The organism is Idiomarina sp. PL1-037 (assembly GCF_034422975.1).
GTDB lineage: Bacteria > Pseudomonadota > Gammaproteobacteria > Enterobacterales > Alteromonadaceae > Idiomarina.
Genome location: NZ_CP139873.1, coordinates 573596 through 688938, shown reverse-complemented (window position 1 = coordinate 688938; position 115343 = coordinate 573596). Strand labels below are relative to the sequence as shown.

Sequence of the window (115343 nt, the reverse complement as noted above, 5' to 3'; positions counted from 1 at the left end):
TGGTTAAGTCACCGTCCACCAGGCCGGAGATATCCGCATTGGTGCTGTAGTTGCCGTCACCATCCACAATCGCTGTCGTGGTAACGGTATCGCCATTTTCATCGGTAATGGTAATGGTGACCTCAGTACCCTCGGCCATATCGACCGAGCTACCAGAAACAGTAATGCTGCCATCAGTCACGTCACTCGCAACCGTCAGATCACCCGCAACGTTATCCAGCTCATCGTTCGTCGAAGCGGTTTGTTCAGTGCCGTTGTTGTCATTCGCGACAGCATTGATGGTTAAATCACCATCGACAAGACCGGAGATGTCGGTATCCACTGTATACGTGCCATCGGCTGCGATGGTCGCTGTGGCCGTAACCGTGTCACCGTTCGCATCGATAATAGTGATGCTTACTTCTGTGCCTTCCGCCATATCGGTGGAAGTACCGGAGACCGTAATACTACCGTCAGTCACGTCACTCGCAACCGTCAGATCACCGGCTACATTGTCCAGTTCATCATTCGTCGAAGCAGTCTGTTCAGTACCGTTGTTGTCATTCGCTACCGCATTGATGGTTAAGTCACCATCCACCAGGCCGGAGATGTCCGCATCCACTGTATACGTGCCATCGGCTGCGATGGTCGCTGTGGCCGTAACCGTGTCACCGTTCGCATCGATAATAGTGATGCTTACTTCCGTACCCTCAGCCATATCGACCGAGCTACCAGAAATAGTGATGCTGCCATCAGTCACGTCACTCGCAACTGTTAGATCACCAGCTACATTATCCAGCTCATCAGTCGTGGAAGCGGTTTGTTCGGTACCGTTATTGTCGTCAGCGACAGCATTAATGGTTAAGTCACCGTCGACCAGGCCGGAGATGTCCGCATTGGTGCTATAGTTTCCGTTTGCATCCACAACTGCTGTCGCAGTAACCGTATCGCCATTTTCATCGGTAATGCTAATGGTGACCTCTGTACCCTCGGCCATATCCACCGAGCCACCAGAAACAGTGATGTTACCGTCAGTCACGTCACTCGTAACTGTCAGATCACCGGCTACATTGTCCAGCTCATCAGTCGTGGAAGCGGTTTGTTCGGTACCGTTGTTATCGTTCGCTACCGCATTGATGGTTAAGTCACCATCCACCAGGCCGGAGATGTCGGCGTCCACCGTATATGTGCCATCGGCTGCGATGGTCGCTGTGGTTTCAACAGACGTACCGTTCTTATCCGTAATGGTAATAGCGACTTCTGTGCCTTCCGCCATATCGGTGGAAGTACCCGAGACCGTGATGGTGCCGTCAGTCACGTCACTCGTAACTGTCAGATCACCGGCTACATTATCCAGCTCATCAGTCGTGGAAGCGGTTTGTTCGGTACCGTTGTTATCGTTCGCTACCGCATTGATGGTTAAGTCACCATCCACCAGGCCGGACATATCCGCATCCACTGTATACGTGCCATCGGCTGCGATGGTCGCTGTGGTTTCAACAGACGTACCGTTCACATCCGTAATGGTAATAGCGACTTCCGTGCCTTCCGCCATATCGGTGGAAGTACCGGAGACCGTAATACTACCGTCAGTCACTTCACTCGCAACCGTCAGATCACCGGCTACATTGTCCAGCTCATCAGTCGTGGAAGCGGTTTGTTCGGTATCGTTATTGTCGTCAGCGACAGCATTAATTGTCAGCTCGCCATCAACCAGACCGGAGATGTCCGCATCCACTGTATACGTGCCATCGGCTGCGATGGTCGCTGTGGCCGTAACCGTGTCACCGTTCGCATCGATAATAGTGATGCTTACTTCCGTACCCTCGGCCATATCGACCGAGCTACCAGAAACAGTGATGTTACCGTCAGTCACGTCACTCGCAACCGTCAGATCACCGGCTACATTGTCCAGCTCATCGTTCGTCGAAGCAGTCTGTTCAGTACCGTTGTTGTCATTCGCTACCGCATTAATGGTCAGCGGGCCATCCACCAGGCCGGAGATGTCCGCATCCACTGTATACGTGCCATCGGCTGCGATGGTCGCTGTGGCCGTAACCGTGTCACCATTTTCATCTTCGATGGTGATCGCCACCTCAGTACCTGCCGCCATATCGGTCGACGTACCCGACACCGTGATGCTGCCATCAGTCACTTCACTCGCAACCGTTAGATCACCAGCAACGTTATCCAGCTCATCGTTCGTCGAAGCAGTCTGTTCAGTACCGTTGTTATCCTCAGCGACAGCATTGATGGTTAAATCACCGTCAACCAGGCCGGAGATGTCCGCATTGGTGCTGTAGTTGCCGTCACCATCCACAATCGCTGTCGTGGTAACCGTATCGCCATTTTCATCTTCAATGGTGATCGTGACCTCAGTACCCTCGGACATATCGACCGAGCTACCCGAGACCGTGATGCTGCCATCCGTTACCGTGCTTTCAACACTCAGGCTGCCGTCCACGTTATCCAGCTCATCATTCGTCGAAGCAGTCTGTTCAGTACCGTTGTTGTCATTCGCGACAGCATTGATGGTTAAATCACCATCGACAAGACCGGAGATGTCGGTATCGGTGCTATAGTTTCCGTTTGCATCCACAACTGCTGTCGCAGTAACCGTATCGCCATTTTCATCGGTAATGGTAATGGTGACCTCTGTACCCTCGGCCATATCCACCGAGCCACCAGAAACAGTGATGTTACCGTCAGTCACGTCACTCGCAACCGTCAGATCACCCGCAACGTTATCCAGCTCATCGTTCGTCGAAGCGGTTTGTTCAGTACCGTTGTTGTCATTCGCTACCGCATTAATTGTCAGCTGGCCGTCCACCAGGCCGGAGATATCCGCATCCACGGTGTAATTACCGTCAGCACCAACAGTGGCAGTTGCCGTAACCGTGTCACCGTTCGCGTCGGTAATAGTGATGCTTACTTCTGTGCCTTCCGCCATATCGGTGGAAGTACCCGAGACCGTGATGCTGCCATCAGTCACGTCACTCGTAACTGTCAGATCACCGGCTACATTGTCCAGCTCAGCGGTATCGGTCGCAGTAACCGTTTCACCGTTATTATCCGTCGCCGACGCATCAATCGTCAGTTCACCATCGACCAGACCGGACACATCCGCATCAACCGTATAGTCACCGTTCGCATCCACCGTTGCTGTGGTTTCAACGGTATCACCGTTCGCATCGGTGATTGTGATCGCAACTTCCGCGCCTTCCGGTAAGTCCGTCGACCCACCGCTCACCGTCACGGTACCATCGGTTACGCTCGCATCAGCACTCAGGCTGCCGTCCACATTATCCAGCTCATCATTCGTGGAAGCGGTTTGTTCAGTATCGTTGTTGTCGTTAGCCTTCGCATTAATTGTCAGCTGGCCGTCCACCAGGCCGGAGATATCCGCATTGGTGCTGTAGTTGCCGTCACCATCCACAATCGCTGTCGTGGTGACGGTATCGCCGTTCTCATCGATAATCGTGATGCTTACTTCCGTACCCTCGGCCATATCCACCGAGCCACCAGAAACAGTGATGTTACCGTCAGTCACGTCACTCGCAACCGTCAGATCACCCGCAACGTTATCCAGCTCATCGTTCGTCGAAGCGGTTTGTTCAGTACCGTTGTTATCGTTCGCGACAGCATTAATGGTTAAGTCACCGTCCACCAGGCCGGAGATATCCGCATTGGTGCTGTAGTTGCCGTCACCATCCACAATCGCTGTCGTGGTGACGGTATCGCCGTTCTCATCGATGATCGTGATGCTTACTTCCGTACCCTCGGCCATATCGACCGAGCTACCAGAAACAGTAATGCTGCCATCAGTCACTTCACTCGCAACCGTTAGATCACCAGCAACGTTATCCAGCTCATCGTTCGTCGAAGCAGTCTGTTCAGTACCGTTGTTATCCTCAGCGACAGCATTAATTGTCAGCGGGCCATCCACCAGGCCGGAGATGTCCGCATCCACTGTATACGTGCCATCAGCTGCGATGGTCGCTGTGGCCGTAACCGTTTCACCATTTTCATCGGTAATGGTAATAGCGACTTCTGTGCCTTCCGCCATATCGGTGGAAGTACCCGAGACCGTAATACTACCGTCAGTCACTGCACTGGTAACCGTTAGATCACCGGCTACATTGTCCAGTTCATCATTCGTCGAAGCAGTCTGTTCAGTGCCGTTGTTATCGTCAGCGACAGCATTGATGGTTAAATCACCATCCACCAGGCCGGAGATGTCCGCATCCACTGTATACGTGCCATCGGCTGCGATGGTCGCTGTGGCCGTAACCGTTTCACCATTTTCATCGATAATAGTGATCGCGACTTCGGTACCTTCCGCCATATCGGTGGAAGTACCCGAGACCGTGATGCTGCCATCAGTCACGTCACTCGCAACTGTCAGATCACCGTCCACATTATCCAGCTCATCGTTCGTAGAAGCGGTTTGTTCGGTATCGTTGTTATCGTCAGCGACAGCATTAATTGTCAGCGGGCCATCCACCAGGCCGGAGATGTCCGCATCCACTGTATACGTGCCATCGGCTGCGATGGTCGCTGTGGCCGTAACCGTTTCACCATTTTCATCGATAATAGTGATCGCGACTTCGGTACCTTCCGCCATATCGGTGGAAGTACCCGAGACCGTGATGCTGCCATCAGTCACGTCACTCGCAACTGTCAGATCACCGTCCACATTATCCAGCTCATCGTTCGTAGAAGCGGTTTGTTCGGTATCGTTGTTATCGTCAGCGACAGCATTAATTGTCAGCGGGCCATCCACCAGGCCGGAGATGTCCGCATCCACTGTATACGTGCCATCGGCTGCGATGGTCGCTGTGGCCGTAACCGTTTCACCATTTTCATCGATAATAGTGATCGCGACTTCGGTACCTTCCGCCATATCGGTGGAAGTACCCGAGACCGTGATGCTGCCATCAGTCACGTCACTCGCAACTGTCAGATCACCGTCCACATTATCCAGCTCATCGTTCGTAGAAGCGGTTTGTTCGGTATCGTTGTTATCGTCAGCGACAGCATTAATTGTCAGCGGGCCATCCACCAGGCCGGAGATGTCCGCATCCACTGTATACGTGCCATCGGCTGCGATGGTCGCTGTGGCCGTAACCGTTTCACCATTTTCATCGATAATAGTGATCGCGACTTCGGTACCTTCCGCCATATCGGTGGAAGTACCCGAGACCGTGATGCTGCCATCAGTCACGTCACTCGCAACTGTCAGATCACCGTCCACATTATCCAGCTCATCGTTCGTAGAAGCGGTTTGTTCGGTATCGTTGTTATCGTCAGCGACAGCATTAATTGTCAGCGGGCCATCCACCAGGCCGGAGATGTCCGCATCCACTGTATACGTGCCATCGGCTGCGATTGTCGCTGTGGTTTCAACAGACGTACCGTTCTTATCCGTAATGGTAATAGCGACTTCTGTGCCTTCCGCCATATCGGTGGAAGTACCGGAGACCGTAATACTACCGTCAGTCACGTCACTCGCAACCGTCAGATCACCGGCTACATTGTCCAGTTCATCATTCGTCGAAGCAGTCTGTTCAGTACCGTTGTTGTCATTCGCGACAGCATTGATGGTTAAGTCACCGTCCACCAGACCGGAGATGTCCGCATCCACTGTATACGTGCCATCGGCTGCGATGGTCGCTGTGGTTTCAACAGACGTACCGTTCGCATCCGTAATGGTAATAGCGACTTCCGTGCCTTCCGCCATATCGGTGGAAGTACCGGAGACCGTGATGTTGCCATCGGTCACGTCACTCGTAACCGTCAGGTTCCCTGCGGTTTCATCCACTACCACGGCATCACTGTCAGTAATGGTTTCACCAGTTGCATCAACAGCGGAGGCTTGAATTGTTATATTGCCGTCGTTCAGAGAGGTAAGATCAACACCCGAAACAGAATAGCTTCCATCGGCATTAGTGGTTGTTGTAAGAGTAAACTGATTCCCTTGCGAGTCGGTTAATAGTAGGGAAACTGTGCTTGCAGGAGGCAAGTTGGTCGTCGTTCCGCTCAGAGTCAGGCCTGAGCCGCCCTGATCATACTCTGCAGTTAAGTTAATAGTACCAGAAGAGACAGCACCGGGGTCAGGCTGCTCTGCTGCCGCCGCTGTAATATCACCGCCTGCAATTTCTACAGGCGTCAAACCAATCGGTGTGTCATAAACCGTTTCTAAAACACGCGCAAGGCGAACAAAGTTACTGCCCGTGTCTCCACCCGCTGCGGCATTACCAGCGGCAGGAGCCTGAAATTGCTCTAACAGATCCCCATCTGTTTCATCCAGAACATTAAGAATATCATCTGCGCTACTCTCATCAGCGATAAACTCTAAATCATCAACTGAGTCGTCATCCGGCAATTGCTCACGAGTAATTGCAAAACTCGCACCGCCTTGAATCAGAACTTGTTCGTCATTGGGGTATTCCAGTACAACATTGCTGTTGCTTTCCGTCAGAACTACGTCGCCTTCAAAAAGCTGGTCACCAACGGCCAGGTTTTCTATGGATCCGTCTGCGCGCTGAACTTGAACATTGCCTTCAATACGAACAATTGTAGCTATCATTATATGCCTCGATTAAATTGGGGAACTATCGAGGCTAACGTTAACAAGTTTTCAACTAAATCCTATTGTACCCAGGTCCAGTTTTTTAGTTACGGTATCCAGCAAACGCCGTCTTTTAATTGCGGTTTTGGCTCAGGTATATGCTCACATGTTGAGTAACCCGTTTTTGCATCTTCTTTGGCTTTTTCATTATAAAGGTGAATAGCGTCTAGCAGTGCTCTTTCATCGGTTACAGTTTCTCTGCTGTAAACCACATAACCTTCCGGGCCACCGCACGCTTTTTTGCCCACAGGCAGTACCTTACAGCTATCTATACTTTGCGCTTCCGGCTTACCAATAAGTTCTGTAATATCGGCCATAGTAACCGGAGTATCTGTTGCTGACTGAGCGGTGCTGCAACCCGCCAATAGCGCAGCTGTTGCAAAAGCTAAAAGTAGTTTCATGTGTTTCACCTATAGGTTCCTTTCAATTTGCTCAAGCCGCTCAGCTAACCAGACTTTAATAATAGATTGTCTTGTTACTCCAATGCGGGCAGCCTCTTCATCTAAAGAGTCTAGCATCCATTCAGGAAAATCCACATTCACTCGCTTTTGTTTGCGCATGGGTCTTTTCGCCTTTTCCAGCTCAAGCTCATCCATAACGTCTTCATCTGAATCAAACTTTTTGTCAAATTCACTCGCTTTCATAAAGCTTCACCTCGCTATGCCTAGAGCGTCTGACAGAAATAATTCTGATTGCTCTTGTTCGATAAGTAATCACAGCTGACCAATGCTTTCCTTTGTACTTAGCTATAACTAAATAACGCTTTTCATCTTCAGTTTTAGCCGGAATTTCAATTAACTCCGGGTCATTCCAAAGAGATTGAGCAGAGTAAAAATCAATTCCATGCTTTTGCATGTTTGACAAACTCTTTGCCCCATCAAACTCGAAAAACAACATTAAATATATACCATTTATCAATAAAAATTAAACTTAAATGGTATTAAAACGTCATTACTAAATCACTCGACGAAAGCGTATTTAGTCATGAGATATTACATCAACGACAGAAACATAAAATCACCGATACTAAGTAATTTATAATTTCAATTACACCAAAAACCAATTAATACCCGATACCGATTAATTTATATTGAAAAACACTAAAAACGACATATAGTCACTTTATTCGGTTAATAAAAGGAGATGGTATGCCTTGTATCTACACAAGCGAAATCTTATAACAAAAACCTAACGTAACAAGCATTCAAAAAACACAATCGAGTTGCTGGCAGGCCCCAAAATCATGAGCTAAAGTGAAGGTACATACACTTTTATAAAAAGTGTTTTAGCAACAATAAGAGGTAGTACCATGCGTTTTAAACAGTCCCTTTTAGTCTTAGCAATATCCGGCGCGCTCACGGCGTGTGGCGGAAGCTCAAGCGACTCTACCAACGACAATACAAGCGGCGAAAACAATAACGGCGACACATCAACCACAACAACGACCGTTGTCAGTGAGGGTGTGATCACAGGCTTTGGCAGTGTGTATGTCAATGGCCAGCGATACGGCTCTGACAATGCCACTATCGCGGTCGGTAACTCGCCAGCAGCCGATGAAGCGCAACTAAGAGTGGGCATGGTAGTCACTGTCGCCGCTTCTGCATCCGATGACGGCAACGACCCGGAGGCAGAGCAAATCACTTATGAAGAAAGCCTGCAAGGCCCGGTTGCCTTCATTGACAGAGAAGCAGAGCAAATTGAGGTACTGGGTCAAACGGTTATTTATGATGAGTTAACTGAGTTTGAAGAAGCCGATATTAACACTTTAACCATTGGCGATTTTGTCGAAATAAGCGGCTACGTCAATGAAGACGGTGCGTTTTACGCTACCCTGGTTGAGCTGGAAAACGATGAAACGGAAATTAAGCTCAAAGGCAACGTTGCCAATTTAAACACAGACACTGAAACGTTTACGCTGGGTGAGTTAACCATTAACTATTCTGCAGCAGAATTTGACGATATGAACGCCGACGACCTTGCTGACGGACTGTTCGTGAAAGTCGAAGGCGAAGCTTACGATAATGAGTCCATGACCCTAACAGCAGACGAGGTCGAGAACAAAGAGCAGAATGGCCTCGACGAAGACACCGATGAAATCACCATTGCCGGTATCGTTAAAAACTATGACGCCGATGCCGGAACGTTCTCAGTAAATCAATACGACTTCGTCTTGGGTGAAAGCACTGAGTTTGAAGACGGCACTGCCGATACCTTAGCCAACGGTATTATCGTAAAAGTCGAAGCCGAGTTTGACGGTGAGCAGTTGGTTGCCGATGAGATAGAGTTCAAGGCCCGGAACGCGCGCAGTAAAGTCGAAGGTCAAGTAACAGACATTGACAGTGAAGCCATGACGTTTGTGCTTAATGGGACAACCTTTAGTATCACACCAGAGACTCAGTATGAGGATGAATCGGACTTAGACGAGCGCCGCTTCACATTTGAAAACATTGCTGCTAACGACTGGCTGAAGGTCGTCTCGCGTCAGAACCAAGAAGGCGATACGGTTGCACTGAAAGTAAAACGCATTGACGAAGATGACCGTGACGGCGAAGTGAAAGGCCGCGTGACGGATGTTACGACCGACGGTATGCGTGTCGCAAATGTCGCCGTACGTTTTGCCGACAACGTAGAATTTGAAGACGATGACGACACAATTTCTATTGATGACTTTATTGCATTAGTCGAAAGCCGTAATGCGGTTATTGTGGAAGCCGAAGGTGAATACGTTAACGGCTCGCTACTGGCCACTGAAGTTGAGATTGAAAACGTTAGCGGAGAGGATGACGATAGTGACGATGAACGTCCTGACAACACAGGCAAAGCAGAATTTGAGGGCGCCGTAGAATCTATTGAAGGTGACTCTGTTTTTGTGAACGGCAAAGAGCTTCGCTTTGCTGAAGACGCAGAGCTTGAATTCAACGATGAAGAAATCGACGTCGCAACATTTATCGCAGCCCTTGAAGTCGGCACGGTTATTGAAATAGAAGGCCGCTGGGTTGAACAAAGCTACATCCTAGTAGAAGAAGCCGAAATCGAAAACGACAACGGCGAAGAATAATACCCTTCCAGTTACGCTTGGTTCAGTGGCTAAACCGCCACTGAACCAAGTTGCGCTTTAAACATTAAAAGCACTTTGCATGGTCAACTGCTCTGCTCGCCTTATTCCCCTTAAAATTATCCAAGATCCAAAAAAACCTCTGTGTTAACATTTAAATAATATATGCTTCATAAGTAATCTAGGTATTTAGTTAATTTCAGCGCATTCTGTAGGTTTCATGTCTAAATTGAGAAGAAACAGTTGTTATTTGATCGTCAATAACGACGGTCGCGTCATAGGTCAGTGCAACGGTAACCATGTTGATGGAACGCCGCCTGAACGCGTAACTGCTTACAGTAAACATACCCATGAAGCTGTTTCCTGGGATACTCTCATTCAAGACAAAAACGCTCCCGTTGAAGTTTATATAAACGCATTAGATAAACAGTTTGATGTAACCGCGACACCAATGACTATTGAAGGTATTCCATGCTGCCTGGTCGAATTTCTCAGTAATGACCCACACGGTTCTTGTTACTTATCATTGCCAAGCTCTCATCGACTCAATAGCATTATCGAAAGCACTGATGCTGGCACTTGGGAATGGAACGTACAAACTGATGAACTCATTATTAATGAGCGATGGGCGTCTATGGTCGGCTACACCATCGAGGAACTTAAACCAATCAGTACTAAAACCTGGCTCAGTATCCTCCATAAAGCTGACCATGAAAAGTTTCAGCGAGTTTTCCAGTCGCATGTTCTTGGCAAAACATCTTTTTACAGCGCAGATTTAAGACTAAAGCATAAACAAGGACATGAGGTATGGATCAGAGATCACGGCAAAATTGTTACGCGCACTGAAGAAGGTGAGCCAGAGTGGTTCTCCGGAACGCATATTGATATTACAGAACTAAAACAGTTAGAGCGTGAACTTAAAAGCAGCCAAAAAACACTTCAAACTGCACAAGAAATAGCTCAGCTGGGCTATTGGTCTTTCACACTATCGGATAACTCATTGACCTGGTCACCCATTATTTTCAATATGCTTGGCCTCAGCCCTAAAACAACAGCAGCATCCCTGTTCTTGTTCAAAGAGCTGTTACACCCTGATGATGAAAATCTTTTTGAGGACAGTCGAGAGCGTTTATTTAATTCAAAAGTCTTCGATAAGACTCACCGTATCCGACACTCAGACGGACACTACTTATGGGTTCATATATATGCTCAATGGCAGCAAGATGGAGAGGTATTAGTTGGGACCATACATGACATTACCCAACAAAAAGAGCTGGAGCTCGAACTACTTAATCAATCACGTATTGACTCGTTAACGGGCCTAGCCAACCGGCGCTATTTTATTGAGCAAATTGAGCGCGCAATTACACGCTCAAAAAGAACATCAAGCCAGCTTTCTCTGCTGGTCATCGACGTTGACCTTTTCAAAAAGATAAATGACAGATTCGGTCACAGTACAGGCGACCGCGTCTTAGAGAAGTTGGCAAAAATTATGAGCGAAAGAGTTAGGAGCTCTGATCTTGTCGCTCGTATTGGTGGTGAAGAGTTCGCTGTCATGTTGCCAGATACCACTATCAATGACGCATTCAAACTCGCTGAAGAATTGAAAGAAGCCGTTAACTCTCAACCTATACAACTTAAAGACAATCAACTTTCTCTTTCTGTCACTATTGGAGTCAGCAGCCTATCTGACGAAAACTCAAACTGGTCCTCGCTCTATGGCGAAGCCGATAATGCCATGTATCAAGGCAAAAAAGACGGCCGAAACCGTGTTTTTATCACTAAGTAGTGGCGTTTTCCCAATAAAAGAGTGTTACTTTTAAATCGCGCAAACCCCAGACGCTGGGTGCCATTGGGCTTTAGTGAAAAAGAGATATTCTCAGTTTTAGAATGGGATATATCGACGTACTATGATGAGTACGGAGAGGCCACCAATGGCGGGTATTACATTCTGCCTCGTTTCAACCACTACCAGCTGGCAGAGCGCCCTGAGTCTGAACCTTATGAGCCTCAGTCTGCAACAAAGTCTCAGTTAGAAAAGGTGGATGTCTCTAACACAGATAAATCAAGCAACTTGGGTTACACCATTGTGAATCCTCAAGCGGCAGCAACATCGACAAGCAAGCATTAATACTGCGTTGTGAATGACATAAATGTCAGGTCAGATCCGGCCCTGACGTTCACGTCAGGCTACCTCACCGGGCAATAAAATGCGGGTTCAAATAGTCTTCTTTTTGGTTATACAGCAGCGGGGCACCGGCAACGGTTGTAACTTCTCCGCCCGCTGCACCTAGTACCGCATGGGCTGCGGCGGTATCCCACTCACTTGTAGGTCCTAAGCGCGGATAAATGTCGGCTTTGCCTTCTGCTACCAGGCAAAATTTTAGCGAACTGCCTACCCCCAGCATCTCATACGGTTTGTCTAAAGCATCCAGCCAGTCGGTCGTTTCCTGCGAAGGGTGTGAACGCGAACCAACCACGCGCAAGGTTTCCGACTTCCTCGAGGCAACGGAAATAACTTTGTCGTTTAAGAACGCTCCGCGGTCACGCTCGCCGGTGTACATAGCATTCAGAGCCGGAGCATACACCACTCCTAAAATGGGCACGCCCTTTTCTATCAAAGCAATGTTCACGGTAAACTCGTCGTTGCGCTTAATAAACTCTTTGGTGCCGTCAAGCGGGTCGACTAACCAATAGCGACACCAGTGCTTACGCTGCGCCCAGCTAATATCCGAAGACTCTTCCGAAATAATCGGGTACTGAATATCCAGCGCGCGCAAACCGTCGCAAATAATTTTGTGCGCGGCTAAGTCCGCTTTTGTCAGCGGGCTGTCGTCGGCTTTTTTCTGCACATCAAAGTCATCGCTTCGGTAAATGTCCATAATGGCAGCGCCAGCGTCACGGGCTATTTCCTTTACTTCTTTAAGCATGAATTATTCCATTGTTTTCCAGTAATCAAATACAATGACAAAGCGACTGTCTATTGACGCTGATACTTTGGAGGAAAGCGACTTTCCCCTGGGCTCTAAGTTACCGTCATAAAACTGGTTGGAGACATCTTCGCGCATGTATTCAGAAATCCGGTCAATATGTCGTATTTCAATAAGACAGCTTCGAAGCTGGTCAAACGAGGCACACGCTTGTTGCAGCTCCGGGTGTTCAATACCTCCTTTATAAGCCGCAGCGAAAGCCCTCCTGCACATGTTTCTTTCCGCTCTGGTTGTAAAAAACACTTTGAAGTGCGAAGGAATACTGTCTCTCATTTCAATAAATGAGCGGGTGTCGCGAGTCCGATCCAATAAATCAGATAAGCGTTCACTAATTGAGCCTGCGGTGTCAAAGTCCTGAATGGATGCTACCGGTATGCGGGAGTCTGCCCTCATTTTTTCTTCAATATGCATGCGCTTAATCACCTGAAGCTCTTTTTGGCAGCTGTCGTTCTTTTGCTCTATATGAGCCACCATTTTCTTATATTGTCATGCAACTTTTTATCCGAAAAGTCTGCTGCAACATTTTCATGTAAGTGCAAACTGTCCGATGCCCCAATAAGCGCGGCCACCAGTATTTGCGAGTAAATTTTCCCCTCAGCATCTTCTTCTACCTGAGTCGTCGGCTCCTCTGTTGCCACCGAAGCCCCCCCCTGCCAACAGTAACCCTAAAGCAGCTAAAGCCATTATTGGTAATTTCATAAGCAAATTACATGTAGGTTTTAAAAGCTTAAGTATAGAACGTAATCTGACATTTATGTTAGCTGGGATATCGAGCCTGACATGAACATTCGGCTATATTGAAAATAAAAAACCGCATTCAGGCAAAACCCAAATGCGGTTTTTATTCACTACAACAAGAACTAACGTTTAATAACGTGTAATTCGTTGCGAGGTTCAATTACCTCAATACGCGCAGCGCGAACCAAGTCGCTTCCACGCATTTTTTCAACCAACTCATTCAAGTCAGCGCCTTCTGGTGCTTTTAATAGACCCAAACCAGCACGCGAATCTTCACTGACAATATCCAGGCCAAATTCTTGTGCAATAGCAGCCAAACCTTGCTCACCAGCTAATACGGTTAAGTTACCGCTAATGGTGCCAACATTACGTGTTACTTCGTTATACACTTCAGCACCACCGGTTAACTTAGGTGCCTTAACGTCAGAGCTTTTTTCCATCATGCGGTAAGTACCGAACGCACGTTCGTTAGATACTTTGGCTGGAAGCTTCGCTTTGGCAACACTCTTCTGGCTATCTTTGGTCAGACGGTCATCAACAGCCTGATCCTGGGCGACAACAGAGCCTGTCATCAATAAACCTGATGCAGCTAAAGCCATCATTGTTAATTTCATAACTTTTTCTCCTTTGCCTTGTTATTAATGACCAAACAGACGGACATTAACCTGATCAACAAGGCTGTTTTCCGTATTATTCAAGTACGTACCACGATCTTGACCATTCGTATCAACAACACGAATTGTCCAGGTTCCGGCAGAGGACTCGCCTAAAAACGCGTTAGTCAATAACGGGCTGCTTGGGTGATAAATATGATCCAAATCACCACCAAGTGAACCTAAGCCCAGGTATGCACCTAACGACGTACGTGAAGTTGCAATCACTGACTTAGTACCGGCAGGAGACGTGACTTCAATAGCGATATCTGAACCTGCTGTCGTACCAGGAATCATACCCATATAAGCTTCAGCCATTGCCATGTTACGCACTGACAAACCAAATTGCATACCTTCAATGGTTACGTCTTCTTCAACAGTAAGTTCAATTGAGGCACCGTCAGCATTGTTGTCTGGTACGGCAACTGGTGTGTCTAATACGGTTTCTAACCATTCAGTTTCAACTAACTCTGGTAATTCGACCGAATCAGACATCGCAAGTTCAACTGCTGCGCCTGCATCAGGACGACCAAAGCCGTATAAGTTGTTAAAGCTGAAACCAGCAGCGTTCTCGACCCAACCCTGGTGCGCAACAAAAGTGCCATCTCCAACAGTCAGTTCAATTGGAGCGTCGTCAGCATCAACCTGAGTCGCAGTCGCTGCCAGAATGTGACGAATTTCGCGCCAGTTTAAGTTCGGGTTAGCTTCCGCAATCAGGTTAACCACACCCGACGTGTTCGGTGCAGCAGACGACGTTCCGTTAAAGGTATTGGTATAGTTACAGCTTAAGTTGCTGTCGTTATACTCACCCATTGGATTATTGAACGGGTAAACACGTTCATGGAAGTTATCAATACCTAGGTCAGCAAAAAATGCACCATTGGTATCCATAAAGCTGTCATAAGCAGCCCAGCTCGCATAACCGCGAGTACAAGTTGTCTGGTCAGTCGTTACCATGGCTGGTTCTGTGTCACCATATTCACCAGCAGGTGCCGCAACCAGCAAGTTTGAGCCAGCCGTTGAATAGCTCGAGCGGCTGCCGTCGGGATTTACCGCTCCAATTGAAAGGGTATAAAAACTTGCATTACTCGAATCCCAGTTACCATCAAAACAACTGAATACACGGCTTTCACCTTCAATCACGCCTGCCTGCTGTGCATCACACATTTCAGACGCTTCCGGCCAGTTACCAGAGCTAATAAATGAGTTGCCGGCTGACTTAATGTTCAGTGCACCCAGACCATTACGTAACTCTTTAGTCGGGTAGCTAACGATAGTTTCGTCAATTTCATCGGTTGCAAAAATAACAGGAGCGGTCGAGCCGTAACTGCGGTTAAAGGTCACAACGTTATCATTAACGCCAATACCAGAGCCCGCCATACCGTGAGCCATCATCATATTCCGGTCGGTTTGGGTATTTGGCCCACCCAGATAGTTCATACCAATCAAGCTTGCGTTAGGGGAAACGCCACGCCCACCTAAACCGTTCCAGCCTTTTGCTGCAATCAAACCGGAAACCGAAGTTCCGTGATCTCCGCCGTTACCTAACACCGTTGGGTCAGTTCGGTCTCTTGCGCCATCAATAAAGTTAATTGAGCGACCTGGCAGAACGTTCATTTGTAAATCTTCATGGTCAACAGCCAAGCCCTGGTCGACTACAACTGAAATGGTGCCTTCACCGGTGATACCTTTTTGGTATGCACCAGCAACGTTTAAGTCTTCGCCCGGAACCAAAATGCTTTCGTCAAAAAAGTAAACCGCTTTCGCTTCCTCTTCAGTCCAACCCTGGGCAATACGCAGTTCACGCCATGCTTCAAATACCGAGTCGGCCATTGCAAAACCAGTTTGCCCGGTATTGCGCAAATGCCATTGTTGGTCAGCAAGAGGGTCGCCCTTAACATTTTCAACAGTTACCTGCTGAGATGTTTCTAGCTCTCCGTCACTGACAGTAATATCAATGACTGCTGGTTCTGCGCGCATTGGCGTATAGACGAAACTCCCGTCGTCGCTAATTTCTACGGTACCTGGAGGTGAATCTTCACCTTCAGGGGTTACAACGCTCGCAGAATAGGAGAGTGTATCGCCGTTAGGGTCAGTTGCGTTAACCTGCCCATGAACCGCCATCCACTGCATACCTTCCCCAGCGACTTCTGCCGAAACCGTTGGTGCGTAATTATCATCGTCACTGCCACCGCAGGCTGCTAACCCCATGACAACAGCAGCTGATAATGCCGTTAGTTTAAATTGTTTTATTGGCATTTTTACCTCGTTATTGTTGTTCCCCTTAAAGGAACGACACTATAACGAGACTGTTGTAATTTTGTAAATAAAAAAATTAACTTACTTATAACCAAAATTTAATCAAGAGATAACAATACCCACTTCACCGCATCCGCTGAATAATGGCGTCGGTACTCTCGTCAAAGGACTCGTCGCTTTCGCCGTCCAGTACGCGCAGTACGTCCATGGCAATTTTCTTGCCCTTTTCTACGCCGGGTTGGTCAAAGCTGTTCAGGCCCCAAATAACGCCCTGGGTGAACACTTTGTGCTCGTAGGCGGCTATTAAGGCGCCAAAGCTCTCGGGGGTCAGTTCGTCCATTATCAGCAGGTTAGACGGGTGCCCGCCCGGATAATGGTCACTGGGTGAATCGGCATTCTGGCTGCCTTCGCACATTAAACGCCGGTGCGCCAGACAGTTAGCTACAGCCAAACGCTGCTGCTCTGCAAGACCACTGCGGGTAGCTTCCGAAAAGCCCGGGGCTTCGCGTTTAAGCACGGTGACAAAGTCCGCAGTAAACTGATCATAACCCTGATGCAAATGCTGGAAAAAAGCGTGCTGTCCGTTCGGTCCAAAACCGCCCCAAATAATAGGGCCTGTGGGGTAATCAATGGCCTCATTCTCCGCAGTGTACTGCTTACCGTTGCTTTCCATATCCAGCTGTTGCAGATAGTTAGGCAACATACGTAAGCGACCGTCGTAAGGCAAAATGGCTAAGTTATTAATGCCCAGTTGCTCGCGGTTATACACCCCATACAAAGCCAGTAATACCGGCAAATTATCTTCCAACGGCGCGCCTAAAAAGTGCTCGTCCATGGTTTTTGCGCCTTCCAGCATGCGCTCAAAAGGTCGAATGCCAGTGGTTAACGCTATGCTCAAACCTAACGCCGACCACAACGAAAAACGCCCACCTACGCCTTCGCCAAAGGTAAACTGCTGCGCCGGTTGTATACCGTAATCCGTCATTCCCTGTACATTGGCCGACACGCCTATCACGTGGTTTGCCAGCCATTGCTCCTGAGTCAACTGAGGCTCTACCCATTTGCGCACTGTGTCCACATTAGCAAAAGTGTCTACCGTGCCAAACGACTTAGACGAAACAATAAATACGGTAGTTTCCGGGTCAACAATAGGCAACACGGCATACAGCTGGCCACCGTCCATTGAAGACACGAAATGCACCTGCAAATCGTGCACTGCGGCGTCATCCGCAAATTCTCGCAAGGCAAAAGCGCCCATCTGCGGCCCCAGATCAGAGCCACCCACGCCGATGTTCACTACGTCGGTAATGGGTTTGCCCGTGCTGCCGAGCCAACGGCCAGAACGCAGCTTTTGCACGGTATCCACAAAGCGGGTTTTGCGGTTACTTTGTTTGGCCACCGCATGCACGGAACGGCTGAGTACATGAGTTACCGGGCGATCTTCGCTTATGTTGCGGTATTCACCGCGGCACAATTGCTGGCGGTGATCATCAAAGTGTTCAGGTAGGCGTTTGCCCGCCGTTTCAAGTAACTCGTCCACTGAAAGTTTCTGATAACTGATATCTAAAGCTAAGTAAGGTCCGTTTTTTATCATTATTTCGTCCGTTTATACGTCAGGCAACATCGGTTTCATCATCGCTACAGGTGCGGTGTTTATTCCAAATAACATCACAAATCTGGTTGTCAGCTGGTGCATAGCCGGTTGGGGCGTCCAGCAATAATTGACGCAGCTCGTCTATCGCAAACCGCTGGCAGGCGTCATCCAACAGCCCCAGCAGTTTCTCCATTTCGTCCCAACTTAGCGACTGCTCATTGGCACGCAATATACGCGAGTGGTCACTGGCTTCCACATTGTCGCCAATTAACAGTTCTTCGTATAGCTTTTCACCCGGGCGCAAACCACTAAACTCTATGGCGATGTCACCATGCGGGTTCTTCTCGGTACGCTCTTCGAGGCCAGACAAGCGGATCATTTTACGAGCTAAATCGACGATTTTAACCGAGTCACCCATATCCAGCACAAACACCGAGCCGGAATGTCCCATGGTGCCAGCCTGTATCACGAGCTGCGCAGCCTCGGGTATGGTCATAAAAAAGCGGGTAATATCGGGGTGCGTTACGGTGACCGGCCCGCCGTGTTCAATTTGCTCTTTAAACAACGGCACCACGGAGCCCGACGAGCCCAATACATTACCAAAACGCACCATAGAAAAGCGCGTTTCGCCTTGGCGTTGTGCCAGCCCCTGCAATACTAATTCTGACAAGCGCTTGGTGGTACCCATGACATTAGTGGGCCGCACGGCTTTATCGGTGGAAATTAACACAAACTGCTTAACACCAGCCGAAATAGCAGCTTCCGCCGTATGCCAGGTACCAAATACATTGTTGCGCACGCCTTCAACCATGTTGTACTCAACTAAAGGCACGTGCTTATAAGCCGCCGCGTGGTATACAGTGTCCACGGTAAAAGCTTTCAGCACGGTTTCAATACGGTTACGCCGCTGTACTGTGCCTATCACCGGAATGATCTCAGCACCAATGCCCTGTTGCTGGCAAATTTGCGTTAACTCGCGCTCAATAGCGTATAAAGCAAATTCAGACAACTCATACAATACCAACGCCTTGGGTCGCTGCTTAAGTATTTGTCTGCAAAGCTCAGAGCCAATAGAGCCACCCGCCCCGGTAACCAGTACGGTTTGTCCGGTAATGTGTTTTTCCATTAACTGCGGCTCAGGGCTTACCGGATCACGACCAAGCAAATCTTCTACCCTAACGTCCTGCAGCTGGTCAATCGACAAGTCGCCGTTCACCATATCGGCCATGCCCGGCACGGTTTGCACTTTAACCGGCAGGGCTTCCAGAGCATCCAGAATTTGACGGCGACGCGAGCGCAACGTGCTGGGCAAAGCGAGTAAAATGCGTTGAACGCCAAGTTCGTGAATCGCCTTGTCAATATTCTCTGGCGGTATCACCTTTAACCCCAACACCGAGGTATTCTGTAAACCGCTGTCGTCATCCACAAACAGCACCGGGTGAAACTCATCGCCATTAGATATCGCTTGCGCCAACTGCCGTCCGGCAGAGCCCGCGCCATAAATTATGACTCGATCCTTCTGCCGACTCATTACCCGCTGATACCCTTCGCGGACCAAAAGCCGGCTGCCACCGGTCAGTAAAAAGGCAATAAGCACATAATTCACAACAGCAGACACGGGCAAAGAAATACCCATTAACAAGGCACCAACTACCAGCAGTGCGCCACTGAATATAACGGTGAAAAACACCAGGCTTAATACTTTAAAGCCAACATAACGCACTACCGCCCGGTACAAACCAAAACGAATAAAAGCAAGTAGCGTAATGCCTAAAACTACACCCCCAAGAATAATCCATTGCGACCAGCGCAACGGCATTATGGCATCAAAGCTTAATAAGTATGCTAAAATCATAGCCACAGTTATTGAGCCTATATCCATAATCAGGCCAATGCCTCGCTTAACGTTGCGAGGCAGCTGCATTAGTAGCTTAAAAAGTTTCAATGTCTACATCCTTTTCAGACTGTTTTAACGGTTATAAAACGGCGCTCTGTCGTCTGTATAATCGTACAAACGCGCTCTGCGTTGCAACTGTTGACCGCCGTTGCGAGACAGCGGCACCCAAGTAAAGCCAATACGCTCACGAGTATGTCTTACGCTCATCAGGTCAAACGGAATACTAATGAAAAAGCCTTTAGTGAAGCTCCCTTCGCCATACTCTTCAGCGGACACATCCGTAAAGGCGGCAAATGCACCGGCAATGACACCGCTGTCAAAGCGCTTCTGCATCGTCACATTAACGCCTTGGTCACCGGCCAGGAACTGGCCAACGTCGAGTTGTAATAAAGTATCTGACAACCACGGCATTTGGTAATAGGCACTAACAAACCCAGTAGTTACCTCGTAATCTAAGAAGCCACTACCGCCAGTATAGTTCCGTTGTCGTATTCGGTTAATATGCGCACCAAAAGCCCATGGGCTGTCTATGGGCCGATATAGAACCTCGGCCCCAACGCCACCAAACATGCGTTCTAAATACCCAGCATAAGCCATCGCAAACCAGTCCTCACCAAGCCGTTTATGGTAAGTAGCCTGCGCAGAGTCTAACCAAATATCATTTTTAATGTAACGTCTTACTTGAGTACGCACTTCGGGTAATTCAGACGGCCCACCACCCAGGAAGTTAAACTCGTCGTAGTTATTTGCCACGTTAAAGCCAACTTCACCAAACACTTCTAAGTTTTCCGCTAACCAACGGCGTCCAAAAGCAAAGACACCCAACTGATACGTCTGAAAGTTTTCGGGGCTGCCGAAGTCTTGTTTGAAGAAGGGTTTTAGCCCGTAACTGTTACTGAAACGATAGTCGGGGTTAAGTTTCCACTTATCACTGTCTTTAACCGGTGGCTCTTCCGGATACAAGCGCGTGAAAAGCTCCTTGGTTTCATCAACGCCCTTACCTGGCTCTTCGTTTCGAATTCGCCGTTTAAATTCTTCGGCATCAACCTGTGTATTCACACTCGGGTTAAACAGCGCCTGATCAACCATATTGTAAGTTTTTACTGACTCAGGAAGCTCTGCTGCCATAATACGCGCAGCACGGTCGAAAGCCTCATCACTGTTCCGAAAACGACGATGATACGCGTACATAGTCACTTCATCATCGGTTGCGGCAAAACGAGCGCCACTAAACACACCCTGTTTAATCATTTCGCTCCGCATAGCTATCCAGTCAACATCCTTCAGCTTATTAGCGTTTGGCTTCTGCGGCTGGGTTTTAGGCGGAGTGGTTTTCACCTGGTTTAGCTCATTAAAATTGGTGCGCAAACTAAAGTTAAACATGAGCGTATCGCCACGCTCATAACTGAGCTGTACGTCGAAGTAATCCGTGACCTGGTAGTTCGCTCCAAAGTTCCAGCGGCTGTCTGCAACAATAGGCACACCGGCACTGTCACGGCTATAGTCATTGCCTTCATACTCAGCTTTTAATGTTAAAGGTTCCCAGGGGGTTTGGTATTCAACACCACCAAACAACGCCATGGGCCCGGTAAACCACTGGTCGTATTCCAGCTCTCCCCCTTTTCCGCTAAATCCTGTTTTTCTATCGCAGTACTCGTCAGATATCTCGCAAAAAGGGTTAGACACATCATCGTACGTCCCTAAACGTCCAAAACCGACGCCTAAGCTAATATCGACTGGACCAAAACGTTTACTGCCCACAATATACTCGGCATCAAAAAGCCCCGTGCCCGCTAAGTCTCGTAAGCCCACACTCACTTCAGGTAACCAGTAACTTTCCTGCCATAAGCGGGCTTTTACATCAAAGCCTTTGTCCGTCAATATTGAGTCACCGCTAAACCCTGGAACCTGGCTGTATAGACGATTAGGGAATCGTGTATAGAATGCGGTAGCTTCAAGCCAGGGCAAGAGTTGCAAGTTGACTGTGTAGCGTCGGTACTCGTCCATATCAGAATAAGTGATTGCTAACTCACCCTCTTTCGCCATCCGCGCAGTTGGATTTTGCATTAAACCTACAGAGCCATAATTATTATAGCTAGGCGACAAATCCATACGCGACCAATGGTTTTTAGGTGTCGGTGCATCACTCAGTGTATATAAAGGCGTATTCGTTTTACTTCTGACAGACTCATCCGCAACAAAATGCGTTAAAAGCCCCCTAATATTACTGTTTAAATTCTTAAACTTGGGCGGCAACTGGTTTTGCTCAAAACCCAACCATAAAATATTGCCCGGTAAAAGCTCTGTATCATCCTGTTTGAAGTAACCCCAGTTACTCTCAATTTCACCCGCAACCGACACTTTTACAGCTTTAGTTTTATTATAAGCGGCCAGTAATTGAGCTTCGTCTTCAATGCTCTTTATCCAATGAGCCACAGTTTTCCCTGAGTGAAACTCATATCGTCCCGGCTCAGAAAACAGACCATAGGCATAAACAAAATTTGGTCTACTGCTTACTACCAACTCGTAACGACCTTTCGGCAGCAACGGGTTATCAGCTAGCTTCTGACGCGCGCCCTCGATACTTACTTCGCCTACCAGTTGCTTGCCTAAGCGCCAAGCTTTTATCTGACGAGCCACTATAGCGGCGGCACCGGCTTTATTCGTTTCTCTGCGGTTACGCCAATAGTTTTCCAACTCGGCTAACTCTGCCAGTACTTTGCGCTTTTTCTCGTCTACCGCTTTTTGTTCATCAACCTTGACCAAACGCGCTGTTGGCCAATAGATGTTTTCTAACTCGCCCCGCTCTTCCAATGCTGATAAGGCCTGCTGCAGGCGCACCGGTCCGTCAAACGCAATTTTCTGAGTGTCGCCGGTTGCCGGAAAAGCAGTGACTAAAAACGCGGCTAACAGGAGGGGAAGTAACAATGTTTTTTTCATGAACGGACTCATTTCGCTGCTTTATTAGAATAATCACGACCTATCCAGGTCACTTGAGTTAAGGTAAGAGAAGTTTCACCGGGAAATAGCTGTTGCTCACTTTTTACCACATGCCCGTCGCTTTCAATCCAAAAACGATTCGTGAAGGTTTCACCGCTCAGCTCAAAGCGACCTTTCTCTTGCACTAAAGTGGCGTTCACTTTGCCAAAAGGCATTTCCAGAGTTTGCTCTTCCACAACCGAAAACTGAGATACAACAGTGCGGCTAAATGTTCGTTCCTGCATTTGGTAGTCGTAGTTACGCTGCCAGCGGCTCTCGCAATCATTAGGTTGATTTACAATGCATTGCAACGGATCTTGCTCTAAATTTGAAGCGGCTAGTAAGTCACGGTTTAAATTCTGCGTTCGAACAATCCGACCATTACGTATAACTAACGTCTCTTTCTCCGCTGTAATAAAGTGCCTGTCGTTCGGCTTATCTATAAAACCCAGCACTATTAAAGTGCGTGGCTTTTCTTCCCACTGTGCGTAAAGCGAGGTATAAGGAAAGTTTTCAATTTCTTCAGAAGAAAGCTCAGCGTCCTGCTGTGTTTTAAAAGCGTATTCAACCGTTTCGCGAACCTCGTCGGTAACGGCGGTGCATCCGTAGGTAACAACCCCAAGCAAAGCGAGCAGGCAATAGCGAATTAACATGAACGAGTCTCTTATTCAGCTTAAGTCAAAAGTAAAGTTCACCGGACAAAAAAATACCGCCCTACGGCGGTATTTTATCACAGTTTCTTTTCAGTAAGTTCAGCGAAGCGCTTCACCAACTTACACTAAACCGCAAACAATTACTGAACAGGAACAGTAATTGTGTAAGTATTTGTACCAGTACCAGTAACGGTTACTGTTGTACCTGGCTCTTCTGGGTTTTCAGGATCTTCGTCATCAATAATTGAATTAGAAGAGCTGTCAGAAACCGCTGCCACAGTTGCTGCCCCTGCAACACCTGCAAAAACTAATGCCTGAGTAGACAAACCACCAATACCGGCAGTTGAAGCAGATGCGCCGGCTGCACCGGTCGAACCTTCTTGCTGTGCCATTGCTGGTGCGGTCGCTAAACCTAACGCAGCAATAACTGATAATGCTAAAGTTTTCATAATATTCACCTCACTCCAGAGATATAGATACATGTATCGCTGTGACTGAAAACATTCCAGTTAACAGCAACCTTTATACTATGCCTATGCACCTTAAAATGCAAATAGCATCCATACGAATTTACAGTCAAAGTCCGTTTATTGCCGCAATCGCTATAGCTGAATTATAAACAATGCCGGTCACCTGTGACCACAACTCTAAATTCTCAGTGTAGGTTGTATCCATAGGCACAATGATGGTGTCACCCGGCGCTAATTGGCTATTACTGCTAAAGCTAAACCAGCTGCTACCACTCTCATAAGGTTCAATGGCACCGTTCGCTTTAACAATATAAATACGTTCTTCGTCGGCTTTTTCTTTCGTTCCGCCGCTGCGTTCAATGTATTCACCCACACTCACTTCAGGATCAAAGCGGTAAGAGGTTGTCATCTGCACTTCACCCATAATGCTAACCGAGTCAGTTTTAGAGGGCACATGCAATGTATCCCCGTCTTTTAACTGGACATCGTTGGCACCGTTGCTACTGAGTAACTTGGGTAAATCCATAATCAGCCGGCCAACCGGTTTGGCATTAAGCAAGTCAGATAAAAGCGTTCGCATTTCACTGTAAGACACACGGCTGTCGCCTGTCCCGGTCATCATGTTACCGGCAATTTCCCTTTGCAGTTCCTGTGCCAGCATGCGCTTACGCTCTTGTTCTCGGGCTTTCAGCTCTTCGCGAGTGAATACTGCACCCTCTATAAAGGCATGCTCGGTAAAACCACCCGCACGCTCTACTAACTGAGTCAGAGTTTCTCCGCGCTTAATAGCATAAGTGCCCGGAAAGCGAACTTCTCCACGCAACCTCACTTCATAGGTATTTTGCCACTCGGGAATACTCAATACGTTCAAGCGGTCGCGCCCCTGAATAGGAATGTCAACGTCCCCACTAAGTACGTCGTCTAACGACAACGTTAAATACTCAGTCTCACCAGAGCTCTCCCCATATTTAAAGCGGGTAATTTCGGCTCGTTCTAAATAGGCGGAATCTTTTACGCCGCCGGCGGCGTCTACTAAGCGGCTTGCGGTGGCGTTTTCAACTAAGGGGTAAACCCCGGGGTGGTTAACCTCTCCGGCAATATAAACCAATGGCGCGGAGCCGGCCTTAGAGCGTTCCTGCCGTATTCGCAACATTATCGGTTCAAGCAAGTTTTCACGGGAGTAAGGCGCTAATTTGTCCTTAGCAATAGTTACGTCGCCTCTGTCCGGTGTTCCAAAGAGCCTGGTAGCGTCAGCAAGTTCCTGTGTTGCCAGCTTCTGAACCTTGACTCCTTTGTCTTTAACTAAATCCCGTAAAAAGGCCTGACGATATTCACTCAACAATTCCTCGCGTTCTTCTGCTTCGCGTTCTTGTTTTGTCAGTGTATAGCGCGACAGTTGTTGCTCTTCTTCCGCCTTAGTTTGGTAGCGGCTGAAAATAACCAGCTGGTCACGTTCCTGCAGCAACAAGTTCTCACCCTCAATGCCGCTAATAGCTTCAGCAACGTTAAACTGATACAAGCTTAGCTCACGTTTGGACCCGGTTTCACGCAGAATTAAGCCGTAGCGCAAGTCAGCTTGCTCTAATAAGTCGTGGCGACTGCTACGAAGCACATCATTAATACGAAGGTCCGGTTTCCATTCGTAATGCCCCGGCCGCGTTACAGCACCTACCAGCAATAAACTGTTTTCAAGTGACTCAGAAACCTGGCGCAACGTCAGCACGTCACCGCCTTTTAGCGCTTCACTTAGTTGAGTGTCTGAAGTTAAATCAACGGTACTGATCAACCGCTTGCCGTTTACAATTCGCTCAAGCTGAGCGGCCGCTAAGTAGGCGTCGTCTTCGCTGCCACCAGCAAAGCGGAGCGCGTCCCTTAGCGTTTCATCGCCTTTTAATTCATACAACGCAGGGCGTTTTACCTGGCCTTTAACGGTAACCATGTCACCTCGGGCCGGAATAAACACCACATCACCACTTTGCAGCATTTTGTCGTCAGAAGTATCGCCCTCTAACAGCAAGTCGTATAAATCGAATTCAGTAACCACCTTTCCCGCACGCATTAAACGAACAGAACGTAGTGAAGCAATGTCGGAAACACCACCGGCAACATAAAGCGCCTGACTAATGGTCGATAAGGAACTGACCGTGTACGAACCCGGTTTATAAGCCTCACCAGCAATAAATATTTGAATAGAGCGCAACTCACCCATAGAAACCGCAGCATTAAAGCCAATTAAGCGCTGCTTTACCTGGTTTTGAATCATGTCCTGCATTAAGGTATAAGTTAAACCTGCAACGGTTAACTCGCCTAAATCGGGAATAACCACTTTGCCTTCGCGGTCTATAGTCAAATCGTAACTGCGGTTTTCCTTACCAAAAAGCTGTACTTTTATGGTATCGCCCACACCCATGATGTAATTGGAAGGAACCGGCGCATAAGAAGTAGGCGAAAAGCTTTTCGGCTCTCCTGCAAATAATTCGTAACCAAAAGGCTTTAATTCATCGGCTTCACGCGAGAACTGGCTTTCTAAATCGTCAGGAATCACCGGATTACCGCTTTCATCAAAACTGGTACCACGAGGAAACACCACATTGTTCTGCTGCTTTTTCTGGCTATCGTTAGATGAACTAGACGAATTGCCACTTAAGCTGTCAAGCATGCTAACATCAACACCATACTGACGTGCCAAAGCTTCTTGCTGGGCCCGGGGGAGCTTTTTAAATTGCTCTATTTGGCTCTGACTTGGCATAGACTGCGCGCTAGCCGAATTCATTACTCCAAAAGTTGAAGCAACCAATAGCAGCACCGCACAGTATAATGCCGAACCAGACAAGAAAGATTTCAACGAGACCAAAGTATTTCCCCTTTATGCGTTTTCTAAACACTTCAATAATCGCAGCATTTTATAAGTTAACTAACAAAAAAGCTACGGTAGTCTTTCACAATAAGACGCTAAAGCTTGTCCTCCAAAGACGATAGAGTTACCGGTCGCAACTCTGTTACATATTGTGTTTCACAGCCCCCTTAATATTCATTGCATTAACCGCTCAAAGGCACTCCCATCATTCCGTACCGCATCCACCACGTAAGGCGCATAGACATCATAAAGCATGCGAGTTGAGCTGTGCCCTAACAGTCTGGAAACAAATAGCGGATTTTCATGAGCCGCCAGATGCAATACGGCGGCTGTATGCCTGGTAACATAGGGCGTCCGTGGAGCAATGCCTATTTTCTCAAGTGTGGGGTACCATACTTTATTGGACACTTCATACATGGTTACTGGCTTGCCTCCTTGGGAATTAAAAACAAAAGTTCCTTTTGGGACTCTACTATTCATTGTTCGTTTAAGAGCCGCGGCAACCGTTGGCGTCATTACAATGTCTCGGCGGGACTTTGGTGTTTTTACGTCGGTTAGCCGGCCTCGCACATAATTAAACCGAATGTGGATCAACTGATGCTCAAAATCGATATTTTCCAGCTGTAATCCATGGATTTCACAGCTTCGCATTCCTGTATGAAAACGAACTAAAAAGTAGTCGTGCCAATTTCTCGGCACTGCGCTCAGAAACGACTTCACTTGTTGTTGGGTCATGGGCCGCGGATCGCTTGGCTCTTCTCTCAGCGGCTTAAGCTTTTTTAGCGGATACTCGAAGTCCCACTCTTCGGATGCCAGATAGAGTAAACTGATCAGTGGGACAAGAATGATATTTATTCGTTTATTAGACAAACATCGACCACCTTCATTATTAACACGCTCACACAACTTACTTCTAAACCGCTGTACTTGAGCTAACGTAATATCATTGACAATGGTGTTACCGAATGTCGGTAAAAGATAGCGGGATAACGTCGACTCCAAGCTTTCACAGTAACTGACTTTCCACTCGTGACGCTTTCGCTCGAACCACTGCTGCGCGTAATCAGAAAATAATGGTGCCACCTGATCGGGTTGTTTTGCGCGTCTCAGTCGTGCGTATTTTTCTAACTTCTTTGACTCAGGAAAGTGCTCTGTATAATCAAAAACTCCCAAGGCCAACTCCGCATTCATCTGTTTTACGTGCTTTTCCAGCTTTTTCTGATTCGCAGGCGTTGCGAGCAGTCGTGATGACTCTCTAAATCGCGTGCCAAAGCAGCAAATATCATATTCGAGAATATTGTCATGGCGTGTGCGCAAGTGAATCATGGCCAGGCTTCCTTCATATATCAGTTAATACTGTATAAATATACAGCATTTTAAGGGAAGGTCAAATTTCGAACAAAGCCTTATGGAACCATTGAGCACATAGATTGTTTCTTAGTTGAGCTTATTAAGGGAATCGATCAGTCGAGCATCTAACAACACAATGCTTTTTGATTGCTTCGATGAGAACTCTACCATGAGCGCTTCTTTTTCTTTCTCAAAGGTCATTAACAGATCCTCGTCGGCAAATAATTCGGTTGCTCGAAACATCAACGCGCGACTGACCTCTATCGTTTTATGAGTAAATGCGGCGGCATCATCAACTTTCAATGCGACCCGGTGAGCCGCATAACGAGATTTGTTTGCTAACGATACTTCCAGTACCCTCTCTCCGGTTAACTTCAAATTCAGTGGGTACTTTTGAGAAGCAACATCAATTTCTTTTAAGGCATGAATTAACTTGTTCGCCATTACCACGATCTTACCGTCTTGCTTTGAAAGCCTCAGCGGCGTTAATTTCTTATCTGCCCCCCCCAAATCAATCCTAAACTTCATTGAGTATGAATAGACAACAATCTGCGAGCGAGAGAAGCTAATACCACTATTTCTCTGGCGGGCAACAATCGATAGCGCATGATCCAGAAGGCCTAGTTTATCCCGCCTCAGCGTGAGCCGGAGTGGTTCTTTATTGACATTGTCGTGCGACTCAGCGGCAAATGCGCGTGCGAAAACCTGAAACCCTTCTCCTTTGACGAGCAACGCTACCCCTTGCGGAAACAAGGATATGTTTCCTACCGCAGAATTACCGCCGGTAGAATGGCGCGTTAATTTTAACGTTCGTTCGAACAACATAATGTCTTTGTGCTCAATCTGATAAGAGAACTGATATTCGTCTCTCATCGCGACTGCTTCCATCCGCTCGTTACGCTCAATCACCTGAACGTTCATACGATAAACGGCCTGCTCACTATGCATGGTTTCATCTTCAAAAAGCCCCCGTTGCATGAGCGTTTCTGACAAATTAGTTGCACCAGAGAGCACCAGCTGCTCATTTTCTAAGTCAACCTCGAGCTCTAGATACGGTAGCTTCTTTAGCTGTGCGCTAAAGCGCTGTATGGCTGCCAAATCGATTTTAAGTAATGCGCTCTTTGCTTCCTCTTTGTGAAGAAGTGTGCGCTTAACTTCAGAAAAGCCTTTTTCCAATCCCTTAGGGGTTGCGATAATTAGACAATCGTCCTCAATGTCGACTTCCATGACAGACGAATAGTCGACGTCAACATTGTTTCTCGTTTTTTCAGAGAGCTTCATCATAAGCTCTATTGATTGCACTAAGTTATCGTTGTTTATCGTTAACTTCATTTCTTCGTCTCATCATCAACGTTTCGAAATACAGTATAAAGCTCCAATGAGCACAAGATACTCTGTAACTTGTCCCAGAGCGGCCAGCGTAAGCGGTAAGGTTTTATCCGCATTTCAACTTGTAACGTCTCCTTATTTTGCTCTATTTCTTTGATCCTAACTTGATGGTCAGCTCTCTCAATAAGTGACCTCCACGAGCCATCATCACAATTTAGCTCCATAATGCAATCACCTAAGCCCAAGATTCTTAATGCACGAAGTGTCTGCTCGGCATCGCGCTTATTGCTGACCGTCTCGTTTTCTAAACACCTTTTCAACGTGCTGATAGCATTTTGTTCGACCGACAGCCAACGCTGCGTTGTCATCCTCTCTTGAAAACGGATCCAGGTCGGAAAAGCTCTCGGTGATAACTCATGTAAAAAACGTAGGTTGGGGAGCTCAGTTAATCCATCAAAATAGCGTTGTAAGTGCTTACTTATGGATAAATCACTTGAGGGACGATATTGGTAATCATAGAGCGCATCAATGAAGTCACTGAACGTAATAACCGTATCTACCGTTTCAACTGGCTGTTGCACCTGCGTCTTGAATTTTCTCGCATCTACCAAGCCAAAAGCCGCTGTTTTGAATAGCGCTTTTTCTGCGTTGTTACTCGTAAACACGCGCTTGATCGTCTCGAAGCGCGCGTTCGTCCGCGGCAACAAATTAAGCAATACTTTCTTATCCGTCGATGAGGTGCGCATAGAGCTTAATTCAAATGCCACTAGCTCAAAAAAATGAAGGTAGCTTGCCGCTGAGGTCCCTGGCGTCGCGTGACCTAAGGCCATCGCTAAAAAATCAAGGATTGGAAAATAACTATTAAGCGCTCGCCCTTCCGCTAACAAAGCCTGCTTTATGCGCTCTAACTGCTTAGAAGACAGAAGTTCGTGCCGTTCTTTGGTTAGACTTCCACCTGAATTCTGTTGTGTCAAAAAATATCGACCAATGGCAGCCGGGATCGACGGAAACGCACCTTGCGCTAAAACAAGCAGTAAATTATTAGCTGCGCAATGACGCAGCGAATGTACAACGAGATCAGGAATTTGAGTTTGCTTCCGCAAAAGCTCCATAAACTCACGCTCATGCACTTGCACAGCTTGCGCATCAAAAAGCCGTTCATGGATTTTAGAGCGCGTCTCAACGTAATTCAAAAGCGACAGATACAACGAGTTTGGCAGTAACGCCAGAGGCAATTTACGTGGCGCATTGGCCGTTTTTCGACCCGCAAATTTTGTGACATAAAGCACATCGCTCTCGACATTGATATCATCAACTGCGAGCAATAACGCTTCGTTGCGTCTTAATCCAGCGTAATAGCAAAGTTGCATCATTAAAGCAGTTTGTTCACGCGCGCTTGAGCGCATCGCAAGAAACGCATGACAAGTCGAGTCGAATAGTTGCGCTGGAATGAAGTGCGCTCTGACACTCTCTATCGTTACACCAGCAAGCTCAAGCTCATCAAAGTCATACAATCGAAGCTCTGATATTTCATGAACATACTGCAAAAATCGCAGCACCGTGCTTTGCTTATCAGCGGCTTCAAGATCACAGATTGCATCACCAAGAATGTGCGTGAGCTCATAGAGCGCATCAATACTCGACTGCGCGTCAGCTAACGATGTTTCTTCGCTCAATGTGTCAACCAAAAACACAGTAAGCGTCGACAGATAGCTTCGTATCGAGCTTGCTTTTAGTTTCTTTTTGCTCGCGCTGCCTTGGAGGAACAGATCCGCGCAATGCAGCGCTAATAGTTGTGCTAATACTGATGGTGCCTGCTCGCCGCCCTCACCCAACGCGTTAGAAAGCAGTTGCTCTATCGCAGAGCGCGCACTCTTGAACACTTTTTCGCTTCTGCCAGGTGTGTACATTTGCACTTCATACGTCCATAAAATGCGACGCAGTGCATCAATCAACTGTCGATCGACATTCTCGGCGCGGTGCTCAGGCGAAAACGCAAGTCTAATCCCAGGATCAGCACTCAACTTTTTTTTGCCGGACGCATTCGCTATCAACGCCGCAATCGCTGTCTTGCGTTGTCGTTTACGACTGACATGATGCGTTTGAGCCTCGATTTCCTCCTCATTAATTTGACCTGATAGCGCCAATATCAACGACTCGTCAGACAATACTGTGGTCACCGTTGATAGCGATATTGCAGCAAGCGGTGTTGTCTGAAAGTTAAGTGCCAATAACGCATCATCAACCGACAGCGCGGTAGACGCCATCGCCGGCTCTGTCGCTCTTATCTTCTGCCACCAATGCTCAAATGCCTTGTTTAAAAGTTGCTTTTTTGAAGCCTTAATCGACTGCGCTTGGCGTAGGTGCAACAAACTTTCTGCGTCTAACCATACCCGCTGACGTCGCGGCGCTTCTATGAGTACTGATGCTCTGTTTAAATCGCTGAAGCACAATAAATCGCTCTGCTTAGCCTCAAGCACCGACACTAACGTTTTGCTATCGCTGATGTGCGATCGCTTTGCAATTGATAAGGCGTGTAACAAATAACGCTGAGTGTCACTGCATTGGTGAAACGATGATGAGGCGATTGTGTCTTCAAGCTCTCGCTCAAGCAATGATTGGAGCAAAAAGGTAGGGTTATGCTCGTTAATGATCGTTTCTCGTTGCTTCAAAGGTCGAAATTCGACAGGCTGAGTTAACGTCTGATGTTCGCTTTTAAAGCGATAAAGCGCACGCATACTCAGCCACAGCGCTTCAAGCAACTCGTTTGTATTGGCATATTGATAAACACTCAGCGCTCGGCGCTGTAGATAATTTTCTGCAACCTGAGTATCTGCGCTAAGCGCATCGCGGCAATGCTTATTTAATACCGCAGAAACAACGTCGAGTTCGTTCCGCACCAGCTTATGCGAGCTGCTTAGCGCACTGGCGATATTTGTTTGAGTAAAATCGCTCATAACACACTTCCCAAACGATTTATTAGATCGAGAACGCATGCATCGTTTGCTGTTATTTGTTCACCGTCCAGTTGCATACGCTTCCTTTGCTGAGCGGTGATATGGTGGATATCAAACAGGCTGTAATTCGACAACAAACCGGCGCCAGAGCGCGAGTGATTCATAAAGCCGTTGAGCGCCGTTTGAGAAAAGTCATTAAGCGATGCATTAAGAAACGCGTTCGCCGCGACATGGCGAAATGCCTGGCTGGATACCTCATCATAAATAAGCGTTTTAATTTGTGCATCAACGCGCGTTTTTGACAAATGCTCCCAGCGAAATGTGCCAGTCTCGTCAACAGACAATAACATCACTAAAGCCGGTGGCCGCTTGATCGCTAAACGGGCAGACAGTTCGTCGCACAATCTACTGGTTGCACAAAGTAGCTGACACAATGCGTCGTTTAGTACAATAAGACGCCGCTCGTCTTTATGATGAACGCGTTTATCCCGAACGCTTAATAACCCTTTTCTTTTGTCAAAGTGATGGTGTGCCGGAAAGGGCTTTAATACCGGTCTTAGCGCCACATTTGTCGCGATACGCATATAGCAATAAAGCGCGACATTATTGAATGCGTCAACAATCGCTCTATCATCAATTTGCTGTGACAGTGTGTTGATTAACTGCTCGTATAAAAGCGTTAACGCGTCATCTTTTATAGAGCGAACCGATCCTTGACGCTCATTATCCGCAAAGTCAGAAAAGCGTGAGTTTGATTTATTTTCGTGTGTATCCTTTTCAGCAACACGTATACCGACGTTACCGACAAAATTGTCCCAGGCGGTTAAGAGCGTTGTCTCGAGCTCCTTATTCGTCACATTGATATAGTGACTCTGCACAGTACTCTGATTTTTTAAAAAGTTAAGAAACGTTTCGGGTGTTTGCTCTCGTGCGAACTGAAAAAATATTGTTTCAAGTGCGCGTCGTGTGACGCCTCTTTTTTTCAATCCAGTTTCATTAAGTGCATGATTAATAAAACGGCGATAATCTTTTTCATCGACAGGCAGTACTTGACTGAGCGCAGCGTCATTACGCTCCGTCGAGTTGCTTTTGTTGCGTAAAACAATATTCAAAAGGCTGCCGATGGGGCGCGGCAACGTTAGCTTTAAGCTCTTCCGACTCTCTTCATATAAATAATCAGCATCAGGGAGGCTTGTATCAATGAGCGTGGCAGGCAATATCAGCTGCGCAAATATATGCTTTCGCGCTCTGTCGAAATCGTAACGCAGCACCTTCATGTCATGCGCATCAGCACGTTTTCTACTCGAGCTTCTCGCGCTCACGTTTTGCAAATAAAACGCATCGACATCCGATAACGTCAGAATTTTGAGCATCAAACGCAAAAGAATACTTGCTAATTTCGCATCGACGTCTTCCAGTTCACCGGAAACAAAACTTTGACTGATGTATTCTAGCGCTGTGCGCAGCTCGCCAACCGTTGCGCTCGGAAACGAGAAAGGAAGTGCTAACTCATGCTTTCTCAACGCATTGCTGATAGTGGACTGTTGAGCCTTATAAGCCCGTTTTCGTTGTGATTGCGTGCGCTCAAGATGCGGTGTCACTTGAGTAAAGCAACCAATTTCCTCACCCGCTTGGTTTGTTGTTTGCACCAAAGCAATATCAGCTCCGTCAACACGGTCTTCTGCGAGGGTGTGCCTGTTTGCCGTATCAATGATGCTATTCTTACGAAGCGTGGCTAAATCGACTCGTCGCTGCTGTGGCGGCTGAAAATAGCGCGCTGCTTTGTCTAACCTTTTATTGCCGTTTTTAAACGCGACTCCCAGCAGCTCGTGTCGCACTTCTGATAACGTGCTATCAAGCGCAAATTGTATCGAGATACCCTGCGCTTTTAATTCATCAAAACGACAGCATTCAGACGAGTCGACTTTTAAAAACGCATTATAAAACTGCAAGCAAGATGCGTAGTCGTTAAAGCCGCGCGCACTGCATAGGTGCGCGAGTAAGACGTAAAGAAGGTGTGTGTCTTGTGTCTCAGTGTATTGCTGAGACACATCAGGCAATAACGACACGGTCGAGAAAAATGGGTGCTCCTGCAACTGTGAATGCAAGTCTTTGCGCTTAACGCGTTGCTTTACAACGCTCGTTTGTTTCTCTGCTTCGAGTCGCTCAATAAATGCGCGATAACGATTCATCTGGTATGCGCTTAAACTTAAATTGACGTCGATAAAATAGCGACAGAAGATGCTTAGTTTGCCGGCATGCTCAACGATGCGCTCGGGTGGGTAGTGAAAGTGCGCAATCATTTCATCAAGCAAGCTATCGCCAACACTACTCATCGTCAAACAACTCACTGCCAAAAGTTTCGCTTGCCTCAAGTGTGTTTTTTAAACTTGCTCGCGGCGGCCTCGCCTGATTTTTCGATACCGACAGTTTTCCACCTTGGAATCGCATCTTTTTGATTGCTGACGTTATCTTGTCAGTGCTTCCTCCAATTACACAGGACCAACGGTTAAGGCGGAGTAAGGCCGCTACTTTAAATTGTTTAACTCCAAACTTCTGATGAGCATAAAGTTCGAATGAATTTGTGACACTTAGATGTTGCGTGATCGTGCTATCAATCAGCACTGCGTGAAATTCGTGCTCGTCATCAAAGTTGATGACCGCAAATGTCAGCTTTAAGTCATGAAAACGCAGGCTGAGTTGGCGAAGTAACAATGCTTCATCGAGCGCAATATATCTCGTACCTAGTCTCGCGACTCGCACGCAATGCAGCGAGTTACAAATGCGCTCTAGCAAATCTCGCTCAACAATTTCGTCAATAAAGCGATTAACGCGCGCGACCGCTTCTAAATTAAATTTTCGTACGTCAAAAGTTATCTCACTCAATTTCAAACGTTTTTGTCTCATAGCAACCGTTTTTTTAAACTGCATTTGCAACGAGCTTATCGCTTTTTTGAGCTTTTTGAAGTCCGTAGGTCTGGCTAAATTAGCCGACCTAGTCCCGGCTTTCGAAAACGGTATCGTGCAGCGTATATAACAAAATATTTTTTATGAAAGTCGATGGTAAGCGCTCACTTTTAACACCTCCCCTAATTTTATAAGGGTTATTTAAAATTATTGCTTTTTTAAATGATTACTTAGACTGACTCTCCGAAAGTAACATTTTGTTACAAACTTCTTCGAAAAAAGTTTTTCTACGCTCAAATACCGTCAGGATTTGTCCATAGAACGCCATTGATCTGTAAGAAAGTAACTCCAACCACACAACCGGCCAAAATAATTGCCTCAGAGAGGGTTAAGGGCTTCGGCCATCACTGTCTACGCAGCCCTCCGAAGACAGAGAGCCCCTATCTGGCCTGATGGGCTTTTCTTTCGTACCTTTGGTCAGAAGCTTACCCGTAAGTGCGTTAACGTATGAATCACGTCTGGGAGTTATTCTCTGACGCATCAAGTCGATTGATACCCCAGATACCGATACCAAAAAAGATTATTAATCCAACAATTAGCATCAACAGTAGCCATAATTGTCCAGTTGTCATAGTGTTTCATCCTATTTATGAATAGTCGCTCAACGAACAGAGTATTAGCTAGATTTAACTCTGAGTATACCGACTTAGTCTGAGTTTTGCGAAAAGCTTAAAGACGCATCATACTATCCAATACAGCATCGCTGATGACTATTCGCTATTAATGAGGTAATTAAAAATAACGCTCGATAATCCGTTGCCTAGAAAAGAGGCGCAGGGAATGAATGAGACAACGGCAGAAAAATTAAAGCCTTCACACAAAGAGTCGGAGCTTTTGCTTAGGCTCAATGAATATACCAGTCAGGCGCAAGAGCTAGCCGAGGTAACTCTTGAAACAGAAGGAGTGTCGAATGAACCGTCAGCCCCCAAATAGTGAACAAAAAACGAGAGACGAGAAGCCGGGACATGTCAACAAGTACAGCCTTGACGAGTTATTATCAAAAAGTCCGGCTGGCAGTTTCAAACTCAACTCTAAAGATAAGCAATGGTTAAGTGGCCCGATTATTGAGGGCAATAACGTAAGCTGAGAGAAATAGTTCTGCTGATAATGAGTAGAATTGATATCGAGTGTGTTTGCTGTCTATTCGCAGCGCTGAGAAATGCTACTTAACCGGCCTTATCAAGATAAGAGCGTGTCTTAATCTTTGCTTTTCCGACTTCCCGGAAAAACGAAAAGTGTTAGTGCAACCGCGACTACCAAGACAAATGGTGCGGCACCGATAAAAATCGCTTCGAGCGTATTCACTTTTGCTTCCTCAAGCACAACAACAGATTTAAGTAGTTTAGCGCAAGATGTCCGAATGTGTACAGTTTTTTGCCTTGGTCATGAACACTCCTAATAGACATATTACGCCTCGTTTTAGATGTGTTCGTAAAATCTGGGTAGAACCCGTCAGGCGTAACGAGCAGACCGATTCGTTAATTATGCGGCAAAGACACTGATATGGTATTCAGTAAACATCATTGGATAACACGACATTTATGCGATAGTATCGGAAGGTATTACCTTTTAATACTTAGGTAGGTTAGGAATGGCAACATCCGTAAAACTGAATGATGATATGAAAAAACGCGTTCAGCATTTAGCCGATACTCGTCATCGTTCAGCACATTGGATCATGCGTCAGGCGATCCAGGATTATGTTGAACGAGAAGAAAAACGAGAAGCGTTTAAGCAGGACGCACTTCGTGCCTGGGAAGATTATCAGCGTAATGGCTTGCACTTGACACAAACGGAAACCGATGAATGGTTGTCCAAACTTGAATCGGGTGACGATGCCGAGCTGCCAACGTGTCACAGGTGATCTGGTCTCCGGCCGCCTTGGCAGATGTTCAGCGTCTGCATGATTTTTTGCGAGATAACGATCCGATAGTGGCTCGCGAGGCCGTTAAAAGCATACGTAAGAACGTCTATATTTTGGCTTACCAACCTGAGATTGGCCGTCCGCTGGATGATATGCCTATTGAATTTAGAGAGTGGCTCATTGATTTTGGCCAGAGCGGTTATGTCGCACTGTACCGTTACGATGGCATTAAAACGATTATTCTTGCAGTTCGACATCAGAAAGAAGTTGGTTATTCGTAAATCTCCAGCGGTTTTTGATTCCGGCTCATTTGTCGATTCACACCAGGCGAAAAGCTGAGAGTTTGGGTTGTTGACACCATTGCTCAGAGAGCTTAAATGAAGCCGCTAATTGAAAAGGTAAAATCCCTATCGTTCAAACTGACGGTATATTTAATTTAAGCCATCCTCTCTATCGAAGCCGCATAGTCCTCAACAACTTTTAATTGCTGCTCTGCCAGGCTTTTAAAGTGGCAACTAATAACACTGCTTTCTGTCACACGAGACCAAAAGTCATGTGCCGCTGCATAGGCGGTTTGCCAACAAATCTGTGGGACATTCGGATGAAAACGTATGTTAAACGGCTCCGATGGCAAATCACCGGCACTGGTTGGCGAGTAATGCATTGGCAGCATGTCATAAACCGGCGCTAACTCATAAGGTCGCCCGTCAAAATTCAGCGCGGAAACGTTACCTAAATGCATGTCGGAATTTGCGATAAGTTGTCCAAAAGCCCAGGCAACCTTGCATCGCGTCATCGCTTCTTCGGTGATAACACCTTGCTGATTCAAAGCGTCTGCAATGTCAGGCCAATGCCCATTAGCCTGCCCCACAAACTCTAAATCCAAACTCGCAAAGGATACCACGCCAACTCGTCCACCCTGCCGAGTTCGGTCAAATCGCTGAGAAGCGAGCAACGTTCTTCCATCAATATTGAAAGTGCGATTATGAGCAGCAACGTCGGAAATCACAGCATTAAGCGCTGCAGCTGCTAGTGCTTCTGAGTTCAGTAAATCCGCCCACCGATTCGCGACTGAATCAACCTCAGTTTGCATCACCCTTCCAGAGAATTTAACGATACATTCTCCCTCATCAAGGTTTGCAATGAATTTAGGCTGTTCACCTTTAGCCGATGAATCAAAATGCTCACCACGGGCTATAGCATCAGCCTTGGTGCCTGCTTGCTCATGACCGATCACAGTTTCCTGCGGACGCTCTAACCATCGGGAGTATGCCTCATCGCCCAGTAAGAGGTTACCAACATGATCTTGCGGAAACTTCGCTAGTACCGCAAGTGCCGTATCTTCCGACCATTTATTAGGATCAGGCTCCAGACGCTCGCCTTGCTCCCTTAGCTGTTTAGCAAAGGAGCGGCCCAGAAACCCTTGCGGTCTCATATCAGATAACCACCATGGCAAAGACTCATAGAACTTCCACTCTGACAATACCTTGCTGTTATCGTTATCCGAACGAAAATATTCCACCAAATAACTGTCATCCGGATATACGATATGTAACAGCGCTATTTTCTCCGCCTTTCCATTATCATTAACACGATAAATTGGCAGTACAGATTGTCCCGGAAGCATAGGCAAGGTACGTCGCAGTAGCCAGCGAGTAGCACGGCCTTCGCCTGCTTTTATCACCACTTGTGAGCCCAATCGATTCAGCCGCCGCGTAACCGTTGTTGCATCAACCCGTAAACCACGAGCAAGCTCAGCCGCCGACATCGGTTCAGACTTCAATGATAAAATTATGTTATCGGCAACCTCATTCATGGATTAAATAGCTCTCGTTATTACTAATAATACGGTAAAAAAATCAAATTCCGCATAGATAATGCAGGCATTAAAATAACTATAAAAAACTGTTATTTATGAATTATTTAATAAAATCAACAAGTTTTAGCAGGCTTGGATGCATTGATTTACAATATTTGTTTAATTGTTATAGCAGATGCCAGTAAATTTGTCAGTATGTACTTGGATTGTCTTCTTTGAAGCTAGCCAAGTGAAATTAAATCAACGCTATCTCTCCCAGCCATCACAAGCGAATACAGCCATCTTTTTGTGATTATAAATTAATCGAAAAAAATATTTTTTAGTAGTTTACGCGCGATTATTTTCCTTAAAAAACAACAACTTGACAAAGAAAAGCAATATCGATAGACTCAATCGGGAGCTCAAAAAACTGATTGAATTTTCAGCAAATTAGAGCCCGACCCCATTGACGAAAATTTGAAAAAAGGGCTCACAAAATGTTTATTGCAGTGCATAAAACATGGCAAATTAACGATGCGTTCACGACTGCGTTCGATGATAAAGATCTCATGCGCTTTAACTTTGTCGAACTCACCGTTAACGCAGAAAGGTTTATTGTTGAACTAACCTTTGAAGAAAAAAATACGGATGCTGATGACGAGTACACAGTTACAAATCAGTACTTAGCTGGTACCTTGCGGGGAGCCGTTGAACTTACTAAAGTAGAAGGTGTTGTCAAAAATAGGATATCGATCATCATTCCGCGTTTCGCAAATCATATAGAGTCTGATAAGTACGCGATTGAAGATATTGACGAGATTTTCCGTGTAGAAAACACCGAAAAAAAACAGTAACTTCGGTATTCTATTTCGACTTGCAGACGAAACAGAGTACCTTGACTATCGTTGCGAACATTTTGAAAAATACAAAATTAAAGACTGCATCTACAGCAATAAATAAGTATTAATAAAGTTGACGCGAACAAGTGGTGACTTATGCTGCCTACAACTGTATTAACTCATCACTTAAATATGAAAACAGAGCTGCCAACTCAGAGATTAAATGAACTCTGCGTATTTCGGTGATTCGAAACAGCGATTCCGGACTTATCACGAAAATTGCGCAGGAACAGGTTTTTAACGCTTTTGTCAATGAGCTGATCACAAAACTTGAGGGAAAACGGAGGTTCCACGCTTAGTATTTTAGTCGTTAACAAAACCCGGACACCTTTTTAGCTAAAAGTACGGAATTTCAAGAGCTTATAGATAATTCAGATTGCCAAGCGCTGGTTTTGCCTAATGAGCTCGGCGAGCTCCTGAGGAACTCCATGCTCTTTTGCTAACTCAGGCCAACGACTCACTGAATTGATAACCTCATCCAATATTTCATCCACAAAACTCTTTTTAAACAGTGGCGACAACTTTCTCAACTTGTAGAAATCATCTCTCACAAAGTTATCTCGCTTACCATTTAGCGTCATCCAATGGCTGTTAACCCAGCGACTACCTGGCTTGTAGGAATACGCAACATCATACGCTGGAGCCAGCTCCCAACCGCCTTGCGTCAACTGAAAAGCAAAGTTTTTTGCATGATCATCGTGGTTGCGTGCGACAATATTAAAAGCCATACGGCGAAACAGCTGGGTCGCTGCATCCCTGGACAAACCCAATGCTCTAATAACGCCAAACAACTCCTCATAGGAGTACGAGCCGGGTTTCTTAAAGTCAACGTGGGCTAAACCGTTCAGCGTCTGTATGTGGACCTTATCATTTCCACGACGGTCAAACCGACGAGTGAGAAAATGGCGGCGATCGCCCTCAGTGAATAATTGGGTCGGCTCCATGTCAATACCGCAATCGGTCGCCATCAGGTAATACACATACTCCATAACGCCGTAACCCATAGGATCGCCAAAGGTTTCCTTATTTGCATTGTGCTCACTGACACCGTCAAACTTCATTAAGTAATGTGTAAAACCTTGCGGCACCTTTGCCTGGCCCGAGCGAACTTCCGTGAAATCATCGTTAAAGGCCAAAACGGCTTTCGGTCTCGCACCACCTGCACTCATCCCCACCGACATCAGCGTGCGCATGGCATCTTGATTTTCAGAATTATCACCACTGAGCTCAAGATTAAACTTCTCACGACTATCGACAATCTCCTGAGCAATCTCTACGAGTTGCGATATTTGTACGGGCTCAGAGCCGTTAAACCCTGCTCGCTGTTTCACAGGCAGATATTCCAACGCCCCCATCCCGCGTTTGCCTGTATATTGAAGCCGCTCCAACGGCGTAATTTCACTCGGCACACGCCCTTGCGAAGCAACCCACGCATTAAGGATCTCATTCCCAAAATCGTCAGGCAGTGAATCGGCAATCATCCCTGGCATTCCCTTAAAAGTTTCCTCGGACAGGCCAGGGAATTGATAAATCTTATTCGACAGTGGCATTTTTAACGGCGACAACTCAATCCCAGTATCAACGAACTGTCGGTCGTACTCGAATGCACCTAAACCAGTATTGTCATTATAAGATACATAGCCAACAACCGTGCCTTGGTATTCAACTCGAATTACATCAATCACCAGTCAGCATCCTTATGACTTATTCTGTGTGGGTTGCTGGTCTTACCGATCTGCTCCTTTCCAGAAGCGCGCTGGCGCTCTTTACCACGTAACTTATAGAGTTCAGCGGGAGACAATGGCTCTTCTGCCAGGAAGTTATCCAGCTCACTAACGCGTCCTAACGCATGCAGCACTGCTATAAATGTCTCAAGGTTCATTGCGCCCGTATTTTCCGAATTAGCGACTGCACGACGAGATAAGCCTGCGGTATCAGCGACCTGTTGTTGTGAAAGGTTCTGATTCAATCGCGCACGTTTAAGTCGTTGCCCAAGCGCCTCAGCAACCGCAGCCGATGACATAGAATCAAATGAAGCCATATAAGGTCACCTTTTATTCTCATAAATTCCACATAGATATTTAATGTGCACTTTAATTGATATTATAGGTCGCGCGTAAAAAAGTCTAATTAACCAGAGCCGAGCCAATAAATCCCAGGAGTGTAACTTTCCCTAGCAGAAAATTTAAAGCGCACATTAAATTACATTAAACATTTAAAATGCTATTAATGACACCTTTTATTACTATTAAAAAATTCTCTCATATGCATGCTCTCTAGATATTGGCGAAATTTTTCGTTTAAAAAGCACCAAGAAAGACGATGACTTCGGTATTCTATTTCGAACAACCGACAAAACTGAATTCCTGAACTTGAAATTTACCCCAAAAATTGTGATCACTTTGGTGTGATGGGAATAACTCTCCCAAACTTACCCCACTAATTGTGCAGAAAAAGCCTTTTTTAACGATTTTTCACTGAGCTGATCACAAAATTTGGGGTAAAACAAAGCTTTCACGCTTAGGGTCGTACAATTATTAATCACCACTCACAATTTGTGGGGGATTTATTCGCTTTGCACAATTTCTGGGGTAAACGCCATTCTCTCTCATCCGCTGATCGTTTATTCAGCGGCATTTATGTGATTCGCATGTTGGTACGTAGCAGTTATCATCATTACCTGCACGCTTTTGTCATCATTTCCCCCAAAAATTGGGGAAACAAGCATTAAAGTGCGTTTTAGTAACGCAGCCGCCCCGATGTTACAGCTTGCTACGGCAAAGGACCGAACCTGCTCTTTAACGTCAATTAGCTCCTTGAGGCGTCCAGATAACGCCGGATCTCATACAGACCAACGAGCGAGCCTGATAGCATGACATCTTTCGGTGAGTTCTCGCCAAAAGCTCGGTTGCAATTGTTGATCCATTCCTGTTTATGCGCGTCCTGTAAAAATAAAATTCGTAACGCTTCATGAATACCGAGGATCAATGAAACACGCGTGCGACGGTCTGTTGTCAGCTTGGATCGCATTCTGCCGCTTTTCATCCGACGAAAGGTTGCTATGGGAATATCTCCCAATACAACGGCTTTCTCTGCGTCCGAAAATCCCCAAAAGTCCAGGGTACGAACGGCAATGTTGAAAGCCACCTGGTCTTTCTCCACGGTTTTCCCTTCGTGATTTTCCCGAAACTGCGCAGGATCAAACGTTAATGCTTGTGCGTGCATGACTCAACACCTCTATCAAATGACAGTTAGAGTTTAGTGCTATCAAATGATACTGCAAGTGCTCGTTATTTATTTTTCGATTTCGATGCAGCCATGGTTAGCACTGTTTTTTGTGTAGTTCCAATGCAGTTGATTGCTAAAGGGTAAATCGGATCCGCGCATGGTTGCGTCCTTAAAGCCTGGGGATAGTCGAACAAAGAAACAGATAATACTGTACGAATACACAGATTGCCCCATCTATGCGTATAAACTATTATCGTATACACGAAAACAATATATATAATACAATGCCAAATAATAAACCCGCTATCGATGAGAAGCTGTACGAGCGATATAAAGCAATCGAATACCTCGCTTTCTGGGAAGGCGGTGTTAATGCGTCGCGACTATCAAGGTTATTTGGGGTGCAGGCTAATGTCATAAGCAAAGCGATTACAAACTATCGCAAACACTATCCCGATGCGTTGGTGTATATGCCAAGCGATCCGGAGAAGCTGTTTGTCGCGACAGAAGCATTTGAAACGCACTTCATTCGGCCACAATGGGCTGACTACATTCAGTTTATGCTCGCCGTTGGCTCTCATTATATTGAGGGGCTTTATGGATCTGATGCCTTCCATAATGCCGTCACACCGCTTGCGATGCCAAGTCCTGTTATTACACGGGTGTTATTAAAAGCCATCCGTAACAATGCAAAGGCCACCATCCTGTATAAAAGCCGTACGCATCCCCAGGGGCTGCAACGAGACATTATCCCACAGCAATTAAGTCATGATGGATTGCGCTGGCACTGCCGAGCATACTGCTGCCGGCGCAAGCGTTTTTCCGATTTCAATCTTGGGCGTATCAGTGACATTGTTATGACGGAAAAAGGTGTCACTCTCCCGGCTATCGATACGTTGTGGCATCAATACGCGCCCATTGAAATTGCACCACATCCGGCGCTTGATGAAACTGAGAAAATGCTGGTATTAAACGACTATGGTCAAACGGCGCCCTTTGTCATTAAAGCGCGCTGCGCCATGGTTGATTACACCCTGCAATATTACCGCCTGGGTCGTCACGGCTTACAAAGCGACCCGCGTCAGCATCCATTAATTGTTGCCAATATTGAGGCACTGAGCCCCTACCTGTTTGAGCAGGCCAGCCAATGAACATTTATAAGTACCTACAGCAGATAAAAGCCGGCAAACCGGTCAACGCGATACGGCTCGATGAGCTTTTACATCACCAAGGGCTCTCATTAGAGGTGCTTGGGAAACTTTCATTTTTGAGTCGAAAAAAATATCTGATCGAGTCAGTCAATCACGAACTGCTGGCACAGTGGCTAGAGCGCTTCGCGCCGGCGACATCGCGTGTCGATGCCTCCCGGCGCGCAAAGGATTCACACCAACATCGTACCTCTGCAGCCTATTTTACGGCCAAATTACTGAGTGATCCGGATCATCATTTTGCCATTGCCTGTCGCAACAGCGGCGCCTCTACCGGACGAACAGTCATCCCCGCTGATGCCACGCTGGTATTAATTGAGAACAGTGAGTGCTATACCCAGCATGGCCGCTTTTTACTAAACGTTGGCTTAGAGGACTTATCCCCCAACACGGTTATTTTGCTCTCCGGTGGTAATGCCATCACACACCCGGCCGCACTGGCCTATTTATCTCAATTCCCGCGCATACATTACTGCCCGGATTACGACTTAGCTGGCATCGAAATATATGAAACCGCGAGCCAAACGCTAGCGCATAAGCTGCACTTTGTGATGCCCGATGATTTGGTCAGTTACGCACGTTACTGCAAAAAACCAAAACACCAAGCCCATTATTTAAAGGCTATTGAAAAGGCCAGGTACCACAACTTTGACGCGATGGTTGAGTTATTAATTGCCGGTCAGGGCGTTTTAGAGCAAGAAGTCCTTATAGGAGAAGACAAGTGAATACGAGCACGACCAAGATCATCATCAAGCGTATCGTCGCTGTTGATTCATCATCCATGGCGTATGCTGAAGCGTTATTAAATGACAATATCTTGCTGATGGGGCTTGGTAATGTCGGTAAATCAAGTCTGGTCAATGCGGTACGCTTTTTCTTGTTACCGGATACCAACGTAAACCAGGCAAAAGATAAGTTTGCCTTTCGCTCTGGTGCAGACAGCGACGACAAAGAGAGTTACTACGACAAGGACGAACTCTATAATTACTACTTCCCGACCGTGCATTCGCGCCTCATTCTTGAGGTGGAGCATCAACTTCTTGGTGGTGGGACGCAGAGTCACTGCCAAATCATCTCCAGAGGCGGGGATTACAAAATACAGCGTGTCTTTATCCCGGAGCCTTACGAAGCTATTGAGCATCTGTTCTGGCAAAAAGACGACGGCAACGGTACCCGACCGACGAGTCCGGTCGGCTCGGACCTAGTCCCTCGACTGCGTGAAGTGAATAAAAATGCTAAGCAGTATTCACAGCGCGACCAGCTGATAGAAGCGCTCTATACATTCAATGCCATGGACCCGGCAAGCACACCGTTTGCTATCTTCCCACTCAATAATATCCGTGCGAATTCAGTCGACTCCGTCAGGGCGCTGGTCAAAATGCTGTTTAATCAAGATGCGGGCTCTCTTAGGCTAATGACAGCCACTGCTGTTGAGGCACAGGACGCATTTGATGAAACACTGGAAATCGATATCAACGAAATTATCGGCAAAAAGCATGAGCTGACCCAGCGCAAAGATCAGTTAGCACAATTACGTGCACTTGAGCCTCAATTCACTGAGCTTCAGGAGCAGTTTTCGCGACTTCAGCAAAAAAACGCCGCAACCTCACAATTTATAAGTCTGTACCAAAATACGAAAGCACATTGTCAATCGCTTGAGGAACAAGCTGACGCCATTGGTCGTCGCGTTGAAACCTTGAGTCAAAAATGCAAAACGCTGAGCCAACAGAAGCAAAATGCCTTAACTGATATGCAGGTTAGCCAGAAACAAGTCAGTCGATTAAATAAAGAGATTGAACAAAAAACGGTGATAAAAAACCAATGCGATCAGATCATCGCATCGTATCCCGATGAGGGTATATCGTTCGTCCTGGAATCACTCAAAGATTACCTGCAGGAAAAACAAAGCGACTACAAGAACCGGACAGAGCAAAACACCCGGGAGCGACGCATTACAGAGATTGAGCAGCTCATTAAAGACAAGGAGCAAGAACTAAAAAAAGTAGAGGCTAAAATCCGGGACAAATCGAAAAGCCTGCATGCCCAGCTACCGGAGCCGCTTTACAACAAGCTGTATTCAGTCAATAGCAATCTTGCAAAAGCGAATCCTGGGCGCGATTTAACCACCGATGAATTGTCGCGAATTAATCAATTTTGCGAGCTTTTAATAGAGCGCGGCGGATCACTTGATTTTTTTGATGAATCAATTCCGCTGCTCAGTGAGCCCTATCAGCCCATCACAGAAAAAGATATCACGAATATTGAAAGTGAACTGTTCGATTTAAAAGAGGAGCTCAAGGAATTAAAAGAGCTCAACACCAACGCAGTCAATAGCTCGCACAAGGTTGAAGTGCTAACCCGAGAAATCAAAAGCGCCGAATCTGATATTGAAAAAATCGAGGGTTATACAGCGACTTGCCAGAGAATCAATTCAGCAACCGCTGATTATGAACAAGGGATCAAAGACCGGGATGAGTATGCTGAATTACACCAGGAACTAGAGACGGCTTACGAGCGAGATAATAGTGAATTGACCCAGGCACGCAGTAAATTATCCACAACGCAAGATAAGGCCAAAACGTTGAGCATGATGCTATCTCAGTATCATAACGCGATTTGTCGCTTTCCAGCAGCGCAAACACGTCTTGACGCGGTGTTAGCAGGTGAAGAAGAAGCCCCCACCGGCGACGAAGTCGGTGATGGGGAGAGCTTTCAACGAACATTAAATGCACTGCAAGACGCTGAAAAGGCCAAATACGAAATCAAGCAGAAACTTATCGAGCTGATCAAAGACGGCCTGATAAGTGACGACTACCAACTGCTTGAGCGTGACAATGGCGATGATGCCGTCGTTAATACATTCAATATGCTGGCCCAAAAGTTTGAGCTGCTATCACACAACAGCGATGTACTGGCACAAGATACTCGTCGTCATAATGAGCATATTAGAAACCGCCTGGAACGGCTCAGTAAAACCAAAGACAAGATCGAAACCACCGTTTCCCAGATAAACCGGGATATTGAAGGCGCCTCAATGAACGACATTGAAGAGGCCCGGCTTGTTGTTGAATTAGAGCCCCTTTTTAATAGCCTGGTTGACAGTTGGCGTAATTTCGACTCGCTCAATACCGAAAATACGTTACCGTTTGAGTGGTATAACATGCTCCAAAAATTCGTTGATAGTAAGGCCGTCAGTGACGATGATGGCAAATTGCGGCTTAATCACCTCATTCAAGGCACCCGATATGAAACGCGCAAAGCTGGCGCCTCGTGGGATAGCAAAAAACAATCAACATCGACTCACATGCTCATTAATACCCACTTTTGCGACATCTTCCTTGATAAGCTGGCCAGTCAATCTGCGCATATTGCCTTCCCGCTGATCGTGGATGAAATTGGCAGTATTGATACAACGCAGATCCCTGAGCTCATCGCCACATTGAACAACAAAGGCCATTACCTTATCGGCGTGACCGTGGATGGGAAAAGCGGTGCCGTATTCGAAGCCATTGGCAGCTATCAGGTGTTCACCCGCGACAATCTAACCACACACCCATACAGCAAAGAGCGGCGTAATACCGCTATTCCGAGGTTTCGAGAATATTTGAACGTCGAGCATCCGGATACACCACCTTCTCAATCATCGCTTGAGGTGTGAAGTTATGGCGGACTTAATACAAAAACGCTTCAGTACAATCGAAACCATATTGAAAATGCTCAATCATCGTGAGCTTATGTTTCGTGCTATTGAAACGTCTGATAAGCGTCAGGGCAATGCCGTGATTGAGGCGGAATTCTTTTATCTGGTAGCTGAATATAAAAAAGGCTTGTCAGCAGAGAAGAAAAAAGAGGTAACCATCGTTTTTGACCATAAAAATTTATTGTCTGCCAAGGTGCTTGATGATCGACGCGCCACCGACGGCGTGACAAAGTTATGGTTTAACTCGGTTATCATTGATTTATTTCGCCTGTGCAAAATCAGCCTATATCGCCCGTTGAACAAAACCTCACTACTGTCAGCCATGACGCCAATATGGTCCATACTGTCAGATATCAATGAGAAGCGGCTTTCACTTACCCCGGGAACTGAAGAATACGACGAATGGACCGACACATTGAATGCCCACATCACGGGGTTACTCGGGCGAATAAAAGCCAACATTACGAAGCTGGAGCAGATTGGCGAACAATTCCAGGAGGATATCGCAGAGGAGGCTGAGCGCGAGCTACCTGATGCTATGAAGTTTAAATTCGAGCACGCCTCGAAACTCTATCGTCGCGAAGTGCAGCCGCTCAGTTCATTTTTGGATAAAGACACGCGCTACGAGAAAGGTGATGGTATTTTGCTGACCATTGATGCGTTAAAAAATGTCTTTGTCCGCAATGGCGATCTGGAGTACCAGGCGCTTATGACGAACTACTATCTGCAATACCTGGATTTATTCGAGCCAATAAAAGCGGTCGCCGACAATATCAGTATTTATCTGAGAAAGACCAAAGAGGCGATTGCAGAGCACAACGCCATTGAGTCGGCTTATGTCATCATCAAGCAAGCTTATAATAAGACATTAAGTGCCGATCGCCGGCTCAAAAATATCAAGTTGTCGGATCTGCAGGATTTAGCGCCGGAGCGAACACTGGGCAAAATCAAACGCCCTGCCCCTATACAGATTGATAAGAAACCGGCCTTTTTAAGTAACGTGTTTGATGAGCTGGCACGCCGGACCCTACAAAGCGCCCATAGTATCGACGATAAATTGGTGTTTGAGGACGTTATTCAAAAAGACAGCGCTGTTGCCATCCGGCACTCAATTCGTCTGAATCGCTGGGTCACATCGCATTCATGGCCGGAGAATGTTGATTTTATCGCGCATGCTTATGAACAGCTCAAAAACACGTTTGAAGGATTCAAAGTACCTGATTTGCTGGAGATAAGCAGCACACTGGTGACCTCCAAACAGTATACGATTAAAGCACTACCGGCATTCAAGCAGATCCGTGAAGAAGATCCTGATACCGGGGTTGTTACTGAAATGGGTTACTGCGTTCGTCATATTACCGCCACCCGACAACATTCAGAGGGTTCTGATGGAAATCAATAATACGTTCTCACAAACATCACCTAATCTTTCACGCGCCATTTATCAAATGTTTGCTGAAGGCGGGATCATTAACAAACACGAATACGTGCAGTCCGTTGCCGACTTTAAAGAATCTTCCATGTATCAAGAGTTGGTCACCAATCATAGTCACTATGAAGCGCTGTATTGGCAGTTGGGATATGTCCTCGCGCATGATGGTGAAGGTGAATTTTTCCACATTAAATCAAAAATTAAAGACGAAGAAGACGATGAATTTAATGAGGCCGCCTTAAAAGTTATGGCGGTATTAACATTGTTTGCGCGTATAGCAACACAACGTGGGCAGCCTCTCCACTTGCTCGGCGAGCCGGCTCAGGGGTTAACGGTAGCTGACATTGATATGCTGGATAGTGACGAAGAGCTGCAACAAGTATTACGAGCGTTAAAGTTCAAGGATAAGTCTAACGTTATCAGCATGCTAAAACGGTGTGGGTTTATCTTTCAGGTGAGTTCGACAAAGTACGTCTTAAGTAAAGGCGCGGTATCAATGATAGACGCCATTATAGAGCATCAACGGAACGTGAGTGGCGATACGCAGCCTATATGAGAGTGACACGTGTTCGGGAGATGGCAGACAAAACTTTTCGCCAGAGCGATAAATCAGCTTGCCAATAACTCTTCCAGTCGACGAAGTTGCAGTTGATAAGCCTCTGAATTTTCTTTGGCTATTTGCATTCTGAGGTTGGAAGATAGAGCAATAGACAATAAACAGCCAAAGTCCTACATTGTACTTATTTTGTAATACATGAGGGTGCAGCCATGAATGAAGCAACTTTTACATTTCGGGTCGATGAGACTTTGAAGAGCCAGTTTGCTCAAGCCGCCAAGTCTCGCGACCGCAGCGGGGCGCAGCTTCTTCGAGACTTCATGCGCGAATTCGTACAGCATCAGGAAGAAACTGCAGAGCATGATGATTGGTTCCGACGACAAGTGCAGATTGGCCTGACTTCGGCCAATGCTGGTAAGTTGGTGCCTGCCGCTGAGGTAGAAGCTGAATTTGCGGCTCGTCGGGCTTCAACGCGGCGTCGGCTCAAAAACTCTGAATGATGGAGCTGCTTTGGACGCCAGAGGCGATACAAGACCGCGAAGACATTTATGATTACATAGAAGCCGATAATCCCACAGCGACCTTAGCTCTAGATGAGCTGCTTTCAGAAAAGGCATCGCAATTAGCCGAACATCCTAATCTAGGACGTCTTGGGCGCGTGGCAGATACTCGCGAGCTGGTTGCTCATCAAAATTATGTTTTAGTCTGTGACGTGATCAGGGTGCCAGTCCGCGTGCTTCGAGTCCTTCACGCTACTCAACAACGGCCGCCGAACCGTATTTGTTGAAATCTCTTGCCGTCAGAGAATATAACCAACATTTCTTTGTGGTGAGGTAGAGAAAATAGACAAATCCAACCAAAAATAATTTTTGACAGACTATGAATCTAAGCCCAGCTCAAGCAGTTTCTAACCCTAGAATACAAATAGCCTGCGCTTACCCATAGGTCTACAAATTATTACTTTTATGGTAACTTATCGTAGACCTCGGCTTTGCGTCAGCCCAGTCGATAGTCTATTGTGACCCCTCACTACCCCAACCGAGCGGACGTTTACGGTGAAATCGCTAAATAGATGCCTACATGCTAAATTTAGCCGGTCCGTCACGTTGCTCGTTTAACAATTTCTGGCCTGCACTAGCCACTGTATCGATAAGATAATCCATAAAACCATCTTGCTCGATGCTACCCTCAATCGTTGATGAATGTAAGAAGCGCCGCATTTCTCGCTCAAAGTCACCGCTTCCGATATACGAGGGCAATTGGGTTAATCGTTCAGCAAGTGCTTTGAAGCCGCCCGTTTCCTGGTAATCTTTGAACTTTTTACACACTAACTCAGCATCGACTTTTATTTTTCTCTGATTCAACCATCCAATATCCCAAACATCGCGGGCTTTTATCGTGCGCCGCAATGCTAGCGCAACGAACTTATCTGCAGCAATTTCTTCGAGTGATTCACAGTTAATGAAAATACTGGTGTAACCGTCTGGCACACTCGGATACGTTTTTACCAGAGGGCGCAGGATTTTCGTATGAGCAGGGACGGTTGCTACTTCTAATTTTACTTTTTGCCACGGCAGGCTTTTTTTCTCCGGCTCGGTCTCGATAGAGATTTTCCAGCGTCTTACTCGGATCCTGTTTTGGTCGGTCAATTTATCGTAATTAGGCTCTGAGACATTCACTTTCAAGTTGTGACGTCCAGAGAGATCATCCTTCAAGCAATCACGAAGGTGAGATAACTGCTCAAAGTCAAAGTTCGTTCCGCCAACAAAGTCTAAGTCCTCAGATAAACGGTTGGATCCATACATCATGCGCAAACATGTTCCGCCCTGAAAGATAAGTTGCTTTAGAAAGCCGGATTTTGCCATTGATGCCAGTACTTCGTAATGGAGAAGTTCTTTTTCAACTGTTGTTTGAAGACCGGCTAATTCGGTCGAATCAGCGCAGATCATCTGTGCGAGTGCTTTAATGTTCATATTTGCCATCCTAAAGAGAGCTTTGCTCATTAAGAGCCTCGTGTAGCGCTTCTAAATCAACCAATTCAACATTACGTCCCACGTTTTTCAAGTCCGAGTAAGCCCGTTTTACCATTGCTTCTCTCAATGGGTAATCACCAAGTGGATGTGTTTCGGTTAGTATTGCCATAGGATCTCGCTTCGTATGGGTAAGCTCAAGAGTTCCAAATGACGTCTTGAAAATGCCACTCCTGCCTGTTGTCATTACAGTAATATAGTCAAACATCTGCTGACTAATGACACTGTACTTGCTAAGCACCGACTCTAAACTCAGATAGTTAATACTCGACGGACGTACTAAGTACGGTAAATGTAAAATGCTGGTTGATTGGTAATAATGACTTTCAGGGAATGCCCAGACTCCGCGGCAAACTTTTTGAAGTACGCCTCTTTTAACAAGGTAATTCAGGCGTACTTTCAATGCACTGCTCGAGTATTCCGGCATGATCATACTGAATTGCGCCATTGATAAAAGCGCATGGCGTGTATACTTTTGCAGTTCATGTAACTTTAATCTAAGCTCATGCGCGCCCATATGGTAATCACTAGGTTAATAAAGATATTAACCTAGTGTAAACTAAAAAATTAATAAATTACAACACCTAGCGGCACCGGATGTAAATTTGAGCTTGTCGGAATTTGGGAGAGTCACATCCCCATCTCAGTCACTGGTGACCAAAGACTGTAGTTGATCCGCCAAGGTTTGAAGTTGTTATTTATTTTGATCACAAGTTTAGGTCAAACGGTAGTGTGATAGCAAAAGAAGAAAAAATAATAAGTTCACTATAGAAAACTTAATTGAGATATTTTCCACCAAAAGTTCATTAAAGCGTGATTAACTTTATAAAAGTATGCTAAATTAAACAAATTGTCATTCAGATATTAAAAAGTTCAGTAAAAAGAACTATCACTGGTGAAGCACATGAAAAGTCACATCACAGAGTTAAAGCAGCAAGTTAATGCGCTTTTGCGTGAAATCGAGCGACTAGAAGCAAAAGAGCTTGAAGAAAAAGAGCTTTTTCCACTCGCAGAGCTAAAGGAGCGTGTGACTCAATACGTGAAAGAAAACGATATTACCATCGACACTTTTTGCGACCTAGCGATGATCAGCAAAACAACACTCTACGCTGCATTTACTTCGCCAGCCTCAGCGAAGTGCTCAACGATTGAGTCCATTATCGCTGTGTTTGGTAACTATACACTGTATGTTGGCCGCACCGATGCACGTTAATCGTATCGCAACCGTATTCGTCAATGGTGTGAAGGCGGGCATACTCACCGAATATCGTGCTTCGCACGACTTATCTGCTCGTGAGTCATATGCATTTGCGTATGCAGCAGACTACCTAGAAAACGGCTCACCAATTGGTCATCATCTTCCGCTTACAAAGACCCAGTATGGGTTTGATGCTCTACCGCCCTTCTTTACTAATTTGCTCTCAGAGGGATGGTTAAGAACCCACCAAGCACAAAAAGCACGACTTGATAAAAGCGATGAGTTTGGTTTGTTGTGCGCCAACGGCGAAGAGCTAATTGGCTCTATTTCTGTGGTCGCCGGTGAGGTTGACGATTTACCAGGCCAGCGCTCTGTTCAAATACCAATTCCTAAGCCCAGTATTTTGAAAGACAAAGGCGTCAGCATTGTTGGCACGTCACGATCATTCAATGACTATGCAGTCGATCATGCAAACGGTCATTCCATATCGGGCGTGCAGCGCAAACTGATGATGAAGTTGGAAGGTAATCAACTCGTGCCAACGACTCGCGGCGGACAATACATTGTAAAGCCTGCACCGGAAGGTGTACCGCATTGCCCCGAGAATGAGTTTTTCGTTATGAGCCTAGCCAATAAGGTTGGACTCAAAACCGCTGAATGTGGCCTTGTCCCCTTTGAAGACGGAGAGTTGGCTTATGTGACGAAGCGTTTCGATATTCTCAGCAAGAGTGAGCGATACTTTGTCGAGGACGGCGCGTCATTATGTGACGTCCACCCAAAACATAAGGACAGCGACGCATTAAGTTATGAAACCGTTTTAAAAAGACTAAGCGAGGCCGCAGGAAACAGTAAAGCGGTGACGCTCAACCTATTTTTACACGTCGTTTTTTCATACCTTGTTGCGAACAATGATTTACACTTGAAGAATTTTTCCTTAATGCGCAAGCCCTCTGGAAAAGATTCAACAATGGATATGTTAACCCCTATCTATGACGTACTGAGTTTAGCGCCCTATCCCATGTTTGATCACGCCTGTTTCACGTCGATTGGCGTTCTCGCAACAGAAGAGGGAGACGACGGCTATTTCAGTGACGCTTACGAGCAGTTTGGTTTTTATACCCAAAGCGACTTCGTGCAGCTTGGGGTGAACGTAGGCTTACCGAAGGCTCTGGTGGAAAAACAACTAAAACAGCTCATCGGCAAGCTATTCAAGGTGGTCGAAAGTGGCTTTCGAACGCCACTACCCGACGATATGTACGGGATCATAACAGACCGTATTCGTGAGCGCGGTCGCGCATTGGAGCTGACTTTGCGTTAGGCGCCAGGTGAACTAACCAGCTACGCAAGAAAGAGAAATGCCGATTCACAGCCTAAAATCTTCATGCAGTTTCGACCAATGATGTCTTAGCACTTGCTTGTGCTCTCGATGCATCGGCAATTCGGTTAATAATTTAGGCCAAACAGACCGAGCTTTATCTAATGTATCCGTTATGTGTACTTTGACAGCCTGCCACGGAAAACCAACACGATTAGACCAAATTTCGAACGATGCCATGCTCACGTCATACCAATTTTTGTTTTTGGCCATATTTAACGCGAATTCACTCACGCCTTTGACGTAAGGTATTGTTGAAACTATGTCATACGCGGGAGATAACATGGGCCGTTGAGGGTTGGAATATATCACCGACCAGTTCTTAAGATGTGCATCACCGTTGGCAAGTAATATATTCACAAGTATACGCCTAGCCAGTTGCTGGACGTCTTTTAAGCCTTGGTGGCTGTAGGAGTAGAGCGCATCCGCAATCTGTTCATAGTTGTATTTTTCATATTTCTCATGAGAGTATACCTGGAATATTTGAGCAAAATCTTCAGTGTGCACTCGTTTCCCATTGTCTCTATCAAATCGCTTGATTGCGTATGCGTATTCTTCGTTCGGCAATTGAATATTTGGTAGATTATCCAGTTTAGATAATTTAACCAATTTTATCTCTGGAATATCAACGCCTACAGCCTCCGCCAGACGCATAGCGGAGAACTCATTAAAAGGCACAAACTGATGCACAGTGGATGGTGTTTTAATGATCCAGCTGTCATCATTGGCATCAGTGCCGATATTAAATCTGCCGTCTTTGTGACGAACTGAAGAGAATTTCATTTGTACGCCGGCAAGGGAAAACTTGTTTTGTTGGGTGGCGACGTCAATTTGTATAGCTTCGACCTGTTCACGATGATCAAGCGCCCAAACTGGTAGCTGACCTGCAACTATCGGTGATGCAATAAGACCTCCGGGCAAACCCCGGCCCATGTGCGCCATTAAAGGGAACTCATTGTCTTGATGGACTTTAAGCGCTTGTGCCATCCAGTGTCTTAATGCCCCCTTCGGGTAGAAGATTGGATAATACCGGCGGTAAACGTTGCGAACTGATAAGTGGTTTACGAAGAGCCCGTTCATTAACCAATTGCGACATCGTAAATGTGTTGCGTTTCTCTGCAGGCAACGCCACATAATTAGGCGAAAAGGCTAAAATGTTCTTACCGCCCGAATAATGAGATATGACACCAATTTCCTGGTTATCAATACTGAGACTGAGGCCTTCGACGAGCTCTGAGCGTTTCGTCTTCATCTTTCCTAGTCCTCAAGTTGCTTGTGTCTGCTAGCCCAAATACTCTCTGTCTCTGAGTTCGCTGAAGTTGTACTTTTGCCATCAATCTCTGAGGGATCTACAACCGACAGTTCCAGATTTAAGCCAGCAAGAATGCGCAATAGCGTTGAGACTTTTAAATCCTGCCCAGACTCCACTCGTTGATACTGTTGCTGTGACATCCCAATAAGCATGCGCATGTCTTTTTGTGACAACTTTCTTTTCTTACGCTCTCTGGCTAATAGTTCGCTCATTTCATTTAATGTCTTCATAACACAATCCAAAAATTGTTTTTATTCCTAGATTCAACTTATACGCTTCATAAAATAAAAACAACTTTTATATTGTATATTTTAGTTATTACAACTCTGGTAATGTATTGAGCGACAATTACGGTGGCCAGCCTGATTCTTAGAAGGGTTACATCAGGTGAGATATTGGAACGGCATAGAGTTTTTCACCAAAAGGTAGTACCTGGTCGCCATCATAAAATACAACGCCACCACAGGGTCGGCTTTTGTTGCAGCCAACTGGTTTTCGTCATCAAAGGTAATGTAGGTATAGCCGAGTAATTCACCGACAAACTTAACAAGGGTTGTTTTTCCGCATTGCCGCAAACCATGTATTAATACGACCGGCGTATCGTCAATGGCTTCGATTAGATTTTGTTTTGTATTTCGCGGGAATAAGTTATCGGCCATCTACTGACCCCTTCGCCAAACCTGCGTCCATTTGAAAGCAAACGCCCGTCCAATTGAAAGTTATAATGTGCAGATTGTTTTTCAATTGTGTGATTTGGTGGCTCCGAACTGAAATTTCATCGATAAGATGGTGTTAGTTCAGGGGAAAGGTCACAACGCCGACAAAAACGGTCAATAAAACTGACCTACCACGGATTGTTCGGATAGACCGAAATCGGTGATCGGATTAAGCCGAAACGCGTGACCTTGGGGCACCAAAATCATCTGAGCGACAATTATCACGGCCGGTTGTGTGGTTTATGCGACGTTAAATTGAGGAATTTAAGGGGGGGGCAGTGACAAATGAGACTTATTTGCCACCGCCCCCTTTTATGTGAGTGGACGAATTATTCATTCTTGGCCAAATAACGTTCCCAAAAACGATGTTGCTTTGTTAGTTCTGCCGACATTTCACGCGATTCGACGGCTTTTTCAAAATGATTATCCATTAAACGGGTTTGCTCATTTATTAGGCTGGTGAGGTTTGAAGTGTTAGAGCGAATATCGGCCAGTTTTCGTTCAATGCGATTTAAGGCTCGTTTAAAGTCGCGATAAAAACTTTTAAATTCTTCCGATTCCAAATAACGCAAGGTCGCCTCTTCAGCAGGAAACTGTTCTTGCAATAGCTCATTCATGCGATTTACCACCAACATATAACCTGGTCGTTGCGCACGGCTACCGTCACGCGCCTTGCGTTCTATTTGTTTGGAGCGAACTAATAAAGCTCTGGAAAGCTTAGCATCACTGGTGAAAAAGCTGGAATATTCATCCTCTTCTAAAGCATAAGCCTCTTTATTAGCTTGCTCTACCTGCTCCGCAAAGGGGTAAGCAATAACAAAGTCGTTATAGGAAGCAATCGTGCCTATATCATCCGCCAACTCAAATGCACGTTTATGCAAGTTCTGTAAGGCCTCACGCGATTGCTTAGCATCAGGGTGTGTCTTTAAAAACCACTGGTAACCCGCGATGTTGTTTTCATCTTGAGTTAGTTGATATATCTTCTTAATCGCGTCTGGTGATTGCTTAGACCCTGGGTAATTATTAATAAAAAGTGAATAACCATTTATTGAGTTAGACTCCTTTGCCTTTTCATATTCAAGTTCCAAAAGAAGCTCTCTTGCCTCGCCAACTATTGGTGAATCAGCGTATTCAAGCAAAAACGTCTTATAGGATTCTATAGAATCTTTACGCTTAGCATTTTTAAACGCGGCTTGATGCTTTTTTGATAAACTCTGGACTTTTGATGTCAGCGTTTTTTTTATTTTGTTTTTGATTTCATCATAACTCCCATATTTCCCCCCTCTAATACAAGTGAAATAAAATCCGCTCCCGCCTACTGTTGTTCTTGCTTCATAATCAAAAGCTTTCAACTTATTGTCCACTGGAAGGATCCACAAATTGGCTGTCCAATCAAAGATATCAGATAAATATCTTGCTTCGTCGATTGATGGCAGCCTCCAATCACTGTGGCCATGTGAATCTAAACTTTCACAATAATGTTGTGCCGTGTCATAAGAAGCGTGATTCCAACCATTGTTGTAATAAAAATCTTTATACCTTTTATATATTGTAATTCCAGAAAAAGTATCTAAAACGACACTTTTGTTTCTTTCAAACCTTTTGCTTTCTACCATATCTGTATAAGATGACGCCCAAGTATTGCCCGTAACAACAAAAAACATAGAAAGCATTATAATAATTTTCATATTATTCCTCTTTAAATACTATGGTGGGTTGTTAATCCCCCAGTTATAACCTGCCCAATAAGTAGAGGGTTGAGCTGCCTTTAGCAGCTGTGCTGGCGGTTTTCCGCCAATGGCCGAGTCGAAGCCTCGCTATTGTATTGCCCCAGCCACTGGGTGGTTAATAATTGTGCATGAGCAATGCTGTCAAAAAGATGCATATCCAGCCATTCATGCCGAGCCGTCTGATTAAACCGTTCGATATAGGCGGTCTGCGTGAGTTTACCCAATTTAACAGATCGGTGACAAATAATTCTCATTTGTCACCGATCTCTTTTGCATTTTCGGTATGCTCAGTTAATGCTTCGTCAGCCCATTCTGGTTGCTCCTTAAAGCTAATAATCGGGTGAAAGTCAACGAAATATGAAATAGATTAGTGACAGCGTCATTACAATTACAAACGCCGCATAGCTGATCGAATTATTTACCGCCTGTGGCGGTTTCGGAGGTGATCTGACAGCAACGCTTTATTATGGATGCTCACTTGAAGTGTGATCTTACTGGCTTATAATGATTGAAATATCTCAATGAGCGCTGAAATGTTAGCGGTCACAAAAGTACGCATCTACCCGACACCTGAACAGGCAGAGTTTCTCAACCGCCAGTTCGGTGCTATGCGGTTCGTGCATAACAAGGTGCTGCATATCATCAGCTCACAGTACAAACGCCACGGCCTGAAGCTCAAGGCCAAAAAAGACCTTAAGCCGCTGTTGGCGGTGGCGAAAAAATCCCGCAAGTACCATTGGCTAAAGAATTTTTACTTGATTGCACTCCAGCAAGCGTGCATCAACCTTGATAAAGCCTTCCAGAGCTTCTTTGACCCGAAGCTTCCCGCTCGTTATCCGAAGTTTAAGCGCAAACATGGTAAACAATCCAGCTACCACTGCATGAGTGTGAGTGCTGGCGAAAACTGGAAAAAATTGCCGAAGATGAAACCAATTAAGGCGCGAGTTCACCGTGAATTGGGCGGAAAGCTCAAGAGCGTAACGCTATCGCGCACGGTAACAGGGAAATACTACGCCTCGCTGTTGGTCGAAGACGGCTTGCAAACACCTGCCCCATTGCATAGCGTTGATACCGTTCTGGGCATTAATATGGGGCTAACCCATCTTGCTATCGACTCCGAAGATAGCAAGACGACGAATCCCCGTTTCCTGAAACACGCCCAGTCTAACTTACGACGCAAGCAGAAAGTCTTATCCCGTTGCCAGAAAGGCAGCAAAGGTCGTACGAAAGCACGCTTGAAACTGGCTAAGGCGCATGAGCGCCTAGCGAATAACCGTACTGACTTCCAGCACAACCTGTCCCGACAACTCATTGACGACAACCAAGCGGTGGTGGTCGAGACATTGAAACTGAAGAACCTGCTGAAGAACCGGAAGCTATCCAAGCACATCGCTGACGCAAGCTGGTTCGGCCTGATTCAGAAGCCGGAGTACAAGGCTAAAGCGCATGGCAAACATCTGGTCAAGATCGACCAATGGTTTGCCAGCTCCAGGATCTGCTCATGCTGCGGCCACAAGGCCGATTCTTTGCGGTTGTCGGTGCGCAAGTGGACATGCCCGGCTTGTACAGCAGAGCTTGACCACGACATCAACGCCGCGATCAATATTCGGCAGCAGGGTATTATCAAACTAAGAGCCGAAGGACTGTCGGTTCCTGCCAATGGAGGCTTGCGTAAATTCGGACACACGCCGGTTGCTGCCTAAGAAGTTGGAGGCCTCGCCCGGCAGGGCGGGGAGCAGTCACCGAAGTTTAATTAATGTCGGGTGCCTAAAATTAAGTGAGAGAAAAGATAAAACAAGGTCCTTTAACACTATTTCCCATTGCCCTTTTATTGAGTGTATTGATGCTACTGCCGGACGAGACACTCCGGTTTTTGGCTTATCAGAGGGACAACGGCCAGTGGTGGGATGCTATAACAGCCGGGTGGGTTCATTTTGAGCTGAGTCATTACTTGGCCAGTTTGGTGGGCCTATTGGTGATGTGGTTATTGTTTGATGAGCATTTAAGTCCGCCACCGGTTTGGCTGATGCTAGCGGCGACAGCGTTGGGTTCGGTATTATTTGAACATTGGTTTGCGCAACCGCCGTTTTACGCTATAACGGTAGTCGAGAACCGCGGCTTTTCGGGCGCGTTGTATGGTTTTTTTGCCTGGGGTTCGACGTTAGATATTTTAAAGCGTAAACCTTTTGGCTGGACGCTACTCTTGCTGGTGATTGGCAAGGTGATGATCGAGGCATTTATCGGAGAGCCGATCGTAAGTTTCAGTAGTGTTGACCGGGTGGCGGTGATGGGCCATTTGGGCGGGGCACTCAGCGGCGTGTCATTGGCACTTTTATATTCGCAGCTTAGCAAGCAGCAAGTTATTAAGTAGTCGGACTTTGAAAGATTTTATCGAAACTTATCATAAGGCGGTGACTGCTCCCCGCCCGAGTGGGCGAGCGTTTACGCGGGGTTTTGCTAAGTAGCGTTTCAACGCCGCACGTAAATCTTTTATATGTTCGATGCTAAAGATGGTACTTCCTCCCATCTTAACTTTGTGAACTACCCCGCGGCATCGCTTAGATCTGATCACGGGATTTTCTCGGCAGCATTAAATAAAAAAAGCCAGAGCACATCCTATAGCGCTCTGACTTTTTCTTAACACGTTATCGTTTTAGCGGCGGCGCATCCAACGCAGAGCCGGTACTAATAACAACAACCACCAACTGAAGTGACTGCTCGACGAGTCTTCTTCTACTGTTGGTGTCTCGTCTTCTGGTTGCCCTTCAGACTCTTCCGCCTCGAATGTCAGGTCAACGATGACCGGATCGTGATCGGAGCTGCGGTAGGCATCCGGCGCATAATAGTTTGCCTGTTGCGTTTCTGATTGATACTCGAGGTTGTAGTCAAGCACCGGAGGTTCATCGGCATTGATTGCCCAAGTTGCAACAGCAGCAACTTTTTCTTGCAACGACGCACTGGCAAAGGCGTGGTCAAGGCTACCAGATTCTCCACGGTAGATGTACGAGTAGTGCTCATCACCCATCATCGAGGTTTTCAGATCGGTGTACTCAGCATCAGTGAACACAGCAATAGGATCTTCTTTGGTGTAGGCATTCATATCACCCAAGATAAGAGTATCACTGTCTTCAACACCAGTCGGATAGCCATCTAACCAGGCCAGCAACTCATTAGCTGCTGTTACTCGAGTGGCATTCCAACAACCCTGGCCGTCGCCGCTATCAACGTCATCGCCCTCGGCGCTACCACAACTTCCTTTCGATCGAAGGTGTGTCACTACAAATGTGAATTCTTCGTCACTCTCGGTGTGGGTAAAGCTTTGCGCTACCGGAGCACGGTTACCATAGTCAAAAGGTTCAGCGGTTGTGTATGCCGGTGTGCCTACTTCACTGAACTGCTCGGTACGATAAATAATGGCCGACGTGATTGCGTCTGTGCCAACGTTGTCTCCGCCCATGTCGACGTATTGCCATTCGCTGCCCGAAGCATCACTTAACGCATTAGTAAGGGTTGCTAATGCGCTGTTCTCACCAAAACCATCGTTCTCGATTTCGATTAAACCGATGATGTCAGCATCCAGTTCCGTTAAGGCAGTAACCAATTTCGTCTGTTGACGCTCAAGCTCAACTAAGCTGTCTGCCCCACGTTCAGTCGGGAAACCTTCGCCAGTGCCGTCGCCATTAAAGTAGTTAAGAACATTAAAGCTTGCGACGCGCGCTGTCGCACCTTCTGCTTTGACCGGCGCTTCATCACGAGCATTAGTGGCAATAAATTGTGGTGCAACCGTAGGATGTACCCGGTACGCTGAGAAACCATAAGTCATCACCCCCGTGATCCCCGTTACGCTATCACCCACGCGAAGGCTGTTCATGGCACTGAGCTCAGGTGCAGGGTAAGGGACAATTTCTGGGTTTTGACCGGTACGGCCATCATCAACCAATATACGTGACAGGCGATTAGCTTCCGCCACTGCCTGAGCCGCTTCACCAGGCTCTGCAATTTGCGTTGGATTAAATTGACGTCCTGTTGCGACGACAAACTCGCCGTAGCGACCTAAACCATAGTTTTCCGTCACCGTGAGCTCTTGCGGTAAGCTAACCAACATGCCCTCGGTGGCTTCTAAGTTATTCAGCGATTCAACCGGGAGTTCAACCGTTGTTGGCGTTACCGACAGGCCTTCATCACACAAAATAAAGTCTGAAACGGTAGCCAGTTGGGTGGCGCCATAATACTCGTCAACTTCTGCAACTAAACGTACTTTGTCGCCGACACTGACCGTATCAGCGTTATGGTATACAAAAACACCCTCAGATGTTGCCGGGTCGTTGTCGTACTGACTTTCAGGCTGTTGTACAAAAAATCCACTTAACTGTTCATCGCCCTGGAAGCTTGCCGTAACGATAGCTTCGATAATCGCTTGTTCACCTTTCAAAGGGCTTTCGTCGGTGTTGCCTTGCACAGCAGAAATTAATGTTGCGCTGTCACCACACTCACCGATAGCTAATGTTGGCGGAGGCTCAACCGGATTGCTATCTAAATGGCTACCCAAGCCATCAAAGGTGTCTTTATCAAAACTTTGCCATTGCGTGTGCGGCTCGTAAGCATCATCCGTTGTCGTGTCACCGCTCGTGATGCTGTTTAAACGGCGTAATGTGCGATCTTGCGTGCGCACGCCGTCGCTTTCCCAGTAAGAACCTGGATCGGTGCCAATTTGCCCTAAACTATCAACAACGTTGCCCTCTTGGCTTAACACAATAGCGTCGTCGCCATTGTACCAACTCCCGCCAGTTAAAAGCTGGCCTTTGTCGGTGATGGCACTTACTGCATTGCTGTTCGCAATAACATAGGTTGCTTGTGGTTCAAGGGTATCGGACAGGCTGATATCATTTCCGGATTCAGTATTGCCGTTGAAGTAAAATGATAGTGTGTATGTGCTTAAGTCAATTGCAGTATCACCACTGTTATACAGCTCAATCGCTTTATTATTACTGCTTCCTTCAATGAATTCTGAGATAAACACATCTGCAGAAGCCATAACTGGGACACTCAGGCCCATTGCCGCCATGATAGCAATCGTTAAGTTATTTTTTGTCATAAGTTCCTTCTTTAATTTATTAAAATCAGGAACGTACATTAAACGCAAATTATTACATTTAATAATTTTTTAATTGCAAAATTGTGATCAAATAATGACATCTTCTATGACCACTCTATTGCTGTATTGTTATGGTTTTGTGTCACTATCTCAACTTTTGGTGCAATTTTTAGTTAAGATCATGAAGTTGAAAATAACTCTTCGGCAGAGCTGAGTTCCGATTTCTTCAACCTTTTGTGAATGCTTAAACCAGCTCAGTAGTTTTAGGTGTACCAGTAATACGGCAAGGCTATTGACGCTACATAGAGAGCACACCCCAGCTGTGGAAGAAAGCGGCCCATCTGTGGGAGCGAAAAGGTAAATTACTCCCAATATTGGGCTACTTGCAATCAATATAGCCAGAATAACGGCCCATCATCGGGAAAACGGATAAATAACGATGGATTTCAATTGCTCTCTCCCAATGAAGGGCCGGTTTACCCTGTTAACGCTCCCAATCATGGGCCGCTTTTTCATGAATATTACTCTCCGACTAAGAATAGAGAGCAAAATAGGCACTGCTAACAATAAAATAAAGCCCAAATTTGTGAGAGCACACCCAGCCGTGGAATAAAGCGGCCCATCTGTGGGAGTGAAAAGGTAAATTACTCCCAATATTGGGCTACTTGCAATCAATATAGCCAGAATAACGGCCCATCATTGGGAAAACGGATAAATAACGACAGATTTCGGTTGCTCTCTCCCAATGAAGGGCCGGTTTACCCTGTTAACGCGCCCAATCATGGGCCGCTTTTTCATGAATATTACTCTCCGACTAAGAATAGAGAGCAAAATAGGCACTGCTAACAATAAAATAAAGCCCAAATTTGTGAGAGCACACCCAGCCGTGGAATAAAGCGGCCCATCTGTGGGAGTGAAAAGGTAAATTACTCCCACAGATGGGCTACTTGCAATCAATATAGCCAGAATAACGGCCCATCATCGGGAAAACGGATAAATAACGACGGATTTCAATTGCTCTCTCCCAATGAAGGGCCGGTTTACCCTGTTAACGCTCCCAATATTGGGCTACTTGCAATCAATATAGCCAGAATAACGGCCCATCATTGGGAAAACGGATAAATAACGACAGATTTCGGTTGCTCTCTCCTAATGAAGGGCCGGTTTACCCTGTTAACGCGCCCAATCATGGGCCGCTTTTTCATGAATATTACTCTCCGACTAGGAATAGAGAGCAAAATAGGCAGTGCTAACAAAAAATAAAGCCCAAGTTTGTGAGAGCACACTCTAGCTGTGGGAGATAAGGCCAATATCAAACAAACTCATCGATCAGCTGCTTGATGGCTGTGACTCGCCAGAAGACATTTTAGGTGAAGCTGGGCTGCTCAAGCAGCTTACCAAGAAAGTCGCTGAACGCACTTTAGAAGCCGAGATGCAAGCCCATTTAGGCTACGCCCCAAATGATGCGGCTGGCAATAACAGCGGCAATTCCCGTAACGGCAAAACCAAGAAGGCCGTTCGTAGCACCAACGGTGAAAAAGAGCTCCTTGGCCTGTGGATGGCGCAAACCGAAGGCGCTAAATTCTGGTTATCTGTGATGAACGAGCTTAAACATCGCGGCGTCGATGACATCTTTATCGCCTGTTGCGATGGCCTGAAGGGTTTCCCCGAAGCCATTGAAGCGGTTTACCCGAAGACTCAGGTACAGCTGTGCATTGTGCATCAAATTCGCCACTCTCTGCGTTACGTAAACTGGAAGCAACGCAAGATCATCGCAGCTGACTTAAAGCTAATTTATGGCGCTGCAACAGAGCAGGCGCTGGAAGAGTTCGCTGAAAGATGGGGTGAAGAGCATCCGACCATAAGCCGCTCATGGCGGGCAAACTGGGAACGCTTAAGCGTATTCTTCGAATACCCGGCGGAGATACGTAAGGCTATCTACACCACTAACGCCATCGAGTCGCTGAACGCGTCATTGCGTAAAATTACCAAGACTCGCCGGTCGTTCCCGAATGATGAGGCCATCATGAAGGTATTGTACTTAGCCTTGCATCAGGCATCGAAAAAGTGGACGATGCCCATGCGCAACTGGAAACCGGCCATGGCGCAATTCGAGATCATATATCATGATCGGATTTAACAGTGCAGTCAGCCATTTACACAAAATCTTTTACAGTCTCGAATAGAAAGCTGGGAAGTCCAGTCGTACCTTTTGAAATATCAACATCTCTCAATTCGCCCACCCATTCGTATACGTCTTGAAATAGGTGATGATGTAGCTGCTTAAGGTGAGGTAACGTGAAGTCGGATAGTGTTAGATGTAGCGCAATATAATCCTTGGCGCGAGCGACACTGAATGAGGCTTCAGCTTCTTCTAGCTCGCTTGGCTCTCGGATATCAAGAAGTGTCTTGAGAACACCTGAGTTAGGGTAACAATCTTTGTCTTGGCTACCCCGTACTTATCTCGCATACTTTTGCTTTAATTCAGCAACAGTCAGATACCTATCCGCTTCTTTAAGTTTCAACCCTTCGTAGCTTAGGCTTGTCTCGAAGTTTTTCATATTCGGCGTGAACCGAGCCTTACGAGTTTTGCTCGCCTTTAAAATGTTTTTTGCCATAAATTATACCTCCTGACACGAGAAACCTTGCAATACCAGACAAAAAATAGGCATGTGGGCCTTATCGTATTCAACTTTATCCCACGTGGAAACTGTTAATAAAAAGCCGCTTCAACTGAAGCGGCTTTCGACTTAACCTCTTACAAGTTTATCAGCGCTCGATACTGCGCTCTTTCACTTCAACCTGAGGCTGCTCTTTTGGTAAACGGTGAATTCGATGGAACTCAGTTGCTTTAGGCGAAATCTTCTTACCGCCACGCATTAGGCTGCTCTTATTAAGAGCCCCGCTGGTTCCAATGACACCATCCTGCTCTTCCTGAGCTTCATAAACCATTACGTCATCAATGATCCAACCACGAAAACCATTATAGAGTGTATCATTCGTACGGAAATTAAAGCGCAAGACAATTGACTGCCCAACGTACTCGGACAAGTCCATTAGCTCACTCACCCAAACTGGTTTTCTGTTAAAGCCAGCTGAAGAGAAAGGCTTAGGCTCACGCTCTGCATCGTTTGGGTCCACGTAGGGGTTAAGCTTACGCACAACCGTAAAGCTCTGGCCACCATCCGTACTCAACATAACTTCCATTAAGTCAAACCCGCTTTCATTCGGGTTCACCGACTCAATTTCCCACCATGTTTCAAAGCTCAATACAGGAGAGTTCGCATTGGTCAAATCAATCTCAGGCGACGTTAATGAACCTGAGTTTGGCTCAACAGAACGACCTCCACTCAAAGGCTGATCAGGTTCACGTTGTGTACCAATAAAGGTTCCCGTGGCTTCACTTCCGTACCACCAGGCAAAATCACCGTAGACTTCTGGTAAAGCTGCCTGAGGTCCTTCTTCATCTGGCGCTAAGCTTACATAACCTGAATCTACAAGCGTATTGACCGGATCATTGTTACCAAAGTCATATCGGTTCCATAGACCACTAGCCAACCAACCTGCATCGGCTGTTTCACCATCATCACCAAAGTAAACATCGCCTGGCTCAGGCTCTGGAATCGCTTCCAACGTGAAGTTCTCTGTACGCTCTTTAGCCGCTAGAACAATGACCTCTGACAACTCTGCTCGCATATAGCCATTGGCGCTAGATTCCATGAAGAAGCTCTTTATAGGCTCGCCTGAGGAGTCTAGTTTCGAGATATTGGTAATCGCGTAATAACCATCTTGATCAGTTGACGCTGACGCAAAGAAGCCGTTGGTTTGTTCACCACCAGAAATTCGCACCGTGGCGTTCGGTAACACTTCACCATTGGCATCCGTTACAATACCCGCGATTGAACCAACTCCGTCGAATTCATCCGGTGTTAAATTCAATGACACATCCAGTCCCGCTCCATGCGAAATAGCAACCGATGCCACGCCATCGGCATATCCTTCAACAGCGGCAAACAGCTTATAACTATCTGGTTTCAAATAGAGCGTTGTTTGCCCGTTGTCGCTGGTTAATACTTCTCCCTCGATTGCACCCGAGGCTTTTGACTCTAGTGTTATCGCGGCACTTGGCAAACTTTCTAGATTAATCGTATCACGCGTTTTAACGACGACTGGCGCAGCCACAAAAACATCGGACTGAGATGTAGTGACTTCAGCCCCCTCTGCGTCTTCAAGCAGAGCATCAACAGTTATTCTAAACTCACCGGCATCAGAAATATCAGTCGTAAATGCCTGTTCAGTCGCACTGCCTGAGCTCAACGATACCCACTCACCTTCGCCATTTTTCACTTCCAGTACCCAGTCAGCAGAAATAAACTCTAACGACTCATCAATAACGTTTACTTCAACATTAGCTGCAGCTTTAAACGGATCAGCAACCGAGGCCGTTAATGCAATATCAGCACTCATCATTGACTGAGCTAACTCCAGTGCGGCTTTCGGATTCACAATTGGAATTGGACGTTCAAGCGCTTCGGTTTCCGCATTTGCTGAGGCACAGTTACTTGAGTCAATATGACGATGAGTCACGTAGTCAGTCGCACTATCAACCATAATCTGCTTAACTTGCTTTGCAGTAAGCGCTGGGTTTAAAGAGAAAATAAGTGACGCAGTCCCTGTTACGACAGGTGCAGCTGCGCTCGTTCCATTAAAGCCTCCACTAAAGCAGTAACCGTAAACTGAACCATTACCCGAATAATACTGCGAGCTACCATCATTAGCAACAAGGCTTGCGCCTTTAAACTCACTCGGTGCTGCAATATCAACAGTACTACCGAAGTCACTATACGGCAGCAAGTTACCATCAATACCAAAGGCAGCTACCACCATAACGTTTTCAAGTCGTTGCTCTGCGCCCTCATCATTCAAATGAAGAGCACCGTTTTGTGTTGATGCATAGGTACCGTTGTTGCCCGATGCCCATACGTGCAAAATATCGCTATATTGTTCAGCAATTTCTCTGAACGGTCGAGAATAAATGATGCCACTTTCAATAGTGCTTGGGCCATTACCCATAGGGCCCCACGAGTTATTCACGACACGAACTCTTACATCATCGCTGCCACTTTGGTATTCTGCAGTAGAGATATACTCATTCACACCGGCTAAAGCCAAAACACCGCGTGACTTATGGTTAATACCCGTCACACCAATATCGTTATCACTTTCCCCAAAAATGGTTGCTGCAACCCCAGTACCATGACTGGCCGTAACGTTGGTATAGGATGCCGCATAACGACTCGCTAACTCTTCATGATTTCTGAAGTATCCTGCATCAAGCACGCCCACCAGAACACTCTCGCTACCCGTGGTAATGTCCCAGGCCTCAACGAAGTTGACGCCAACATCCGTTTCCAGATACCAGTTATCGCCGCCGTCAGAAAAATCACTGCCGTCACCTGGCACTAAAAATTCGATAGGTGCATCAGGGCCTTGGTAGGTTCGTGCGTTTACGCCGCGAATTCCTTTTTCAAGCTTTAAAAGCTCTAATTGCTCTTTGGCCTGTATGGAGCTTTCATCATACTCAACCAGCATACCTTGAATTTTGTTATAACCAACGACGGTCAACGCATCGTAACTAGCTACACGTTGCTCAAGAGCTGCTTTTGATAATGATGTATGTGGCTTTATCCATTGTTGGTTAACAACAACGCCAATGGTTTCATCAGCGGTTGCGTTAGGATCTGTTGCGTTCACTTTACCCGCATTGAAAGGCAAGTCAGGTGCAACCTCAAAGTCAGACACAATCGCGCTATCATTATCGGGACTGCTTACTGTTAAACGATAACTTCCCGCTTCAGCTACAGAAAACGTTGCCGAATCGCCCGTTTCTGTCACCACTAAGTCGACGCTGCTATCGGTATCTGCGTGCACCAGTGCCCATATGGCTTCATCATAAGCACCTTCACTTTCAATCGCCACTGTTACATCTTCGTTCAAGCTAGGGCTTGACGAGAAACTGACCTGTTTACCGGTTAATGACACCGTTTCATCGAATTCCGCTGTTACGGTACACTCAGCATCTATAGTGCCAGTTGTATAAATCTCGTCTTCAAGCGTTCCATCACAGCCACTAATAGTTTCCAACTGGAAACCATTGTCAACAGTTACCGTGAACTCCGTCGTACTGCCCTCTTCAACTTCTTGCTCTTCCGGGGTTAGGCTTCCACCAACATTAAACTCTGTTGTCACTAAATAAGTTGCAACATCAGGCTCTTCATCACCACCTCCTGAAGAGCTTGACGAATCTGAACCTCCGCAAGCAGTCAGCGAGGTTGCAATCACAGTAGCTAATAAGCTACGTCGTAAAAGTATTGGATCGATAGTCATATGTAGTCCTTGGAATATAAGAGATCCTAATGTGCGATATATCGCACAACGCCTCATAATAACAACTAAATATGACAACTGTCTTTATAAATGTGAAGCTTTAGTAAACTGCGGTATCCGTCAACTACCTTGGCCTGTTTTCCGGCAATTTCCCGCGGCGGGCTCCCATACTTTCCGATCTTTAACTCTTGAAAACCCTTGTTTTCAAGAGTTAAACGAGGGAATAATTCCGTTGCTTACGTAATTCATGACTCGGATTTTGCAATGTAATAGTTGCGAAAAACTAAATCTGCGTTCATGAGCGTGTCAGAGAATTTCATTAGCCCCTCAAAGCCTGGGATTAGACTTGTATCAGCATTATATTGACCCAAGGGCTTCTTAAGTCTATTTTTTTTCGCATCTTCTATTATAGTGTTTAACCTGTCAGCGTGATTCAACCCAAGCGCAAAAGCCTCTTTAGCCTGTTTTTCGAGCTTGGCAACCGTTAAATCTTCATGTTGAATCAAATAACCTAGACGAGCTAAATGATCAAGGTCCCAGAAACTTATGAGGATTTGCCAGTCCGGCGAGTTCCTCAGTGCACGATTGAAACGAAAATTAGTGATGTTTGCCACGACAACATAACGAATCCATTCGATTTCAAGTAAACTCGATACCAGCTGTGTAAAAAAGCCTTTTCCTTGCCATGAACTATGCAGTTCAATACTCTCAATGGAAGGACAAGAAGTTATCTGCCGACTTCCGTCGACACCTTTGAGTACGCTTCTATAATAGAGGTCAGGTGGAAAAATCGGAGGCATTCTAATGTGGATTAAATACTTGTTGTTTTTCTCAAATTGCAACGATTCCGCTCGGTCTCTATTATGCCTGACTTGAGAAACTACGTCGTCGATCAGATTTGTCATTTCATTTGTCAATGAACTGTGCATGAGGTTTTGCCCTTCTTTTTACTGAAAAAAGAGAGTAAAGCAAACAAAAACAAAACGCAACTTATTGTTTTTTATAGATAAAATCGTGTATTGACTAGTAAGAAATATTTTTTACCGTAATTTCTCTGGAAGTCTCATGCGTTACCATGCCTCATCCTGGACTTATGTAAGTATGTAAGCACGTCACATAAACCACACAACCGGCCAAAGTCAATTGTCGCTACATAGATAATAACAATGACCAGCTCGTTGAATCTGGCGTTAACTTTCCAACGCTACCCAGATTCGTAGAGAAAACAATTTACATTTTACACAGCTGGTTCAAATAAGGTTGACACGTTCCGCCTACTTGCGGCGCAGGGCAGCCATCGCCTCTGCAGTCTGCTGGCTTAAACCGCTACCCGGTTGTTGGGCCAGCGCCCGGCTGCTTTGTTGTAACCGCCGGCGCGGGCCGGCAATACCCTCAACCTTGGCCAACGTCGCCAGCGTGTCGTCATAACCAGCTTGTAACAAACGGCGTATGTTATCTGCGCTAAAACCCAGCATATCGCTAATAGCATTTTCGCTAATACGCTGCCGCGGGCGCAACTCTAGAATGGTTTCGCCGGAAAAATCAGTGACGTCCCACAAGCTGCCATCTTCTAAATGTGACACCAAAATCAGATCCAGCTTTTCGCCAAGCTTCGGCGCCAACAGTGGCGTTATGGGAGTATTACCCTGTGCGGTCCGGTAGCCCCCCTGGCCGCCATCAGAATACTGCTTACCCGCAATTTTTTTAGAGCCAAACGCTACCGGAATCGCCGCCGACGCCAATAGCGCTTGATACTGATCCTGCGCCGCTAACGACTGTATCAAGGTGAACTCCGACGGTCGGGTATCAACGCGTTTAAGCACATCCCCCTGCAAAAAGTTCAACAACGAGTCCAACCCCCCTCGATGCTCAAACAACGAAACATACAACGGTGTACCGTTATCCAACGCACCAGGCGCCAAATAACGCTGTAGCATGCTCGCTAAACCCTCATCACAGTAAAGCCCGGCATTCGCCAGCGTCCCATTACCCAGATAGTCCGCAATATTTTGTAACCGAGTTAACAAGCCCGACAATCCCATGGTGATCATTAAGGTCAAATAACGCGGATAATCAAACTGCAATGGATCATCATTAGCCAGCTCTAGCCACACATTATGCAGCCGTTCGCTGGCCTGCTGCATATCGGACGAGGCCGCGATAACCGCGCCATTTAAACTGCCTATACTGGCCCCCGAAATAAAGCCAGGCTCAATCCCTTGCTCTGCTAATGCGCGTACAATACCAGCCTGATAGGCGCCCTTAGCGCCACCGCCGGATAACACTAAACCGATAGTCATAACGTATGCTCCGGAGCTAAATTCACTTCACGCAGTAATTCAGACAATAACCGCTCGCCCGAGCACCAATGCGGAAATGCCAATTCGTCAGTATCTGCATCAGCTATCGTCACCGCGCGGCTATAAGGCGCATTGGCGTCACCATTGGGTGAGGCTAAAAACGTTAATGCGGCCTGAGTTTGTGTGGAATCACTATCTGTATCACTCTCTATTACAGTAAACCAGCGCTCGCGCGCGACGCGCTCGCTTGGGTTGGCATTAAGCTCTTGGCTCATTAACCGGCGGCAGTCCAGTACCAACTCCTCGAGTAGGTTATCGGCAACATCCCCCGGGTAACTCAATACATAGTGACCAAAGGCGCCCCAATACAAGTTTTGCAGGGTCACAAAACAGCGTTGACCCGGTGCCAGTATCTGCAGCAAACCGTTTTCCCAGCGTTTAACCAATAATCGCAACTGCGCACGAGCCTGGCGGTAATGCTCCTCGTGCGACAGACGCACATCGAGCTGGTTTAGCTGCTCGTCCATGCGTGCAGCTAGCTGTTGCAGCTGTTCGCGCTGCGCTAGCACCACCTCGGCCAATTGCCCGGTGTAGCTATCTAAGGTGGCAATGTCCTTCTTAACCTGCACAATTGCACGATGCCCCAGTGCCACGTGCTCAGTCACCGCGTTTAGCTGGTCAACCACCTGCTCTACCGATTCGGCCAAATGCGCGTTAACCTGCTGCTGGCGGCGTGCGGTGCTACCGGTAATAAAGCCCAAAAGTTCGTTAAAAAAACCCTGCGACTCCTTTTGCACACGAATTTGTTCATGCGCGCTGTTTAATCGGCTACTCAGCGTTACTGCCAGTTTATCCGTTAGCGCCGGCATGGTATCCAGCAGCTGGTTCATGCTCGCATCACTCATGTGTCCCCCCCACTGCGGCGTAAACTTGCGTAGCTACAAAGTCGGCATCTTCTTTAAGGTGCGCGGAGGGTGCTCGCAGCTGCGCTAACGCCTCAATTAGCTCGCGCTGCTGCTGTTGGGACTTTTTTCCGTCATCAATGCCCTGCTGTAAATCGGCGCGGACGCCTTCAATTTTTAACGCCAGCTCTTCAAAAAACTGTTGCACCGCATCGTTTAGCGGCTCGGTAATGCTTTCGCAGGCTTGCTCGCGCCACTGTTCAACCTGTCGGGTAACCGCGGCAACCGCGACTTTACGGATATTATCGCGGTTAATGTTATAGGTGGTTTTTTTTACCAATACATGGTCATAACCCCATTCGCCACCAAAAACGTCGATGCCGCGTTTAATTCCACCCCAGATACTGTCTTGCGGCCGCAGTTCACGTTTGGTTTCGTGCTTCTCGTCAATGCCCTGCTCGAGTTTACCGACATCTATGCGGGTATTACCTAAGCCGACGTGCATGGGCACGTTAAAGTGCAAGGTAAAACCGTCGTTTTGCAGGCGGTTATTAATGCTATTCAGTAACTGTTGGCTGTCGGCTACCACCTGGCGCTGAATGGTCTGCTCAAGTTCGCTGATCAACTGCTGAGTGGCCGCGCTCATCTGCTCGCGTGTTTCGATAAACTTTTCTTCGGTCAACTGTTCAAGTGACCGAACATAGGCCTGCGCTTTGTCCTGGGTGCTGTATTTAATCAGGCCGTCATCGGTAAATTCATGATTAGGCTGTTTGCCCAGCATCTTGTTAACTATACTACTCGCGCCTTTCTTCTTCTGTTTACTAAACAGCTTTTCGATTTCATCACCCAGCGCAACGGTCACCACTTCCGGTATCGGCTGATCGTTATCCAGCGCCTGTTTGGCAATCGCCAACAACTCGTTATGCTCGGCTTTGGTGTCGGAGGTATACAACTCGATAGCACCAGCCACGGTTTTTTGCGCTTGCGCCAGTTGTTGGTTCATCTCTTTATCAAAGTCCTGTAACGCCTGGTTCAGGTGGCGCTCGGCGGTGGCCTCTAAGGTTTTAAAGGCGGTAATATCTTGCTCGAGTTGGTCAATGTGCTGTTTTAAGTCGCCTGCCTGGCGTTTCAAGCCCTCGCTGCGCGCGTCAACAAAGGTGCTGAGCACCTCAGCGTAGCTACCCACACGATCAGCAGCAGCGCGGGTCAACTCATATATAGCCTGGTTATGCGCTGTTTTTATGACCCGTTGCAGGGGTTCGTTAAAGCCGGAATCTGCCCAAAGATCATCGGCACCACGCGTCAATTCATCCAAATCATCAAAAAAGCGCTGCCAGCGTTTGCCAAAGCTTTCCTCTAAAAATTCCTCCACCCAGCCGTTACCCGGCTCCTCAGGGTTTGGTAATTCCTGCCCGCGGCTCAAATAGCTATTCGCCCGCCGGCTTAGATAGGCGCTAATGGCGGCAGTGGGAAAAATCCGGTTTTCGGTAATATCGCCAGCAAAAATTTTATGCGCAATATGGGCAATAATTTCGTCTTTGGGGGGATCGTTGCGGGTGTGTTCGTCAAAACGGTTAAGTAACAAGTACAGCCGGTCGCCGGTGGTATCGATAACCGATTTTAACTGCTGATGAAAGTCATAGGCGTGGTCGGCGTCCAGCTGGGTAAAATTCAGCACGCCGATAACAGCAGATGCTTCGCGTAGCTGCTTTTCCAGTATCGGTCGCAGGTGCGTTTGCCCAGCTTCGTTAGGTCCCGGCGTGTCCAATAGCGCCAGGCTACCTAAACCACCTTTCTGGCCCCGCAAATGCTCAAATTCAACTTCGATCACCGGCAAATCGTGCATGTTGGCATATTGTTCAAACGGAAACTCAAACCCAAGAGTCCTAGCCTGGCGCGGCAGCTCGTTCAGCAACTTCAAAAACTCGTGAATCGCGGCTTCGCCGTGGTAAACATCCTCAAACAGCTTGTCACTATCGATAAATTCGGCCAGGTCGCGAGTGTTGGTTTCGCCTTTTAGCTGTTCAAGCTGCTGCTGTTGCTCAGGGCTTTTGCCTCGCCTGAAGTCCAGCAACAGTTCGTTAAGCGGTGTGTTTTTAGAAAAATGCAGCACCGGCGTTTGCCCGGCAACATGGCGAATAAGCGTAGGTAGTGAGGTGGCAGCAGCGCTCCGATTAGGCAGTAGTTCTGTGCCAACAATGGCATTGATAGTCGTGGATTTGCCGGCTTTCATGTTACCGACCACGGCGACGACCATTTCTTTACGGGCCAGCTTTTTGGCCTCGGTATGCAAGGATTCCAGATAATGGTCAATGTTGGTGGGGTTAAGGGTTCCGGTCGACTTTTTATCGCCGATAAGCCCTGGGGTGGTTTTAATATTACTAAGGATTTCGGCTTCGTAGTTAACTAATCGCTGCGCTTCTTTCAGCAACATCTCGATATTATTCTCGTGCACTTAACTCTCCCTGCTCACATTTATTATTTTGTTTACAGGCTAGCTTACGGAGCTTGGGCTGTGGCTGCAAGTCCGCTCCCATTGCTTACAATTTTTTGAAGCTAAACTATCGGTGTGCACAATGCTCATTCTTTACATGTGCCGGCAATATCGTACAAACGGTGTAGGCGATTGTTACAAGACGAGCTGCAGATTTTCGGTTTTACTATAAGGGTTGATTAAAAAAGGTGTGGTGCATGTAGTAACGCCGTAAGCGTAACTCGCCCCCTTTTAAGCTGCCGAAATATAGGTTATAGCCGTCGATGTATACTCTTGTTCGCAATACTGTCATCCCTGAAATGAAAAAACCGACCTGAGGCCGGTTTTCCCGCCCATATCCAGGGGTCTGTATGTCGCCACGCGTGGATAATGGGTAAGTTGTCTTTCTATTATAAAAACTATTTTAATGTTTGCAAGCAGATTTCATAATTACTTACTTAGTTTTCTATAAAATCAAACGGGATAAAGGCGACATCAGTCGCCCCATTGCTGCTCAACTTTTTCTTCAATAATCAGTGGGCTGGCCCCGTCAAAAAAGCGATAAGCCTCACCATTGAAAAAGAACTGCGTTGGGTAAATGTCGTCATTACCGTAAATGGTGTATGGGGTATCATGAAACGCCTGCATCATCATACGCCCCAGTGGCACGCTTGATAGATCGCGGCGGGGCTTCACATGCTCAATGGTATAACCGTTGCCAGGCTTTTCAAACACCACAACATTACCCTGCTCATCCGTTTCCAGACGTCCGTAAAAACCGACCTGATACGTAAAATAAGGCGGTAATACCCAACGCACCGACTCGCCAACAATAACCGGTAAAATATCCTTTTCGGTTATTTCTTCAAACTCAGCACTCACGTTAACCATTGCCACAAGCTGCTCCGGTTGATAGCCCCATTTCGGGTGGTCAGTGACACTGCCTTTTCGCTCAAACAAAAACACTTTACTGCGTGCCTGGCACTCCCCAAGACATTTAACGGTATAGCCGAACTCCTCGGCGACCTTTTCCATTTGGGCTTCGGTAAATTCAGCGAGAGCCTTATGAGCGTCGTCTTTGGTTCTCAACGTTTTTCCGTTAAAGCTCTCCGGGAGCCACGCCTGACCCACAATGTCGTAGTCGGAAGAAAACGCAGCGCCTAAAATCATGCCACCAACAGAAACGGCAGCCCCTAAGTTGCTGCCTAAAGACGACCCGAGTTGGCCGACCGCAACATCCGTTGCCATAGACGTCATGGTCCCGTAATCTGCCGATGTCCAAGCCTCGACCACTTCTTTGTCATAGGCATTGGCCACAATTTCTGCTCTGGTTTCATTTTCAACCAAATACCGGCCAAGGTAAGACAAACGCTTATTGTTTAACTCATCTTCAAAGTCAGTTACTTTTGGGTCGTTACCCAATGAGCGAATATAAGGGTCATCGCTCATTGATACGCAGCCTGTCATTGCAGTTGAGGCCGCTAATGCTATCAGTATGTGTTTTTTCAAAATCAGTTTCCCGTCTTAGTCACTTCAAACCGCTGCCTTGCTATTCTCAGAAGGTAGCTTTACACTCATTTAATAGTCTCGATAATTTGCGAAAAGGCAAGAATATCCCCTTTAGAGCCAATTAAGGTCTCTGCACATGTTAAGCAGAAAAAGTATCGTATTTTTGTACGCATTACCTTTTATTATCAGCTTATTTTCTTATTTCTTTCAGTTCAGTTTTATAAACGAAGTCACTGGCAATAACGGAATAGGGCTAGCAGTAACCGTGATCCTGTCGCTGTATTTCATCGTCCTAACCCTACTCGCTTTTCGTTTAAAAGAAGCCGTTATCCCATTATTGTCATTAGCGATACTGGCTCTGATGTTTTTACCTGTGAGACAAACCATTTCTGTTGTAAGCACGTTAAAGTCAGACTCTAAAATCTATTGGGTTGAGCGCTCATACTTCACGAGCTTCGTGAGCGTTCATAAAGCCAATTATGAAATTATCATAAAGCCTGAAAGAATTCGTTTAATAGAAAGTGCTGTCTACGACGCACAGCTTAAAACCATTAAGGGAAACCTTTATTTAGTCTACAACGAAAACGAAACGAGCCCTTATGTTTCAGAAAAAATCCCCGTCAAAAAACACTTACGATGATTCCTTAAGAGTGTCCCACACACTGATTAACTGCATGAGCTGCTACTCGGCCAGTTGCCTCGGTCGCGTTTACTCCCCAAGCATGAGCAGCATGGACAGGTTTACCGATCGTGTATTAGACACCAACGACTAGTCACTTCCAAATAGATCTCTCGTATAAACTTTGCCAGCAACATCCTGAAGCTCTGGTACCATGCGGTTTGAAACAATCACGTCCGCTTCGGCTTTGAATCTCTCAAAGTCATTCACGACACGTGAATTATAAAAGTGTTCGTCCTCAAGCACCGGCTCATAAACAATGACTTCAATGCCTTTCGCTTTAATGCGTTTCATAACACCTTGTATGGCCGATGCGCGGAAGTTATCAGATCCCTGCTTCATGACTAAGCGGTAAATCCCCACTACTTTCGGCTTTCGAACAATAATGCTGTCGGCAATAAAGTCTTTACGAGTGCGGTTTGCATCTACCACCGCTCGCATCATATTTTGCGGTACTTCCTCGTAATTCGCTAATAGCTGCTTGCTGTCTTTTGGTAAACAGTAACCACCGTAACCAAAGCTTGGATTATTGTAATGGTCGCCAATACGCGGATCTAACCCAACCCCTTCAATAATTTGGCGGGTATTTAAGCCGTGAACTTCTGCGTAAGTATCTAGCTCATTAAAATAAGCCACCCGCATTGCTAGGTAGGTATTTGCAAACAACTTAATCGCTTCAGCTTCAGTACTGTCTGTAAAAAGCGTAGGCACCTCTTTTTTAATCGCACCTTCGCTCAACAGCTCGGCAAATATAGCAGCACGCGTTGAACGCTCCCCAACAATAATACGAGAAGGGTGCAGATTGTCATAAAGAGCCTTACCTTCGCGCAAAAACTCCGGCGAAAAAATGATGTTATCAGTCCCCATTTTCTCTTTCAGCATTTTGGTATAACCCACAGGTATGGTTGATTTAATCACCATAACCGCATCAGGGTTAATTTGCTTAACCTGAACAATGACTGCTTCTACGCTGTCGGTATTAAAGTAATTGGTCTCGGGATCATAGTCTGTAGGCGTTGCAATAACCACATAATCAGCGCCTTGATAAGCTTCGTCGGGGCTCAGTGTCGCTTTTAGGCTGAGCTTTTTTTCACTTAAAAACTCACTGATTTCTTTGTCTTCGATGGGCGACATGCGGGCGTTAATTAAGTCGACTTTTTCCTGAATAATATCCACCGCAAACACATCGTGATGTTGCGCGAGTAATACGGCATTGGATAAACCAACGTACCCTGTTCCAGCTACTGCTATCTTCATGATAAACGTTTTTTTCCTAGCTTTTGTTCACTATACATTATAGAACTGCTTGTACCAGGCGACGGTTTTTTGCATCCCATCAATCACAGAAGTTGTCGGGCGGTAGGCAAAGTCCTGTTCTAATCCAGACACATCGGCATAAGTCGCCACAACGTCGCCAGGTTGAATGGGGTGAAAATCCTTTTCGATTTGAACGCCGGCCGCTTGTTCAATGGCCTCGATGAACGCCATAAGTTCAATCGGCTGACTGTTACCGATATTGTAGATCTTGTAAGCTGCCGATGAACTGGCTGGGTTAGGCTGTCTACCTGTCCATTCACTGTCAGCTTGGCACGGGGTCTCGATAACACGAACAACACCTTCTACAATATCATCGATATAAGTGAAGTCTCGCTTCATTTTACCGTTGTTAAAGACTTTTATCGTATCGCCATTAAATGCGGCTTTGGTAAAAATAAACGGAGCCATGTCGGGACGCCCCCATGGGCCATACACGGTAAAGAAGCGAAGCCCAGTACACTGAATACCGTATAAATGGGCGTAGGTATGCGCCATTAACTCGTTTGATTTTTTAGTTGCTGCATATAAGCTCACCGGGTGACTTGTTCCCTGGGAAGTTGAAAATGGCATGCACTCATTCAAGCCGTAGACTGATGAACTTGAAGCATAGCTCAAGTTCTTTACATTATTGTGGCGGCAAGCTTCCAGCACATTCATAAAGCCGACGATATTCGCGTTTATGTAAGCGTCCGGATTTTCGAGTGAATAACGCACCCCAGCCTGAGCAGCCAGATTACAAACAGCGTCGAACTCCTCGCTATCAAAAAGAGTGTTCAGTGCCGCTTTATCTTCGAGCTGTAACTGTATGAAACGGTAGTCTTTATAATGCCTTGACTGGACTAAGTCACCGTACTCAATATTGTCTTTATGAATACCGCTCTCGTTCAAGCGACCGTATTTTAAGCTTACGTCATAGTAGTCATTAATGCTGTCCAGTCCCACGACTTGATGCCCTTGCTGCAGTAACTTTAACGCTGTGTAAAAACCAATAAAACCGGCCGCGCCGGTGACTAACACCTTCATTTTCCCGTGTCTCCTAGGCTTTTTCCTGTAGTTCTTATAAGAGCATGACGAAAATAACCTTTATATTCAGGATGTTAATCATCTTCGCGTTAGTTTCTGCCAAAAATTCAGGTATCGGCATGCCTATTCTATTAGGCCTACGATAATCTAACTATGCCAGTACGTACACTCAAAAGCTGCAGGAGTTCATTCAGCTGGATACAAGGTAAAAAGTGGCAAAACCGGGTTGGTAATATTGGTAATAGAGGCACTACTCGCTAAGTAGCTTGCTACAGAAGAGGCTCTACCCGGTTCGCGCCTGAATGTTTCAGGCATTTCTCAACCCAATAGACCATTTTACGCCCCTATCCAGGCGCCTATAAGTCGCCGCGCATGGATAATGGGTAAGTTGCTTTTCTACTGTGAACTACCCAGCGACTATAGATCACTGGGTTTTCTCGCTAAACGTTCGATAAAACATCTTTTAACTTTTGCAATTGAGCTTCATATTTACCTGTTCAGCTCTTATTTTTCTCTTCACCCCGAAACTCATCCGGCAACGGCACCGCTTTTCTCGCTTTCATGTCAAAAAGAACAGAAGTGGCGACATTCTCCGCCGCAACCTCACCGCTGTCGCTTAAGTACATGGTTTGGCGGTAGCGTATGGATTTATTACCCAGCTTTTCAACCTGGCAGTCAATATGTACCAATGCGCCCACCGGCACTTCAGCAACGTAATCAATTTCGTGACGAACGTCTGCCCAGCCAAGTTGTTGCTTGCGCGCTTCAATGGCGTTGTGCCCAAGATGCCGCATAAAGTGCTGCATCGCGTCATCGAACATCCCGACATAATGCCGGGTGTTCATATGACCCATCTCGTCGCACACCCAGGGGTGTACGACTCCCTGAAAGGTTGTCATAGCCGATTTATTGGGCATTACCATCCTCCTCAATTTTTGCCTTAATGCGCCGCCAAGCATCCAAGGTTGCCTGCTCGTCATACACACTGCCCGCTTCAACATTGGCCGGGTTCGGGTCCGCGTGATCAAACGTGTGGGTGGCGTCGGGGTACACCACATACTCAAAGTGTCCGCCGTCTGCCGGGTGTGAATAGTTCATACACTGAGTTTCATCAATGTACCTGTCATCAGCCCCCAAAAACATGAGCGAATCAATATCGACTGACCACGGCCCTTGGCACGTCCCGTAGAACATAAAAGCGCCATCAATCACTGTTTCGTAATCCGTTTTAGGCCAGCGGGCTAAGCTGAGCGGCGCTCTTTCGTCAGACAGTTGGCGTAAAAACGTCCAGATTGTGCCCGCCCCATGCGAAAAGCCGGCTAAATAGACCGAGTTCGCATCAAACTGTTCACGCTCCGACAACGACTCTATCGTCGCAACGATATCGCCGGAGCGTTCCCAGGGCGTCATCTTTTGGAAGTTACAAGCATCGTTCCAGTCGGTGCCCCGGCCGCTGTAACTGTCGACCGCAATTACCGCCACACCCAGCTCATTAAACCGTTTGGCCCAGTCTTTTTCGTGACTGGCTGTCGGCCCGCTGCAGCCATGTAAAAAAAGCAAGGTCGGGTAAGGCGCTGCGCTTTTATCTGTCGGCAAATACACGGTTTCGTGCGGTAGCAGCTCAGCTTGCAATTGCGATAAAGGCTTAGGCGATACGCTTTGTTCAGCATTCTGTCTTGCTTTGATTATCCAGTCTTCTTGAATACCGTTATCAACCGCTTCCTCTAAAGAAGCGCGATTATCGCCCACATTTGAGCTGCACGCGCTTATGAGCATTACAGCCGTTATCGATAACGCCAGATTTAGCGTTTTAATTGTCATTTTTCGCTCCTTCTTGATCATGATTCTTTTGAACCGACACAACCAACTCAGGCCGGGCCAGTCGTTGGCCAAAGTCCTCGTGCAACTGGTTCAGTAACGATTTAAACAGCACCAGCAGCAGTGGGATCAACGGCAACGCCAACATAATGGTGGACGCTTTTACGGTATCGAGCGCATCGATAACCAATAACCCGACCGCAAGTGCCGCCAATATCACAGCCCAGGCCACGCGGTTCCAGCGCGCAGGCTCTTCATCGCCAGCTAAGTTCTTGGTGCTGATGCTCGCCAATACGTACGCGGATGAGTCGAGCGTTGTGGCTAAAAACACAAAGCTCAGTAAGGTGAATACCGCAATCACGACGGTGCTAAACGGCAGAGTCTCTAGTATGGCCACGACCGTTGCGGGTATACCCGACTCCGCAAGAACGGCGGAAACTTCCAGTGTGCCGGTCAACTCCAGGTGCTGAGCGTACGCGCCACAGACCGCCAGGAATGTCATGCACCCCAAACTGCCCCAGCTCAATGTGCCAAGCACCAGGCTTTTTATTGTCCGGCCTTTCGATATCCGACCGATAAACAGACCCATCAGCGGGGCATACGCTATCCACCAGGCCCAGTAAAAGAGAGTCCATTTGTCAGGGAAGTCATCGCCCGTTACCGGAGCCAGCCAAAAGCTGATTTGCGCAAAGCTATCCAAAAGCAAGCCCAGGCTGTTCATGGTTAGGGACAAAATAAACACCGTAGGGCCGGCAAATAAGACGAACAGCACCACAATGATCGCAAGAACAATGTTGATATCACTGAGCCAACGAATGCCCTGCTTCAACCCGCGATAAGCACTGCCGCCGAACAGCAATGCCCAAAAACCAATAACCCCTAAACGTATGCCGATGCTATCTTCCACGCCAAACAGGTGGCTGACCAACTCGGACACCAGCGGCACGCCAAGCCCCAGCGACGTGCCCGCTCCGCCTAGTAAGCCAAGCAAGATCAGCGTATCCGTTAGTGCCCCCAGCGCCCCGTCACTGTGCTTCTTAAATACGGGACGGCACGCCTCGGAAATGCGCAGAAACGGGCGTTGTCTCACATACAAACGATACGCTACCGCCACAGCGGGGATCGCATACAGCGTCCAGGGCACAAAGCTCCAATGGAACAACGTATACATATGGCCCCAGTTAAACGCGGCACTGGAATGCGGTTCAATTCCAAGCGGCGGTGTCGACAAATAGTATATTGGCTCCACAAACGACCAGCTCATCAAGCCTATGCCGATACCGGCAGAGAACATCATTGCCGCCCAGCTGATTTCCGAATACTCTTTATCAACCCGCTCGGTGGCCAGTTTCACCTGCCCGTAACGGCCAAAAGCCAGCCACAGCGCAAAGACAAAAGCACTAAAGCCAAACAATACCAGGAGCCAACCAAAGTTATCGGTGATCGCCGACATCGCGTTATTGGCCCAGGCTTGCGACTCTGCCGGGGCAAAAATTAACGCAGCTGCCACCGCAGCTGCGATAAGAAAGGCTGGTATAAAAACGGCAACATCCAATCTTGATTGTCTCATTAGAACGATTTAGCGACGCTTATCCCGAAGGTGCGGGGCTCTCCCTGAATAGCGAAGCCAACTCCTGTTAGTGAAAACGAGTGCACAATATACTCTTTATCGGTCAGGTTTTTACCATAAACGGTAAACTCCCAGCCATCCATCGTTTCCCAGGTAATGTTCGAATTAACCAAGGCATAACTGTCGGTTTTAGCGGTGTCCTCGTTAGCCACGCTGAAGAACATCTCGTCCTGATACGTCACATCGGAACGCCAATCCAGCGTTTTTCCGTTATCCAGCATCCACTGGTAATTAAAGCCCACTGAGCCACTGTGCTCCGGTGTGCGTGCCAATGTATTACCCACCACACTGGCATCGCTCTCGAACGACGTGAACTCCGCATCGGTATAAGCGTAAGTTGCAAACATACGCAGCCCGTCCGTCACAAAGGCATTGGCATCAAGCTCAATGCCTTTTATTTCGGCATCACCGGTGGCCGTGCGCACGTCACCGGTTTCAATGTCGGTCGTGAAGTTTTGCAAGTTCGTGTAATCAAGAAAATAAGCCGCGCCGTTCAATGACAAGGCTTTGTCGAAAAACCGTGCTTTAAAGCCAAGCTCGTAATTGCGCGCTTTTTCCTGGTCGAACGGCACACTGGCCGCTTGCTCGGTCGCGGCAATGCCGTTATACCCACCGGCCTTGTAACCCTCTGACAAGGTCAGGTACACCATATCGCCCTGCTCGGAAAAGTAATTCACCGTGAGTTTTGGCGTAAAGCTGTTCCAGCTTTTTTCTTCTGCAACCTGGTAATTTTCCTGTAAAAAACTCAGTAAGTCCGGTGCGCCACTGGCAATAACGGAAAAGTCTTTCTTATCGTAAGTGTAACGCCCGCCAAGGGTCAGCTCCCAACTGTCGTTTAAACGATAACTGCCTTCACCAAACACGGCATAGCTGTCGGTTTCGTTAGCCGCGTCCCACACACCGCGAGAGCTCATGTTATCAACACCCTGCAGCTCGTACATTTTGGTCGAGTCCCAGGCTTCCCGTCGTTCAATGTCTTCATTGAACAGGTACACGCCCGCAGTCCATTCAAACGGCCCGTTCGTGATGTTTTGCAGACGAAACTCCTGGGTCATTTGCTTTGACGTTTCACTGGCATCGTTCATCAGTGACAAGTCGGCGTCTCGCAAGTAGCGTCCGGTTAAATCATCAAAGAAATCGTAGTCCTGCTCACGGTAAGCGGTTATGGATGTGAACACGTGCTCATCGAGATCCACGGTGACATTCGCTGATAACCCGTAAATTTCCCGATCGGTTGAGCCATCTTTATACAGGTCAACTTTATCGATATCGCCCTGCGTTGGGTACTCAGCGCCAAACACGTCGTCATAGTGCGTCACTGAGCGGGCGCCGGGACCTTCCAGGGTGTCTTTGGCGTAATCCGCAATAAGCATTAAGTCAGCAGACTCTGACAAATCAATATTCAGCTTGCCGCGGAACGATTTATTGTCCTGGTCGCGTAATTCATTGCCGGTATTGATATTATCAACCCAGCCATCGCGTTGACGAATGGAGCCGGCAAAACGGCCCGTTACATCGTCAGCGACCGGGCCGCTTACCATTCCCTGAAGCTCCATCAGGTTGTAACTGCCGAGTGTGCCTTTGACTTTCGCTTCAAAAAACTCGGTGGGATCTTTCGTAATAACACTAATGGCACCACCCGCTACGTTACGACCGTATAATGAGCCCTGTGGCCCTCGCAGTACTTCTACACGCTGAATATCAAACATGTCCGAACGAAAGCCGCCCGCGCGTCCGGCGTAGACATCGTCAATAAACACCCCAACGGAGGCGTCATCGCCTACTGAACTCGAGTTGGTACCCACCCCGCGAATATAAGGCTGTGGTGTTACCGGGTTATAGGTTGAAATTGAAAAGCCCGGCGTCATACCCGCCACATCTTCAATGTCCAGTATATTGGCACGCTCAATCGTCATTGAGCCTAATGCGGTCACTGCCATAGGAACTTCGTTTAAGTTTTTGGTACGACGGCTGGAGGTGACCGTTATCGTTTCATATTGCTCTTTATCGGCACCCGTATCGTTGGTTTCATCTTGTCCCAATGCCACCGATGGGATCGTTAGTGTACTGATGGTTATTGCCAGTGCGGATAATTTAAATTGTGATAGCTTTTTCATTGTGCTCCCTATTGTCTCTTACCTGTTTTTTCCAAAATGAGCGTCCTGAAAGGCAGGAACGTCAGCAAGTGTGTTATGTATGCTATAACTCAGGTAAGATTAAACTTTAGGTTATACGACACTTTATTTAGGTTTTTCTCTTATGGACACGAAGCAATGTGACTACAATTTAAGCGATAATTTTCTGCCACCGAAGTTCAGTGACAGCGATACCATACACATTGCGTTCGTTCTGGTGGATCAGTTCTCGTTATTCGCTTTGGCGTGCATTTCTGAGCCCCTGCGAGTCGCCAACCGCCTCTCCGACAAGCATTTGTTTGAGTTTTCGTTTGTCACAAATAGCGGTCAACCCGCAATAGCCAGCAATGGAATGAAAGTTGATGTGGATCATCGCATTGATGAGTGCCCCAGCGACTATCAGACGTTCATTGTGCTTTCGGGCTTTGATCCTTACGAGCACGCGTCACATGAATTATACGCTGAATTGCGTCGCTTAGCAGCCAATGGATACAGCTTAGGCGGCGTTGATACCGGTGCTCAGCTGCTGATAAAAGCAGGGGTAATGAGCGGTCAACGCACCACCATGCATTGGGAAGCCGCCAGCAGTTTCAAAGAGGGACACCCGACCGTTCAGGTGGTACCTGAGCGCTTTTTAATTGAAAAAAACCGCATTTCTTCCTCTGGCGGGCTCAGCAGTTTGGACATGATGCTCAACATTATTTGGGCCAGTCACAGTTATGAGCTGGCGGCCGATGTCGCTGAGCAGTTTATGTATCACCGCATTCTCGGTGCCAACGAGTCTCAGCGCATGAAGCTGCGCAACCGTTTAATGACCACAAACCGAAAGCTCATAAAAGCCGTTTCCTTAATGGAAGACAATCTCACCAGCAATTTATCCATCAACGCCATTGCCAGTAAAGCGTTAGTCTCACAACGGGAGTTGGAGCGTCTGTTTTCAAAGGAGCTGGGCACCACGCCGAAAAAGTATTATCGAAAACTGCGGTTAGAGCACGCCCGGCAACTGCTTCATCAGACCGAAATGTCGGTACTGGAAGTGTCGCTCGCCTGCGGCTTTTCATCCGCCGCCTATTTAAGTGCCATTTACAAAGAAGAGTTTGGTATTCAGCCAAGTAAGGATCGGGGCTTGTTAAGCTCGCCCTAAATACCGGCATTTAGTCGAAAAACCATAAGTTGCTCTCGCTTTATCAATAGTTACTCAGCGTAAAAACGCTAGCATGATCTCAAACGTATCTAAGCTTGAGGTCATTTATGAACAATAACGTTATTGTTACCTGTGCGGTAACCGGCGCAGGGGACACCAGAGGCAAAAACCCGGCCGTTCCGGTAACCCCCAAAGAAATCGCAGAGTCAACTATTGCAGCGGCCAAAGCCGGTGCCTCCGTCGCTCACATTCATGTACGCGACCCAGAGACCGCCAAGCCCAGTCGTGACGTTGCCTTGTATCGTGAAGTGGTCGATCGCGTTCGCAGCAGCAACACCGACATTGTCCTGAACCTGACGGCCGGTATGGGCGGCGATTTATTGTTAGGCCCGGACAAGGACCCCACACAGTTCACCGCCGACACGGATCTGGTCGGTGCTGAAGAGCGTTTGTTGCATATTGAAGCGCTGAAACCGGAAATTTGCACCCTTGACTGCGGCTCACTGAATTTCGGCGATGAGAATCTGGTTTACGTATCCAGCCCTGAAATGCTGCGGAAAGGCGCCAAGCGTGTTCAGGAGTTAGGCGTTAAACCGGAGCTTGAAATTTTCGACACCGGTAATTTGGCGTTTGCCAAACAAATGCAAAAAGAAGGGTTACTCGACTCCCCCGCCTTGTTTCAGTTATGCCTGGGCATTCCCTGGGGCGCGCCGGCCGACACCACCACCATGAAAGCCATGGTCGACAGCCTGCCAAGTGACTCAGTGTGGGCCGGTTTTGGCATTGGCCGTCATCAGTTCCCTATGGCGGCACAAGCGGCCATTTTAGGCGGAAACATTCGTGTTGGGCTGGAAGACAATCTGTATTTACGAAAAGGTGAGCTTGCCAGCAATGAGCAATTGGTGGAAAAAGCGGTGCAATTACTTGATAACTTAGGCGCTCAGCCCATGACGCCGCAGCAAACACGCGACAAACTGAACTTAGTGAAGGTGGGTTAAATGGCACAGTTAACCGCAGCAATTATTGGGACCGGCGTTATTGGCGCCGGCTGGGCCGCCCGTTATTTGGCGAACGGCTATCGTGTCAAAGCCTGGGATCCGGGCGAGAATGCCCATGAAAAATTAACGCAGAGCATCAAAAACGCCTGGCCTTCGCTTGAAAAGCTGGGGTTAAAGGACGGCGCCAGTATCGATAATCTGGAATTTTGCGACACTCTGGTCGATGCCTGCGAGGAGGCGGACATTATTCAGGAAAGCGCCCCTGAGGTTGTAGAGCTGAAATGCTCGTTATTAGAGCAAATTAGTGAGTGCGCTCCGACCGATGCCATTATTGGCTCGTCGACATCGGGCTTTAAGCCCAGTGTGTTACAACAAAACGCTGCGCTGCCAGAGCGTGTTATTGTCACACACCCTTTTAATCCGGTGTATTTATTGCCGTTAGTGGAAGTTGTCGGTGGGGAGAAAACATCGGCGGACACAATTAAAAAAGCCCAGGGTATTTATCAAGATCTTGGCATGCACCCACTGCATGTTCGTAAAGAAATTGACGGGCATTTATCAGACCGTCTTTTGGAAGCGTTATGGCGGGAAAATTTGCACTTAGTGAATGATGGCGTTGCCACCACAGGCGAGCTTGATGACGCCATTACGTACGGTCCTGGCTTACGCTGGGCGCTCATGGGCACAAATTTGACCTATCATCTTGCCGGCGGTGATACCGGCATGCGTCACATGCTGGAGCAGTTTGGCCCTGCGCTGAAGCTACCATGGACTAAGTTAGAAGCCCCTGAGCTTACTGAAACGTTAATTGACCGTATGGTCGAGGGTACTCAGGAGCAAGCGGCAAACCGAAGCGTAAAAGAGCTTGAGCAGTTACGAGACAACTGTTTGGTGTCGATTATGGAAGCGCTTGCGCAGTATGAAGTGGGAGCGGGTAAGGTATTAGCGGAGCACAGAGAAAACTTAGGTTAAAAAATAAATACTATGGCGGTTAGATATTCCGCCATTTTTTCTAGCTTTACCGGTTTCTTAGCTCGGCCAAGCACAATAAAGTGCCGACTTAGATATTTTAAGGAAGCTAGGTCTGCTGTATTCGGTGGGCTTCATCACCCAACCACCGGCACGCCAAAAATATCTTCAATACGCCCTTGCAAAGACATACCGCCTGAGTGTTGCGTAGCTGCCTTATCCAGTAGTTTGTTCCAGCGCATATAATTATCGCGGTACAGTTTAACATTCTTACCGTTACTGACTTTATTACCGCTTAAGCGGTTGGCATTTTCAATCGCCACACCGGCAGAAGCCATACTAACAGCGACGGTGCCTTCAACTGCACTTTCCGGTATCACAATACCTAAGCCTGCCGAGCCTACAGACAGCAGTGCCGGTAGACATGAGCGACCAATGTTTAATAAGTTCTCGTGCCAAGCGGTTTTGTGACTGTTTATTGCGGCAACGGTATCGCCGAAAAGGCCAGCGTGCATGTCCTGAAACTCTTCTAAGCTCCACTCATGCACAAACCGTTTCCCGCTTTGCTCTTCTTTGGCTTGCTGGGCAATAACAGCGTCATCACGGGCTTTGAAGAGTAAATCGAGGAGTTTGGTGGGGCTGGTGACCTTTTTCTGCATTAACAAAGCATAGGCATAAGGAAAGCTTTGGAGAGCTTCAGACTCGGTTTGTGACAAGCTTTGTAAGTCAGCCGCGACTCTTGTTGCAGTTTATCACCTAAATAGCGCCAGAGCAGCGCGCTTTGTTGTGCTTTTAAGTCCTCAATGGCAGGAGCGGCGACATAGACCGCACTATGCTGTGCGGCCAGTTCATTCACAAAGTTTACACGGAAGCGGTCTATAAGCCCGGAGACTAACTGTCCGGTTTTATGGCAAGCGTCATCATCATTTTGCGCTGCCTGGTTAAAAGCAAGAGCAAAGTCAGAAACGGTAGGTTGATCAAAAGGGGCTTGCTCCGCAATGGTCACCAATAAACCGGCAACACATTTCGCACCGCGGAAGTCATTACCCGTTAATGTGCTTTTAGCCAGCTTGCGTCTGTCGGTAAACTTTTGGGTAAAGCCTTCAAGTAACGCTTGTTTAAATTTTTCGGCATCTTTTTGCGCAACGGGAGATTGCTCGGACCAGCGCTCAGGGCTTTCCAGCCATTCTTTGATAAGTAAAGCTGACTGAGCAGCGGCCTGCTGGCAGCAACCTAACCATTGGTCGGTTGCAACCAAACTGGTCTCTTTTAGAAGGTCGCGGTAGAGATGGTTATGGTCTTTAAGTTGCTGTTTATCATCTTGCTGTATGGAGCCATCAAACAACACTTTCGATGACATAGCCAAAGATTCCAGCACATTCAGCAATTGCATGAGCTGTTGTTTGGTCAGTTGCTTCGGTCGCGTTTGCTCCCCAAGCATTAGACTCATGGATAGGTTTAACTGCCGAGCATTAAGCAATGAGGCACCACTGTAATTTTGTAATGTCATGGTTTGCATTGCTTATACCCTGTATTTTTTAATGGTATCACCTGTGCCTTAGACACAGGCGACTAGTCACTCCCAAATAAATCTCGCGTATAGACTTTATCAGCTACATCCTTAAGCTCTGGTGCCATACGGTTCGAGACAATTACGTCCGCTTCGGCTTTGAATCCCTCAAAGTCATTCACGACACGCGAGTTATAAAAGTGTTCTTCCTCAAGCACCGGCTCATAAACAATAACTTCAATGCCTTTTGCCTTAATACGTTTCATTACACCTTGTATGGCCGATGCGCGAAAGTTATCAGAACCCTGCTTCATAACCAAACGATAAATGCCCACCACTTTTGGCTTACGAGCAATAATACTGTCCGCAATAAAATCTTTACGAGTGCGGTTGGCATCAACCACTGCCCGCATTATATTTTGAGGCACGTCTTCGTAGTTGGCTAATAGCTGTTTCGTGTCTTTTGGTAAACAATAGCCACCATAACCAAAACTGGGATTATTGTAGTGGTCGCCAATACGAGGATCTAAGCTAACCCCCTCAATAATTTGGCGGGTATCCAGACCATGCACCTCTGAATACGTATCTAACTCATTAAAATAAGCTACGCGCATAGCAAGATAGGTATTCGCAAAAAGCTTAATGGCTTCTGCTTCAGTGCTGTCAGTAAACAGGGTTGAAACGTCTTTTTTAATCGCACCCTGCTTTAAAAGGCCCGCAAAGGTCTCGGCGCGTTCAGAGCGTTCACCGACAATAATCCGTGACGGGTGTAGGTTGTCGTATAAGGCTTTACCTTCGCGTAAAAACTCCGGCGAGAAAATAATGTTGTCGGTACCCATTTTCTCTTTAAGCATCTGGGTATACCCAACCGGAATGGTCGACTTAATCACCATGACGGCATTAGGGTTAACTTGATTAACCTGCGCAATAACTGCTTCTACGCTGCTTGTATTAAAATAATTAGTTTCCGGATCGTAGTCGGTCGGTGTCGCAATAATCACATAGCTCGCATCGCTGTATGCCTCTTCTGGGCTTAACGTTGCTTTAAGGCGCAGTTCTTTTTTATTAAGAAAGTCAGAAATCTCATTATCTTCAATGGGCGACTTTTTATTATTTATGAGATCAACTTTTTCTTCGATAATGTCGACTGCATACACATCGTTATTTTGCGCTAAAAGGACCGCATTCGATAAGCCGACGTACCCTGTCCCTGCTACTGCTATTTTCATAAGATATCCAACAACTTCTTTTTATTAGGAGGTTTTAAACATTATAAAACTGCTTATACCATTCAACCGTGCGTTTCATACCTTCGGTCACTGGCATCGATGGCTTATACCCCATATCGCGCTCTAACTCGGAAACGTCGGCATAGGTTGCGACAACATCGCCCGGCTGAATCGGTTGAAAGTCCTTTTGTATTTCAACCCCTGCCGCACTCTCAATCGCTTCAATAAAGCTCATAAGCTCAATAGGTTGGCTGTTACCTATATTGTAAATTTTATAAGGTGCCGAGGAGCTTGAAGGGTCAGGTTGCTCACCTGTCCAGTCATTGTTCGCTTTGCACGGACTTTCAATAACGCGCACCACACCTTCAACGATGTCATCAATATAGGTAAAATCACGTTTCATTTTACCGTTATTAAATACTTTAATGGTGTCGCCATTTAACGCAGCTTTGGTAAAAATAAACGGTGCCATGTCTGGCCGGCCCCAAGGCCCGTAAACGGTAAAAAACCTCAAACCAGTGCACTGCAGTCCGTATAAATGCGCGTAAGTATGCGCCATAAGTTCGTTCGACTTTTTAGTCGCCGCGTACAAGCTTACCGGGTGGTTTACATTGTGCGAGGTTGAGAACGGCATTTGTTCGTTCAAGCCATACACCGACGAGCTAGACGCGTAACTTAAGTTTTTAACACCATTATGCCGGCAGGCTTCCAGCACATTCACAAAGCCCACAATGTTAGAATCTACATAGGCATCGGGGTTTTCCAGCGAGTAGCGCACACCGGCCTGAGCGGCTAGGTTACATACGGCGTCAAATTGCTCCTGTGCAAACAAGGCGTCCAATGCGGCTTTGTCTTCAAGCTTTAGCTGCACGAAAGAATAGTCGGGGTATAAATCAGACCGAACCGTTACACCGTATTCTAAGCTACGCCGCTCTATACCACTCTCTTTTAACCGGCCATACTTTAGGTTTACATCGTAGTAGTCATTAATGCTGTCCAGCCCAACTACGGTATGGCCTTGCTCAAGCAGCTTTAAAGCAGTGTAAAAACCTATAAAACCCGCCGTGCCTGATACTAAAACCTTCATTTCACTCTGTCTCCAGAACCTTTGCCAGTAACCGTCATTAAAATATACTGAAAGTAGCTTTTTATATTAAGTGTGCTAATCATTTTTGCGTCGGTTTCTGCCAGTAACTGCGGCGTCGACATGTCTATTTCGTTTACCTGCGCTAACCCAGTTATACCCGGGCGAACGTTAAACACGTCTTTCGCTTCACGCGCCTTAGTTAACTCTTCCTGATTAACAAGCCCTGGCCGTGGGCCGACTAAACTCATCTCGCCTTTTAGAACATTCCAAAGCTGGGGGAGTTCATCCAGCTTAGTGCGCCGTAAAAAGTGGCCAAATTTTGTAATAGAAGCGCTACTGGCTAAGTGGCTGGCCACAGAGGCAGTGTCCTTTTTCATGGTTCTGAACTTAACCAGAACAAAAGTTTTTTTGTTTCTGCCTACCCTCTGCTGAGTAAATATTGGCGAGCCAGTATCAAACAACCCTATAAGGGTAAGTAAAACAAGTATAGGGAAACCAACTATGAGGCCGAAAAGAGAAAATAGAAAATCGAGAACACGAATCATTGAATAGGTTGTCACTATTGGTTGTCAGGTTTATTCGAGTTGTGCAACTCATGGTTAACACAGGTTTGTATTGCCTGTTGAAAGCTAACTGGCGGCTCCCAATTTAACGCTTTTTTAGTGTGGGTTATATCAAGTTGTAAATTACCAAACAGCCTGTCCGCTATGGCTTTTTTACCCAGTATTGTTGCACCAAAGCGCATTAGCCCAACCGGACATCGCCACAGCTTAGGCTTTTCACCATAAGCACGGGTTAAGGTTTCAAATAGCTCTTTGGTTGAAACGTCTTGGTCATCGCTCACTAAAAAGGTTTCATTGAGTGGTTCGGGGTACTTCACACAGGCAATAATTAAGCTGACAAGGTTTTCTAATGAAACCAGACTTCTCTTATTTTTTACTGCACCAAAAGGCAGAGGCAAATTTCTCTTAGCTAACCCCATTAATGCTCTAAAGTTACCCTTCACGCCAGGGCCATAAACCAATGGCGGACGAATAATAACAAGCTCGGTGTCAGAGCCTGCAAGCTCTTTTTTTAAAGCCAGTTCAGCGTCGTGTTTTGATTCGCCGTACAAGTCTTCAGGTGAGCAATCACTTATGTTTCTGTAGGAGCTACCGAGGATCGTTGACTCGCCCAAGGCTTTTACTGAACTCAAAAAGATAAAGCGCTTCACGCCCTTCTCTTTCGCTTGTTTAGCCAGCCTTTGAGGAGCCGCAACATTATACTCACGAACCTGAGAGACAAACTCCCCATTGTCTGACTGCGGTATATGCGCTAAAGCCGCGCAATGAATAACTGTCTCTACATCATCTAAAACTGGTGACCAGTCTTTTGTGTCTAATGGCATAGCTACAATAGAGTCACCACAAAACTGTCGGGCAGTGCCGTTTACCTGAAACCCGTTATTACTTAGCTGTTTAAATAACTCATTGCCAATAAACCCGCTGGCACCAGTAATAAGAAGCTTGCTTGGTTCATTCATAACTAAGTAACTCTTCGTATATAGCCAAATGCTGTTTTACTACAACGTTAATATCAAAGTGTTTTTCAGCGAAGGCCCTGCCAGCTTCGCCCATCTGTTTTCGTTTACCTTCGTTGACCACCAATTCTTCGATAGCATCGGCTAATGCAACATGGTCTTTTGGTGGAACTAACAGTCCCGTAACACCATTTTCAATAGCGTAGTTGCAGCCCGGAGAGTCAGTAGTAATAATAGCTCGACCACACGCGGCTGCTTCTATTAAAGATTTTGGTAAGCCTTCTCCATAGTATGAGGGCAGGCAGACTATATTTGAGTTGGCATACTGCGCAGCAATATCGCTACGGAACCCTAAAACTTTTATAAAAGATTTTCTTCTCCACAAATCAAACTCATACTCTGGTAAGCTCTTGGGATTACCGGAGTCAGGGGTTCCAATGAGCCTCATTTCGACTGATAGCCCACGTGATTCCAGCTCCTCTGCCGCTTTATAAAACTCATACACCCCTTTTTCGATAAGTAACCGGGAGGCCATAACTATTTTAACCTGACCTCCATTAGGCTCCGGCGAAGCTATATATTCGTCGAGGTCAACGCCGGAGCCGCGTATAAGGCAAGAATCTTGTGCTTTTATAGCCCCTCCGCTCAACATAACATCGCGATCGTCAGGATTTTGAAAAATAACCTTTAATGATTTACAGTTAAAAGCGGCTTTGTACAAATTACTTACAATACTTCTTCTCAACCTCTCATAAATAGATTTGGCTGTAAACACCGTTCCTAAGCCCGATATCGCGGCAACAAATGGCACGTCCTTACTTAACCGGTTTGCAATCCCACCATATATCACTGGCTTTACTGTAATTGCATGTACTAAGCTAGGTTTCAATTCCTTTAAAAGTTTATATAAACTATACAAAGTACCTAATTCGACAAACGGATTTTGTCCGCTTCGACTAAAAGGAATGTGATGTAAAGTAAAGCCATACGAACTTAGCAGTGTATTCGAATTCGCCATATTAGACGCTATATGAACTGATAACCCTTCTTTTACAGCCGATTTAGCCAAAGACAACCTATGAGACATAAAAAACTCAGGACTATTTACAATAAATAAAATTAGTTTCACCGAAACACCGTTGCATTGTTAAAGCAAGAATTTAATATCACTACACTGGCTTAGACCAGTCTAATTTAGTATTTCTATCTTCCAGGGCTTTCCAAACATTTCATCACTATGAGTACTTGGAAAACGCTCAAAACCAGCTCCAGGATATAGAGTTATTTCGCTAAACGTCACCTGGTCATTATAGTAATACAAGTCAACTCTAGCAAAATCCAAGTTTCTCCCTATACGCTCCGCCATCTTTATCAACTGCCCAATATAAATTGGTGGCTCTAGGTTTGAAGATGTCTGTTTGTGACTATACTCGAATCCCAGCAAGTTCCAATCACGATCGTACATATTTCTTCTATGACAGGTGAACCTACCTATATCGACTTGAATGAAGTGGACCTTACCATTATACACGAAGAACTTATAATCAGTTGGGCTGCTACCCTCAAAATCTAAAAACTCCTCGATGAAAATTTTTCTTGGGACCTTTGAGTATGCCCACTCACCTAATGTAGTAAATTGATCCTCTTTAAGCCATTTTGAACAAACATCCATTAAAGTTTGATACGACGGATGCTGTCCATTCCTTACTATAATCATTGTTTGACTAGTATGGTTAGCTTTTATAACGTAATCAAAAGGAAGCTTGTTAAAATCTAATGACAATAATTCCTCTACTCTGTCGGCCACAAAAAGTGTCTTCGGAATATACAGACCAGAGTCTATTTTACTTTCTAAATACTTCTTCACTTCCACTTTATCAACGTAAATAGGAAAACTATCGTCACGATCAAATAGCTTGCGGTATTGAACTTTTTCATTAAATGTTACGGGGGGATTTAGCCTAAGGAAGTAACCATTTTTTAAAACGAAGATAATTCTTAAACGCCACCGCAATGGTATCCACTTTATAACTCGACCGAAAAACCTATATTTAATACTTCTTTTCATACTTTCACACCAAAAAAAAATTTAAAAATAAGTAAAAGTAGCGGGCAATGCAAAAAATAAGCAACCTACTTTCTACTTGGTATCGTGTCTAAAATCATAGATAAATAACTTTCTTTCGAAAAGCGACTAACAATTTCGGAATTATCAACAGCAAATTCTCTTTCTTCAGACAAAAATTTTAACAAGCGCTGAATTTCAATACGACTAAAAGAGTTCATAAGAAATGAACCGTTCTGCATTTCGGCTATTTCTTTCATTCCTCCATAGTTCATAGTTATTATTCTACAACCCAACATAGCTGCCTCTACTAAAGTAAGAGGTGCATTTTCATAGCATAGCGACGGCAAAACAACAAAATCAGACTTTTGGAATACTGTCTCAACTTCTTGCTTTGATTTCCTACCAAACAATTTAAAGGTCAAATTGTCATTAGTGTTACACTTCACAACTTTTTCGATTAACCGCTCATGAGCCCCATCACCTATTATGTTTAGGTGAATTTTTGGCGTGATATAACTTCGTAAATTGGCAAGCGCACGAACAAAATATAAAATGCCCTTTTCATCACTGAGTCTTCCGGCGTAGGTAATAGTTAGTGCGCTATTATCTTTTACTTTTGCTCTGCTATTTCCAACTGCTGTTATAACTGTCGGATTTCTAATCAATTTTAATTTTTTTTTATCAAGAACCTGAGAGGACTTTTCGAACATAAACTCACTTGGAGCAATAAAAAAGTCAAAAGCTGAACGATATCTAAAGAATTTATAGTATATTAACCACTGTAAAACCCTGAGATAACTGTGCGCCCAGCTTCGATAATCTATTCTTGTAAAAAAACATTTTTGAACTGTTGGAACAAAATTGAAAAAATATTTTTTAGAACCACGATAATACGAAAGAGAGTTACTTGGGCAAAGTACATGATAATCGTGCAAAGTCATTATTACACTTGATTTTGTCTCTTTCCTGTATTTTTTAATTACTGATAATATTGACGGGCTAAGAAGGTTGTCGTAATTATGAACCATTATTATTTCTGGCAAAAAATCAGCTAATACCTTTCTCAAAATTTTATTGGCTTTATAATTAAAAATATACCTAAATGGAGAAAACGAAAAGTGCTTATTACCCCAAAGATACTTCACCTCATGCCCCTGGCTGCTTAACAAGTCGCCGGTTTCTTTTGCAACGCAGCCAGCCCCCCCTCTAGAGTAATCGGATATTACTAAGATCCTCATTCACCACCACCCAAAAAATTGGCTTCCTTTTATCGCCCAAACCTGAGCGTACCCAATATCTCTATCAAAATATGTGTAAATTTTTAAGGCGCAATAACAAACGGACGGAATAAAAGCGACCAAAAAACCTATAATATTGCGCCTCTTAATTTTTAATATGCTCCATTTTAAAGTTTCCGCAATAAGAATAAAGAAAAATCCCATATAGATGTAATTAAACCTATAAGCTATAGGCACTGCCAGATACAAGGGAAGCGTAAACACCATTGTTGGCAGCAAGTTAAATACCATAACCGATATTTTCTTTGCTTTATAACGCTTATCAGGAAGTATAAAATAATAAAAAACGAAGAACAAATAAAAACAAAACATGTAATTTAAAAGTGAAAACTTTGGTTCATCGACTATATAATATCCATACCCAATAAAAACTAATAAAAATTTAAATGCTTCAACCAAAACAAATGATAAAAAAACCAGTGAAATGTAAGTTATAATAAATGTATATTTTGATTTTATTTTTCGCTTGAGGAAAATATATCCAATAAATATAAGACCCCACAGACCGACCAACTGAAATGACGCTGATATGAGAACTGTAAAGATACTTTTTAAATAGTTTCCTTTCATTAAAAATATGCAGGATAACAAAAGTACAAATACGGCTAAAATCATCCTACTTATGTTAAAGCTATCTATAAAAAGTAGAAGTAATAAAAAAAAACTAACAATTCTGAATAAAGTAATAGGTAGAAATGTAGAGATGTAAAAAATTAAAATTAATAACGAGAACCCCAAAATAAAGTAAAACCAATGTATAGAGAGGCCGAAACTTTTCACTAGCCACATAAAACTACCAAAACCAAATTCAATACGCTGCTTAAAAATGGTGGTCAAATCGTTAGCTTCTAAACTAGCAAAAATTTTTATATAAGAGCCTGTGTCTATCCCTCCATAACCAGGGCTAATATCCCGCCAGCCGAAGAGAACTGCTATAATTAGACTTAAAGATAAGCAAAAGAAAGCAGCCAATAATTTGCCATATTGAGAGTTTGAAACGCTATAAACTAAGCTTGCAAATCCTAAAGTTAGACTTCCAAAAAATGTTAGAAAAATATATGGAAGCTTTATATCGTCAAAGAACATTAACGCTCTCCGGTTACCAGACAGCTAAATATTATCGATTAAATCAAAAAGTCGACCTTGAATGTTTCGATCTAATTGATATGTGATAGGCCCGACTAGCTTTTGCTCTAAAACAGATTCTACAGATTGTATAAAAAGGCGATGACTACCTAAAGGCACAAGATAGCCGTTCAATCCATGAGTAATAATCTCACTTGGTCCGCTGTCGCAGTCAAAAGATACCACAGGGGTTCCGGCTCTCAGTGACTCTGCTAAAACATTAGGAAACCCTTCGTACCAAGAAGTCAAAATAGTAACTCTTGAGCGATTATAATATATATTAATTTCTGTTGTAGATTCCAAGTGTGTCACATTTTTTTTAAATTTATTCACTAAGGAATGAACATGGAAAGCTTGACTGCCTTTACCTATTATTTTTATGGTAACATTTGGTTTTTTATAAATGATTTCACTCAAAATATTACATAACTGCCTTATTCCCTTTTGCTCCTCAAGACGTCCTACATAGAGGATATCTATATCTTTTTCTAATCCTAAGGGAAAAATAGATTCACTTACCGGGTTATAAAGTACATCGATTTTGCTTTCCTCTATACCATAGTTTCTTACCATATCAATTTTCATTGATTGACATTGAGAAATATAAAAGTCCATCTTTTTATAAAATAAATTAACGAGTAGAATTGTGAGTAGTTTTTTAAAGCTAAAGCTTCCTTTTTTTAAATCTTTTGAAAGATAGTTTACATTCCTTGAAATCACCTTGATCTTTCGCCTATTAAAAAATGAATATATCTTTATCAGAATTGCTAATTGATGATTAAAAGCAATAACTATTTCAGAGAGGGAAGTTTCTCTTTTGTTAATATTTGAAAGGAATGTCCGCGCATTACTTGACTCAACAAATAAAGTTCTACAGCGCTTATCAATTTTTGATATATAATTACTCTCGGATTTTCGGAAAAATAATATTCTTACTTCATGACCATTAGAAGCAAGGATGTTAGCAAAGTTTACGCATACTCTTTCCGCCCCACCCAAATCAAGTGAGTCAATAATTAAGTCTATTTTTTTTTTATTCTGTAGCGCCACTATAACTCCCAAAGATTTCCCATCCAATAATCATGACTTTTATTTGTAAACTTTTCCAGACCCGAGCCATGAGCAAAAGTAAGTTCACCAAAAAAAACTTTGCCATCTACATTGTAGAGATCAACCCTTACATAACTAAATTCCTGTGCTAAACTCTTAGCTATAGTAAGCATGTAATCATAATTTTTAGGCTTATCAATTTTTGTTTTTATACTTGGATATTCTATACCGAAGGGGAGCCAGTTAAGATCTTCATCAAATAAGCTTCTGTTATGATTAGTGCTTCAATCATAATCCACTTGAACAATCACCTTTTTAGCTTCACTTCCTTCGCAACTACTCTTAAAAATATGAAACTTGTAATCTCTGAGCTCTTCATTTGAAGCCGAAGTAATTCTTTTTTCTAGCAGAATTCTAGGTTTTATTTGACTGTACCACCGCTCATTCTGCTTTTTACCAAAGTCGATTTTTACTTGACTATTCAGACAATCGCAAATTTTTTTTATTTCATCGTTTCCGGTTGAACTATTGATTTTGTATACAGGTCCAGAGTTATGATTTGCCTTAATGAAAAACTCTTCGAATTCCAGTAAATATTTAGTAATCAGCGCTGGATTCACCTTGTCAAATACACCATAAGTGTCGATTATAATGTCTTCAAATCCTTTAGAGGCTACCCAATCCTTAACCAAGACTTTGTCGGAACATAATGAATACCTATCATCCTTATAATTTCTTTTACGATATTCTATTTTTTCATTAAACGTTTTTGGCTCATGAAAATTTGGAACGTAATAGTTATTTCTTATAAACCTTAAAAAATGTATAAATTTATTAATCTTTCTTATTGGATTGAGTTCTACTTTCACGATGCGATTTCCTCAAGCTGCTTTATCCTATGGGAAATGGTATGATTTTCTTTAATTAAAGTAACGGCATTTTTTCTTACATCTAAATACGCACTGGGATTCGCAGAATATTCCAAAATTTTTCTCTGAAAGGTTTCTCTATTAACGAATATGCAGTTTTTGCCGTCTGAAAATCCAAAATCCTCCAAATCTACGGTTGGAAAGGCAAAGAGAAGAAGCCCTTGCGAAGCAATTTCGAAGTACTTCGCGACCGTATAATTGTAAATTTCATTGGTAGACATTGCGACGACGCAAGCGTCGTACTCCCTCAGCCACTTGAAATAATCATTACCCTTTAGCGCTTGGTTTCCTGATCCTGCATAGTCAAATGACTCGACAAGACCTGATTTGATTGCCCATTCTCTTTGGTCGTATACACCGGATTTCAAACCAGTCTTTCCAAAACCTAAAACTTTCGGTGAATAAGACTTAGGCCCGCTGACATTTAGCATCGATTCCTCTACACACCAAGGAAAGCTATGGATATTATCAATTCCCAGGCGATTAGCATATCCTAATCTTAAGAGTGTCTTCTTATATGGCGTTAAAATATCAGTGACATTATTTTTCAAAATATAGTTATTTAACCAACTCTTTGAATGACTATCACTTACAAATAATATAACTTTTTTGTGCGTTTTTCGAAATTTTATAGGGGGAGCGTTATAAAATGGTTCTAGAGAACATATAATTTTCTTATTTTTAAAAAATAGAAAGTAACTTATCTTGGAGCCACATATTACCACGTTACTTTTTTTGTAGAATTTTTTCCAGAGTTTTGCTTGTGAAATAACTTGCCACTTTTCCTTATCGAAAAAACTGATAGAACAAACAAAAACAGTATCGACGTCTTTACAGCGAGCTGCGTGGGCTAAGCTTTTATAGTCTTTTATGATATAAATTAAATCCTGAACTAAGCATGAAAATACAAAGCGTATTTCTCTATACTTTAGAATGAAACCACGAATATAGGCCATTATGTGAGAACCTTCAATCTATAAGAAAAATAGTAAAAGACTGCAATTACCAGCCTTGTGAAAACAAGCGTAAAAACTGAGCCATAAAGGCCGAACATGTATATTAATGGAATTGAGTATACTAAAGAAAAAATCGAGCAATTTAATACTATATTCCTCATTTCCTTTTCGTAACCAAAAATAAGCAGAAAGTTATTTCCTAACGCCAAATTAAAAAATAATAAAGGAAGTATAGGCAACATTAAAATTAATATATGCCTTACGTCTGAAGCGTTTTCTGGAAACAGTATTTTAGTAAGAAAACCTGACATAATAGCTACAACAACACTTAAGAAAACACCAGAAATTATCATAAGTGAAAGAACTTTAATATGTTTAGTTTTATTCCTAGTAATAAATGGTAGCGTAGCGTTGGCCATGGCATGTGAAAACAAACCTACTATATCTATTATCTTTGATGCGGAAGTAAATATACCTAGAGCCAAGGGGGTTGAAGTCATACCTAGAAAAAATGTTGCGCTATTTGTATATAGGTTAGGCGCAAACTGCGCAATGAACGTATTAAAATTAAGATATATTTTACTTTTCACTTTTCCAAATTTAAAACGATGAAATTTTATATTGTATTTATTGATTATAATATAATACGATAGCATTATCACAAAAAAAGATGTTGCTAGATTAATAATAGGTAAATAGATAAAATCGTTCTCTGCTTTTATGAAGGTTAGTATTAGTAGTAACAGAGCTAATCTGGAGATTATATTTATCCAAGTAAAGTTACCCATCTGTTGGATGCCTTGAAAAAACCAAATAGGAACAAAAGCTTTAGTAATTAGTGATAAAAAAGTAAAAATATGTAAATACTTGTATTCTAAAAATTTTTCTATAAAAATTAATAATAAGCCAAAGGTTATAGAAGCAAAAATAGTTAAAATAAACATCGAGTAGATTGTTATAGAAAATATTGCGCTTATTTTTAAAGGACTATTTCTATTTCGGGCTACGTCTCGTGCTGCGCTAACCGGGAAACCATACTGTACGAACGAAAAAAAATAGATACTAAGCGCGATTGAGAAGTTGACTAAACCATAATTTTCTAGTCCAATTGTGTAAATCAAGTATGGAAGTGTAATTAAAGGAATCGCCAAATCGACCCCTTTAATTGTTAGCAGTGAAAAAAAAACTCGAATTACTTTTCTAGTCTCAACACTGTCAGTTATTTTAATTTTCATTTTTATTTTTATTTTCTAATTTTTCGAAGATGATTTAGCTCAGGTGTTTTAATAATTATATATATAGTGAACCGCGCTTGTGATGTGGTCATAAGAAGAGCAAGCATCTGTAGTGGTCAACAAAACCCGGGCACCTTTTTAGATAATTTCTGTGCTTTTGGCGGTGGTAGACCATCATTAAATTGATGCGGTCGCTCCCAGTTGTAATAATTCATAAGGAAGTAACTGACATCTCGTTTTGCTTGAATTGCTGAACGGTAACCGGTTGCCGGCATCCACTCAGATTTTAAACTTCTGAATACTCGCTCCATTGGACTATGGTCCCAACAGTTTCCGCGTCGACTCATGCTTTGAGTTATCTGGTAACGCCATAACCTTTGCCTGAATTTTCGCGCCCCATATTGAGTGCCTTGATCACTATGGAACATCACACCCTCGGGTTTACCGCGCATTTCATAAGCCAAATCCAGCGCACGTGCAATAAGCTCTGCATCAGGGCGAGGCGACATCGACCAGCCAATAACCCGACGGGTAAACAGGTCAATAACGACAGCGGCATAATGCCAGCCCGAGCCAGTCTAGATATAGGTTATATCACCACTCCAGACTCTATTCGGAGCTTCTACATCAAACTCACGGTTGAGTTTATTCGGGATATCCGGTCTCTCAATATTAGCGACCTTATAGGCATGAGGGCCTGGCTGCTTACTCGTTAAGCCTTGTTCTTTCATCAAACGGCCAACTTTAAAGCGTCCCATGACAACGCCTTCGTGTTTCAGCATATAGACGAGAGTCCGGGTACCCGCCGAGTTTCGAGACTTTATGAATAAGCGTTTTATACGAGCCCGCAGCAGTCGCCGCTTAGTTTCTATTTGTTGACGTCGCTTTCGACGCTCATAAGAGCTGCTAACACCTACACCCAGCGCTGAGCAGACCAACTCAGTCGTTTCATGCTCTCTCAACCGGTCTATCAGCGCGTAGATTTCAGGTCGTCGGACATTAAGAGAGCGGTAGCCTCGTCGTGCCCTCGGGGTATTTTTAGAATAGATTTTTCCCGCTCTAACCGATTCACCCGAGTTTCAAGCTCCTGTATTCGTTGCTGCTCCGAGTCATCGCCCTGGACTTAGGCGTTTGACCGCTTTGTTCACTTTCTAGCTGTTGAACCCAATTTCTAATCGTATTTTCATGTACATCAACAGCCCGGCTTGCTTCCGCATAGCTGCAGCCTTGCTCAGCCACCAAATTAGCGGCCTCATACCTGAACTAAATGATCGACGTTGTCTTCTTGCCATTGAACACCTCTTCGTTAAGGGTAAAACTACCACTTAAAAGAGTGTTCGGGTTTAGTCTGCCACTACAATCAACTCTATAGCTATTACTTATAGCTTGAATACTTCTGAATAGTTTTAATGCCTTTGAACTGATAGAATTATCAACAAAATTAACATAGGAATCAAGACAGGTATGAGAGTATTAGTAACGGGTGGAATGGGTTATATTGGTTCACACACATGCATCCAGCTTTTGAACGCTGGGCACGATCCCATAATTGTTGATAATTTGTCCAATAGTAAACCATTAGTATTGGATAGAATTCAAAAGATTACTGGTCGCCGGCCTGGTTTTGTATTGGGTGATGTTTGTGACAAGCGCTTTCTAATAAACGTACTCCAAGAACACAAAGTTGAAAGTGTTATTCATTTTGCGGGTGTTAAATCTGTAGGTGAGTCGAATTCCCTGCCTATCAAATATTACGAAAACAACTTTATTGGTAGTCTAAGGTTAATTGAGGCCATGCAATCTGCAAATGTGACCTCGTTAGTCTTTAGTTCTTCCGCAACCGTTTACGGGGATCCTGCATCCGTACCAATTAAAGAATCTTTCCCTATCCAGCCTACTAACCCCTACGGCCGTAGCAAATCGATGGTGGAACAATTTTTACAAGATTTTCAGCATGCAAATTCCGATTGGAGTATTACACTACTACGTTATTTTAATCCCATCGGGGCACATGATTCTGGCTTAGTGGGTGAGGATCCTAATGGGGAGCCATCTAATCTAGTTCCTTACATTGCACAAGTAGCTTTTGGCAAACGTTACAGCTTAGGTATTTTTGGTAATGATTACGACACTCCCGACGGGACTGGAATACGCGATTATGTTCACGTTGTCGATCTAGCCGATGGACATTTAGCGGCGCTTAATAAAACTATTAATACACCGGGAACACACGTGTTTAATCTTGGAACCGGCAGGGGTCACAGTGTTTTAGAGATACTTCGCGCTTTTGAAGAGCATTCAAAGCTTAAAATACCTTACTCAATTAAGCCTCGCCGACAAGGTGATATAGCAAAGTGCTGGGCAAATGTCGCTGACGCTCATAAGATTCTTCAATGGAAAGCTACACGTTCGTTAGCCACTATGATTAAAGATACGTGGAACTGGCAAGTTATGAACCCAAATGGTTATGATAGCTAGGTGTCCGTAACACGGACCCCTAAAAAATTTATTTAAAACCTAGATTCGACTAATAACTTAAACACTCGCTCTTAGCCTATTGCTGTTATTAGTTAAATCTAGGCAATAAACGCCGAAAATTTTCGGCATTAAAACTCAGGATTTTTTCTTAGAAAGACAAGTTTTGTTGTGTTTGAGACTGAAAAACTCCCTTTAAACTTCATCTAAACTACTGATTAACAAGGTTAAATTTACAAATTTAGCAACAGGTCCACCTATTGCAAAATCGTATCCCATCACTTTTCTATTTTTCGTCTTCTTTTCTGAATATATTTCTAATTAACACAAAGCCGACACTTAAAAAGCCGCCTAAAAAGGTGCCAATAATGCATATTAAAGCTCTGGATGGTTTAGCTTTTTGTTCGGGCACTACGGCCGGGTCTAACGTTTGAAAAATATACTCAGGGCGCACATTCGCCAACATAATCGTTTGGGTTTGCTTTTCTATTAGCTGATAAAACACCTGCTGCATGTCACTCAACGAAGTGTTTTGCAGTTCTTTATCTAAATATTCCAGACTCCGCTGAGCTTCCTGAATGTCACGTTCGCGCATGTGGTTGTTAATTTCTTCAATCAACCATACTACCCACTGCTCAGCTATTTCTGGTGACTGATGGTTAACCGCTACAGTCACTAAGCCTGTTGTGTCATCTTTACTAACTTCCAGCACTTGGTCCCTAAAAACTTTAACGTACTCCCAACTGGAAGGTTCTGGTTGTTGCGGTGACTCTACTTCTCTTACCCACTCTTTTGTGTCTGGGTTATAAACCTCATTGTTAAAGACAATACCACTACCCCGATTCCATTCTTCCACAGCCATAAGCTCAGGCAGAATGTCGTATTTTTCAACAAAGCCTTTTATGAAGGCACGAGACTTAAGGATTTCTAAAGCAATAGTGGTTTTATCCGTACTGTTTCCACCTAAATTCACACCGGCTAAACTGGCTAGTCCGCCTAGCTGCCCTGCCATTTGAGAAAGCCCGCCACCGCTGGCTTCTTCCGTCGGCGCCAGGGTCGCTTCTGACTTATAAATATTGGGTAAACTTAAGGAGTAAATGACAGAGCCCACAGCAAATACAAAGGTAATAGCAATAATCCACCATTTACCCTGCCAGATAATACCAAAGAGCTCACGGAGATCTATTTCGTCGTCCTGGTAATCCGAATGCCGAGGTGGATCGTAATTATTTATGTTGTTCGTCATTTTTAGCCTTCAGGTACGCTACCGCCCATGGGGTGCGGCTCCCATAGACCGATAACTCTGTTATTTTTTTGTGATGTGTGCGGTGCTGAATTTAGATCAAGCGCGTATAATAGCGCATGCAGTCCTTGTCCTACAAAGGCTTTTCGTATCCTTTTCGATGATATTTTGAGCGGTTGGTTCCTTTACACTTTTCACCCCTTTGTCCTATGGCGGTTTCTCGCTGGTTTGTGTAGCCTGATATTTATGTCAGGTGAGATATTGTTCCTGACGTAAACGTCAGGCTAGGAAAGGAACCAAAAACATGGACGTAATTCACCACGGCGCGCATGAGGGTGTTACTGGCTCGTGCCACGAGCTTTTACTAGACAGTAACCACTCACTACTCATTGATTGCGGCCTGTTTCAGGGCGCTGAAACCTCGGGTTCGGGTGCTGACGCGAACGCCCAGGAAATAGACTTTGATATAAGCAAAGTTCAGGCACTGGTGGTCACCCACTGCCACATTGACCACGTAGGTCGTTTGCCCTGGTTGCTTATTGCGGGCTTCACCGGCCCCATATTCTGCACCAAAGCCACCGCGCTGTTGCTGCCGCTGGTTATTGAAGACGCCCTGAAAATTGGTTTAACCCGTAACGGCAAGATTATTGACGCGGTTATTGCCCGCTTACATCGCCAACTGCGGCCTACAGCTTACGATAAATGGATTGAACTGCCTGCGGACTTTGCCTCTTTGAGTTTTAAACTGCGCTTTCGGCAGGCCGGGCATATTCTGGGTTCGGCCTACGTTGAGGTTGAGAATGTAAGTACCCACTACCGCGTTGTGTTCTCAGGTGACCTAGGCTGTAAAAACACACCACTACTGCCCGATCCAGCGCCGTTAGAGCGCGCTGACTTCTTGCTGCTGGAAAGCACCTACGGCGACAAAAACCATGAGTCCCGCGCTGACCGTTCTCAGCGATTAAAAGCCGTAGTTGAGCGTTGCGTGGAGAACAAAGGGGTTATTTTAATTCCGGCTTTTAGTATTGGCCGCACGCAGGAGCTACTGTACGAGCTGGAAGATATTATTCATAACGCACGTGAGCAGGAAGCTCAAACCAGAGTAGCTGATCCGGTGTGGCATAAAATGACAGTTATTCTGGACTCCCCGCTGGCGGCACAATTCACGAAACAATACCGGGCCATGAAAAATTTATGGGACGAAGAAGCCCACGAGCGTTTAAGTGAAGACCGCCACCCGCTGAATTTTGACCGCTTAATGACGGTAGATGAACACAGCGAGCATGAGCGTATTGTGAACTTTTTGCAAAGCAGCGGTGACCCTTGCATTGTTATTGCTGCCAGCGGTATGTGTACCGGCGGGCGTATGCTGAACTACTTAAAAGCCTTGCTGCCCGACCCGCGCACCGATGTGTTGTTTGTCGGGTATCAGGCGGCCGGTACACCGGGGCGCGATATTCAGCAATATGGCCCCGACGGCGGTTATGTAGAGCTTGACCACGAGCGGGTTTGGATTAAAGCGGGTATTTACACCTTAGGCGGTTATTCCGCTCACGCCGATCAGCAGGAGCTGCTGGACTTTATTGACGCCACCGAAGAACCGGTTAAGCGCATACGGTTAATTCACGGTGAAGCCGATGCGCGGCTGGCGCTAGCGGCTAAGATCCGCGAGCGTTATGGGGTGGACATATCAATCCACAAAATAGTCCACGGGTAGGTTAAAAAATGTGGATAAGCCTTTGGCTTGCTTTAAATTAACGTTACGTTTTCCGTTTAAAATTTCGCTGATAACGCTTTGTGGAGCCACGTTCTTGAGGTCTTTCTGCTTAACGGACTTTGAGTCCATAAGCAACCGCAAACGCTCCGCCACAGAAACTTTAGGCATATCCATTTGCTTTTCAAACTCTTCAATACGATCAGCTATAGAGTTAGCAAAGACTAAAACAATGTCATTATCGTGCGTGGCGAGATCCGTTAAATAGTCCATAACCTCAGCACGTTCGAGGACTTCGTCTTCTGACTCTATTGGCATAGAAGTGTAACGAAAAAGCTCGTCTGCACTACCTGCAAATTTCATTGCCGTTGCACTTAGTGCAGAAGCAACTTGCCCAAGCGCTAAAATATCATCCTGTTGAGCATTCATAACAGCTACCTCTTTAATTTGCCTTGGTGTACGTTTTGTTTACACCATTTATCGTATTTCGCGTGCGAAAAAACGCCTCTGATAAACAGTATGTCATGACCCAGTTTTGCAAGTATCCGGCAATCAGTACCGTGAACATCGAAAACATACAAATCAAACACTGAACCATAATCGCCATGCTCGTTCTTAAGCCGTTTCCCGGCAATACGATCTGTATTCCAACCAGACGCATTTAACCATGCTTTTTTTATCTCTTGATAAGAATTTGCGTTAAGCTGCTTCTGGTCAAAAACCTGACACCATAAATCTAAGCCTACCTGCCATTGCGGATAGGCAAGCATGGCATCTTTTATTCGCTTTTTAGTAATAATTCGCAATGTGTATCCTTACACTTGAAATAATATCGCATTTTGCGATATTTGGCAATATTCGTTATTTGAGGCGAAATAGGTATATTAGTTTTGATTCCGTTTGTGTCAAATTTAGGGGTTTGAGTAGCCTGACGAGATGGTCCTCTCCACTCCGCTCTATAGAATCTTCGAAACTCTATATTGGCACATTGCGATGCCGCTTAGGAGGGAGGGGACCATCTCATCAGGCTACGAAGAGGTCAGGTAATCTGGGCGACAAACTCTCCGATGCACCGGTGCCGGATATTGCGCAACAATTGCAATTCACCAGCTTTTCCCTCATAAACAGGCACCGCTTCTATCTGCGCAATGAGTTCATCTGCTTGCTGTTGAATTTGAGCGCAAAGTTTGTCAATTTCACGCTCTGCAACGCGCTTACTTAACCTAAGCTCTTGCGCGAAAGCTAACACGTTCTCCCGGGTGACTTGCCCAAAGTTCCTGGCATTTCCCAATGGCTGAGACAACTCCTCATTAATATGCTCACCGGCAGCTGCGTAAACAGCTGTCGATAAAAGGTCATAATGCGGCATAAGCTGACAGTCATTCAAACTGTAGGAAAATGTCAGGTTTTTTAAGTGAGCATCGCCGTTACCAACAAGGAAATTAAACAGCGCCCAGCGAAACAAACGGATTGCCGTTTGCGCGGGAGCTCGCGTCAACGCAATTAGACGATTAAGCGCAATGACGTGACTTGCCCGGTATTTAGCCGCTGCAGAGATATCCAGAATTTGGCAACCGTCCAGAACATGAAGCCGCTTAATGTTTGGCAGTTGCCCAGTACGATCAAAGCGTTCAACAATGTAGACTGGTTCCGGGATATAATCGATAGCAACGCGTGGGACCGTTAACTGGCACTTTTCGGCCAATGTCATTACAAAGTGTTCATTGCGCACAGTAAACCAGTATGAGCCCGGTTCAGAGTGTTCCGGTTTTAAAATATGCGTTGATGGCACCTGTCCGCTTGGCTCAAAACGCTCTTTTCCTTTTATTACCAACAACATTTTATGCTGTGCACCTGCAAGCGACATGCGCTTACGTTCTTTATTATTGAGCTGAGTTTTCGGCAACTTTTGAATTCGTTGGCTTAGTTCTTTGTCCGACAACGGAAACAGTTCACCCGATGGCAGTTTCTCATCGGGTTTTAGCAAAGTAACAGCACCTGCTGATTCAGACCCTATAGCCTCTAAAAGCGCAAATGCGTCCTCTTTATCCAGTTGATAGTCTTTTGCCAGAACCTCACGAGCTTTCTCTTCCGGCAACAGGTTATCAAAAAACCATTGGACGGGACGTTTGGTTCCGGTATCTATGTGCTCTTTTTTGTTTAGGCTTAGCGAGGGCGTTAAAGCAAAACTTGTGGGTTCTTGTAGCCAACTTTTCGCGTATTCGAAAACCCAAAGCCCATTGTGCTCTTTTAGCTGCCCAACAGGCTTGTCGTTAATGTAAACGTCGAGTTGGCGCTCTTCGACAAGTGAGCTACTCATGATTGAGGCGCCCACTTAATTCAGTGAGCTTGTCGCTTAAAGCGCTGTCGGGAATGTCTAAGTAGACTTTTATGCCAAGTGCATTCAGTACATTTAGGGCTTTTTCCAGTTGTACTGTTGGCTTGCCATTTTCGAATTGACTCACAAAATTAATGCCACAGCCTGCAAAAGCGCCCGCTGTAGTCTGATCCAGCTCTTGCTGTTGCCGGACAACTTTTGCTACTTTTCCAATGACCTTTGTGTTTTTCGCCTCTAACAACATAGCAGCTCCTAATTCACGCAATAGAGTGAATGTAGGACTATTTTTAGATTAGATCAATATAATTCATTAGATATAGTGAATTGATGAAGATTCCTGGATGACTCTGCATTAATTCATCTGAACGAATGAATTTAGAGCTACAGCCGTTCGGCAAGATCAGCGGGCGCAATGTAACGCATGGCTTTGCCTTTGCTGGCTTTACCTAACAATAGTAAGTCTCGCTTGGAGAGGTCGTTTAAATAGGTCCGTGCGGTATTCTCATTACATCCAAGGTTGTTTGCCACGGTTTTCACGGTGAATACCCGCCCCGGGTTCTTCACCGCTTCTTTTAATATGTCCAGTTGCCCCCTTTTTAAAGCTTTGGCAACAGAGCTTTTTTCAACCCAATTCATGAACTCGAATATTTCTTTTTGTTTACGTTCTATGTATTCCCGCAAAGCATCAACTGCTTTCACCACAATGCCCACCTGATGATACAGAAAGTACGTTAGGTCATTATCGTCCGTTTCGGTGTATAAAAACGCCCGATCATAATCGGTACGTTTTTCCTGAATCAGTTTACTAATGGACACATACTCGAACAGCCAATAGCCCGATTTCAGCATGAACCAATAAAATAATGCTCTTGCTGTGCGCCCGTTGCCGTCGCCAAACGGGTGAATATAGGCCACCATAAAGTGCAGAATGATAGCTTTGACTAAAGGATGAATGAAGTTATCCGAGTTAAGTTGTCCGTGCTCTTCATTGGCAAACTGACACAGCTTTTCCATACGTTCCTGTAAGCTACGCGCCGCTGGTGGCAAATGCGCTACGTCGTTATATTGGTCGCGTATATCAATATCGTCGCGGGTTCTGAACTCACCCGGAACCGCGTCATTATCGATAGCATTATGGGTCGCTATCTCATGTAACTCCAAAATGAGAGGAATGTTTAATTCATCACTCTTCAGACTGACCGCCCGCTTCATTAAACGGTAGTTATTGACGATCATTTGTTCGGATTTGTTCTGTGGCTGACGCTCCGATTCAAGCATCTCTTTCGCAACTTTGCGCGTTGTCGACGCTCCTTCCAGTTGCGAAGACGTAATAGCCTCTTCCATCAATAAACTTTGGACTAAATAGGCATTCTTTTCCTGCTTTCCGAAGAAAGGATGATCGGAAACGCTTTGCGAACCTCCGGTCAGCTTATCAATATAATGGAGTTTTGCCTGTAAAGAGTCGGGGATACAGGCTTTAAAGCAAGATGCGTCATTGATAATGCATAATTCTGACAAATTGCGACTCACATTGGTTCTGGCAAGTTTAGTTGCTAACCATGCGAGCTCTGCGTTATCCCCTTTATTAACCCGCCACTTGAATTTGTCCCACGGTAAGTACTCACCTTTCGAGTTGGTGATACTATAAGTTTTCATTGCTTTAAAAACCGCCTCAGGTGGAAATTCTGAAAATAGTTTTTCCATAGAAGGTGGTACTCTAACCCTTGCCATTACTGTTATCCAAAGCGAACAATTGAATTTAAATATAGTAAAAAAACAAAGAAAACACAAATTTTAAAATTTACGTTTTAATATACTCCATAGATAAGTCGCATTAGTGATAGGAGCGACATATCAGGCTACTACCACTCAACAACAACCGGTTGTTCGAGGTAGGGGTTGTGGTGCGCGCGCAGGCTTTCTTTAGCGGCTTCTTCGGAGTTTAGCCCGTGGTCGATGCTGCCGTCGTTGTAGCGCAGGGCGAAGGGCTGGTTAAACGGCCGCGAGCGCACGCAGTCATAAAAAGCTTTCAGGGTACGGCAGGTTGTCGCTGTCATTTTGCTGTTACTGGTGTTGCCACTGGACATAGTTCACCTCGCGCGTTCAGTCGATGCAGATTGATCCACTGTTGTTCAAAGAGTTCGTTAAAAGCGACAGCCCTGGCCAGCGCCCGCTGAATGGTGGCTTCGTCGGCTTCGACAATAACCTGCAGCCGCATAGGCCGGTGCACAAAGTCGCTACCGTTATGCACTGACTGCCAGGCCAGCCCCTGACGCAAGTCACCACCGTTACCTTCAAAAACACCAATGTCGTTGGCTACCCGGTTATGCAGCAATTTATTGCCGCTACCCAGTTGTTTGGGCTCGGTTACTGAGCAGTAGTACTGCCAGTTTATCCAGTTAGCAACGAGGCCCGGCGCGCTCATAAGCTGAGCCAGCAGCTCTCCGTCAGGGTCATTGATACTGTTGTAGTCGTGCAAAAAGTTACTGCCGATAGTTTCAGCAGAGGTTAACCGCTCAGACTGTCCGAAAAATAAGACGTTGTTGTCAGCCAGCCCCCACTCCGGGCGTAGTTCAGCCCAGTGGCCGGAGCGTGTTTTGCGATCTTTTTCTGACTCGCCACTGGCTTGGGTTAGCTGTTCCGTTGCTGCGCGGAACACTTGTTTGACGCTGTCCGGCACGGTATTGGATAACCAGATAACCTCGTCGGTGACGGTTTCGTGCATGGCCGAATGGAACTGAGTCGATTCGGGAATAGCGACGCCCCGCTCGCTCAAATGCTCACGAATATCCTGGTTGTTAAGCAGCCGTACTAACACCCGGGCACTTAACGCACCGGTTTGCCCGCCGCAGGCACCACAGTTAAGACCGGCGCGTTGAGCGTTGTTACTATGATGCGAGCCATGCCCGACCAGCACAATATGCTTCGCAAATTGAGTAAACTGCATTCCCGCCAGAGCCTGCTGGCATATATTGACCAGCGACTCCATTGGCGCCTCGCCGTTGTGCTCACAAATGCTGCCGTCGGCAATGTACGCATTATTAGCCGTAGCCAGTTGTCCGGGCACACCGGTGATTAAGGACTTCAGTTTACTTAAGCCCAGCGCCTCAACGCCACTGAACATGGAGACCGGCGCATTGAACATATTGCTTAATAAGGAACCAACCGATTGCCGACGCGCTGGTGCTTTAATGTAGTACGCCGGTTGCAGTAGCCCCGGAACATGAGGCGTATCGCGTTTTTTTCGCTGAATGGCCAGCGGTACACCGAAAAACCCGGCAAAGCCTTTGCTTTGTACGTAGCTACCCAGGCTTTTTCCGGCCCGCTCAAGCGCGCGACGGTAACGCTCTGAACGCACGTCGATACAGAACACCGCTTGCAGATGTGGCGTGTTGTTCTCTTCTGCCGTGTCGGGCTTAAACTGCAACCTGTTTAGCTGCGAGCGTTCGTAAGCCGCCTGCCACTGCCACAATAAGCTATTGTGCTGCTCAATATGAGCCACCTGCCCTTCACAATTTTCAATTTGTGCGCTAAGCGCCTGCTGCAGCTGCTGATAAACCTTAGTATTGGTGCGCTCAGCCAGTTGCCACAGAATGTATTCCCAGGCCAGCCGAATGCACAGCAGCTCGAATACCCACTGGCTGTCCTGACGGGCGTCCTGATACGAAAATGCCGCGGCCCAGCCCCATAAGTCACTGATAAGCGCCTGGCTGTAACAGCGAAGGGCGTAATCTGACGCGTCACTTAAAAAGTTGTCATGGCACACTTGCATAAGCGTGTGCGGGTCGTCCGGCAATTGTGCGAATAACTCGTTGAGTTCGGCCTCGTCCATTAAGGTTTCAATGCCGCGATCGGCACGCGAAATAGTCAGCCAATGCTGATACAACGAACTGTCTTTGCCAGCCTGCTGAAAACGGGTTGGAAACTGCATAAATAAGCCACAGGTTTGGCTAATTTGCAGCACCACTTCGTCGTTCCAGCGCATTTTGCGGCGACGGCGCGTGTATTTGTCCACCAACTGACTGAGGTTACGCCATTGCGGCAACTGCGCTTTTAGCAGGGCGCGCTGCTCCAGCTCGTTTACCATTTTTTTCGTGACCAGCGCGGCGTCTATTCGGTTTTGCTGCCATTGTTGCCAGTAAAAGTCCGGGCTCATGAGCAAACGTGTCCCGGCGCTGTAACGCCAATGTGCGGCAACTCCGGCTACCGGCTGCTGGCGGTAATGCCAGAAGGGATTAACCGCTATCCACTGAGACAACGGCCATTGCGGCGCAATAGCTTTACTCACCTGCCCGGCAATAGTCGCCAAACGATTCGCTGTGCTCATGAGTGTTTCTCCCGCTGAATGCGATCCTGCCGCTGGTAGTAGTGAATGGGGTGACTGGGCCAGAGCCACAGCACCAGCCGCGTTAACCATTCGTCGAGATACAACCCGGCGTTTAAGGTAATAAACCAGCGCTGGCTAAGCCGGTGCGACGGCGTGTGATGCACCAGCCAGTAAGTAAAGGCAAAGGCGTTGAACATAAGGGTTACAGCAGGCTCCAGCCAGACACTGCTGAACGGTGGCTGCGGCTCAATAACCTGATGCGCCAGCGCACCCAGCAAAAGATAAACCACGACAGTTAACGCCGATACTGCAATTCGCAGCAGCTTCTGATGCAGGTTCATCCATAAGGTGGTGAGTGCCATAGCCAGTAACGCCGAAGGAAGCCATTTTGGGGTACCCAGAAACCACCAGCAGGCGGCGGCAATAATGCCCTGAAACGCGATAAAGACAATGCCAA

The 115343-nt window shown here is 45.8% G+C and carries 93 protein-coding genes and 3 pseudogenes (2 of these 96 running past the window's edge); 26 read left to right on the top strand and 70 right to left on the bottom strand.

Annotated elements, in window-relative coordinates; translation table 11 throughout:
- The 4 genes from U0358_RS03205 to U0358_RS03190 all read right to left on the bottom strand — a co-directional run.
- Window positions 1–6568, bottom strand: the 5' end (the start) of a protein-coding gene (locus tag U0358_RS03205) for an Ig-like domain-containing protein (protein ID WP_322407034.1). The gene continues 12224 nt to the left of window position 1, outside the view; only the first 6568 of its 18792 coding nucleotides appear in the window; the start codon lies at window positions 6566–6568; its stop codon lies beyond the left edge, outside the window.
- 89 nt (window positions 6569–6657) lie between these two features.
- Window positions 6658–7011, bottom strand: coding sequence for a hypothetical protein (locus U0358_RS03200; protein WP_322407033.1), 354 nt, complete (start codon window positions 7009–7011; stop codon window positions 6658–6660).
- 9 nt (window positions 7012–7020) lie between these two features.
- Entirely contained in the window at window positions 7021–7254 is a 234-nt protein-coding gene (gene brnA / locus U0358_RS03195; RefSeq protein ID WP_034818371.1) for a type II toxin-antitoxin system BrnA family antitoxin, read from the bottom strand.
- Window positions 7241–7507, bottom strand: coding sequence for a BrnT family toxin (locus tag U0358_RS03190; protein ID WP_322407032.1), 267 nt, complete (start codon window positions 7505–7507; stop codon window positions 7241–7243). Before U0358_RS03190 ends, brnA begins: the two co-directional genes overlap by 14 nt.
- 412 nt (window positions 7508–7919) lie before the next feature.
- On the opposite strand from U0358_RS03190, the gene U0358_RS03185 reads away from it, so the two are divergent.
- From U0358_RS03185 to U0358_RS03175, 3 genes are all read left to right on the top strand, one after another.
- Window positions 7920–9668 carry a DUF5666 domain-containing protein gene (locus U0358_RS03185; protein WP_322407031.1) on the top strand — a complete coding sequence of 583 codons (1749 nt, stop codon included), beginning with the start codon at window positions 7920–7922 and terminating at the stop codon, window positions 9666–9668.
- A gap of 448 nt (window positions 9669–10116) precedes the next feature.
- Window positions 10117–11454: a sensor domain-containing diguanylate cyclase gene (locus U0358_RS03180; protein WP_322407030.1), complete on the top strand. Its 1338-nt coding sequence runs from the start codon at window positions 10117–10119 to the stop codon at window positions 11452–11454.
- A gap of 21 nt (window positions 11455–11475) precedes the next feature.
- A complete protein-coding gene (locus U0358_RS03175) occupies window positions 11476–11796 on the top strand; it encodes a hypothetical protein (protein ID WP_322407029.1) in 321 nt (106 codons plus the stop codon).
- A gap of 64 nt (window positions 11797–11860) precedes the next feature.
- Here U0358_RS03175 and cysQ read toward each other — a convergent pair whose 3' ends face one another.
- The 16 genes from cysQ to U0358_RS03095 all read right to left on the bottom strand — a co-directional run bounded on the left by cysQ (window position 11861) and on the right by U0358_RS03095 (window position 35322).
- Window positions 11861–12595, bottom strand: coding sequence for a 3'(2'),5'-bisphosphate nucleotidase CysQ (gene cysQ, locus U0358_RS03170; protein WP_322407028.1), 735 nt, complete (start codon window positions 12593–12595; stop codon window positions 11861–11863).
- Between the two features lie 3 nt (window positions 12596–12598).
- On the bottom strand, window positions 12599–13066 hold the full coding sequence (locus U0358_RS03165; protein WP_322407027.1) for a hypothetical protein: 468 nt from the start codon (window positions 13064–13066) through the stop codon (window positions 12599–12601).
- Between the two features lie 47 nt (window positions 13067–13113).
- On the bottom strand, window positions 13114–13293 hold the full coding sequence (locus tag U0358_RS03160; RefSeq protein ID WP_322407026.1) for a hypothetical protein: 180 nt from the start codon (window positions 13291–13293) through the stop codon (window positions 13114–13116).
- Between the two features lie 222 nt (window positions 13294–13515).
- A complete protein-coding gene (locus tag U0358_RS03155) occupies window positions 13516–14007 on the bottom strand; it encodes a serine protease external chaperone (RefSeq protein ID WP_322407025.1) in 492 nt (163 codons plus the stop codon).
- 24 nt (window positions 14008–14031) lie between these two features.
- Entirely contained in the window at window positions 14032–16305 is a 2274-nt protein-coding gene (locus tag U0358_RS03150; RefSeq protein ID WP_322407024.1) for a S8 family serine peptidase, read from the bottom strand.
- 124 nt (window positions 16306–16429) lie between these two features.
- Entirely contained in the window at window positions 16430–17899 is a 1470-nt protein-coding gene (gene pgi / locus U0358_RS03145) for a glucose-6-phosphate isomerase (protein ID WP_322407023.1), read from the bottom strand.
- A gap of 19 nt (window positions 17900–17918) precedes the next feature.
- Window positions 17919–19823: a polysaccharide biosynthesis protein gene (locus U0358_RS03140; RefSeq protein WP_322407457.1), complete on the bottom strand. Its 1905-nt coding sequence runs from the start codon at window positions 19821–19823 to the stop codon at window positions 17919–17921.
- Window positions 19824–19868: 45 nt separating this feature from the next.
- A complete protein-coding gene (locus U0358_RS03135; RefSeq protein WP_322407022.1) occupies window positions 19869–22736 on the bottom strand; it encodes a YjbH domain-containing protein in 2868 nt (955 codons plus the stop codon).
- Between the two features lie 8 nt (window positions 22737–22744).
- A complete protein-coding gene (locus U0358_RS03130; protein ID WP_322407021.1) occupies window positions 22745–23428 on the bottom strand; it encodes a YjbF family lipoprotein in 684 nt (227 codons plus the stop codon).
- Window positions 23429–23568: 140 nt separating this feature from the next.
- A complete protein-coding gene (locus U0358_RS03125) occupies window positions 23569–23877 on the bottom strand; it encodes a hypothetical protein (RefSeq protein ID WP_110013753.1) in 309 nt (102 codons plus the stop codon).
- A gap of 127 nt (window positions 23878–24004) precedes the next feature.
- A complete protein-coding gene (locus tag U0358_RS03120; RefSeq protein WP_322407020.1) occupies window positions 24005–26647 on the bottom strand; it encodes an SLBB domain-containing protein in 2643 nt (880 codons plus the stop codon).
- A gap of 282 nt (window positions 26648–26929) precedes the next feature.
- Window positions 26930–28081 (bottom strand): tyrosine-type recombinase/integrase, encoded by a 1152-nt coding sequence (locus tag U0358_RS03115; RefSeq protein ID WP_322407018.1) that lies wholly within the window; start codon window positions 28079–28081, stop codon window positions 26930–26932.
- 111 nt (window positions 28082–28192) lie between these two features.
- Window positions 28193–29437: a hypothetical protein gene (locus tag U0358_RS03110; protein ID WP_322407017.1), complete on the bottom strand. Its 1245-nt coding sequence runs from the start codon at window positions 29435–29437 to the stop codon at window positions 28193–28195.
- Complete coding sequence (locus U0358_RS03105) at window positions 29434–32391, bottom strand: tyrosine-type recombinase/integrase (RefSeq protein WP_322407016.1); 2958 nt, start codon at window positions 32389–32391, stop codon at window positions 29434–29436. The genes U0358_RS03110 and U0358_RS03105 overlap by 4 nt, the downstream gene beginning before the upstream one ends.
- Window positions 32388–34727 (bottom strand): hypothetical protein, encoded by a 2340-nt coding sequence (locus tag U0358_RS03100; RefSeq protein WP_322407015.1) that lies wholly within the window; start codon window positions 34725–34727, stop codon window positions 32388–32390. The genes U0358_RS03105 and U0358_RS03100 overlap by 4 nt, the downstream gene beginning before the upstream one ends.
- On the bottom strand, window positions 34720–35322 hold the full coding sequence (locus U0358_RS03095) for a hypothetical protein (RefSeq protein ID WP_322407014.1): 603 nt from the start codon (window positions 35320–35322) through the stop codon (window positions 34720–34722). Before U0358_RS03095 ends, U0358_RS03100 begins: the two co-directional genes overlap by 8 nt.
- Before the next feature lie 816 nt (window positions 35323–36138).
- On the opposite strand from U0358_RS03095, the gene U0358_RS03090 reads away from it, so the two are divergent.
- The 4 genes from U0358_RS03090 (at window position 36139) to U0358_RS03075 (ending at window position 37503) form a co-directional block, all read left to right on the top strand.
- Window positions 36139–36291, top strand: a complete 153-nt coding sequence (locus U0358_RS03090; protein ID WP_322407012.1) for a hypothetical protein — start codon at window positions 36139–36141, stop codon at window positions 36289–36291.
- A complete protein-coding gene (locus tag U0358_RS03085; RefSeq protein ID WP_322407011.1) occupies window positions 36269–36445 on the top strand; it encodes a hypothetical protein in 177 nt (58 codons plus the stop codon). Before U0358_RS03090 ends, U0358_RS03085 begins: the two co-directional genes overlap by 23 nt.
- Window positions 36446–36949: 504 nt before the next feature.
- Window positions 36950–37222 (top strand): CopG family ribbon-helix-helix protein, encoded by a 273-nt coding sequence (locus U0358_RS03080; protein ID WP_322407010.1) that lies wholly within the window; start codon window positions 36950–36952, stop codon window positions 37220–37222.
- Entirely contained in the window at window positions 37210–37503 is a 294-nt protein-coding gene (locus U0358_RS03075) for a type II toxin-antitoxin system RelE/ParE family toxin (protein WP_322407009.1), read from the top strand. The genes U0358_RS03080 and U0358_RS03075 overlap by 13 nt, the downstream gene beginning before the upstream one ends.
- Before the next feature lie 155 nt (window positions 37504–37658).
- On the opposite strand, the gene yjjJ is transcribed toward U0358_RS03075, so the two are convergent.
- On the bottom strand, window positions 37659–39038 hold the full coding sequence (gene yjjJ / locus U0358_RS03070) for a type II toxin-antitoxin system HipA family toxin YjjJ (RefSeq protein ID WP_322407007.1): 1380 nt from the start codon (window positions 39036–39038) through the stop codon (window positions 37659–37661).
- Window positions 39039–39517: 479 nt separating this feature from the next.
- Here yjjJ and U0358_RS03065 point away from each other — a divergent pair, with 479 nt between their 5' ends.
- Window positions 39518–39874 carry a hypothetical protein gene (locus U0358_RS03065; RefSeq protein WP_322407006.1) on the top strand — a complete coding sequence of 119 codons (357 nt, stop codon included), beginning with the start codon at window positions 39518–39520 and terminating at the stop codon, window positions 39872–39874.
- Window positions 39875–40290: 416 nt separating this feature from the next.
- Here the strand turns inward: U0358_RS03065 and U0358_RS03060 are convergent, their stop codons facing one another.
- The 3 genes from U0358_RS03060 to U0358_RS03050 form a co-directional block, all read right to left on the bottom strand.
- Window positions 40291–41604 (bottom strand): type II toxin-antitoxin system HipA family toxin, encoded by a 1314-nt coding sequence (locus tag U0358_RS03060; protein ID WP_322407005.1) that lies wholly within the window; start codon window positions 41602–41604, stop codon window positions 40291–40293.
- Window positions 41601–41960, bottom strand: coding sequence for a helix-turn-helix transcriptional regulator (locus tag U0358_RS03055; protein ID WP_322407004.1), 360 nt, complete (start codon window positions 41958–41960; stop codon window positions 41601–41603). Before U0358_RS03055 ends, U0358_RS03060 begins: the two co-directional genes overlap by 4 nt.
- 767 nt (window positions 41961–42727) lie before the next feature.
- Window positions 42728–43144, bottom strand: coding sequence for an MbcA/ParS/Xre antitoxin family protein (locus U0358_RS03050; RefSeq protein ID WP_322407003.1), 417 nt, complete (start codon window positions 43142–43144; stop codon window positions 42728–42730).
- Window positions 43145–43431: 287 nt separating this feature from the next.
- Here U0358_RS03050 and U0358_RS03045 point away from each other — a divergent pair, with 287 nt between their 5' ends.
- The 7 genes from U0358_RS03045 (at window position 43432) to U0358_RS03015 (ending at window position 50830) form a co-directional block, all read left to right on the top strand.
- On the top strand, window positions 43432–44298 hold the full coding sequence (locus U0358_RS03045) for a BrxR family helix-turn-helix transcriptional regulator (RefSeq protein ID WP_322407002.1): 867 nt from the start codon (window positions 43432–43434) through the stop codon (window positions 44296–44298).
- Window positions 44295–45080 (top strand): Wadjet anti-phage system protein JetD domain-containing protein, encoded by a 786-nt coding sequence (locus tag U0358_RS03040; RefSeq protein ID WP_322407001.1) that lies wholly within the window; start codon window positions 44295–44297, stop codon window positions 45078–45080. Before U0358_RS03045 ends, U0358_RS03040 begins: the two co-directional genes overlap by 4 nt.
- Window positions 45077–48013 (top strand): hypothetical protein, encoded by a 2937-nt coding sequence (locus U0358_RS03035; protein ID WP_322407000.1) that lies wholly within the window; start codon window positions 45077–45079, stop codon window positions 48011–48013. The genes U0358_RS03040 and U0358_RS03035 overlap by 4 nt, the downstream gene beginning before the upstream one ends.
- A gap of 4 nt (window positions 48014–48017) precedes the next feature.
- Complete coding sequence (locus U0358_RS03030; RefSeq protein ID WP_322406999.1) at window positions 48018–49457, top strand: hypothetical protein; 1440 nt, start codon at window positions 48018–48020, stop codon at window positions 49455–49457.
- Window positions 49444–50043, top strand: a complete 600-nt coding sequence (locus tag U0358_RS03025; RefSeq protein WP_322406998.1) for a condensin complex protein MksE — start codon at window positions 49444–49446, stop codon at window positions 50041–50043. The genes U0358_RS03030 and U0358_RS03025 overlap by 14 nt, the downstream gene beginning before the upstream one ends.
- Window positions 50044–50255: 212 nt before the next feature.
- A complete protein-coding gene (locus tag U0358_RS03020) occupies window positions 50256–50543 on the top strand; it encodes a CopG family ribbon-helix-helix protein (protein ID WP_322406996.1) in 288 nt (95 codons plus the stop codon).
- The gene (locus U0358_RS03015; protein WP_322406995.1) at window positions 50540–50830 is read left to right on the top strand and encodes a type II toxin-antitoxin system RelE/ParE family toxin; all 291 of its coding nucleotides are present in this window, start codon (window positions 50540–50542) and stop codon (window positions 50828–50830) included. Before U0358_RS03020 ends, U0358_RS03015 begins: the two co-directional genes overlap by 4 nt.
- A 289-nt stretch (window positions 50831–51119) precedes the next feature.
- On the opposite strand, the gene U0358_RS03010 is transcribed toward U0358_RS03015, so the two are convergent.
- Together U0358_RS03010 and abiEi are read right to left on the bottom strand one after the other, a co-directional pair.
- Complete coding sequence (locus U0358_RS03010; RefSeq protein ID WP_322406994.1) at window positions 51120–52016, bottom strand: nucleotidyl transferase AbiEii/AbiGii toxin family protein; 897 nt, start codon at window positions 52014–52016, stop codon at window positions 51120–51122.
- 10 nt (window positions 52017–52026) lie between these two features.
- Window positions 52027–52590, bottom strand: a complete 564-nt coding sequence (gene abiEi / locus U0358_RS03005; RefSeq protein WP_416182992.1) for a type IV toxin-antitoxin system AbiEi family antitoxin — start codon at window positions 52588–52590, stop codon at window positions 52027–52029.
- Between the two features lie 387 nt (window positions 52591–52977).
- Between abiEi and U0358_RS03000 the strand changes: the two genes are divergently transcribed.
- Together U0358_RS03000 and U0358_RS02995 are read left to right on the top strand one after the other, a co-directional pair.
- Window positions 52978–53286, top strand: a complete 309-nt coding sequence (locus tag U0358_RS03000; RefSeq protein WP_322406992.1) for a hypothetical protein — start codon at window positions 52978–52980, stop codon at window positions 53284–53286.
- Window positions 53276–54589 (top strand): type II toxin-antitoxin system HipA family toxin, encoded by a 1314-nt coding sequence (locus U0358_RS02995; RefSeq protein ID WP_322406991.1) that lies wholly within the window; start codon window positions 53276–53278, stop codon window positions 54587–54589. Before U0358_RS03000 ends, U0358_RS02995 begins: the two co-directional genes overlap by 11 nt.
- A 45-nt stretch (window positions 54590–54634) precedes the next feature.
- Here U0358_RS02995 and U0358_RS02990 read toward each other — a convergent pair whose 3' ends face one another.
- The 6 genes and pseudogenes from U0358_RS02990 to U0358_RS02965 form a co-directional block, all read right to left on the bottom strand.
- Complete coding sequence (locus U0358_RS02990) at window positions 54635–55633, bottom strand: type II toxin-antitoxin system HipA family toxin (RefSeq protein ID WP_322406990.1); 999 nt, start codon at window positions 55631–55633, stop codon at window positions 54635–54637.
- Window positions 55617–55898 carry a HipA N-terminal domain-containing protein gene (locus tag U0358_RS02985; RefSeq protein WP_322406989.1) on the bottom strand — a complete coding sequence of 94 codons (282 nt, stop codon included), beginning with the start codon at window positions 55896–55898 and terminating at the stop codon, window positions 55617–55619. The genes U0358_RS02990 and U0358_RS02985 overlap by 17 nt, the downstream gene beginning before the upstream one ends.
- Before the next feature lie 5 nt (window positions 55899–55903).
- A complete protein-coding gene (locus U0358_RS02980; RefSeq protein ID WP_322406988.1) occupies window positions 55904–56188 on the bottom strand; it encodes a helix-turn-helix domain-containing protein in 285 nt (94 codons plus the stop codon).
- 153 nt (window positions 56189–56341) lie between these two features.
- Window positions 56342–56617: an AAA family ATPase gene (locus tag U0358_RS02975; protein ID WP_322406986.1), complete on the bottom strand. Its 276-nt coding sequence runs from the start codon at window positions 56615–56617 to the stop codon at window positions 56342–56344.
- A gap of 386 nt (window positions 56618–57003) precedes the next feature.
- Complete coding sequence (locus tag U0358_RS02970; RefSeq protein ID WP_322406985.1) at window positions 57004–58362, bottom strand: hypothetical protein; 1359 nt, start codon at window positions 58360–58362, stop codon at window positions 57004–57006.
- Between the two features lie 18 nt (window positions 58363–58380).
- A pseudogene (locus U0358_RS02965) lies at window positions 58381–58634 on the bottom strand (integrase core domain-containing protein); the annotation flags it as partial.
- 291 nt (window positions 58635–58925) lie between these two features.
- Here U0358_RS02965 and U0358_RS02960 point away from each other — a divergent pair.
- Window positions 58926–60107 carry an RNA-guided endonuclease InsQ/TnpB family protein gene (locus U0358_RS02960; protein ID WP_322406984.1) on the top strand — a complete coding sequence of 394 codons (1182 nt, stop codon included), beginning with the start codon at window positions 58926–58928 and terminating at the stop codon, window positions 60105–60107.
- A 74-nt stretch (window positions 60108–60181) separates the two neighbouring features.
- Complete coding sequence (gene rrtA / locus U0358_RS02955) at window positions 60182–60775, top strand: rhombosortase (protein ID WP_322406982.1); 594 nt, start codon at window positions 60182–60184, stop codon at window positions 60773–60775.
- 282 nt (window positions 60776–61057) lie between these two features.
- On the opposite strand, the gene U0358_RS02950 is transcribed toward rrtA, so the two are convergent.
- Window positions 61058–63499 (bottom strand): ExeM/NucH family extracellular endonuclease, encoded by a 2442-nt coding sequence (locus tag U0358_RS02950; RefSeq protein ID WP_322406980.1) that lies wholly within the window; start codon window positions 63497–63499, stop codon window positions 61058–61060.
- A gap of 1300 nt (window positions 63500–64799) precedes the next feature.
- Between U0358_RS02950 and U0358_RS02945 the strand changes: the two genes are divergently transcribed.
- A complete protein-coding gene (locus U0358_RS02945; RefSeq protein ID WP_322407456.1) occupies window positions 64800–65639 on the top strand; it encodes an IS256 family transposase in 840 nt (279 codons plus the stop codon).
- 319 nt (window positions 65640–65958) lie between these two features.
- On the opposite strand, the gene U0358_RS02940 is transcribed toward U0358_RS02945, so the two are convergent.
- From U0358_RS02940 to U0358_RS02910, 7 genes are all read right to left on the bottom strand, one after another.
- Window positions 65959–66117, bottom strand: a complete 159-nt coding sequence (locus U0358_RS02940; RefSeq protein WP_322406979.1) for a hypothetical protein — start codon at window positions 66115–66117, stop codon at window positions 65959–65961.
- 151 nt (window positions 66118–66268) lie between these two features.
- Complete coding sequence (locus U0358_RS02935) at window positions 66269–69886, bottom strand: S8 family serine peptidase (protein WP_322406978.1); 3618 nt, start codon at window positions 69884–69886, stop codon at window positions 66269–66271.
- A gap of 245 nt (window positions 69887–70131) precedes the next feature.
- On the bottom strand, window positions 70132–70815 hold the full coding sequence (locus U0358_RS02930; RefSeq protein WP_322406977.1) for a hypothetical protein: 684 nt from the start codon (window positions 70813–70815) through the stop codon (window positions 70132–70134).
- Between the two features lie 345 nt (window positions 70816–71160).
- Window positions 71161–72186, bottom strand: coding sequence for a patatin-like phospholipase family protein (locus U0358_RS02925; RefSeq protein WP_322406976.1), 1026 nt, complete (start codon window positions 72184–72186; stop codon window positions 71161–71163).
- Window positions 72183–73091: a diguanylate cyclase regulator RdcB family protein gene (locus U0358_RS02920; RefSeq protein WP_322406975.1), complete on the bottom strand. Its 909-nt coding sequence runs from the start codon at window positions 73089–73091 to the stop codon at window positions 72183–72185. The genes U0358_RS02925 and U0358_RS02920 overlap by 4 nt, the downstream gene beginning before the upstream one ends.
- Complete coding sequence (locus U0358_RS02915; RefSeq protein WP_322406974.1) at window positions 73084–75543, bottom strand: dynamin family protein; 2460 nt, start codon at window positions 75541–75543, stop codon at window positions 73084–73086. Before U0358_RS02915 ends, U0358_RS02920 begins: the two co-directional genes overlap by 8 nt.
- Before the next feature lie 513 nt (window positions 75544–76056).
- Entirely contained in the window at window positions 76057–77070 is a 1014-nt protein-coding gene (locus U0358_RS02910; protein ID WP_322406973.1) for a hypothetical protein, read from the bottom strand.
- Between the two features lie 136 nt (window positions 77071–77206).
- Here U0358_RS02910 and U0358_RS02905 point away from each other — a divergent pair, with 136 nt between their 5' ends.
- The gene (locus tag U0358_RS02905) at window positions 77207–77710 is read left to right on the top strand and encodes a hypothetical protein (RefSeq protein WP_322406972.1); all 504 of its coding nucleotides are present in this window, start codon (window positions 77207–77209) and stop codon (window positions 77708–77710) included.
- Between the two features lie 129 nt (window positions 77711–77839).
- Here the strand turns inward: U0358_RS02905 and U0358_RS02900 are convergent, their stop codons facing one another.
- The 6 genes from U0358_RS02900 to U0358_RS02875 all read right to left on the bottom strand — a co-directional run bounded on the left by U0358_RS02900 (window position 77840) and on the right by U0358_RS02875 (window position 85654).
- Complete coding sequence (locus U0358_RS02900) at window positions 77840–79006, bottom strand: nucleotide sugar dehydrogenase (protein ID WP_322406971.1); 1167 nt, start codon at window positions 79004–79006, stop codon at window positions 77840–77842.
- Between the two features lie 30 nt (window positions 79007–79036).
- A complete protein-coding gene (locus tag U0358_RS02895) occupies window positions 79037–80089 on the bottom strand; it encodes an NAD-dependent epimerase (RefSeq protein ID WP_322406970.1) in 1053 nt (350 codons plus the stop codon).
- A gap of 497 nt (window positions 80090–80586) precedes the next feature.
- Window positions 80587–81006, bottom strand: coding sequence for an acyl-CoA thioesterase (locus tag U0358_RS02890; RefSeq protein WP_322406969.1), 420 nt, complete (start codon window positions 81004–81006; stop codon window positions 80587–80589).
- The gene (locus U0358_RS02885) at window positions 80996–81910 is read right to left on the bottom strand and encodes a dienelactone hydrolase family protein (protein ID WP_322406968.1); all 915 of its coding nucleotides are present in this window, start codon (window positions 81908–81910) and stop codon (window positions 80996–80998) included. Before U0358_RS02885 ends, U0358_RS02890 begins: the two co-directional genes overlap by 11 nt.
- On the bottom strand, window positions 81900–83477 hold the full coding sequence (locus U0358_RS02880) for a BCCT family transporter (protein ID WP_322406967.1): 1578 nt from the start codon (window positions 83475–83477) through the stop codon (window positions 81900–81902). Before U0358_RS02880 ends, U0358_RS02885 begins: the two co-directional genes overlap by 11 nt.
- Window positions 83477–85654 carry a TonB-dependent receptor gene (locus U0358_RS02875; protein ID WP_322406966.1) on the bottom strand — a complete coding sequence of 726 codons (2178 nt, stop codon included), beginning with the start codon at window positions 85652–85654 and terminating at the stop codon, window positions 83477–83479. The genes U0358_RS02880 and U0358_RS02875 overlap by 1 nt, the downstream gene beginning before the upstream one ends.
- Before the next feature lie 142 nt (window positions 85655–85796).
- On the opposite strand from U0358_RS02875, the gene U0358_RS02870 reads away from it, so the two are divergent.
- The 3 genes from U0358_RS02870 to U0358_RS02860 all read left to right on the top strand — a co-directional run bounded on the left by U0358_RS02870 (window position 85797) and on the right by U0358_RS02860 (window position 88786).
- Complete coding sequence (locus tag U0358_RS02870) at window positions 85797–86816, top strand: GlxA family transcriptional regulator (protein WP_322406965.1); 1020 nt, start codon at window positions 85797–85799, stop codon at window positions 86814–86816.
- A 107-nt stretch (window positions 86817–86923) separates the two neighbouring features.
- Entirely contained in the window at window positions 86924–87814 is an 891-nt protein-coding gene (locus U0358_RS02865) for a beta-keto acid cleavage family enzyme (protein ID WP_322406964.1), read from the top strand.
- Window positions 87815–88786 (top strand): L-carnitine dehydrogenase, encoded by a 972-nt coding sequence (locus tag U0358_RS02860; RefSeq protein WP_322406963.1) that lies wholly within the window; start codon window positions 87815–87817, stop codon window positions 88784–88786.
- 134 nt (window positions 88787–88920) lie between these two features.
- On the opposite strand, the gene U0358_RS02855 is transcribed toward U0358_RS02860, so the two are convergent.
- The 15 genes and pseudogenes from U0358_RS02855 to U0358_RS02785 form a co-directional block, all read right to left on the bottom strand.
- Window positions 88921–89442 (bottom strand): hypothetical protein, encoded by a 522-nt coding sequence (locus tag U0358_RS02855; protein ID WP_322406962.1) that lies wholly within the window; start codon window positions 89440–89442, stop codon window positions 88921–88923.
- Window positions 89442–90293 carry a hypothetical protein gene (locus U0358_RS02850; RefSeq protein WP_322406961.1) on the bottom strand — a complete coding sequence of 284 codons (852 nt, stop codon included), beginning with the start codon at window positions 90291–90293 and terminating at the stop codon, window positions 89442–89444. Before U0358_RS02850 ends, U0358_RS02855 begins: the two co-directional genes overlap by 1 nt.
- 62 nt (window positions 90294–90355) lie before the next feature.
- Complete coding sequence (locus tag U0358_RS02845) at window positions 90356–91522, bottom strand: nucleotide sugar dehydrogenase (RefSeq protein ID WP_322406960.1); 1167 nt, start codon at window positions 91520–91522, stop codon at window positions 90356–90358.
- 34 nt (window positions 91523–91556) lie between these two features.
- Window positions 91557–92609: an NAD-dependent epimerase gene (locus U0358_RS02840; protein WP_322406959.1), complete on the bottom strand. Its 1053-nt coding sequence runs from the start codon at window positions 92607–92609 to the stop codon at window positions 91557–91559.
- A complete protein-coding gene (locus U0358_RS02835; RefSeq protein ID WP_322407455.1) occupies window positions 92606–93154 on the bottom strand; it encodes a sugar transferase in 549 nt (182 codons plus the stop codon). Before U0358_RS02835 ends, U0358_RS02840 begins: the two co-directional genes overlap by 4 nt.
- Before the next feature lie 14 nt (window positions 93155–93168).
- Window positions 93169–94131, bottom strand: a complete 963-nt coding sequence (locus U0358_RS02830; protein ID WP_322406958.1) for an NAD-dependent epimerase/dehydratase family protein — start codon at window positions 94129–94131, stop codon at window positions 93169–93171.
- Window positions 94124–95257 carry a glycosyltransferase family 4 protein gene (locus U0358_RS02825; RefSeq protein WP_322406957.1) on the bottom strand — a complete coding sequence of 378 codons (1134 nt, stop codon included), beginning with the start codon at window positions 95255–95257 and terminating at the stop codon, window positions 94124–94126. Before U0358_RS02825 ends, U0358_RS02830 begins: the two co-directional genes overlap by 8 nt.
- A 60-nt stretch (window positions 95258–95317) precedes the next feature.
- Window positions 95318–96196: an ATP-grasp fold amidoligase family protein gene (locus tag U0358_RS02820; protein ID WP_322406956.1), complete on the bottom strand. Its 879-nt coding sequence runs from the start codon at window positions 96194–96196 to the stop codon at window positions 95318–95320.
- Between the two features lie 65 nt (window positions 96197–96261).
- On the bottom strand, window positions 96262–97434 hold the full coding sequence (locus U0358_RS02815; RefSeq protein ID WP_322406955.1) for a glycosyltransferase: 1173 nt from the start codon (window positions 97432–97434) through the stop codon (window positions 96262–96264).
- Complete coding sequence (locus U0358_RS02810) at window positions 97435–98580, bottom strand: EpsG family protein (protein ID WP_322406954.1); 1146 nt, start codon at window positions 98578–98580, stop codon at window positions 97435–97437.
- A gap of 24 nt (window positions 98581–98604) precedes the next feature.
- Window positions 98605–99669 carry a glycosyltransferase gene (locus U0358_RS02805; protein WP_322406952.1) on the bottom strand — a complete coding sequence of 355 codons (1065 nt, stop codon included), beginning with the start codon at window positions 99667–99669 and terminating at the stop codon, window positions 98605–98607.
- A pseudogene (locus tag U0358_RS02800) lies at window positions 99669–100538 on the bottom strand (ATP-grasp fold amidoligase family protein). Before U0358_RS02800 ends, U0358_RS02805 begins: the two are co-directional and overlap by 1 nt.
- The gene (locus U0358_RS02795; protein ID WP_322406951.1) at window positions 100535–101554 is read right to left on the bottom strand and encodes a glycosyltransferase; all 1020 of its coding nucleotides are present in this window, start codon (window positions 101552–101554) and stop codon (window positions 100535–100537) included. Before U0358_RS02795 ends, U0358_RS02800 begins: the two are co-directional and overlap by 4 nt.
- Window positions 101554–102789 carry an oligosaccharide flippase family protein gene (locus U0358_RS02790; protein ID WP_322406949.1) on the bottom strand — a complete coding sequence of 412 codons (1236 nt, stop codon included), beginning with the start codon at window positions 102787–102789 and terminating at the stop codon, window positions 101554–101556. The genes U0358_RS02795 and U0358_RS02790 overlap by 1 nt, the downstream gene beginning before the upstream one ends.
- 116 nt (window positions 102790–102905) lie before the next feature.
- Window positions 102906–104031 (bottom strand): annotated as a pseudogene (locus U0358_RS02785) (IS3 family transposase).
- Window positions 104032–104253: 222 nt separating this feature from the next.
- Here U0358_RS02785 and galE point away from each other — a divergent pair.
- Window positions 104254–105267: a UDP-glucose 4-epimerase GalE gene (gene galE / locus U0358_RS02780; protein ID WP_322406948.1), complete on the top strand. Its 1014-nt coding sequence runs from the start codon at window positions 104254–104256 to the stop codon at window positions 105265–105267.
- Between the two features lie 283 nt (window positions 105268–105550).
- Here galE and U0358_RS02775 read toward each other — a convergent pair whose 3' ends face one another.
- Entirely contained in the window at window positions 105551–106510 is a 960-nt protein-coding gene (locus U0358_RS02775) for a Wzz/FepE/Etk N-terminal domain-containing protein (RefSeq protein ID WP_322406946.1), read from the bottom strand.
- A gap of 301 nt (window positions 106511–106811) precedes the next feature.
- Here U0358_RS02775 and U0358_RS02770 point away from each other — a divergent pair, with 301 nt between their 5' ends.
- The gene (locus U0358_RS02770; protein ID WP_322406944.1) at window positions 106812–108224 is read left to right on the top strand and encodes an MBL fold metallo-hydrolase RNA specificity domain-containing protein; all 1413 of its coding nucleotides are present in this window, start codon (window positions 106812–106814) and stop codon (window positions 108222–108224) included.
- Here the strand turns inward: U0358_RS02770 and U0358_RS02765 are convergent.
- The 8 genes from U0358_RS02765 to U0358_RS02730 form a co-directional block, all read right to left on the bottom strand.
- The gene (locus U0358_RS02765; protein WP_114981878.1) at window positions 108198–108650 is read right to left on the bottom strand and encodes a helix-turn-helix domain-containing protein; all 453 of its coding nucleotides are present in this window, start codon (window positions 108648–108650) and stop codon (window positions 108198–108200) included. The two genes, U0358_RS02770 and U0358_RS02765, sit on opposite strands and share 27 nt — an antisense overlap.
- A gap of 5 nt (window positions 108651–108655) precedes the next feature.
- Complete coding sequence (locus U0358_RS02760; protein ID WP_322406943.1) at window positions 108656–109027, bottom strand: type II toxin-antitoxin system HigB family toxin; 372 nt, start codon at window positions 109025–109027, stop codon at window positions 108656–108658.
- 233 nt (window positions 109028–109260) lie between these two features.
- Window positions 109261–110541, bottom strand: coding sequence for a HipA domain-containing protein (locus tag U0358_RS02755; protein ID WP_322406942.1), 1281 nt, complete (start codon window positions 110539–110541; stop codon window positions 109261–109263).
- A complete protein-coding gene (locus tag U0358_RS02750; protein ID WP_322406941.1) occupies window positions 110534–110803 on the bottom strand; it encodes a helix-turn-helix domain-containing protein in 270 nt (89 codons plus the stop codon). The genes U0358_RS02755 and U0358_RS02750 overlap by 8 nt, the downstream gene beginning before the upstream one ends.
- A gap of 137 nt (window positions 110804–110940) precedes the next feature.
- A complete protein-coding gene (locus U0358_RS02745) occupies window positions 110941–112215 on the bottom strand; it encodes a Fic family protein (RefSeq protein ID WP_322406939.1) in 1275 nt (424 codons plus the stop codon).
- Between the two features lie 206 nt (window positions 112216–112421).
- Window positions 112422–112646, bottom strand: a complete 225-nt coding sequence (locus tag U0358_RS02740; protein ID WP_322406938.1) for a hypothetical protein — start codon at window positions 112644–112646, stop codon at window positions 112422–112424.
- Window positions 112613–114886: a DUF2309 domain-containing protein gene (locus U0358_RS02735; RefSeq protein ID WP_322406937.1), complete on the bottom strand. Its 2274-nt coding sequence runs from the start codon at window positions 114884–114886 to the stop codon at window positions 112613–112615. The genes U0358_RS02740 and U0358_RS02735 overlap by 34 nt, the downstream gene beginning before the upstream one ends.
- Window positions 114883–115343, bottom strand: partial view of an NADH-quinone oxidoreductase subunit L gene (locus tag U0358_RS02730; protein ID WP_322406936.1) — the 3' end only. It continues 865 nt past the right edge of the window; 461 of the gene's 1326 nt are visible here — the last part of the coding sequence; the start codon falls outside the window, past its right edge; it ends in the stop codon at window positions 114883–114885. The genes U0358_RS02735 and U0358_RS02730 overlap by 4 nt, the downstream gene beginning before the upstream one ends.

Excerpts from the sequence above, each read along its gene's own strand:
- U0358_RS02845 (WP_322406960.1), bottom strand. The coding sequence starts at position 91,522 with ATGAAAATAGCAGTAGCAGGGACAGGGTACGTCGGCTTATCGAATGCG.
- U0358_RS03085 (WP_322407011.1), top strand. The coding sequence starts at position 36,269 with ATGAACCGTCAGCCCCCAAATAGTGAACAAAAAACGAGAGACGAGAAG.
- U0358_RS03050 (WP_322407003.1), bottom strand. The coding sequence starts at position 43,144 with ATGCACGCACAAGCATTAACGTTTGATCCTGCGCAGTTTCGGGAAAAT.
- abiEi (WP_416182992.1), bottom strand. The coding sequence starts at position 52,590 with ATGGGCGCGCATGAGCTTAGATTAAAGTTACATGAACTGCAAAAGTAT.
- U0358_RS02995 (WP_322406991.1), top strand. The coding sequence starts at position 53,276 with ATGCACGTTAATCGTATCGCAACCGTATTCGTCAATGGTGTGAAGGCG.
- U0358_RS02735 (WP_322406937.1), bottom strand. The coding sequence starts at position 114,886 with ATGAGCACAGCGAATCGTTTGGCGACTATTGCCGGGCAGGTGAGTAAA.
- U0358_RS03015 (WP_322406995.1), top strand. The coding sequence starts at position 50,540 with ATGATGGAGCTGCTTTGGACGCCAGAGGCGATACAAGACCGCGAAGAC.
- U0358_RS02935 (WP_322406978.1), bottom strand. The coding sequence starts at position 69,886 with ATGACTATCGATCCAATACTTTTACGACGTAGCTTATTAGCTACTGTG.
- U0358_RS02925 (WP_322406976.1), bottom strand. The coding sequence starts at position 72,186 with ATGACTATCGGTTTAGTGTTATCCGGCGGTGGCGCTAAGGGCGCCTAT.
- U0358_RS02765 (WP_114981878.1), bottom strand. The coding sequence starts at position 108,650 with ATGAATGCTCAACAGGATGATATTTTAGCGCTTGGGCAAGTTGCTTCT.
- U0358_RS02855 (WP_322406962.1), bottom strand. The coding sequence starts at position 89,442 with ATGCAGAAAAAGGTCACCAGCCCCACCAAACTCCTCGATTTACTCTTC.
- U0358_RS03105 (WP_322407016.1), bottom strand. The coding sequence starts at position 32,391 with ATGAGCGATTTTACTCAAACAAATATCGCCAGTGCGCTAAGCAGCTCG.
- U0358_RS02940 (WP_322406979.1), bottom strand. The coding sequence starts at position 66,117 with ATGGCAAAAAACATTTTAAAGGCGAGCAAAACTCGTAAGGCTCGGTTC.
- U0358_RS03100 (WP_322407015.1), bottom strand. The coding sequence starts at position 34,727 with ATGAGTAGTGTTGGCGATAGCTTGCTTGATGAAATGATTGCGCACTTT.
- U0358_RS03090 (WP_322407012.1), top strand. The coding sequence starts at position 36,139 with ATGAATGAGACAACGGCAGAAAAATTAAAGCCTTCACACAAAGAGTCG.
- U0358_RS02930 (WP_322406977.1), bottom strand. The coding sequence starts at position 70,815 with ATGCACAGTTCATTGACAAATGAAATGACAAATCTGATCGACGACGTA.
- galE (WP_322406948.1), top strand. The coding sequence starts at position 104,254 with ATGAGAGTATTAGTAACGGGTGGAATGGGTTATATTGGTTCACACACA.
- U0358_RS02960 (WP_322406984.1), top strand. The coding sequence starts at position 58,926 with ATGAGCGCTGAAATGTTAGCGGTCACAAAAGTACGCATCTACCCGACA.
- U0358_RS03125 (WP_110013753.1), bottom strand. The coding sequence starts at position 23,877 with ATGAAAACTTTAGCATTATCAGTTATTGCTGCGTTAGGTTTAGCGACC.
- cysQ (WP_322407028.1), bottom strand. The coding sequence starts at position 12,595 with ATGCTTAAAGAAGTAAAGGAAATAGCCCGTGACGCTGGCGCTGCCATT.
- brnA (WP_034818371.1), bottom strand. The coding sequence starts at position 7,254 with ATGAAAGCGAGTGAATTTGACAAAAAGTTTGATTCAGATGAAGACGTT.
- U0358_RS03080 (WP_322407010.1), top strand. The coding sequence starts at position 36,950 with ATGGCAACATCCGTAAAACTGAATGATGATATGAAAAAACGCGTTCAG.
- U0358_RS03115 (WP_322407018.1), bottom strand. The coding sequence starts at position 28,081 with ATGATTCACTTGCGCACACGCCATGACAATATTCTCGAATATGATATT.
- U0358_RS03030 (WP_322406999.1), top strand. The coding sequence starts at position 48,018 with ATGGCGGACTTAATACAAAAACGCTTCAGTACAATCGAAACCATATTG.
- U0358_RS03200 (WP_322407033.1), bottom strand. The coding sequence starts at position 7,011 with ATGAAACTACTTTTAGCTTTTGCAACAGCTGCGCTATTGGCGGGTTGC.
- U0358_RS03095 (WP_322407014.1), bottom strand. The coding sequence starts at position 35,322 with ATGCAGTTTAAAAAAACGGTTGCTATGAGACAAAAACGTTTGAAATTG.
- U0358_RS02975 (WP_322406986.1), bottom strand. The coding sequence starts at position 56,617 with ATGGCCGATAACTTATTCCCGCGAAATACAAAACAAAATCTAATCGAA.
- U0358_RS02980 (WP_322406988.1), bottom strand. The coding sequence starts at position 56,188 with ATGAAGACATTAAATGAAATGAGCGAACTATTAGCCAGAGAGCGTAAG.
- U0358_RS03020 (WP_322406996.1), top strand. The coding sequence starts at position 50,256 with ATGAATGAAGCAACTTTTACATTTCGGGTCGATGAGACTTTGAAGAGC.
- U0358_RS02740 (WP_322406938.1), bottom strand. The coding sequence starts at position 112,646 with ATGTCCAGTGGCAACACCAGTAACAGCAAAATGACAGCGACAACCTGC.
- U0358_RS03010 (WP_322406994.1), bottom strand. The coding sequence starts at position 52,016 with ATGAACATTAAAGCACTCGCACAGATGATCTGCGCTGATTCGACCGAA.
- U0358_RS02820 (WP_322406956.1), bottom strand. The coding sequence starts at position 96,196 with ATGAAAAGAAGTATTAAATATAGGTTTTTCGGTCGAGTTATAAAGTGG.
- U0358_RS02775 (WP_322406946.1), bottom strand. The coding sequence starts at position 106,510 with ATGACGAACAACATAAATAATTACGATCCACCTCGGCATTCGGATTAC.
- U0358_RS02850 (WP_322406961.1), bottom strand. The coding sequence starts at position 90,293 with ATGACATTACAAAATTACAGTGGTGCCTCATTGCTTAATGCTCGGCAG.
- U0358_RS02885 (WP_322406968.1), bottom strand. The coding sequence starts at position 81,910 with ATGACAATTAAAACGCTAAATCTGGCGTTATCGATAACGGCTGTAATG.
- U0358_RS02905 (WP_322406972.1), top strand. The coding sequence starts at position 77,207 with ATGTTAAGCAGAAAAAGTATCGTATTTTTGTACGCATTACCTTTTATT.
- U0358_RS02750 (WP_322406941.1), bottom strand. The coding sequence starts at position 110,803 with ATGTTGTTAGAGGCGAAAAACACAAAGGTCATTGGAAAAGTAGCAAAA.
- U0358_RS02970 (WP_322406985.1), bottom strand. The coding sequence starts at position 58,362 with ATGAAAATTATTATAATGCTTTCTATGTTTTTTGTTGTTACGGGCAAT.
- U0358_RS02835 (WP_322407455.1), bottom strand. The coding sequence starts at position 93,154 with ATGATTCGTGTTCTCGATTTTCTATTTTCTCTTTTCGGCCTCATAGTT.
- U0358_RS03130 (WP_322407021.1), bottom strand. The coding sequence starts at position 23,428 with ATGTTAATTCGCTATTGCCTGCTCGCTTTGCTTGGGGTTGTTACCTAC.
- U0358_RS02840 (WP_322406959.1), bottom strand. The coding sequence starts at position 92,609 with ATGAAGGTTTTAGTATCAGGCACGGCGGGTTTTATAGGTTTTTACACT.
- U0358_RS02815 (WP_322406955.1), bottom strand. The coding sequence starts at position 97,434 with ATGAGGATCTTAGTAATATCCGATTACTCTAGAGGGGGGGCTGGCTGC.
- U0358_RS03025 (WP_322406998.1), top strand. The coding sequence starts at position 49,444 with ATGGAAATCAATAATACGTTCTCACAAACATCACCTAATCTTTCACGC.
- U0358_RS03150 (WP_322407024.1), bottom strand. The coding sequence starts at position 16,305 with ATGCCAATAAAACAATTTAAACTAACGGCATTATCAGCTGCTGTTGTC.
- U0358_RS03140 (WP_322407457.1), bottom strand. The coding sequence starts at position 19,823 with ATGCAGCTGCCTCGCAACGTTAAGCGAGGCATTGGCCTGATTATGGAT.
- U0358_RS02830 (WP_322406958.1), bottom strand. The coding sequence starts at position 94,131 with ATGAATGAACCAAGCAAGCTTCTTATTACTGGTGCCAGCGGGTTTATT.
- U0358_RS03040 (WP_322407001.1), top strand. The coding sequence starts at position 44,295 with ATGAACATTTATAAGTACCTACAGCAGATAAAAGCCGGCAAACCGGTC.
- U0358_RS02870 (WP_322406965.1), top strand. The coding sequence starts at position 85,797 with ATGGACACGAAGCAATGTGACTACAATTTAAGCGATAATTTTCTGCCA.
- U0358_RS02985 (WP_322406989.1), bottom strand. The coding sequence starts at position 55,898 with ATGAAGACGAAACGCTCAGAGCTCGTCGAAGGCCTCAGTCTCAGTATT.
- U0358_RS03165 (WP_322407027.1), bottom strand. The coding sequence starts at position 13,066 with ATGCATATTGAAGAAAAAATGAGGGCAGACTCCCGCATACCGGTAGCA.
- U0358_RS03110 (WP_322407017.1), bottom strand. The coding sequence starts at position 29,437 with ATGAAGTTAACGATAAACAACGATAACTTAGTGCAATCAATAGAGCTT.
- U0358_RS02745 (WP_322406939.1), bottom strand. The coding sequence starts at position 112,215 with ATGAAAACTTATAGTATCACCAACTCGAAAGGTGAGTACTTACCGTGG.
- U0358_RS03135 (WP_322407022.1), bottom strand. The coding sequence starts at position 22,736 with ATGAAAAAAACATTGTTACTTCCCCTCCTGTTAGCCGCGTTTTTAGTC.
- pgi (WP_322407023.1), bottom strand. The coding sequence starts at position 17,899 with ATGATAAAAAACGGACCTTACTTAGCTTTAGATATCAGTTATCAGAAA.
- U0358_RS02875 (WP_322406966.1), bottom strand. The coding sequence starts at position 85,654 with ATGAAAAAGCTATCACAATTTAAATTATCCGCACTGGCAATAACCATC.
- U0358_RS03120 (WP_322407020.1), bottom strand. The coding sequence starts at position 26,647 with ATGCCAAGTCAGAGCCAAATAGAGCAATTTAAAAAGCTCCCCCGGGCC.
- U0358_RS02755 (WP_322406942.1), bottom strand. The coding sequence starts at position 110,541 with ATGAGTAGCTCACTTGTCGAAGAGCGCCAACTCGACGTTTACATTAAC.
- U0358_RS03185 (WP_322407031.1), top strand. The coding sequence starts at position 7,920 with ATGCGTTTTAAACAGTCCCTTTTAGTCTTAGCAATATCCGGCGCGCTC.
- U0358_RS03155 (WP_322407025.1), bottom strand. The coding sequence starts at position 14,007 with ATGAAATTAACAATGATGGCTTTAGCTGCATCAGGTTTATTGATGACA.
- U0358_RS03180 (WP_322407030.1), top strand. The coding sequence starts at position 10,117 with ATGACTATTGAAGGTATTCCATGCTGCCTGGTCGAATTTCTCAGTAAT.
- U0358_RS02890 (WP_322406969.1), bottom strand. The coding sequence starts at position 81,006 with ATGCCCAATAAATCGGCTATGACAACCTTTCAGGGAGTCGTACACCCC.
- U0358_RS02950 (WP_322406980.1), bottom strand. The coding sequence starts at position 63,499 with ATGACAAAAAATAACTTAACGATTGCTATCATGGCGGCAATGGGCCTG.
- yjjJ (WP_322407007.1), bottom strand. The coding sequence starts at position 39,038 with ATGAATGAGGTTGCCGATAACATAATTTTATCATTGAAGTCTGAACCG.
- U0358_RS03190 (WP_322407032.1), bottom strand. The coding sequence starts at position 7,507 with ATGTTGTTTTTCGAGTTTGATGGGGCAAAGAGTTTGTCAAACATGCAA.
- U0358_RS02900 (WP_322406971.1), bottom strand. The coding sequence starts at position 79,006 with ATGAAGATAGCAGTAGCTGGAACAGGGTACGTTGGTTTATCCAATGCC.
- U0358_RS02990 (WP_322406990.1), bottom strand. The coding sequence starts at position 55,633 with ATGGCACAAGCGCTTAAAGTCCATCAAGACAATGAGTTCCCTTTAATG.
- U0358_RS02920 (WP_322406975.1), bottom strand. The coding sequence starts at position 73,091 with ATGAGTGATGCGAGCATGAACCAGCTGCTGGATACCATGCCGGCGCTA.
- U0358_RS02795 (WP_322406951.1), bottom strand. The coding sequence starts at position 101,554 with ATGGCCTATATTCGTGGTTTCATTCTAAAGTATAGAGAAATACGCTTT.
- U0358_RS02790 (WP_322406949.1), bottom strand. The coding sequence starts at position 102,789 with ATGAAAATTAAAATAACTGACAGTGTTGAGACTAGAAAAGTAATTCGA.
- U0358_RS02860 (WP_322406963.1), top strand. The coding sequence starts at position 87,815 with ATGGCACAGTTAACCGCAGCAATTATTGGGACCGGCGTTATTGGCGCC.
- U0358_RS03055 (WP_322407004.1), bottom strand. The coding sequence starts at position 41,960 with ATGGCTTCATTTGATTCTATGTCATCGGCTGCGGTTGCTGAGGCGCTT.
- U0358_RS02895 (WP_322406970.1), bottom strand. The coding sequence starts at position 80,089 with ATGAAGGTGTTAGTCACCGGCGCGGCCGGTTTTATTGGTTTTTACACA.
- U0358_RS03045 (WP_322407002.1), top strand. The coding sequence starts at position 43,432 with ATGCCAAATAATAAACCCGCTATCGATGAGAAGCTGTACGAGCGATAT.
- U0358_RS03065 (WP_322407006.1), top strand. The coding sequence starts at position 39,518 with ATGTTTATTGCAGTGCATAAAACATGGCAAATTAACGATGCGTTCACG.
- U0358_RS02770 (WP_322406944.1), top strand. The coding sequence starts at position 106,812 with ATGGACGTAATTCACCACGGCGCGCATGAGGGTGTTACTGGCTCGTGC.
- U0358_RS02880 (WP_322406967.1), bottom strand. The coding sequence starts at position 83,477 with ATGAGACAATCAAGATTGGATGTTGCCGTTTTTATACCAGCCTTTCTT.
- U0358_RS02865 (WP_322406964.1), top strand. The coding sequence starts at position 86,924 with ATGAACAATAACGTTATTGTTACCTGTGCGGTAACCGGCGCAGGGGAC.
- U0358_RS02810 (WP_322406954.1), bottom strand. The coding sequence starts at position 98,580 with ATGTTCTTTGACGATATAAAGCTTCCATATATTTTTCTAACATTTTTT.
- U0358_RS03000 (WP_322406992.1), top strand. The coding sequence starts at position 52,978 with ATGAAAAGTCACATCACAGAGTTAAAGCAGCAAGTTAATGCGCTTTTG.